At 52.3% G+C, this 83,550-nt stretch carries 81 protein-coding genes and 7 pseudogenes; 36 read left to right on the top strand and 52 right to left on the bottom strand.

Features of this window, described 5'->3' with window-relative positions:
* On the bottom strand, positions 1-233 hold a 233-nt coding region (locus tag OGV38_RS01450), incomplete at its 3' end, for a DinI family protein (RefSeq protein ID WP_286472868.1).
* A gap of 78 nt (positions 234-311) precedes the next feature.
* Between OGV38_RS01450 and OGV38_RS01445 the strand changes: the two genes are divergently transcribed.
* Complete coding sequence (locus tag OGV38_RS01445; protein ID WP_024199385.1) at positions 312-701, top strand: HumD family translesion DNA polymerase; 390 nt, start codon at positions 312-314, stop codon at positions 699-701.
* A gap of 47 nt (positions 702-748) precedes the next feature.
* Here OGV38_RS01445 and OGV38_RS24900 read toward each other — a convergent pair whose 3' ends face one another.
* From OGV38_RS24900 to OGV38_RS01435, 3 genes and pseudogenes are all read right to left on the bottom strand, one after another.
* Positions 749-865, bottom strand: coding sequence for a YnaM/YnfT family protein (locus tag OGV38_RS24900; protein WP_349813808.1), 117 nt, complete (start codon positions 863-865; stop codon positions 749-751).
* Positions 866-1,203: 338 nt separating this feature from the next.
* Positions 1,204-1,299 (bottom strand): annotated as a pseudogene (locus OGV38_RS01440) (DUF72 domain-containing protein); the annotation flags it as partial.
* The gene (locus tag OGV38_RS01435; protein ID WP_286472867.1) at positions 1,296-1,862 is read right to left on the bottom strand and encodes a hydrolase; all 567 of its coding nucleotides are present in this window, start codon (positions 1,860-1,862) and stop codon (positions 1,296-1,298) included. The gene OGV38_RS01435 and the pseudogene OGV38_RS01440, both read right to left, overlap by 4 nt.
* Before the next feature lie 264 nt (positions 1,863-2,126).
* On the opposite strand from OGV38_RS01435, the gene aspS reads away from it, so the two are divergent.
* The 6 genes from aspS (at position 2,127) to ruvB (ending at position 7,383) form a co-directional block, all read left to right on the top strand.
* Entirely contained in the window at positions 2,127-3,899 is a 1,773-nt protein-coding gene (gene aspS / locus OGV38_RS01430; RefSeq protein WP_016153415.1) for an aspartate--tRNA ligase, read from the top strand.
* 1 nt (position 3,900) lies between these two features.
* Complete coding sequence (gene nudB / locus OGV38_RS01425) at positions 3,901-4,344, top strand: dihydroneopterin triphosphate diphosphatase (protein WP_016153414.1); 444 nt, start codon at positions 3,901-3,903, stop codon at positions 4,342-4,344.
* 28 nt (positions 4,345-4,372) lie between these two features.
* Positions 4,373-5,116: a YebC/PmpR family DNA-binding transcriptional regulator gene (locus OGV38_RS01420; protein ID WP_286472866.1), complete on the top strand. Its 744-nt coding sequence runs from the start codon at positions 4,373-4,375 to the stop codon at positions 5,114-5,116.
* Positions 5,117-5,150: 34 nt separating this feature from the next.
* Complete coding sequence (gene ruvC, locus OGV38_RS01415; RefSeq protein ID WP_003034867.1) at positions 5,151-5,672, top strand: crossover junction endodeoxyribonuclease RuvC; 522 nt, start codon at positions 5,151-5,153, stop codon at positions 5,670-5,672.
* 80 nt (positions 5,673-5,752) lie between these two features.
* Positions 5,753-6,364, top strand: a complete 612-nt coding sequence (ruvA, locus tag OGV38_RS01410) for a Holliday junction branch migration protein RuvA (RefSeq protein WP_019076982.1) — start codon at positions 5,753-5,755, stop codon at positions 6,362-6,364.
* Positions 6,365-6,372: 8 nt separating this feature from the next.
* Positions 6,373-7,383: a Holliday junction branch migration DNA helicase RuvB gene (ruvB, locus tag OGV38_RS01405; protein WP_016153411.1), complete on the top strand. Its 1,011-nt coding sequence runs from the start codon at positions 6,373-6,375 to the stop codon at positions 7,381-7,383.
* Between the two features lie 74 nt (positions 7,384-7,457).
* On the opposite strand, the gene purB is transcribed toward ruvB, so the two are convergent.
* From purB to rluE, 5 genes are read right to left on the bottom strand one after another with little or no spacing between them, the layout of a single operon-like run.
* Positions 7,458-8,828, bottom strand: a complete 1,371-nt coding sequence (purB, locus tag OGV38_RS01400; RefSeq protein WP_016153410.1) for an adenylosuccinate lyase — start codon at positions 8,826-8,828, stop codon at positions 7,458-7,460.
* Between the two features lie 3 nt (positions 8,829-8,831).
* Positions 8,832-9,473 (bottom strand): high frequency lysogenization protein HflD, encoded by a 642-nt coding sequence (hflD, locus tag OGV38_RS01395; protein WP_286472865.1) that lies wholly within the window; start codon positions 9,471-9,473, stop codon positions 8,832-8,834.
* Between the two features lie 34 nt (positions 9,474-9,507).
* Positions 9,508-10,614, bottom strand: coding sequence for a tRNA 2-thiouridine(34) synthase MnmA (gene mnmA / locus OGV38_RS01390; protein ID WP_016156802.1), 1,107 nt, complete (start codon positions 10,612-10,614; stop codon positions 9,508-9,510).
* Positions 10,615-10,667: 53 nt separating this feature from the next.
* On the bottom strand, positions 10,668-11,129 hold the full coding sequence (locus OGV38_RS01385; RefSeq protein WP_019076980.1) for an NUDIX hydrolase: 462 nt from the start codon (positions 11,127-11,129) through the stop codon (positions 10,668-10,670).
* 13 nt (positions 11,130-11,142) lie between these two features.
* The gene (gene rluE / locus OGV38_RS01380; RefSeq protein WP_016156800.1) at positions 11,143-11,766 is read right to left on the bottom strand and encodes a 23S rRNA pseudouridine(2457) synthase RluE; all 624 of its coding nucleotides are present in this window, start codon (positions 11,764-11,766) and stop codon (positions 11,143-11,145) included.
* Positions 11,767-11,968: 202 nt separating this feature from the next.
* On the opposite strand from rluE, the gene icd reads away from it, so the two are divergent.
* A complete protein-coding gene (gene icd, locus OGV38_RS01375; RefSeq protein ID WP_003030769.1) occupies positions 11,969-13,219 on the top strand; it encodes an NADP-dependent isocitrate dehydrogenase in 1,251 nt (416 codons plus the stop codon).
* A gap of 50 nt (positions 13,220-13,269) precedes the next feature.
* Here the strand turns inward: icd and OGV38_RS01370 are convergent, their stop codons facing one another.
* Positions 13,270-14,643: an MFS transporter gene (locus OGV38_RS01370; protein ID WP_286472863.1), complete on the bottom strand. Its 1,374-nt coding sequence runs from the start codon at positions 14,641-14,643 to the stop codon at positions 13,270-13,272.
* A gap of 174 nt (positions 14,644-14,817) precedes the next feature.
* Between OGV38_RS01370 and kdgR the strand changes: the two genes are divergently transcribed.
* Complete coding sequence (kdgR, locus tag OGV38_RS01365) at positions 14,818-15,609, top strand: DNA-binding transcriptional regulator KdgR (protein ID WP_016156798.1); 792 nt, start codon at positions 14,818-14,820, stop codon at positions 15,607-15,609.
* Positions 15,610-15,721: 112 nt separating this feature from the next.
* Here the strand turns inward: kdgR and OGV38_RS01360 are convergent, their stop codons facing one another.
* Positions 15,722-15,961 carry a YobH family protein gene (locus OGV38_RS01360; protein WP_016153403.1) on the bottom strand — a complete coding sequence of 80 codons (240 nt, stop codon included), beginning with the start codon at positions 15,959-15,961 and terminating at the stop codon, positions 15,722-15,724.
* 164 nt (positions 15,962-16,125) lie between these two features.
* Here OGV38_RS01360 and mgrB point away from each other — a divergent pair, with 164 nt between their 5' ends.
* The 6 genes and pseudogenes from mgrB (at position 16,126) to rlmA (ending at position 20,468) form a co-directional block, all read left to right on the top strand.
* Positions 16,126-16,269 carry a PhoP/PhoQ regulatory lipoprotein MgrB gene (gene mgrB / locus OGV38_RS01355; protein WP_016153402.1) on the top strand — a complete coding sequence of 48 codons (144 nt, stop codon included), beginning with the start codon at positions 16,126-16,128 and terminating at the stop codon, positions 16,267-16,269.
* A gap of 74 nt (positions 16,270-16,343) precedes the next feature.
* The gene (locus OGV38_RS01350; protein ID WP_047358298.1) at positions 16,344-16,628 is read left to right on the top strand and encodes a YebO family protein; all 285 of its coding nucleotides are present in this window, start codon (positions 16,344-16,346) and stop codon (positions 16,626-16,628) included.
* 635 nt (positions 16,629-17,263) lie between these two features.
* The gene (locus tag OGV38_RS01345) at positions 17,264-17,407 is read left to right on the top strand and encodes a DUF2627 domain-containing protein (protein ID WP_006684179.1); all 144 of its coding nucleotides are present in this window, start codon (positions 17,264-17,266) and stop codon (positions 17,405-17,407) included.
* A gap of 12 nt (positions 17,408-17,419) precedes the next feature.
* The gene (cspE, locus tag OGV38_RS01340) at positions 17,420-17,629 is read left to right on the top strand and encodes a transcription antiterminator/RNA stability regulator CspE (RefSeq protein ID WP_001062678.1); all 210 of its coding nucleotides are present in this window, start codon (positions 17,420-17,422) and stop codon (positions 17,627-17,629) included.
* Positions 17,630-17,848: 219 nt separating this feature from the next.
* Positions 17,849-19,594 (top strand): peptidoglycan DD-transpeptidase FtsI2/PBP3(PARA), encoded by a 1,746-nt coding sequence (ftsI2, locus tag OGV38_RS01335; RefSeq protein WP_137367350.1) that lies wholly within the window; start codon positions 17,849-17,851, stop codon positions 19,592-19,594.
* Positions 19,595-19,657: 63 nt separating this feature from the next.
* Positions 19,658-20,468, top strand: a pseudogene (gene rlmA / locus OGV38_RS01330) (23S rRNA (guanine(745)-N(1))-methyltransferase).
* Here the strand turns inward: rlmA and mntP are convergent.
* The 5 genes from mntP to manX form a co-directional block, all read right to left on the bottom strand.
* Positions 20,465-21,031: a manganese efflux pump MntP gene (gene mntP, locus OGV38_RS01325; protein WP_016153398.1), complete on the bottom strand. Its 567-nt coding sequence runs from the start codon at positions 21,029-21,031 to the stop codon at positions 20,465-20,467. The pseudogene rlmA and the gene mntP sit on opposite strands and share 4 nt — an antisense overlap.
* Positions 21,032-21,464: 433 nt before the next feature.
* Positions 21,465-21,923: a DUF986 family protein gene (locus tag OGV38_RS01320; protein WP_016153397.1), complete on the bottom strand. Its 459-nt coding sequence runs from the start codon at positions 21,921-21,923 to the stop codon at positions 21,465-21,467.
* Positions 21,924-21,983: 60 nt separating this feature from the next.
* The gene (locus tag OGV38_RS01315; protein WP_016153396.1) at positions 21,984-22,835 is read right to left on the bottom strand and encodes a PTS mannose transporter subunit IID; all 852 of its coding nucleotides are present in this window, start codon (positions 22,833-22,835) and stop codon (positions 21,984-21,986) included.
* A 12-nt stretch (positions 22,836-22,847) separates the two neighbouring features.
* On the bottom strand, positions 22,848-23,648 hold the full coding sequence (gene manY, locus OGV38_RS01310) for a PTS mannose transporter subunit IIC (protein ID WP_016153395.1): 801 nt from the start codon (positions 23,646-23,648) through the stop codon (positions 22,848-22,850).
* Between the two features lie 58 nt (positions 23,649-23,706).
* Entirely contained in the window at positions 23,707-24,669 is a 963-nt protein-coding gene (manX, locus tag OGV38_RS01305) for a PTS mannose transporter subunit IIAB (protein WP_019076976.1), read from the bottom strand.
* Between the two features lie 262 nt (positions 24,670-24,931).
* Here manX and OGV38_RS25040 point away from each other — a divergent pair, with 262 nt between their 5' ends.
* Together OGV38_RS25040 and yoaE are read left to right on the top strand one after the other, a co-directional pair.
* A complete protein-coding gene (locus OGV38_RS25040; RefSeq protein ID WP_085055725.1) occupies positions 24,932-25,141 on the top strand; it encodes a protein YoaL in 210 nt (69 codons plus the stop codon).
* Complete coding sequence (gene yoaE, locus OGV38_RS01300) at positions 25,129-26,688, top strand: CNNM family cation transport protein YoaE (RefSeq protein ID WP_016153393.1); 1,560 nt, start codon at positions 25,129-25,131, stop codon at positions 26,686-26,688. Before OGV38_RS25040 ends, yoaE begins: the two co-directional genes overlap by 13 nt.
* Positions 26,689-26,694: 6 nt before the next feature.
* On the opposite strand, the gene pdeD is transcribed toward yoaE, so the two are convergent.
* From pdeD to pabB, 4 genes are all read right to left on the bottom strand, one after another.
* Positions 26,695-28,296: a cyclic di-3',5'-guanosine monophosphate phosphodiesterase PdeD gene (gene pdeD, locus OGV38_RS01295; RefSeq protein WP_286472862.1), complete on the bottom strand. Its 1,602-nt coding sequence runs from the start codon at positions 28,294-28,296 to the stop codon at positions 26,695-26,697.
* 130 nt (positions 28,297-28,426) lie between these two features.
* Complete coding sequence (sdaA, locus tag OGV38_RS01290) at positions 28,427-29,791, bottom strand: L-serine ammonia-lyase (RefSeq protein ID WP_016153391.1); 1,365 nt, start codon at positions 29,789-29,791, stop codon at positions 28,427-28,429.
* Positions 29,792-29,974: 183 nt separating this feature from the next.
* Complete coding sequence (locus OGV38_RS01285) at positions 29,975-30,553, bottom strand: CoA pyrophosphatase (protein WP_016153390.1); 579 nt, start codon at positions 30,551-30,553, stop codon at positions 29,975-29,977.
* Between the two features lie 3 nt (positions 30,554-30,556).
* Entirely contained in the window at positions 30,557-31,918 is a 1,362-nt protein-coding gene (gene pabB, locus OGV38_RS01280) for an aminodeoxychorismate synthase component 1 (RefSeq protein WP_286472861.1), read from the bottom strand.
* Positions 31,919-32,001: 83 nt separating this feature from the next.
* Here pabB and OGV38_RS01275 point away from each other — a divergent pair, with 83 nt between their 5' ends.
* Complete coding sequence (locus OGV38_RS01275; protein WP_016153388.1) at positions 32,002-32,181, top strand: YoaH family protein; 180 nt, start codon at positions 32,002-32,004, stop codon at positions 32,179-32,181.
* 6 nt (positions 32,182-32,187) lie between these two features.
* On the opposite strand, the gene OGV38_RS01270 is transcribed toward OGV38_RS01275, so the two are convergent.
* Positions 32,188-32,532, bottom strand: a complete 345-nt coding sequence (locus OGV38_RS01270; RefSeq protein WP_016153387.1) for a RidA family protein — start codon at positions 32,530-32,532, stop codon at positions 32,188-32,190.
* A gap of 141 nt (positions 32,533-32,673) precedes the next feature.
* Between OGV38_RS01270 and yoaA the strand changes: the two genes are divergently transcribed.
* The 5 genes from yoaA to rnd all read left to right on the top strand — a co-directional run bounded on the left by yoaA (position 32,674) and on the right by rnd (position 39,107).
* Positions 32,674-34,584, top strand: coding sequence for a DNA repair helicase YoaA (gene yoaA / locus OGV38_RS01265; RefSeq protein ID WP_016156792.1), 1,911 nt, complete (start codon positions 32,674-32,676; stop codon positions 34,582-34,584).
* A 58-nt stretch (positions 34,585-34,642) separates the two neighbouring features.
* A complete protein-coding gene (gene tsaB / locus OGV38_RS01260; RefSeq protein ID WP_029139572.1) occupies positions 34,643-35,338 on the top strand; it encodes a tRNA (adenosine(37)-N6)-threonylcarbamoyltransferase complex dimerization subunit type 1 TsaB in 696 nt (231 codons plus the stop codon).
* 94 nt (positions 35,339-35,432) lie between these two features.
* Positions 35,433-36,017 (top strand): Slp family lipoprotein, encoded by a 585-nt coding sequence (locus tag OGV38_RS01255; RefSeq protein ID WP_019076970.1) that lies wholly within the window; start codon positions 35,433-35,435, stop codon positions 36,015-36,017.
* Between the two features lie 204 nt (positions 36,018-36,221).
* Complete coding sequence (gene fadD / locus OGV38_RS01250) at positions 36,222-37,907, top strand: long-chain-fatty-acid--CoA ligase FadD (protein ID WP_131346197.1); 1,686 nt, start codon at positions 36,222-36,224, stop codon at positions 37,905-37,907.
* 84 nt (positions 37,908-37,991) lie between these two features.
* Positions 37,992-39,107, top strand: coding sequence for a ribonuclease D (rnd, locus tag OGV38_RS01245; RefSeq protein WP_047416608.1), 1,116 nt, complete (start codon positions 37,992-37,994; stop codon positions 39,105-39,107).
* A 49-nt stretch (positions 39,108-39,156) separates the two neighbouring features.
* On the opposite strand, the gene OGV38_RS01240 is transcribed toward rnd, so the two are convergent.
* The 4 genes from OGV38_RS01240 to OGV38_RS01225 form a co-directional block, all read right to left on the bottom strand.
* On the bottom strand, positions 39,157-40,122 hold the full coding sequence (locus tag OGV38_RS01240; RefSeq protein WP_016156788.1) for a PDR/VanB family oxidoreductase: 966 nt from the start codon (positions 40,120-40,122) through the stop codon (positions 39,157-39,159).
* Positions 40,123-40,192: 70 nt separating this feature from the next.
* Positions 40,193-41,317, bottom strand: coding sequence for a carnitine monooxygenase, oxygenase subunit YeaW (gene yeaW / locus OGV38_RS01235; RefSeq protein ID WP_181500325.1), 1,125 nt, complete (start codon positions 41,315-41,317; stop codon positions 40,193-40,195).
* A 45-nt stretch (positions 41,318-41,362) separates the two neighbouring features.
* Positions 41,363-42,964: a BCCT family transporter gene (locus OGV38_RS01230; RefSeq protein WP_049269112.1), complete on the bottom strand. Its 1,602-nt coding sequence runs from the start codon at positions 42,962-42,964 to the stop codon at positions 41,363-41,365.
* 255 nt (positions 42,965-43,219) lie between these two features.
* Positions 43,220-44,302, bottom strand: a complete 1,083-nt coding sequence (locus OGV38_RS01225; protein WP_286472859.1) for a tartrate dehydrogenase — start codon at positions 44,300-44,302, stop codon at positions 43,220-43,222.
* A gap of 103 nt (positions 44,303-44,405) precedes the next feature.
* Between OGV38_RS01225 and OGV38_RS01220 the strand changes: the two genes are divergently transcribed.
* A complete protein-coding gene (locus tag OGV38_RS01220) occupies positions 44,406-45,323 on the top strand; it encodes a LysR family transcriptional regulator (RefSeq protein WP_016153377.1) in 918 nt (305 codons plus the stop codon).
* Between the two features lie 85 nt (positions 45,324-45,408).
* On the opposite strand, the gene minE is transcribed toward OGV38_RS01220, so the two are convergent.
* From minE to minC, 3 genes are read right to left on the bottom strand one after another with little or no spacing between them, the layout of a single operon-like run.
* Positions 45,409-45,675, bottom strand: a complete 267-nt coding sequence (gene minE, locus OGV38_RS01215; RefSeq protein WP_001185666.1) for a cell division topological specificity factor MinE — start codon at positions 45,673-45,675, stop codon at positions 45,409-45,411.
* Positions 45,676-45,678: 3 nt separating this feature from the next.
* Positions 45,679-46,491, bottom strand: coding sequence for a septum site-determining protein MinD (minD, locus tag OGV38_RS01210; RefSeq protein ID WP_003020956.1), 813 nt, complete (start codon positions 46,489-46,491; stop codon positions 45,679-45,681).
* Between the two features lie 23 nt (positions 46,492-46,514).
* Positions 46,515-47,222 carry a septum site-determining protein MinC gene (gene minC / locus OGV38_RS01205; protein ID WP_016153376.1) on the bottom strand — a complete coding sequence of 236 codons (708 nt, stop codon included), beginning with the start codon at positions 47,220-47,222 and terminating at the stop codon, positions 46,515-46,517.
* 126 nt (positions 47,223-47,348) lie between these two features.
* Between minC and OGV38_RS01200 the strand changes: the two genes are divergently transcribed.
* The 3 genes from OGV38_RS01200 (at position 47,349) to ycgN (ending at position 48,910) form a co-directional block, all read left to right on the top strand.
* Positions 47,349-47,642, top strand: coding sequence for a YcgL domain-containing protein (locus tag OGV38_RS01200; protein WP_016153375.1), 294 nt, complete (start codon positions 47,349-47,351; stop codon positions 47,640-47,642).
* Positions 47,643-47,711: 69 nt separating this feature from the next.
* Complete coding sequence (locus OGV38_RS01195) at positions 47,712-48,371, top strand: fumarylacetoacetate hydrolase family protein (RefSeq protein ID WP_016156786.1); 660 nt, start codon at positions 47,712-47,714, stop codon at positions 48,369-48,371.
* Positions 48,372-48,463: 92 nt separating this feature from the next.
* Positions 48,464-48,910 (top strand): cysteine cluster protein YcgN, encoded by a 447-nt coding sequence (ycgN, locus tag OGV38_RS01190; RefSeq protein ID WP_016153373.1) that lies wholly within the window; start codon positions 48,464-48,466, stop codon positions 48,908-48,910.
* Here ycgN and OGV38_RS01185 read toward each other — a convergent pair.
* Positions 48,907-49,395: pseudogene (locus tag OGV38_RS01185) on the bottom strand (tyrosine-type recombinase/integrase); the annotation flags it as partial. The gene ycgN and the pseudogene OGV38_RS01185 overlap by 4 nt on opposite strands.
* Positions 49,396-49,468: 73 nt before the next feature.
* Here OGV38_RS01185 and OGV38_RS01180 point away from each other — a divergent pair.
* A pseudogene (locus OGV38_RS01180) lies at positions 49,469-50,536 on the top strand (IS3 family transposase).
* Positions 50,523-50,705 carry a hypothetical protein gene (locus OGV38_RS01175; protein ID WP_109017597.1) on the top strand — a complete coding sequence of 61 codons (183 nt, stop codon included), beginning with the start codon at positions 50,523-50,525 and terminating at the stop codon, positions 50,703-50,705. Before OGV38_RS01180 ends, OGV38_RS01175 begins: the two are co-directional and overlap by 14 nt.
* 120 nt (positions 50,706-50,825) lie before the next feature.
* Here OGV38_RS01175 and OGV38_RS01170 read toward each other — a convergent pair whose 3' ends face one another.
* The 4 genes from OGV38_RS01170 to nhaB all read right to left on the bottom strand — a co-directional run bounded on the left by OGV38_RS01170 (position 50,826) and on the right by nhaB (position 55,277).
* Positions 50,826-51,968 (bottom strand): hypothetical protein, encoded by a 1,143-nt coding sequence (locus OGV38_RS01170; protein ID WP_286472857.1) that lies wholly within the window; start codon positions 51,966-51,968, stop codon positions 50,826-50,828.
* Positions 51,969-52,608: 640 nt separating this feature from the next.
* Complete coding sequence (locus tag OGV38_RS01165; protein WP_016153372.1) at positions 52,609-52,950, bottom strand: TehB family protein; 342 nt, start codon at positions 52,948-52,950, stop codon at positions 52,609-52,611.
* 110 nt (positions 52,951-53,060) lie between these two features.
* Positions 53,061-53,591: a disulfide bond formation protein DsbB gene (gene dsbB, locus OGV38_RS01160; protein WP_003844060.1), complete on the bottom strand. Its 531-nt coding sequence runs from the start codon at positions 53,589-53,591 to the stop codon at positions 53,061-53,063.
* A gap of 141 nt (positions 53,592-53,732) precedes the next feature.
* Positions 53,733-55,277, bottom strand: coding sequence for a Na(+)/H(+) antiporter NhaB (gene nhaB, locus OGV38_RS01155; protein ID WP_029139569.1), 1,545 nt, complete (start codon positions 55,275-55,277; stop codon positions 53,733-53,735).
* Between the two features lie 236 nt (positions 55,278-55,513).
* Between nhaB and fadR the strand changes: the two genes are divergently transcribed.
* Positions 55,514-56,233 carry a fatty acid metabolism transcriptional regulator FadR gene (gene fadR / locus OGV38_RS01150; RefSeq protein ID WP_016153370.1) on the top strand — a complete coding sequence of 240 codons (720 nt, stop codon included), beginning with the start codon at positions 55,514-55,516 and terminating at the stop codon, positions 56,231-56,233.
* Between the two features lie 75 nt (positions 56,234-56,308).
* Here the strand turns inward: fadR and OGV38_RS01145 are convergent, their stop codons facing one another.
* Positions 56,309-57,841 (bottom strand): SpoVR family protein, encoded by a 1,533-nt coding sequence (locus tag OGV38_RS01145; RefSeq protein ID WP_003833557.1) that lies wholly within the window; start codon positions 57,839-57,841, stop codon positions 56,309-56,311.
* A gap of 322 nt (positions 57,842-58,163) precedes the next feature.
* Here OGV38_RS01145 and OGV38_RS01140 point away from each other — a divergent pair, with 322 nt between their 5' ends.
* The 3 genes and pseudogenes from OGV38_RS01140 to OGV38_RS25035 form a co-directional block, all read left to right on the top strand.
* Positions 58,164-59,462 carry a D-amino acid dehydrogenase gene (locus OGV38_RS01140; protein ID WP_181500327.1) on the top strand — a complete coding sequence of 433 codons (1,299 nt, stop codon included), beginning with the start codon at positions 58,164-58,166 and terminating at the stop codon, positions 59,460-59,462.
* Positions 59,463-59,474: 12 nt separating this feature from the next.
* Complete coding sequence (dadX, locus tag OGV38_RS01135) at positions 59,475-60,545, top strand: catabolic alanine racemase DadX (RefSeq protein ID WP_049269119.1); 1,071 nt, start codon at positions 59,475-59,477, stop codon at positions 60,543-60,545.
* Positions 60,546-60,550: 5 nt separating this feature from the next.
* A pseudogene (locus OGV38_RS25035) lies at positions 60,551-60,721 on the top strand (hypothetical protein); the annotation flags it as partial.
* On the opposite strand, the gene OGV38_RS01130 reads toward OGV38_RS25035, so the two are convergent.
* A complete protein-coding gene (locus OGV38_RS01130) occupies positions 60,653-62,392 on the bottom strand; it encodes a potassium/proton antiporter (protein WP_016153367.1) in 1,740 nt (579 codons plus the stop codon). The pseudogene OGV38_RS25035 and the gene OGV38_RS01130 overlap by 69 nt on opposite strands.
* Before the next feature lie 97 nt (positions 62,393-62,489).
* Complete coding sequence (gene ldcA / locus OGV38_RS01125; protein ID WP_019076960.1) at positions 62,490-63,404, bottom strand: muramoyltetrapeptide carboxypeptidase; 915 nt, start codon at positions 63,402-63,404, stop codon at positions 62,490-62,492.
* A 98-nt stretch (positions 63,405-63,502) separates the two neighbouring features.
* On the opposite strand from ldcA, the gene emtA reads away from it, so the two are divergent.
* On the top strand, positions 63,503-64,114 hold the full coding sequence (emtA, locus tag OGV38_RS01120) for a membrane-bound lytic murein transglycosylase EmtA (protein WP_016153365.1): 612 nt from the start codon (positions 63,503-63,505) through the stop codon (positions 64,112-64,114).
* Positions 64,115-64,125: 11 nt separating this feature from the next.
* Here emtA and ycgR read toward each other — a convergent pair whose 3' ends face one another.
* On the bottom strand, positions 64,126-64,860 hold the full coding sequence (gene ycgR / locus OGV38_RS01115) for a flagellar brake protein YcgR (RefSeq protein WP_181500328.1): 735 nt from the start codon (positions 64,858-64,860) through the stop codon (positions 64,126-64,128).
* A 200-nt stretch (positions 64,861-65,060) separates the two neighbouring features.
* On the opposite strand from ycgR, the gene OGV38_RS01110 reads away from it, so the two are divergent.
* Positions 65,061-65,315 carry a GlsB/YeaQ/YmgE family stress response membrane protein gene (locus tag OGV38_RS01110; protein WP_016153363.1) on the top strand — a complete coding sequence of 85 codons (255 nt, stop codon included), beginning with the start codon at positions 65,061-65,063 and terminating at the stop codon, positions 65,313-65,315.
* Between the two features lie 41 nt (positions 65,316-65,356).
* On the opposite strand, the gene OGV38_RS01105 is transcribed toward OGV38_RS01110, so the two are convergent.
* The 15 genes and pseudogenes from OGV38_RS01105 to OGV38_RS01035 form a co-directional block, all read right to left on the bottom strand.
* On the bottom strand, positions 65,357-67,327 hold the full coding sequence (locus OGV38_RS01105) for a TonB-dependent receptor plug domain-containing protein (protein ID WP_016156778.1): 1,971 nt from the start codon (positions 67,325-67,327) through the stop codon (positions 65,357-65,359).
* Between the two features lie 23 nt (positions 67,328-67,350).
* Complete coding sequence (gene modD, locus OGV38_RS01100) at positions 67,351-68,208, bottom strand: ModD protein (RefSeq protein ID WP_286472856.1); 858 nt, start codon at positions 68,206-68,208, stop codon at positions 67,351-67,353.
* Positions 68,205-69,017 carry a class I SAM-dependent methyltransferase gene (locus OGV38_RS01095; protein WP_016156776.1) on the bottom strand — a complete coding sequence of 271 codons (813 nt, stop codon included), beginning with the start codon at positions 69,015-69,017 and terminating at the stop codon, positions 68,205-68,207. The genes modD and OGV38_RS01095 overlap by 4 nt, the downstream gene beginning before the upstream one ends.
* A gap of 9 nt (positions 69,018-69,026) precedes the next feature.
* On the bottom strand, positions 69,027-69,788 hold the full coding sequence (locus OGV38_RS01090) for an ABC transporter ATP-binding protein (RefSeq protein ID WP_131346189.1): 762 nt from the start codon (positions 69,786-69,788) through the stop codon (positions 69,027-69,029).
* On the bottom strand, positions 69,785-70,744 hold the full coding sequence (locus tag OGV38_RS01085; protein WP_369707202.1) for a FecCD family ABC transporter permease: 960 nt from the start codon (positions 70,742-70,744) through the stop codon (positions 69,785-69,787). Before OGV38_RS01085 ends, OGV38_RS01090 begins: the two co-directional genes overlap by 4 nt.
* Before the next feature lie 26 nt (positions 70,745-70,770).
* Positions 70,771-71,793, bottom strand: coding sequence for an ABC transporter substrate-binding protein (locus tag OGV38_RS01080; protein WP_016156773.1), 1,023 nt, complete (start codon positions 71,791-71,793; stop codon positions 70,771-70,773).
* A 208-nt stretch (positions 71,794-72,001) separates the two neighbouring features.
* Positions 72,002-73,714, bottom strand: a complete 1,713-nt coding sequence (locus tag OGV38_RS01075; protein ID WP_016153356.1) for an alpha,alpha-trehalase — start codon at positions 73,712-73,714, stop codon at positions 72,002-72,004.
* 171 nt (positions 73,715-73,885) lie between these two features.
* On the bottom strand, positions 73,886-75,316 hold the full coding sequence (gene dhaM, locus OGV38_RS01070) for a dihydroxyacetone kinase phosphoryl donor subunit DhaM (protein ID WP_016156772.1): 1,431 nt from the start codon (positions 75,314-75,316) through the stop codon (positions 73,886-73,888).
* 10 nt (positions 75,317-75,326) lie between these two features.
* Positions 75,327-75,959 (bottom strand): dihydroxyacetone kinase subunit DhaL, encoded by a 633-nt coding sequence (gene dhaL, locus OGV38_RS01065; protein ID WP_016153354.1) that lies wholly within the window; start codon positions 75,957-75,959, stop codon positions 75,327-75,329.
* Positions 75,960-75,970: 11 nt separating this feature from the next.
* Positions 75,971-77,041: a dihydroxyacetone kinase subunit DhaK gene (gene dhaK / locus OGV38_RS01060; protein ID WP_016153353.1), complete on the bottom strand. Its 1,071-nt coding sequence runs from the start codon at positions 77,039-77,041 to the stop codon at positions 75,971-75,973.
* A gap of 325 nt (positions 77,042-77,366) precedes the next feature.
* Positions 77,367-78,641 (bottom strand): Glu/Leu/Phe/Val family dehydrogenase, encoded by a 1,275-nt coding sequence (locus OGV38_RS01055; RefSeq protein WP_016153352.1) that lies wholly within the window; start codon positions 78,639-78,641, stop codon positions 77,367-77,369.
* Positions 78,642-78,962: 321 nt separating this feature from the next.
* Positions 78,963-79,931: a Csu type fimbrial protein gene (locus tag OGV38_RS01050; RefSeq protein WP_181500330.1), complete on the bottom strand. Its 969-nt coding sequence runs from the start codon at positions 79,929-79,931 to the stop codon at positions 78,963-78,965.
* 13 nt (positions 79,932-79,944) lie between these two features.
* On the bottom strand, positions 79,945-82,230 hold the full coding sequence (locus OGV38_RS01045; protein ID WP_181500331.1) for a fimbria/pilus outer membrane usher protein: 2,286 nt from the start codon (positions 82,228-82,230) through the stop codon (positions 79,945-79,947).
* A 55-nt stretch (positions 82,231-82,285) separates the two neighbouring features.
* Positions 82,286-82,669 (bottom strand): annotated as a pseudogene (locus OGV38_RS01040) (fimbrial biogenesis chaperone); the annotation flags it as partial.
* Positions 82,666-83,145: pseudogene (locus OGV38_RS01035) on the bottom strand (aldo/keto reductase); the annotation flags it as partial. The pseudogenes OGV38_RS01035 and OGV38_RS01040, both read right to left, overlap by 4 nt.
* A 142-nt stretch (positions 83,146-83,287) precedes the next feature.
* Here OGV38_RS01035 and OGV38_RS01030 point away from each other — a divergent pair.
* Positions 83,288-83,550 (top strand): transposase (locus OGV38_RS01030; protein WP_286472854.1); only part of this gene is annotated, 263 nt, incomplete at its 3' end.

The following is an 83,550-nucleotide window of genomic DNA, read 5'->3' as shown; positions in this document are numbered from 1 at the left end:
ACCAGCCACATATCAGCCTCTTCAAACATTTCCTGAACAGTACGGCTTATCTGTTCCTTCTCATGCTTGCTGGCGTCAGTGTTGATCGCCGGCAGTGTCATCATCGGTTTAACCCGAACATCAGCATCCGGGAAAATCCGGTGCACTCTCTTGGTCAATTCGCCCAGAATGATATCTTTTGCACCAGGCAGCCCATCAAAATTCCTTTTGTCATAAACGAGTTCCACGAACATTGCTCATTTCCTCTTTACTGGATGTATATACAGTATTTATACTGTGTTTTTATCCGGTATTCAAGAGAGGGCGTAAACATGGGCTTTCCTTCACCTGCGGCAGATTATGTTGAAACACGAATCTCCCTCGATCAGCAGCTAATCAGCCAACCCGCAGCGACTTATTTCATGCGGGCATCGCGTTCACATTTCAGGGAAGGGATAATACAGGGAGCGTTGCTTGTTGTGGATGCGTCACTTACTGCCTGCGATGGTTCACTGCTGATATGTGCAATCGACGGGGAATTCAGGATCAAGCGATATCGGACTCATCCTCAGCCGCACCTGGTTAATCTGGATAACGGGAGAAGGGAAGCGCTGCCAGCAGATGATGATGGTTACAGTTCTGCACCCGCTATATTTGGAGTGATCACGTACATCATTAATGATGCCAGGAATGCGGAGTTTGATGACTGCCCGGTGATGTGAGCACTTCACTGTTAAGTGAAGTATGAAGTGTGGTTACGTGGTTGAGGTTAATTATCATTTCTGTCTGGATTGTTAGACAAACCAATCCCTACCTTTACTGTAGCGAACACCATGATACATAGAGTGACTATTACAGAAGATATCAATGAGAGGCTAGTGATCATAACGCTTCTTAATGTTAGATGGATTCGACTATTAGACTACTACATTGTGGAAAGGTTCCTGGTAATTCTCGCACACTCAATAAAGTAGGTATTGTCGACACCCCGGATGCAAGAATGTAACTCGGTGTGCTATGGATATAGACGACTTGAAGACGTGACTTGTGGGGCATACTTGGGGCAAAAATGTCTGCTTTGGGGTATTTTGGGGCATGAATGGGACATTATTGCACACATGAAGTTTACCGAATTTCATGCGAAACTATTTTTTAATGCATTGAATAAACTAAAGAAAACACATGCTCTTGGGCGTTCTTTAGTGATTTTTAAAATGCCCGCGTCACGCAGTTAAAGTGGCGGGCATACTCTTCAAGGCTGGTGATCCCCAGACGCACCCATTTGGGATGCGCCCACTGGGGTAAACCGATATAAATCATAGCGCTTGCAGGATCTCGTCCACGCTGCGTACGCGTGCGATACGCGGGAAAATATGCGTCATGCTGCCCTGATGTTGCTCAGCGCTGGCGGCACTACAGGCGTTTTCTGCAACGATCAGATTAAAACCCAGCTCCCACGCATTTCGCGCCGTTGACTCCACGCCAATATTTGTGGAGATGCCGCACAGGACGATGGTCTCGATGCCCCGACGACGCAGTTGTAATTCCAGATCGGTGCCGTAGAAAGCTCCCCACTGGCGTTTGGTCACTTCGAGGTCGCTGGCGCATTTACCCAGAGCGCTCGGGTAATTCCACCAGTTTTCGGGTAACGCTTTGGCCGGAGCGTGAGCATCAACTGGCTGTTTCAGCGCTTCGGCATAATCGGCAGACCAGCCGACGCGCACCATTACCACCGGGGAACCGTGGGCACGGAATTTTTCCGCCAACTGCGCGGCGCGGGCAACCACGTCGTTTGTCGAGTATGGGCCGCCAGCGAAAGGCAGGATACCTTCCTGTAGATCAATAACAACAAGAGCGGTTGTTTTTGCGTTCAGTTCCAGCATGATCACTCCAGTAAAAAAAGAATTCCGTTACACCTTAATCGCGAATCAGTGTGAAAGGGACGACAATTTTTGTTATTTTTTGTGAGATTACGCAATGCCCGTCCAGGAAACAGGCGTACAGTCAGTACCGGACTTATCGTGCGGCAGAATTTCCAGTATAATAGCCGCCTTTTTTCATTCAGTTGTGACATTCAGCTAAAGCTGCGACTTCGTCACCTGCGAGACAGGTGACAATCCGCCTGCGGCAAAGTTAAGGGATATCTCATGCGTACAGAATATTGCGGACAGCTACGTCTGTCCCACGAGGGGCAGCAGGTGACTCTGTGTGGTTGGGTCAACCGTCGTCGTGATCTTGGTAGCCTGATCTTTATCGATATGCGCGACCGCGAAGGTATCGTGCAGGTATTTTTCGATCCGGACCGTGCGGATGCGTTAAAGCTGGCCTCCGAACTGCGTAATGAGTTCTGTATCCAGGTTACGGGCACCGTGCGTGCGCGTGACGCGAAAAACGTCAACGCCGATATGGCGACTGGCGAAATTGAAGTGCTGGCCTCCGATCTGACCATCATCAACCGTTCAGACTCGCTGCCGCTGGACTCTAACCATGTAAACACCGAAGAAGCGCGACTGAAGTATCGCTACCTGGATCTGCGTCGCCCTGAAATGGCGCAGCGCCTGAAAACGCGTGCCAAAATTACCAGCCTGGTGCGTCGTTTTATGGACGATCACGGCTTCCTTGACATCGAAACTCCGATGCTGACCAAAGCTACGCCGGAAGGCGCGCGCGATTACCTGGTTCCTTCTCGTGTTCATAAAGGTAAGTTCTACGCGCTGCCGCAGTCTCCTCAGCTGTTTAAACAGCTGCTGATGATGTCCGGTTTTGACCGCTACTATCAGATCGTAAAATGCTTCCGTGATGAAGACTTACGTGCTGACCGTCAGCCTGAATTTACCCAGATCGACGTTGAGACTTCCTTCATGACCGCGCCGCAGGTGCGTGAAGTGATGGAAGCGCTGGTGCGTAACCTGTGGCTGGAAGTTAAAGGTGTGGATCTGGGTGATTTCCCGATCATGACCTTTGCCGAAGCCGAGCGTCGTTACGGTTCTGATAAACCAGACCTGCGTAACCCGATGGAACTGGTTGACGTTGCCGATCTGGTGAAAGGCGTTGAGTTCGCCGTGTTCTCTGGTCCGGCGAACGATGCGAAAGGCCGCGTAGCTGCCCTGCGTGTACCGGGCGGTGCGAGCTTAAGCCGTAAGCAGATCGACGATTACGGTAACTTTATTAAGATTTACGGCGCGAAAGGACTGGCTTACATCAAAGTCACCGAGCGTGCGAAAGGCCTGGAAGGCATCACCAGCCCGGTTGCTAAGTTCCTGAACGCAGAAATCGTAGATGCGATTCTGGAGCGTACCGGTGCGCAAGACGGCGACATGATTTTCTTCGGTGCCGACAACAAGAAAGTGGTGGCCGACGCGATGGGCGCGCTGCGTCTGAAACTGGGCAAAGACCTGAACATTACCGACGAAGCCAAATGGGCGCCGCTGTGGGTTATCGACTTCCCGATGTTTGAAGACGATGGTGAAGGCGGTCTGACCGCGATGCACCACCCGTTCACCGCGCCAAAAGACATGACGGCCGCAGAGCTGAAAGCTGCGCCGGAAGACGCGGTTGCCAACGCTTACGATATGGTCATCAACGGCTATGAAGTGGGCGGTGGTTCCGTGCGTATTCACAACGGTGATATGCAGCAGACTGTATTCGGCATTCTGGGCATTAACGAGCAAGAACAGCGCGAGAAGTTCGGCTTCCTGCTGGATGCGCTAAAATACGGTACACCGCCGCATGCGGGCCTGGCGTTTGGTCTGGATCGTCTGACTATGCTGCTGACCGGTACTGACAACATTCGTGACGTTATTGCCTTCCCGAAAACCACGGCTGCAGCATGTCTGATGACTGAAGCACCAAGCTTTGCCAATGAAGCCGCGCTGGCGGAACTGAGCATTCAGGTTGTTAAGAAGGCCGAGAATAACTGATATGAGATACAAACAGCCTGTCTCGGTGTTAGTCGTGATTTATGCAAAGGACACCGGGAGAGTGCTGATGTTACAGCGACGCGACGATCCTGATTTCTGGCAGTCGGTCACCGGCAGCCTTGAAGAGGGTGAAACCGCGTCGCAAGCCGCGATGCGCGAAGTAAAGGAAGAGGTCGCCATTGATGTTGCGACTGAGCAACTGACCTTAATTGACTGTCAGCGCACGGTGGAATTTGAGATTTTTAGCCATTTACGTCATCGCTATGCGCCGGGAATTGAGCGTAATACTGAATCCTGGTTTTGCCTAGCACTTCCCTCTGAACGAGAGATCGTGTTCACCGAACATCTGACCTACCGTTGGGTTAATGCGCACGAAGCCGCGCAGTTAACCAAGTCGTGGAGTAACCGGCAGGCGATTGAAGAGTTTGTAATTAACGTCGCCTGAGAAGGCGCGCTTTTTGGAGAGATTATTTATGGCAGGTCATAGTAAATGGGCCAACACCAGACATCGTAAAGCAGCGCAGGATGCTAAACGCGGTAAAATTTTCACCAAAATCATTCGTGAGCTGGTGACGGCAGCCAAACTGGGCGGCGGCGATCCGGATGCTAACCCACGTCTGCGCGCCGCGGTTGATAAAGCGCTGGCAAATAACATGACCCGTGACACCCTGAACCGTGCAATCGCGCGTGGTGTTGGTGGCGACGATGATGCGAACATGGAAACCATCATCTATGAAGGTTACGGCCCTGGCGGAACAGCCGTTATGATTGAGTGTCTGTCTGACAACCGTAACCGTACCGTTGCGGAAGTGCGTCACGCATTCACTAAAACGGGCGGCAACCTAGGTACCGACGGTTCCGTAGCTTACCTGTTCAGCAAAAAAGGCGTGATCTCTTTTGGACAAGGCGACGAAGACGCCATTATGGAAGCGGCACTGGAAGCGGGCGCTGAAGACGTTGTGACCTTCGACGATGGCGCGATTGACGTTTACACCGCGTGGGAAGAGATGGGCAAAGTGCGTGATGCGCTGGAAGCGGCTGGTCTGAAAGCGGACGCGGCTGAAGTGTCTATGATCCCCTCCACCAAAGCGGATATGGATGCAGAAACGGCGCCGAAGCTGATGCGTCTGATCGATATGCTGGAAGACTGCGACGACGTGCAGGAAGTTTACCACAACGGCGAAATCTCCGATGAGGTTGCTGCAACGCTCGAATGATGTGGTTAAGCCATAAACTAACAGGAGATGCGTGATGTCTATCATTCTCGGCATTGACCCGGGGTCGCGCATCACCGGTTATGGCGTAATTCGTCAGGTCGGCAGACAGCTGACCTACCTCGGTAGCGGCTGCATTCGCACCAAAGTCGACGATCTTCCTTCACGTCTGAAGTTGATTTATGCAGGCGTGACGGAAATCATCACCCAGTTCCAGCCCGACTATTTTGCCATTGAGCAGGTCTTTATGGCGAAGAATGCCGACTCGGCGCTAAAGCTGGGGCAGGCGCGCGGCGTGGCAATCGTTGCGGCTACTAATCAGGATCTTCCGGTCTTTGAATACGCGGCCCGCCAGGTAAAACAGACCGTGGTGGGTATCGGCAGCGCGGAAAAAAGCCAGGTTCAGCATATGGTACGCACGCTGCTAAAACTCCCGGCAAATCCGCAGGCGGATGCCGCGGATGCGCTGGCGATTGCTATTACCCATTGCCACGTCAGCCAGAACGCCATGCAAATGAGCGAGTCGCGGCTGAATCTGGCGCGAGGTCGGTTACGTTAGTGACAAATGAGGCTGGATATCTATCCAGCCTTTTTTTATGATAGCGCATTACCTTTTAGCCCTTAACGCAGGAGCGTCACGTGATAGGCAGACTCAGAGGCATCATTCTTGAAAAACAACCCCCGTTGGTCCTTCTGGAAACCGGCGGAGTAGGCTATGAAGTCCATATGCCGATGACCTGTTTCTACGAGTTGCCGGAATCCGGGCAGGAAGCGATTATCTTCACCCATTTTGTGGTGCGTGAAGACGCTCAACTGCTATATGGTTTTAACAACAAACAAGAACGCACGCTGTTTAAAGAGTTAATCAAAACCAATGGCGTCGGGCCGAAGCTGGCGCTGGCGATCCTCTCCGGTATGTCTGCACAGCAGTTCGTTAATGCCGTTGAGCGCGAAGAGCTTGGCGCGCTGGTGAAATTACCGGGCATAGGTAAGAAAACCGCAGAGCGTTTGATTGTGGAAATGAAAGACCGCTTTAAAGGCCTGCATGGCGATCTCTTCACGCCGGCGGCGGATCTGGTCCTGACCTCTCCGGCCAGTCCTGCAACGGATGACGCCGAGCAGGAAGCGGTTGCTGCGCTGGTGGCGTTAGGCTATAAACCACAGGAAGCCAGCCGCATGGTGAGCAAAATTGCTCGCCCTGATGCCAGCAGTGAAACCCTGATTCGTGAAGCGCTTCGCGCGGCATTGTGAGGTAAAGGATGATTGAAGCAGATCGCCTGATTTCGGCTGTCAGCACGACCCCTGAAGATCTGGTGGATCGCGCGATCCGCCCCAAATTGCTGGAAGAGTATATTGGCCAGCCTCAGGTGCGTTCGCAAATGGAGATTTTTATCCAAGCGGCGAAGCTGCGCGGTGAAGCCCTCGATCACCTGCTGATTTTCGGTCCTCCAGGTCTCGGTAAAACCACGCTTGCCAATATTGTTGCCAATGAAATGGGCGTTAATCTGCGCACCACTTCCGGTCCGGTACTGGAAAAAGCGGGCGATCTGGCGGCAATGCTCACCAACCTTGAACCGCACGATGTGCTGTTTATAGATGAAATCCATCGCCTGTCACCGGTGGTGGAAGAGGTGCTGTATCCGGCGATGGAAGATTACCAGCTGGATATCATGATTGGCGAAGGGCCAGCTGCACGTTCGATTAAGATCGATCTGCCGCCGTTTACCCTGATCGGGGCGACGACGCGCGCCGGTTCGTTAACGTCTCCGCTGCGTGACCGCTTCGGTATTGTACAGCGCCTGGAATTCTATCAGGTGGCAGACCTGCAGCACATTGTTGGACGCAGCGCCCGCTTTATGGGACTGGAAATGAGCGATGAAGGCGCATTGGAAGTGGCACGCCGCGCCCGTGGTACGCCGCGTATCGCCAACCGTTTATTACGCCGGGTACGCGATTTCTCCGAAGTGAAGCATGACGGCACAATTTCAGCAGATATCGCCGCTCAGGCACTGGATATGCTCAATGTGGATGCGGAAGGATTCGATTATATGGACCGTAAGCTGCTGCTGGCAGTTATCGATAAGTTCTTCGGTGGACCGGTCGGACTGGATAACCTGGCGGCGGCGATTGGGGAAGAGCGTGAAACCATTGAGGACGTGCTGGAGCCGTATCTGATTCAGCAAGGTTTTCTGCAGCGAACTCCGCGCGGACGTATGGCAACGGTGCGGGCGTGGAACCACTTTGGCATTACACCGCCGGAAATGCCATAAGACTCAATAATCCCTGATGGCGCTACGCCTGGCAGGCCTACGATATGATGCAGGCCTGACAGGCGTAAAACAGATTACTTCAGTTCATCAACCATGGTGACGGCGCGACCAATGTAATTGGCCGGCGTCATTGCTTTCAGGCGAGTTTTCTCGTCTTCAGGCAGCGCAAGACCGTCGATAAACTGCTTCATACCTTCGGCGTCAACGCGTTTGCCGCGGGTCAGTTCCTTCAGCTTCTCGTATGGTTTTTCAATGCCATAGCGACGCATCACGGTCTGGATCGGCTCTGCCAGCACTTCCCAGTTATGATCCAGTTCATCCAGCAGATGATCGCGGTTCACTTCCAGTTTGCTCACACCTTTCAGCGTGGACTGATAAGCGATCAGCGCATAGCCAATCCCCACGCCCAGGTTACGCAGAACGGTAGAGTCCGTCAGATCGCGCTGCCAGCGGGAGACCGGCAGTTTGCTCGCCAGATGCTGCAGAACCGCGTTAGACAGGCCCAGGTTACCCTCGGAGTTTTCGAAATCGATTGGGTTCACCTTGTGCGGCATGGTGGAGGAGCCAATTTCACCCGCGATGGTTTTCTGTTTGAAATGGTTCAGCGCCACGTAACCCCAGACATCGCGGTCGAAGTCGATCAGGATAGTGTTGAAACGGGCGATGCAATCAAACAGCTCGGCAATGTAGTCGTGCGGCTCAATCTGCGTGGTGTACGGGTTCCACTGGATGCCCAGCGAGGTGACAAATTCTTCGCTGAACTGATGCCAGTCCACTTCCGGATAAGCGGCGATGTGGGCGTTATAGTTACCGACTGCACCGTTGATTTTGCCGAGAATTTCGACCTGATTGAGCTGGCGGTACTGACGCTCCATACGGTAAGCCACATTTGCCATTTCTTTGCCCAGCGTAGACGGGGTGGCTGGCTGACCGTGGGTACGGGAGAGCAAAGGAATATCGCGATACTGTACGGAAAGATCTTTCACCGCGTCGATAAGCTTGCGCCAGTACGGCAGAACCACTTCGTCACGGGCGGTTTTCAGCATCAGCGCGTGAGACAGGTTGTTGATGTCTTCTGAGGTACACGCGAAGTGGATGAACTCGGAAACAGCGTGCAGTTCCGGAATATCCGCTACTTTCTCTTTCAGGAAATACTCAACTGCCTTCACGTCATGGTTGGTCGTACGCTCAATGGTTTTGATACGCGCAGCATCTTCTTCATTGAAGTTAGCGACAATCGCATCAAGGAAACCGATTGCGTCGGCAGCAAAAGCAGGAACTTCCTTGATCGCTGCGTGCGCGGCCAGTTTTTGCAGCCAGCGTACTTCAACTTGTACACGGAATTTCAGCAAACCGTATTCGCTGAAAATCCCGCGCAGCGCGCTGACTTTATCGCCGTAGCGTCCATCGACAGGGGAAACGGCGGTCAGTGAGGATAATTCCATAGATCACAACTCCGGGGTTAAATGAGCAAGAATTTGTTTAGCCTGAGTCGTCAGGCGATTACGAGAAAACATGAGTTGCAGACGGCCTCCACCAACCTGATGCCAGAGCACGGCAGCGCGAATGCCAGCCAGCAGGGAAGCGCGTACTTTAGCCTGAACCTGTGGGCTCTGAAGGATGGCCGGGGAGCCCGTAACCTGAATACGTGGGCCGAGTGGGCTGATGACGTCAACATAAATGCCTGCCATCGCACTCATCAACGTTTCTGACTGCAAATCAAAATGGTCCAGTTGGCGCTGCAAGCCGTTGATGCGGTCTCCCAGCGTGTCCATAGCGCCTTTAGCGGCTGACAGCTTACGCTCCAGCACCATCAGGCTTAACGTGTAGCGGGTGAGTTCCGCGTTCAGCCCCTGACGACTGCTGGCGTTGAGCACGCCGAGCATCGTTTCCAGACCTAAACGCAGGTTGGCCTCGCTGCCGCCAAACACGCCCAGCGTAGAGCTGGGATTCATGTCGATGACACTGTTCAGTGAAACGTGCAATGCATCGGTATCACAATGCCCCTGGTGCGCCAGTTCCTGCACCAGGCGTGCCGACTGACAAATGCCTGCCAGAGCGAGGGTGATGTCATAATAATTCTTTGCCACGTTCACTGCTTCCTTGTATTAGATGTGTAAGTAATTATACCGGCAGAGGCAATCGTTGTTCGATAATGCCGCCGCCGAGGCACACTTCGCCATTGTAAAAGACAGCCGACTGACCCGGCGTTACCGCCGCGACTGGCTCGTCGAAAATGACTTCAATACGCTCAGCATCCAGCGCCTTAACGGTGCACGGAATGTCGGTCTGACGATAGCGGGTTTTCACCGTGCAGCGCATTGTGCCGGTGAACGGTTCGCGATCGACCCAGTGCAGCTGTTGCGCCACCAGGCCAACGGACATCAGACGCGGGTGTTCATGACCCTGAGCAACAACCAGAATGTTGTTCTCGACGTCTTTATCCACCACGTACCACGGATCTTCCGTGCCTTCTTTCGTCCCGCCAATGCCCAGACCTTTACGCTGACCCAGCGTGTGGTACATCAGGCCCTGATGCTGGCCAATCTCTTCGCCATCAACGGTGATGATTTTGCCTGGCTGAGCCGGCAGATAACGACCGAGAAACTCGCGGAACTTACGTTCGCCGATGAAGCAGATACCGGTTGAGTCTTTTTTCTTGGCCGTAATCAGACCGAGATCTTCGGCAATTTTACGCACCTGCGGTTTTTCCAGTTCGCCTACCGGGAACAGGCTCTGCGCGATTTGTTCATGACCGAGCGTGTAGAGGAAATAGCTCTGGTCTTTATTGCCATCGAGTCCACGCAGCAGGCGGCTTTTGCTGTCGACGTCGGCGCGGCGCACGTAGTGACCGGTGGCGATATAATCGGCACCTAAATCTTCGGCGGCAAACTCGAGGAAGGCTTTAAACTTGATTTCTTTATTGCACAGAATATCGGGGTTTGGCGTACGGCCCGCTTTGTACTCTTCAAGGAACAGTTCAAAGACGTTGTCCCAGTATTCTGCAGCAAAGTTGACGGTATGCAGTTCAATGCCGAGTTTGTCACAGACAGCCTGCGCATCCGCAAGATCGGCGGCCGCTGTGCAATATTCCTCGCCATCGTCCTCTTCCCAGTTCTTCATAAACAGGCCTTCTACCTGATAACCCTGTTGTTGCAACAGCCAGGCAGAAACGGAGGAATCGACACCGCCGGACATGCCGACGATCACTTTTTTTGGGCTTTCAGACATAGGAATACTCACGACATTGAACTTCAAGGCGGCATATTCTAGCACGCAGCCCCTTACTTGACACCCTCTGTAAACGGCCAGTTAAATTCGCCGATCATCGCCAGAGGGTAGCGCTGTCCGCTCTGATAGCAATGAATACTCTCCGCAACCAACGGCGAACGCAGATTTGGCGCTGAGAGAACCTCTTCTGCGCTGACCCAGCGACAGCAATCTATATCGCTGTCATGAGGTTCAGTAGCGCACATATTGGCAAGCTCGATAGAAAACAGAAAACGTAAAAAGGGCGTTTTGTCCGGCGCAATCCATTGATGCATCCGGATGAAGTGTTGCGGCTGCGCTTTGATGCCCGTCTCTTCCCACAGTTCGCGAGCGGCGGCTTGCACCAGGGTTTCATCCGCTTCCAGATGTCCTGCAGGTTGATTCCACAGGGCTTTGCCATTGATTGTTTCCTCAACGACTAAGAACTTATCTTCTGCATGCACAATGCAGGCGACCGTGACGTGCGGTTTGAACATACCTGTTCCTTATTCAGTTAGTTGCATCCCGCCATTGACCGTTGGCGAGATTTTCCAGCGTGTAATCTCCCATGGCATAGCGGATGAGGCGCAGCGTCGGGAATCCAACATGCGCTGTCATACGACGAACCTGGCGGTTACGGCCTTCATATAAAGTAACTTTCAGCCAACTGGTGGGGATATTTTTCCGTTCCCGAATAGGCGGGTTTCTCGGCCACAGCCAGGTGGGTTCCTCTACTATTTCAATACCTGCGGGCAGCGTGGGACCATCATTGAGCGTCACCCCGGTACGCAGCGCATCCAGCGCTTCTGCTGTCGGCTCGCCTTCGACCTGGACGTAATAGATTTTCCCCGTGCGCTTGCCAGGTTGCGTTAACCGTGCCTGCAGCGCGCCGTCATTGGTCAGCACCAAAAGTCCTTCGCTGTCCCGGTCGAGTCGGCCCGCAGCATAGATTCCCGGCACGGGAATAAAATCTTTTAACGTGCTTCTGCCCGCCTCGTCAGTAAATTGTGGCAAAACATCGTAGGGTTTATTGAACAAAACCACGCGTTTTGGCTGGTTTTCTTTACGCTGCCTGGTGACTTGTCGTGAGCTGAATCGCTCAACCCGGTGATTTCTAAAAGAAGTTTTTTGCATGGTATTTTCAGATTATATCAATTGCCGCATTATAGCCTAAGAACGAGTGTCTTTCATGGCGACGAACATTAGGGTAGTATTGACATGCTCATTACAAAACATTAACAAAAAATTGCTCTAACGCATTCGTGCAGCAGGACGCAAACGCACATGCAGCGCGATGACAGACGAGCAGAACCAGAAGCGCTCGAAGGAGAGGTGAATGGAAAGCAAAGTAGTTGTTCCGGCGGAAGGTAAGAAGATCACCCTGCAAAACGGCAAACTCAACGTTCCTGAAAATCCGATTATCCCGTTCATTGAAGGCGACGGTATCGGCGTTGATGTAACCCCACCGATGATCAAAGTTGTCGATGCTGCTGTCGAGAAAGCCTATAAAGGCGAGCGTAAAATCTCCTGGATGGAAATCTACACCGGCGAGAAATCCACTCAGGTTTATGGCCAGGACGTCTGGCTGCCTGCTGAAACCCTTGATCTGATTCGTGAATATCGTGTTGCCATCAAAGGTCCACTGACCACCCCAGTTGGCGGCGGTATTCGCTCTCTGAACGTTGCCCTGCGTCAGGAACTTGACCTGTATGTCTGCCTGCGCCCGGTGCGTTATTACCAGGGCACGCCTAGCCCGGTTAAGCACCCTGAACTGACCGACATGGTCATCTTCCGTGAAAACTCCGAAGATATCTACGCAGGTATCGAATGGAAAGCGGACTCTGCAGATGCCGAGAAAGTGATTAAATTCCTGCGCGAAGAGATGGGCGTGAAGAAAATCCGCTTCCCGGAGCATTGCGGTATTGGTATCAAGCCGTGTTCTGAAGAAGGGACTAAACGTCTGGTTCGTGCGGCGATCGAATACGCCATCGCTAACGATCGTGATTCTGTTACCCTGGTACACAAAGGTAACATCATGAAATTCACCGAAGGCGCGTTCAAAGACTGGGGTTACCAGTTAGCGCGTGAAGAATTCGGTGGTGAACTGATCGACGGCGGTCCGTGGGTGAAAATCAAGAACCCGAAAACCGGCAAAGAGATCGTGGTTAAGGATGTTATCGCCGATGCGTTCCTGCAACAGATCCTGCTGCGTCCGGCTGAATATGATGTGATTGCCTGTATGAACCTTAACGGCGACTACATCTCCGATGCGCTGGCCGCACAGGTTGGTGGTATTGGTATCGCGCCGGGCGCGAACATCGGTGACGAATGTGCGCTGTTCGAAGCAACCCACGGTACTGCACCGAAGTATGCAGGTCAGGATAAAGTGAACCCAGGTTCCATTATTCTGTCCGCTGAAATGATGCTGCGCCACATGGGTTGGGTTGAAGCGGCTGACCTGATCGTTAAAGGTATGGAAGGCGCGATCAACGCCAAGACCGTAACCTATGACTTCGAACGTCTGATGGATGGCGCTAAGCTGCTGAAGTGTTCTGAGTTTGGTGACGCAATCATCGAAAACATGTAATCCAGATACTGGGTTGTGTGAAAACGGGAACCGAGAGGTTCCCGTTTTTTTTATGCCTGAACTCGCGGTTGCGTAATACGTAAACCACTAACAATTGCTGCCAGCGAGGCCAGAATGCCTGCGGCTATCAGCGAGACGTGCGTTCCACTGTCGCCAAACTGGTTTAGCATCAGCGCGACCAGCGCGGCCCCGGTACTCTGACCCAGCAAGCGCGCCGTCCCCAGCATTCCGCTCGCCCCACCGCTGCGTTCACGCGGCGCGGAGGTGATGATGGTGTGATTATTTGGGGACTGGAACAAGCCAAAGCCCGCGCCGCACAGAATCATCGGCCAGATGATATTAAAATCGGAGGGGGAAACGGGCAGCAGCACCAGCGAAAACAACCCACTGGCCATCAACGCCATGCCCAGTGCGCCCAACAGCCCGGCGTGAATGCGTTCAATCAGATATCCCGCCAGCGGCGCCATCACCATGGTTGCCAGCGGCCATGGCGTCAACAGCAGGCCTGTTTCGACCTCGCTGCGTCCGAGCACCGTTTGCATAAAGAAGGGCAGGGAAACCAATGCCAGCATTTGTGCGCAGAATGAACATATCGAGGTACAAATCGAGAGTGAAAACAGTGGAATGCGTAACAGGTCAACCGGCAGTAACGGCACCTCCAGCGCGAGCTGGCGTCGGATAAAGAAAAAACCCACCACCATAAGCGCCACAAGCTCGGCACCAATCAGTTTTAGCGACTGTCCTTGTGCAAAGCCGCTGAGCGCCGTAATTAACAAGCCAAACGTTAAGGCATTCATTACCGCACTGGGCAGGTCAAAGCGTGGTTTAGTGCCGCGGGACGCATTGGGCGGCAAAAAGCGCATCGCCAGCAACAGGGCGACTATTCCCAGCGGGACGTTAATCAGAAACAGCCATTTCCAGGAGGCAATAGAAAGAATTGCTGCGGCAATGGTCGGACCCGCGGCCGAGGAGACCGCGACGATAAAAGAGTTAATCCCCATCCCTCGCCCGAGTTGACGCTGGGGATAAATAAGTCGGATCAATGCCGTATTCACGCTCATTAGCGCCGCGCCGCCAAAACCCTGGGCGACGCGAGCCAGCGTCAGCATGTGCAACGAATCTGACAAGGCACAGAATAGCGATGCAAGCAGGAACACGACCAGGCCATACTTATAAATGCGGCGGTAACCGAACATATCGCCTAAAAAAGAGAGGGACAGGAGCGAAACGACGATCGCGATTTGATAGGCGTTCACAATCCAGATTGAGCTGGCAGGTGAGGCCTGAAGATCGGCGGCGATAGTTGGCAGGGCCACGTTCGCTATTGCACCGTCGAGTACTGCCATAGAAATGCCAATAACAATGGTTAAAATTGCGCCATATCGCTGGGGCAATGGCAGACCATCGGCCTGAATTTTTTCCATAGAAAGTCGATATTTGTGGAATTTATGATGAGAGTAATAATTTTAGCATTGATATTCAGGTGTTAGGTCGCAGATTTGTAACTAAGTGAGCAAAGAGCGATTGCGAGGGTTGGTACGTGAAATTATAATAAAAACCGGTTCTGATTTTTATAAAACACTCGAAAGGGGTGATAAATGGCAATCGCAGATCTGGATAAGCAACCCGATTCTGTATCTTCCGTGCTGAAAGTTTTTGGCATTCTGCAGGCGCTGGGTGAAGAGCGCGAAATTGGTATTACCGAGTTGTCGCAACGCGTCATGATGTCGAAAAGCACCGTTTATCGCTTTTTGCAGACCATGAAAACGCTGGGTTATGTGGCACAGGAAGGGGAGTCAGAGAAATACTCACTGACCCTGAAATTATTCGAGCTGGGCGCGCGCGCGTTGCAAAACGTCGATCTTATCCGTAGCGCTGACATTCAGATGCGCGAACTTTCGCGCCTGACTAAAGAGACAGTCCACCTCGGTGCGTTGGATGAAGACAGCATTGTCTACATTCACAAAATCGACTCTATGTACAATCTGCGCATGTATTCCCGCGTTGGTCGTCGTAATCCGCTGTACAGTACGGCTATCGGTAAAGTTCTGCTTGCATGGCGTGACCGCGATGAAGTGAAGCAGATTCTGGATGGCATTGAGTACAAACGCAGCACCGATCGTACCATTACGAATACTGATGAATTACTGCTACTGCTGGATAAAGTACGTGAGCAGGGTTACGGCGAAGATAACGAAGAACAGGAAGAAGGCCTGCGCTGCATCGGCGTACCGGTGTTTGACCGTTTCGGCGTGGTTATTGCGGGGTTGAGTATTTCATTCCCAACGCTGCGTTTCTCAGAAGAGCGTTTACACGAGTATGTGGCAATGCTGCATACGGCAGCGCGCAAGATTTCAGAACAAATGGGCTATAACGACTATCCGTTCTAATCTGACGTAATCGCGAATGTAAAAAACCCCAAGTATTTTGTACCTGGGGTTTTTTATGAACAGTCATAACGTTACCTGGCGTAAAAAACGTATCGAATGTAATGTTGCATTATTAGCCGTTATCGATAATGACCGTGCTTTTCCTTAACAGGGGACAATCCGACAGGCCAATGATACCGCTACTGGTGTGGACGTACTGTGCCGTGCTGGTTCCACGGGCAGTCAGATATTGGCATTGCAGACCCAGACCGGCAGCATTCTCCTTACTTCCAATCAAAATTCCATAGCCGCTCAATAATAAACCGATCCAAACCAGAGCTAACAACACAATAGCGCGGATAATCAGACGCATTACAACCTCTTATCTTTTCTCATTGTTATTAGATTAGCCTGTACACGGTATGAAACAAGTCAATCATTCCTAAAAAGATTGAATGCCTATACAGTTAACGCTGGGTTTAGGTAACGCATGATAATTTATAGACATAAGATGTGGAGTTGAAGAGTGGAGCTGGAGTGAAAAAAATTCGCTGGGTAGTGCTGATTGTTGTTGTACTGGTATGCATACTGATGTGGGCGCAGGTGTTCAACATCATGTGCGATCAGGACGTACAATTTTTCAGCGGTATTTGTGCCTTCAATAAATTTATTCCCTGGTAAGCGCATTTTCGCAACAGTTGATTACCTTCTTGTGCGGCAGTGGTAAACTACACTGTCTACATTGAGGTGGTAAAATGAACGAAGTTTTGAATTCTGGCGCGTTGAGTTTTGCGCCTTTAGCGGTATCGGTGGTGGTTCTGATTGTTGGGCTTGTTCTTTGGTTTTTTATCAATCGGGCAAGTTCGCGTACTAACGAGCAGATTGAGCTGCTTGAGGCATTGTTAGATCAGCAAAAAAGACAGAACGCTTTGTTACGTCGCCTTTGCGAAGCTAACGAACCCGAGAAAGCAGCAGAGCCTACTGCACTGCCCATTAAGGATGAAGACGATGACATCATCCGCCTGGTAGCTGAGCGGTAAAAAGGTATGGCAGGATGAGGAACGGTTGTTGTTGTTCTCAGTTGCTTCATCCTGTCGTCAGCGCGTCAGATTATTTTCTTCTGTCCTCGTCGTGTAATTGGCGGCCGGACAGTCATCTATTCTCAGTGTTTTCAGATGCTCCGACTAATTAATATCTTATCCCCAGTCTGATATAAATATAATCTTCCATACGTAAAAAATATGATTATGTCATTTTTGTGATAACGATCGTTTTATTAACAGCGAAACGTTTCTCTTACTTTTTTTGTGCCTTGTCATCATTCTTTCATTATTTTGGTGCAAAACCAGAAGGCGGATCTCATTTTTACGCTTGTGACATTTTATGCATTACTAAGCATAAAAAATGATATCTGGCAGAACCCGTAACAGATAACCTGGAACAACTGAAGCTATTGAGCTATGGTAGAAATATCCCGGCTATGGCGCAAGTCAGGCGGGGATAGGGGAGAGAGGCGAGAATATAATTCTACTCGATCTGGCGCATAACTGTGCAGTTGCTGTTTGATGGACGACGGGATTTGTGCGACCGATCGAGACACGTTTAAAAATGGCTTGCCATTATTAACGTTGTATGTGATAACACGTTTTGGGTTAAACGAGGTACAGTTCTGTTTATGTGTGGCATTTTCAGTAAAGAAGTCCTGAGTAAACACGTTGACGTTGAATACCGCTTCTCTGCCGAACCTTATATTAGTGCCTCAAGCAGTAATGTCTCAGTTTTATCTATGTTATGCCCGCGGGCGAAGAAAATACTCTAAGGAATTTTGCAAATGGCAAAGATTAAAGGTCAAGTTAAGTGGTTCAACGAGTCTAAAGGTTTCGGTTTCATTACTCCGGCTGATGGCAGCAAAGACGTGTTCGTACACTTCTCCGCTATCCAGGGTAACGGCTTCAAAACTCTGGCTGAAGGCCAGAACGTTGAGTTCGAAATTCAGGACGGCCAGAAAGGTCCGGCTGCTGTTAACGTAACAGCTATCTGATCGACACCACTGATTTGAAGCGCTTTTGCGCATCCATCTCAGATATAAAGCCTCGCTTATGCGGGGCTTTTTAATTCAAATTACGTCAAAATATTACTGAATGCCCATCCATTAGCGCTTTGTTGCAAAGGCGTGATGTTCGTAGCATAGTTTTCCCCGCTTTCTTGCGGCATTTCCCGTTAAATCAGACACCTGAAAAACTATCTTGTTGGAGATCGGGTGAAAAAGAAAAACGACGGCGATGCGCGCAATTTTACTCCCGTACGTTTTGCCCTGCTTTGTGTGGCAATATTATTAAGCCTTGGATTGCTGCTGGGGCGGGTTGCGTGGTTGCAAATTGTCACGCCGACGAATCTGGTAAAACAGGAAGACATGCGTTCCTTACGCGAGGTGTCCATCGCTTCGCCACGCGGAATGATAACCGACAGAGAAGGGCGACCGCTGGCGGTAAGCGTTCCGGTTAACGCCGTCTGGGCCGATCCGAAGACGATTATCAGCAAGGGTGGCGTTGGCTATAACGAACGTTGGCAGGCGTTAGCGAAGACGCTGCATATTTCTCTCAGCACGCTGGCTGAACGCGTTAACAGCAATCCAGCCGGGCGGTTTATCTATCTGGCGCGCCAGATCTCTCCTCAGCAGGCAGAATGGGTCGATAAACTGGATCTGCCGGGAATCAACCTGCGTGAAGAGTCCCGCCGCTTTTATCCCGCCGGACATGTTGCGGCCAATCTGATTGGTTTCACCAACATTGACGGTCAGGGGATTGAAGGGCTGGAGAAAAGCTTCAATAGCCAGTTGATGGGCAAACCCGGCTCCCGCCTGGTACGGAAAGACAAATTTGGCCATGTCATCGAAAATATCACGGAAGTGATGCCGGTGCCTGCGCATGAATTACAGCTCAGCATTGATGAGCGCTTGCAGACGGTTACTGAAGACGCGCTGGACAATGCCGTGACATGGAATAAAGCGGAATCAGGGGCCGCAGTGCTGGTCAACATTGCCACCGGCGAAATACTCTCCATGGCAAGCTTTCCCGATTTCAATCCCAATAACCGTGATGGCGCGGTACTGGATGATTTTCGTAATCGTGCAATTAGCGATACCTTTGAACCCGGTTCAACCGTAAAACCACTGGTGATTATGACCGCTCTGCAGCAGGGGATAGTACAGCCTGACAGCGTGATTGATACTCATCCTTTTATTGTTGATGGGCATCGCATCCGCGACGTCGGATTTTACCCGGAGCTATCGCTGACCGGGATCTTGCAGAAATCGAGCGATACCGGCGTGTCACACCTTTCGCTGGCGATGCCGGTACAGAAATTACTGAATACCTATAAAAGCTTTGGCTTTGGCGATCCAACCGGACTGGGTTTAACCGGGGAAAGTCGCGGATTAATGCCTCAACGCCGCTACTGGAGCGATCTGGACCGGGCAACCTTCGCATTTGGTTATGGATTAATGGTGACGCCGCTCCAACTGGCGCATGTATATGCCACCATCGGCAGTTTTGGTATCTATCGACCCCTTTCTATTACGCGTATCGATCCGCCGGTAATAGGTACGCGGGTGATGCCGGAGGCGCTGGTTCACCAGGTTGAACATATGATGGAAAGCGTCGCGCTACCCGGCGGCGGGGGAACCAAGGCCGCGGTCAGAGATTATCGCGTCGCGGTTAAGACCGGAACGGCAAAGAAAATTGGCGATGACGGCAAATATGTCGATAAATATGTGGCCTATACGGCGGGCGTTGCACCAGCAAGCGACCCAAAGTTCGCGCTGGTTGTGGTTATAAATAACCCGCAAAACGGTGCTTATTATGGGGGGGCAGTCTCCGCGCCGGTATTCAGCCAGATAATGGGCGATGTCCTGCGTCTGGAAAACGTTAAGCCTGACGGTATGCCTGCCGACTCCGAGCATCTGCTGGTAATGCACGGCAGCAACGTATCCTCGCCGTCGCTGTAAGTTATTTTCCCAGGGCGCAATTCGCGTTACACTTGCGCCCTTAAGTCACCTGCCGGAGTTGTCATGTCGTTTTCCTGTCCTCTTTGCCACCAGCCTCTTACTCAAGCGAATAACAGTTTTGTCTGCCCTGGGCGGCACCAGTTTGACGTGGCGAAAGAAGGGTATGTCAACTTACTGCCGGTTCAGCACAAACGGTCGCGCGATCCGGGTGATAGCGCGGAGATGATGCAGGCGCGCCGGGCATTTCTCGATGCCGGACACTATCAGCCGCTGCGCGATGCAATTGTGGATGCGCTCACCCAGAGGTTGAGTTCAGAAGATGCCGCGATCCTGGATATTGGCTGTGGGGAAGGGTATTACACCCATGCGTTTGCTGATGCTCTGACGGGCTGTACAACCTTTGGTCTTGACGTCTCAAAAGTGGCGATTAAGTCCGCAGCCCGACGTTATTCGCAGGTGACCTTTTGCGTTGCCTCCAGCCATCGCCTGCCGTTTGCCGACGAGTCAATGGATGCCATCATCCGGATCTACGCGCCCTGTAAAGCGCCGGAGCTGGCTCGCGTGGTCAAACCGGGGGGGCTGGGTTATTACCGCCACGCCGGGTCCGCGTCATTTAATGGAGCTGAAAGGGCTGATTTATGATGAGGTGCGTTTGCATGCGCCACACACTGAGCAACTGGACGGTTTTGTTCTGCAAGAGAGTCTTGCGCTGGGGTATCAGATGCAGCTCAAAGGTAGCGAGGCCGTTGCGTTACTGCAAATGACGCCGTTCGCCTGGCGGGCAAAGCCGGAAGTGTGGGAAACGTTAGCTGGTAAAACGACGTTTGACTGCCAGACAGACTTTAGTATTCATATCTGGCAGCGCCTGAATTAACCGTGGAAGTGTGCCCAGAGGATCTGGGCGCCAATACCTATCAGTACCACCCCGCCCAAAATTTCAGCTCGCTTGCCCAGCATCGGGCCAATGAAACGACCGATCATCATGCCGAGCGTAGACATAATCAACGTGGCGCAGCCGATGGCCAGCGCTGTGGCAATAATGTTGACCTGCAGGAAAGCCAGACCCACCCCGACGGCCATTGCGTCGAGACTGGTTGCAATGGCGGTTGTGACCAGCAGCCAGAAGCCATGGCGGCGCTGTGGCTCTTCATCTTCATCCCCGTCGTCGCGAAAGCCTTCTATTATCATTCGTCCGCCTAAAAAGATCAGCAGAATGAAGGCGATCCAATGGTTCCACTCCAGTACAAATTTGCTGGCGAGCATACCCATGCCCCAGCCAATGAGCGGCGTAAGCGTTTCAACGGCGCCGAAAATAAGGCCGGTGCGCAGTGCTTCAGAAAATTTGGGTTTATGCAGGGTGGCGCCTTTGCCAATTGATGCAGCGAAAGCATCCATCGACATGCCGAAAGCAAGAAGAACAGTAGCGGTGAGATTCATAACAGCGTCCTGACCGGGGTATCCATAAAACACATCACTGCCCCCAGTAACCATGCATACAGGCTGGAATCACTGTAAATACAGCGCCATTCAGGTATGCATTGCAGTTGATGTGCCTATGGTCTCGCCTGACTGAACCTGTAAGATCAGTCCGTACGCGCCACGTTTTTCAACGAGTATGTTGACACGTACATTTCCGGAGTCTGGAAATCGGCTACTCCCCAACGACGGGCGCAACCTTAACATATTTTGAGAATATAAAACAAGAAACGCAGAAATAATATTTGGCCTCTAATTGAAAACGATTTTCATTTAGATTTATTTATAAATAAAACGTTAAAATAAATAACATTATGAGCAGTGGGATATAGCCTTAGCTATGTTTATTTTGGAATGGATATATATAAAACATAGTTCAGGCTATATTTTTAACTCATTGATTTGAAATTAAAAGTTTATATATGTTTTCGAGATCGTCTATATTCCGTACGCGAATCAGTAATCTTCGATGTTCTAATTGCATCACCAGGACACCGTCTTCAGATAAATTCATCTCTTTAATCCGGTTATATTCAATCCAGACATTGGCGAAAAAAAAGCCTTTCTGTTTGAAGATGATTTTTGGCGTACGGATCCAAAACAGATACAGTCCCATCAATACCAGTGCACATAATAACCATGTGGTAAATTGCGCGCCGTGGCTGGTGATGTTGTTGTAGATAAGAATAGCAATCAAGCCAAGGAAGATAACGCTGTCGACTCTGCTACGAGGAAGCAGGGCGACAGACAGCAGAGTAGGGCCATTACGGCGGGGCATGATGAACTGATCGTAAATGGCATACGCCAGCAGCGAAAAGATAAAAAGAACCAGCACCAGGTCCGTGATAGTCATGAATCCTCAACCCTCTAAATAGAAAAACCGGGGGCAAGCCCCCGGTGATGTACAACAGTCTTACAGGCCGAGCAGTCCGACAGCGTAGCCCGCGATACCGATGACGAAGAAGCCAACGATGATCCACAGCGGGTTCACTTTTTTACGCAGCAGCCACATACAGGCGAAAGTCAACAGCAGAGGAACCAGACCCGGCATCAGCTGGTCAAGGATAGTCTGCACAGTGGTGACACGAGTCTGACCATCCTGACCGGTGATGGTGGAAACCACCAGCGGGATGTTTACGTGCGTCCACTTGTTAACCAATGCCCCCATGACAAACAGGCCGAGGATTGACGCCCCCTCAGTCAGTTTCTGCAGGAAGCCACCGCCCATATCTTTAACGATATCGATACCTTTACGGTAGCCGTATGCCACACCGTAGTAACGGGTTGCCAGACGAACCAGGTTAAACAGGATGAAGAACAGCAGTGGTCCAAGCAGACTGCCGCTCATCGCGATACCTGCGCCAAGTGCGGCGAATACCGGACGTACGGTACCCCAGAAGATCGGGTCGCCCACGCCTGCAAGCGGTCCCATCAGACCAACTTTGATACCGTTGATGGCACCATCGTCAATCTCTGCGCCGTTTGCACGCTGCTCTTCCATCGCCAGCGTAACGCCCAATACGGGGGCCGCTACGTACGGATGGGTATTAAAGAATTCCAGGTGACGCTTAATAGCCTGCTTACGTGCGTCGTTGTTTTCCGGGTACAAGCGGCGGATAGCCGGCACCATGGAGAAACAGAAACCCAGCGCCTGCATACGTTCGAAGTTCCAGGAACCCTGAAACAGGTTAGAACGAAGGAACACGCCACGAATGTCACTCGGAGTGAGTTTTTTCTCGGTGGTAGTTTTAGTCATATCAACCATTTCGCTCACCTGCTAGTCCAGTTCGTTATCGAGATCGTTATTGCCAGCCGCAGCAGCAGGTGCACCGGCTACGCGGTTATATTTCGGGCTCAGCTGAATGTAGAGGATAGCCATTACTGCGCCAATCACACCCAGAGCAACCAGGTTGAAGTTAGTAAATGCCGCGGTGACGAAGCCGAGGTAGAAGAATGGCATCAGGTAGCCTGCGCGCATCATGTTGATGACCATCGCATAACCAACCACTACGATCATACCCCCTGCGATGTTCAGACCGCCGGTCACAACTTCCGGAATGGCATTAAGCATGCTCTGAACTTCACTGGTACCAACAGAAATCGCCACGATTACCGCCGGGATAGCGATACGCATAGCCTGCAGGAACAGGGAGGATACGTGCAGCCAGGAGATCGCCGTTAGGTTACCGTTTTCTGCCGCCTTATCCGCTGCGTGCTGGAATGCTACGGTGATAGTACGAACGATGATGGTCAGTACCTGGCCTGCTGCTGCCAGTGGGATAGCCAGCGCGATACCTGCACCAATGCTTTGGTGACCCGCGATAACCAGAACGGTAGAGATAATTGAGGCCAGTGCAGCATCAGGTGCAACCGCAGCACCGATGTTCATCCAGCCAAGGGCGATCATTTCCAGGGTACCACCGATGATGATACCGGTTTTCATATCACCGAGAACGGCACCAATCAGCGTACAGGCCACCAACGGACGGTGGAACTGAAATTCATCGAGTACCGACTCCATACCCGCGATACATGCGACGATGAACACCAGCACAATCTGAAGAGTGGTAATCTCCATTGTACTTCTCCTATTGCTATACAGACTTAAGTGTGAAAACTAAGTAAATGCCAGGGCGTTATTTCACCTTGGCAATCAAATCCATCATTTTCAGTTTCTGATCGGTAGAAACCTTACGAGCCTCGAGCTCAATACCGCGTTCGTTGAGTTTCTTGAAGGCTTCGATGTCTTTTTCATCGACAGAAATTGCGTTGTTTACCTGCGTTTTACCCTGACGGAAAGCCATACCGCCAATGTTTACAGAGGTAATTTTCACACCACCTTCAACGATACGTTCTACGTCGGTCGGGTTGGTAAACAACAGCATCACACGCTCACCTGCATACTTCGGGTTGTTGTAGACGCGGATCATTTTCGCGACATCAACCACATGCGCCGTCACACCCGGAGGTGCAACCTGGGTCAGCAGCGTTTTACGCACGGTATCGGCGGCAACTTCATCACTGACGACGATAATGCGTGTTACGTTGGTTTCTTTGGTCCAGCGAGTTGCCACCTGACCATGGATTAAGCGGTCATCAATACGCGCCAGGCCGATCTGCATATAATCGTTCGGACCCATCGGTTTGGCGGGAACTGCTGCTTTTGGCGCCGCGACTGGGGTTGGAGCGGCTTTCTCCACCGGTTTTGCTTTCAGCGCTTTCACGCCTTCGCTACCGGTTTCAACGGCCAGTGCTACTAATTCATCGAAGCTGGGGTTGTCATCACGCGCCATGAAGGTTTCAACCAGCATGGGAATGTTCACACCGGCGATGACTTCGTAATGCTCTTTATCGACGACAATGCGGCTCGCAGCGTTAAACGGGCTGCCTCCCCATGTGTCAACGAGAAACAGCACGCCTTTACTGGTATCGAGTTTTGCCAACTGAGCGTTGTACTTTTCAATCAGCGTTTCGGCATTTTCGCCTGGAACGAAATCGATCCAGCCGACGTTTTCCTGCTCGCCTAACAGCATTTCTGCTGTCTTAAGTAACTGCTCTGCAGCCCAACCATGTGTGCCTATTACAATAGCAATGGTCACTTGCTACCTCCTTTATTATCGTTAACACATCAACGTGAAGATGTATTTGAATCGTCGTCCGCAATCGAATCGATTCAGATAAGGGTTACAAAGAAAAACCTATGATTTTCGTGAATTATTTTAGATATCGAAAAAAATATTTTATGTGATGAAGATCCGTAATTTAACTTCCGATAAAAAGAAATTTCGAAGGGTAAAATATCTCCGAAACAACTTATTGCAAAGGAAGGTAAATCTTTGCTAAAAAACGGTTGTCTCTGTTATGTTTAGCATCGGTTTAATTACTCAGGAGTATAGGGCAGTAGCTCACCATATGGATCGTCACCGACGTCATTTCACTACCAGGCCGTATCAAGCCTGTCAGATTGGCACTTTTTGCCACAAATTTTCTCTGCATATCGCTTCAACGCCTGAGATCCTCAGCGCGCAGTTTGGTCATTCCTTAAGCAGGAGCTTGTCATGGAATTATTAATGGACCCGCAGATTTGGGTGGGTTTGCTCACGCTTGTCGTTCTCGAAATTGTTCTGGGTATCGATAACCTGGTCTTCATTGCGATCCTGGCTGATAAGCTGCCGCCAAAACAGCGAGATAAAGCGCGTTTAATCGGTTTGTCACTGGCACTGGTTATGCGCCTGGGCTTGTTGTCCGTGATTTCGTGGATGGTGACGCTAACTAAGCCGCTATTTACGGTAATGGACTACTCGTTCTCGGGGCGCGATCTGATCATGCTGCTGGGGGGGATTTTCCTCTTGTTCAAGGCCACGACAGAGCTGCATGAGCGGCTGGAAAACCGTGAACATGATACCGGCCAGGCAAAAGGGTATGCGAGTTTTTGGGTTGTTGTGACGCAGATTGTCATACTCGACGCGGTATTCTCGCTGGATGCCGTTATTACGGCGGTCGGTATGGTCAACCATCTGCCGGTGATGATGGCGGCGGTCGTGATTGCTATGGCCGTGATGCTGCTGGCTTCTAAGCCGCTGACACGATTTGTGAACCAACATCCGACGGTGGTGGTGCTGTGTCTGAGCTTCCTGTTAATGATCGGTCTGAGCCTGGTTGCCGAAGGGTTTGGCTTCCATATTCCGAAAGGCTATCTGTATGCGGCGATTGGCTTCTCAATCATCATTGAGTTGTTTAACCAGATTGCCCGTCGGAACTTTATTCGCCACCAGTCGACGCTGCCGCTGCGTGCGCGCACTGCCGATGCAATCCTGCGTCTGATGGGGGGTAAAAGTCAGGCCAGCGCGCAGATGGAATCCGACAACCCGGTGCCGGTTCCCGTCCCGGAAGGCGCATTTGTGGAAGAAGAACGCTATATGATCAACGGCGTCCTTTCTCTGGCGTCGCGTTCATTACGCGGCATTATGACGCCTCGTGGCGAAATTAGCTGGGTTGATGCAGACCTGAGCGTGGAGGAAATTCGCGAGCAATTGCTCTCGTCACCACACAGCCTGTTCCCGGTGTGTCGTGGCGAACTGGATGAAATCATCGGTATTGTGCGTGCTAAAGAGCTGCTGGTCGCGCTGGAAGACGGTGTGGATGTGGCGGCCATTGCCTCTGCGTCTCCGGCTATTATTGTCCCGGAAACGCTGGATCCTATCAATCTGTTAGGTGTTCTGCGACGCGCCCGCGGCAGCTTTGTTATCGTCACTAACGAGTTTGGTGTAGTCCAGGGTCTGGTCACGCCGTTGGACGTATTAGAAGCTATTGCCGGTGAATTCCCGGATGCCGATGAAACGCCTGAAATTATTGCTGATGCAGGCGGTTGGTTGGTGAAAGGTGGTACCGATCTGCATGCGTTGCAACAGGCGCTGGACGTGGATACGTTAGTGAATGAAGATGAAGACATCGCCACGGTGGCAGGTTTAGTCATTGCCGCTAACGGCCATATTCCACGCGTAGGTGATGTTATCGATGTTGCACCGTTGAGCATTACGATTGTCGAAGCCAATGACTATCGTGTGGATTTAGTTCGCATTGTTAAAGAACAACCCGCTCACGACGAAGACGAGTAAGCGGGGTTAGCGAAACGGCATAACGTGCATACTGTGTCGCCCGTTATGCCGGGCGGGCGGCGGCGTGCTGCCCGCCAGCCATTTGGGAAAATCGCGCAGCGGCATCGGCTTTGCGTACAAAAAGCCTTGCAATAAATGTACGCCGTGTCGGCGCAAATGCTGTGCCTGCGCCTGTGTTTCAACGCCTTCCGCCACCAGTTCGATATTCAGTTTTTTCCCCAAAGCGATAATGATGTCTGTGACGGTTGAGTTCACGGCGTCTGTCCCGATTGCCGAGGTAAATGATTTATCAATCTTCAGCACATCCGGGCGAAGCTTTTCCAGCCAGGAGAGCGAGCTGTTGCCGGTGCCGAAATCGTCAATTGCCAGCTTTACGCCAAGCCGATTTAACTCGCGCACGACCCGATAATCCACATCCAGCAACGCATCGCGCTCGGTGAGTTCGATAACCAACTGCTGAATAGGGTGCTGGCTGAACCAGTACTGGTTGAGATCTTTTAGCAGCGTACCGTTACGAAAATGGCTGGCGGCAACATTTATCCCAATATGAAACTGGCTGCTCATCGGGAATACGTGCCGTTGCTGAATGGTTTCTGCGATGACATGACGGGTAAGCGGCACAATCAGGTTGTGCTCCTCTGCGATGGGAATAAACACTTCGGGAGAGATCCAACCCTGGCGCGGGTTATTCCAGCGTAAAAGGATTTCCACTCCCATACATTGCTGGGTTTGCGCATTAAGTAGCGGCTGGCAAAACAGCTCGAATTCCCGTGCAGCAAGGGCCAGATTTATCTCCCAGGAGAAGCTCATTCTGCTGGCGGTCGCCAGCCATGCCAGGTAGCCCACTAAAAAACTTAGGATCACCGCCAGCGGCAGTTGTGTTGGTAGATGTTTTATAGCCAGTTCGCTGGCCCCCGGACCGGTGACGCTGATAGTAAAGGGGAAATGTTGCGATGAGAGCTGGTAGCGTTTTTCATTATCCAGTTCAGGTAGCGTATCGACAACACCCTGTCCATATAGCAAATGGCGATTACCGACGGTTAAGCTGGCATGGGTAATTTGCGGTGGCTGGGGTTCAAGCAACATGGACGATAATAAATCAATGTTAACGATTTCCAGCACGCCATCTGAGCCATCGGCAGATGCTGGATACCATTGCGTCAGAATCGGACTGCCCTTAATCAACGAATGGTCGGTAGACAGCAGCAATTGCGGCTCCCGACTGGGTAATTCAGGCTCCAGTTGGCGAATAGGCACATTGCGATAGCCAAAAATGCTGGAACAATAAAGGACCCCGCTCTGAATCAGGCTGATAGAACGTACCGTTTGCAGTCTGGCTGCATGCTTACTCAGAGGTAAATGCGCAACTGAGCAGGGAAGCCCAATCAGCGGTAGCAGTACATCGCGTCCGGTCTGTAGGGGCAAAAGCACGTCATCCAACTCTTCAACGGCGTGGTTGGCAAAGGTAACGGTATTGCGATGATTTAAATTACGCTCCGAAATAAATCGGACAGTTAATGTGAGAATGAGCGTCAGTAGTGCACATAATGTGCAGACGATTAAGCGATTCCGGCGATAGTTCTTGATGATCCTTTGCGCTGTTTGCATGCGGGCCGCCCGATAAGCCGTTGGTCACAGTAGCCAACAGCAACAGAGCAAGTGTAGTGGGGAAAATTACGCCAGACGAGGGAGAGGGGGCAAATTCGCCCATCTGTCGCAGATGGGCGAAAAATAAGTATTAGTCACATTGAACTTTGATTGCCAGACCACCGCGTGACGTTTCACGGTATTTGGCGTTCATGTCTTTACCTGTTTCGTACATGGTCTCAATGACTTTATCCAGCGAGACGCGCGGAGCGCTGGTACGGCGCATTGCCATACGCGCAGCGTTGATCGCCTTCACTGACGCAATGGCATTACGTTCGATGCACGGAACCTGTACCTGTCCCGCCACCGGATCGCAGGTTAAGCCGAGGTTATGTTCCATGCCGATTTCAGCAGCAACACATACCTGCTCAGGGCTCGCGCCTAACAGTTCAGCCAGACCCGCGGCAGCCATGGAACAGGCTACGCCCACTTCACCCTGACAACCCACTTCTGCACCGGAGATAGACGCATTCATTTTGTACAACGCGCCAATCGCGCCGGCCGCCAGGAAATAACGAGTATAGATATCCGGGCTGACGGACTCGATGAAATGATCGTAATAGGCCAGTACCGCAGGCACGATACCGCAAGCACCGTTGGTTGGCGCAGTAACTACGCGACCACCCGCGGCGTTTTCTTCGTTAACGGCCAGCGCGAACATGTTCACCCAGTCGATCACGTTCATCGGATCGTTGGACAGCTTGTCGCTGGAAACCAGCATACGACGCAGGGCTGAAGCACGACGAGGAACGCGCAGCGGACCCGGCAGCACGCCTTCGGTGTTCATACCACGATCGATACAAGCCTGCATGGTTTGCCAGACGTTACCAAAGTACTCTTCAATCTCTTTTTTACTGTGCAGAGCAAGTTCGTTCTGCATCGCCATGCCAGAGAGAGACAGGCCGGTGCTGTTGCAGTATTCCAGCATTTCGGTGGCGGATTTGAACGGATAAGGCACACTGACCTCGCCCGCGGCATCCTGACCAAAATGTTCTTCATCAACGATGAATCCACCGCCGATGGAGTAGTAGGTTTTGCTGTAAATGACGGTTTCGCCACTGTACGCGTGGATCTGCATTCCGTTTTCATGCAGCGGCAGGTTGCCGTTGTGAAAACGCATTCCGTCATTCTGCGGGAAATCCACTTCGTGTTGGCCCTGCGCAAGCAGCAGGCGTCCACGCGTTTCTACATCGCGGATAAATCCGGGGATGCTGTCAATATCTACGGTAGCAGGCTCATTGCCCGCCAGACCCATAATAATGGCGATATCGGTATGGTGACCTTTACCCGTGAGCGACAGTGAACCATACACGTCGACGGCGACACGAGTAACGCTGTCCAGTAATCCTTTTTCGACCAGGTCATCGACGAACTGTTTACCCGCCTTCATAGGCCCTACGGTATGGGAAGATGAGGGACCAATCCCCACCTTAAACATGTCGAATAGACTAATCACGATAATACTCCTACAGGGCGACTGGGGTTTCCAGTAACGATGTTATAACTGCGCATAGTGTAAGAGGGAACGCGGCGATCGGCTTAACTATTCACATGAATTAAACTAATAGATAACCGCGGTTTTACTAATGTTGTGACCTGAGTTTCAAGTTGTCTATGGTGTGCGTAAAGATAAGTATAGTCAGGGCTTGACGCCAATTTGCAGCGCCAGCTCACGAATTATTCCGGCGGTCATTCCCCAGACGAAATATTGCTCATACCAGGAAAGCCATACACGATGTGAATCGCCGCGACGGTAGATATCCAGCGGATGATAACGACCTAAATGCAGGGCTTGTGCCAGCGGCATTTCGAACACGGCGGAAACTTCATCAACACTTGCGCGATACGGCAAATTTGGCGGGATAATGCCTACCACCGGCGTGACCTGGAAACCGGTCACACTGTCGACCGGCGGCAGAACGCCAATCACCTCCACGCAGGATGGTGGGATCGCCACTTCTTCCTGCGCTTCGCGAAGGGCGGCGGCAATTAACGAGGCATCGCTGCTATCCACCGCGCCGCCGGGAAAGGCGACTTGTCCGGCGTGCTTGCGCAGATGAACGGATCGCTGAGTTAACAGTAACCCCGGCTGTGCACGACGCACGACGGGGATCAGTACGGCGGCCTGACGCTGGTTTAACGCAGTATGATTAACCTGCGGGCGCAGGAGTTGAAAGCGCGATAAAAAATCATCAAGCGTCAGGCTGCTGTATTCCACGTGTCAGTTCTCCAGTTGGTGCAAAATACGATTCACTTTATCAAACGTTTCCTGATACTCCGCATCTTCCTGGCTGTCCGCCACAATGCCACCGCCAGCGGAACAATAAATGCGTCCGTTGGTGGCTGTGAGCGTGCGAATGGTGATGCTGGTATCCATATTGCCGCAAAAGCTCAGATAGCCAATGCTACCGCACCAGGCGTTGCGTCTTTGCGGTTCCAGTTCGTCAATAATTTCCATTGCCCGCACTTTTGGAGCACCGGTAATAGAGCCGCCGGGGAAGGCGGCGCGCAGCAGGTCAGTGGCGTGCAATGATTCTGGCAGACGCGCGGTAATGGTGCTGACCAAATGATGAACGGCAGGGAACGGTTCGACAACGAACAGTTCCGGAACCTGTACCGAACCGGGTTCGGCAACGCGGCCGATATCATTACGCATTAAATCGACGATCATCAGGTTTTCCGCCTGATCCTTTGGGGAGTTCGCCAGTGATTGAGCCTGCAGACGATCGGCATCGGCATCTTCAAGTCTGGGCAGCGTGCCTTTAATCGGGCGCGTCTGGATGTGCTGGTTTTCCAGCAGAATAAAACGCTCAGGTGAAAGGCTGAGAATCGCCCCCTCCTCAAGACGTATAAACGCACTGAACGGGGCGCGGTTCGCATGGTTGAGACGTACAAACGCCAACCACTCATCGCCTTGATAATGCGCCTGAAAACGCTGGGCAAGATTGACCTGATAGCAATCGCCGCTGTGCAGATAACGCTGCACCTGACGGAACCTTTCACCATACTGCTCGCGGGTCATGTTTGACTGCCACGAGGATGTTAACGAAAACGGTTCGCGCACGGGTATCTGTTGATTTTCCAGCCAACGGTGTCGTGCCTGTACATCGGAGTGGCTAAGTAGCGACACCCTTTGCAACTGATGATCGACAATCAGCGCCCAATCGTAAATGCCAACCGCCATGTCCGGTAGCGTGATATCCTGTTCGGCTTCCGTTGGCAGAGATTCAAAACGACGGCCTAAGTCATAACCGAACAGACCCAATGCGCCTCCCTGGAAGGGAAAATCGGGATTATAATCGGGCTGAATAGTCAGCGATGTCAGCGCCGAACGTAAAACTGTCATCGGATCATCAACCGTTTGCATAGTGCCGTGATGGTCATGCACAACGGTCTCTTCTGCATGTGTGACCAGCGTTGTAATGGGGTCGGCGACCAGAATATCAAAGCGATTATGCGGATGGTCGGCATGGCCTGAATGCAAAAGCATTGCCCAGGGCTGGTGGCTTAATGTGGCAAAATAGTGCTTAGCGGCGTCCAGACGCCAGGGGAGTGTGATTACAGCGGGAGATAACGTCTTCATCAGTCCTGACTCGTTGCTACTTCACTGGCTATGTGCCGGGTAGCATGAAATAATTAGCGCTAATAATTTAGCAGGAGTTCACCATGATTGCAGGTTTACCTTCACTCACGCACGATCAGCAGCAACAGGCGGTTGAACGCATTCATGAACTGATATCCCAGGGGATGAGCAGTGGCGAGGCGATTACGAAAGTGGCTGCTGAATTACGCGCCAGCCATACCGGCGAGCGGATCGTGGCGCGTTTTGAAGATGAAGACGAATAACGCCGCTTATACCGCAGCGATAATCTTAATTTCAACTTTGTATTTCGGGTTCATTAACCCGGCCTGAACGGTACAACGTACCGGCGCGTGACCAGCAACAACCCATGCGTCCCAGGCTTTGTTCATGGCGGCAAAATCATTTTTGTCCGCCAGGAACAGGGTGGCATCAAGAATACGTGACTTGCTGCTGCCCTGTTTTTCCAGCACCGCATCAATTTGCGCCAGCGTATTTGCCGTTTGCTCAAAGGCGTCGGCATCCAGATTTTCCGGTACGCCGGTGTAATACAACGTGTTGTTGTGGATAACCACGTCGGACCAACGCGCTTCGGCATCAATGCGCACAATCGTCATAAATCATTCCTCATTTACGTTTTTTCATAATGGCTTCGGGTTGCGCCAAGACTGCCATAATGTTGTGTCCACGTCACCTCTTCAATTGGCGAAAGAGCCGCTGGCCTGACATAATCCCTGTTCAAATGAACAGGGGGCAGTGTGACGGACGATTTTGCAGCAGACGGTCAGTTGGCTAAAGCGATACCCGGTTTTAAACCGCGTGAACCACAGCGGCAGATGGCCTTCGCCGTCAGTCATGCTATCGAAAAATCACAGCCGCTTGTTGTCGAAGCCGGAACAGGAACGGGTAAAACCTACGCTTATCTTGCCCCTGCGCTGCGTGCCGGAAAGAAAGTAATTGTCTCCACGGGCTCGAAGGCGTTGCAGGATCAGCTATACAGCCGCGATTTACCCACAGTAGCGAAGGCTCTGGAATTCACGGGTAAACTGGCGCTGCTGAAAGGGCGTTCAAACTATCTGTGTCTTGAGCGTCTCGAACAACAGGCGCTGGCGGGTGGTGACCTGCCGGTACAAACTTTAAGTGACGTCATTCTGCTACGCTCCTGGTCAAATCAAACCCTTGATGGTGACATCAGCACCTGCGTCAGCGTGGCGGAAGACTCTCAGGCCTGGCCGCTGGTGACGAGCACAAACGATAATTGCCTTGGGAGCGACTGCCCGCTGTACAAAGAGTGCTTTGTCGTTAAAGCGCGCAAGAAGGCGATGGATGCAGATGTCGTCGTGGTAAACCACCATCTGTTTCTCGCTGATATGGTGGTAAAAGAGAGTGGGTTTGGCGAGCTGATCCCGGAAGCTGAAGTGATGATCTTCGATGAAGCGCATCAGTTACCGGATATCGCCAGCCAATATTTTGGTCAATCGCTCTCCAGTCGCCAACTGCTGGATCTGGCGAAAGACATCACCATTGCCTATCGCACCGAGCTGAAAGACACTCAACAGCTTCAAAAATGCGCCGACCGGCTGGCGCAAAGCGCGCAGGACTTCCGCCTGCAGCTGGGCGAGCCGGGCTATCGAGGAAACTTGCGGGAACTGCTGGCCGACCCGCGCGTGCAGCGCGCGTTTTTGTTGCTCGATGACACGCTGGAGCTGTGTTACGACGTGGCGAAACTGTCTCTCGGACGTTCCGCCTTGCTGGATGCCGCGTTTGAACGTGCCACGCTTTACCGTACTCGTCTGAAGCGCCTGAAAGAGATCAACCAGCCAGGTTTCAGCTACTGGTATGAATGCACCTCGCGCCATTTCACCCTTGCGCTGACGCCGCTCACGGTGGCGGATAAATTCAAAGAAGTGATGGAACAGAAGCCGGGCTGCTGGATTTTTACCTCCGCGACGCTGTCGGTAAACGATGATCTTCATCATTTCACCGCGCGGCTGGGTATTGAAGATGCCGAGTCGATGCTGCTGCCAAGCCCATTTGATTACACCCGCCAGGCGCTGCTGTGCGTGCCGCGTAATCTCCCGCAAACAAACCAACCGGGAGCGGCGCGTCAGTTGGCATCCATGCTGCGTCCCATTATCGAAGCGAACAACGGTCGCTGCTTTATGCTGTGTACCTCGCACGCGATGATGCGCGATCTGGCGGAACAATTCCGCGCCACCATGACCCTTCCCGTGCTGCTGCAGGGCGAAACCAGTAAAGGGCAACTGTTACAGCAGTTTGTCAGCGCAGGTAATGCGTTACTGGTTGCCACCAGCAGCTTCTGGGAAGGGGTGGACGTGCGTGGCGATACGTTGTCGCTGGTGATTATTGATAAACTGCCGTTCACCTCGCCGGACGATCCGCTGTTAAAAGCGAGGATGGAGGACTGCCGTTTGCGCGGCGGCGATCCGTTTGAAGACGTTCAGTTGCCGGATGCGGTAATCACCCTGAAACAGGGCGTGGGGCGTCTGATTCGTGACGCCGACGACCGCGGGGTGCTGGTGATTTGCGACAACCGTTTGGTGATGCGACCTTACGGTGCCACTTTCCTGGCAAGTCTTCCGCCTGCGCCGCGGACGCGTGATATTGCTCGCGCTGTTCGTTTTCTTGCCATACCAACGACTGAGTAATTTGTTACGGAGTGTGGTAAGATGCGCGCCAAATTTATTGACCTGATCACAAACACCCATGCGAATTCTGGCTATCGATACCGCCACAGAGGCGTGCTCTGTTGCCCTGTGGAATGACGGTACTACCAAGGCTCATTTCGAGCTTTGCCCACGAGAACACACCCAACGAATTTTACCAATGGTCGAGGAAATCCTGGCTGCTGGCGATCTCACGTTAACCGATATCGACGCTCTGGCGTTTGGTCGCGGTCCTGGCAGTTTCACCGGTGTACGTATTGGGATTGGCATTGCTCAGGGGCTGGCGTTAGGCGCGAATTTACCGATGATCGGCGTTTCCACCCTGGCAACAATGGCGCAGGGAGCCTGGCGTAAGTCGGGCGCGACCCGCGTACTGGCCGCGATCGACGCGCGAATGGGCGAAGTCTATTGGGCCGAATACCTGCGTGATGAGAACGGCAACTGGCACGGTGAAGAAACCGAAGCGGTGCTAACCCCCGAGCAGGTGCATGCGCGTTTACTGCAACTGTCTGGCGAGTGGGTAACGGTCGGAACAGGCTGGCCTGCCTGGCCTGAGCTCGGTAAAGACAGCGGTCTGACGCTGAGCGATGGCGACGTTTTGCTTCCGGCGGCTGAAGATATGCTGCCTGTTGCCACGCAAATGCTGGCTGCCGGTAAGACCGTGGCGGTTGAACATGCGGAACCGGTTTATTTACGTAACACCGTGGCATGGAAGAAACTTCCCGGTAAAGAATGAATCTTAGTAGTACATCCCTGGTCAATTCGCACAGCCGTCAGTGCGCAGCATGGTGAATTGGTCGGGGCAGAAGCTAAGAAAAGGGAGTCGCAATATGGCGGTGCAAAAGCAGTTATTGAAAGGTGTGTTGGCGGGCGCATTCGCGTTAATGCTTAACGGTTGTGTCACCATCCCGGACGCGATTAAAGGTTCGAGCCCTACGCCGCAGCAGGATCTGGTGCGGGTTATGAATGCCCCGCAGCTGTATGTCGGACAGGAAGCGCGTTTCGGCGGTAAAGTTGTGGATATTCAGAACCAGCAGGGGAAATCCCGTCTGGAAATTGCCACTGTTCCTCTTGATAGTGGGGCGCGACCGGTGCTGGGCGAAGCCTCCCGCGGGCGAATTTATGCTGATGTAAATGGCTTCCTTGACCCGGTGGACTTCCGCGGTCAACTGGTTACCGTCGTCGGTCCGATTAGCGGTACTGTGGATGGAAAAATCGGTAATACGCCGTATAAATTCATGCTGATGCAGGTAACTGGCTATAAACGCTGGCATATTACTCAGCAAATTGTTATGCCGCCTCAGCCGATCGACCCCTGGTTCTACGGTGCGCGTGGCTGGCCTTACGGTGGCTACGGCGGATGGGGATGGTACAATCCCGGCCCGGCACAGGTTCAGACCATAGTAACTGAGTAACTCTTTGTTTTATGAGTAAAAGAAACAGCGGCTCGTCCGCTGTTTCTGCATTAACGTGGATATAAGAAAAATAAATAGTGACGTGCTTCGCAACCTTGTCGTTGTGTAATAAACAAACTGGTACGCTGAGTTAATATTATGTTAACAGTTTGTTTATTGCCTGGGGTTGTGATGACGACGAATACGCATTTTAGAGGTGATGTATTGAAAAAGGTTTGGCTTAACCGTTATCCCGCTGGTGTTCCTGCGGAGATCAATCCTGACCGTTATCAATCCCTGGTGGAACTCTTTGAACACTCAGTAAGACGGTATGCCGATCAGCCCGCGTTTGTAAACATGGGGGAGGTGATGACCTTCCGCAAGCTTGAAGAGCGTAGCCGGGCATTTGCGGCCTATTTGCAACAGGGACTCGGGCTGAAGAAGGGCGATCGCGTCGCGCTGATGATGCCGAACCTGCTGCAATATCCGGTCGCACTGTTTGGGATTTTACGTGCTGGCATGATCGTCGTGAACGTGAACCCGCTGTACACGCCTCGCGAGCTGGAACATCAGCTCAACGACAGCGGCGCGTCGGCGATTGTCATCGTGTCTAACTTTGCCCACACGCTGGAAAAAGTCGTCGACAAAACGTCGGTGCAACACGTGATCCTGACGCGTATGGGCGATCAGCTGTCGACCGCCAAAGGGACGTTGGTTAACTTTGTCGTCAAGTATATCAAGCGTCTGGTGCCGAAATATCACCTGCCGGATGCCATCTCTTTTCGTAGCGCGCTGCAAAACGGTTATCGCATGCAGTATGTGAAACCCGAAGTGGTGTCGGAAGATCTGGCGTTCCTGCAATATACCGGGGGGACTACCGGTGTGGCGAAGGGCGCGATGCTTACGCACCGTAACATGCTGGCTAACCTTGAGCAGGTTAACGCCACTTATGGCCCGTTGCTGCATCCGGGTAAAGAACTGGTGGTGACGGCCCTACCGCTGTATCACATTTTTGCGCTGACGATGAACTGCCTGCTGTTTATTGAGCTGGGCGGTCAAAACCTGCTGATTACCAACCCGCGTGATATTCCGGGACTGGTAAAAGAGCTGGCGAAGTATCCGTTCACCGCCATGACCGGTGTCAATACGCTGTTTAACGCGCTGCTGAATAACAAAGAGTTCCAACAACTGGACTTCTCGTCACTGCACCTTTCGGCAGGTGGCGGGATGCCGGTTCAACAGGCGGTAGCTGAACGTTGGGTGAAGCTGACGGGTCAGTATCTGCTGGAAGGCTATGGCCTGACGGAGTGTGCCCCTCTGGTGAGCGTCAATCCTCATGATATCGACTACCACAGCGGCAGTATCGGGTTACCGGTTCCTTCCACCGAGGTCAAACTGGTGGATGACGACGATAACGAAGTGCCGCCGGGAGAACCGGGCGAACTGTGCGTGAAAGGTCCGCAAGTGATGCTGGGCTACTGGCAGCGACCAGACGCCACCGACGAAATCGTTAAAGACGGCTGGCTGCACACCGGCGATATTGCGGTGATGGATAATGAAGGCTTCCTGCGTATTGTCGATCGTAAGAAAGATATGATCCTTGTGTCCGGCTTTAACGTCTATCCAAACGAAATTGAAGACGTGGTTATGCAACATCCTGGCGTACAGGAAGTGGCTGCGGTCGGCGTTCCGTCGGGCAGCAGCGGTGAAGCGGTGAAAATTTTCGTGGTGAAGAAAGATGCCTCGTTAACTGATGAGGCGCTTATCACTTTCTGCCGTCGTCACCTGACGGGCTATAAAGTACCGAAGCTGGTGGAGTTTCGCGACGAGTTGCCGAAATCTAACGTCGGTAAAATTTTGCGACGAGAATTACGTGACGAAGCGCGCGCCAAAGTGGACAATAAAGGCTGAGCGTTAAGTCAGCCAGCAGAAAACGCCGGGTAAACCGGCGTTTTTTTTGGCGCAAACCTAAGAGAGCACGATTTGAATTATCAAATGATCACCACGGACGACGCGTTAGCCACGCTGTGCGAAGCCGTCCGTGAATTTCCGGCGATAGCCCTGGATACCGAATTTGTTCGCACACGTACCTATTATCCGCAGTTGGGGCTGATCCAGCTGTTTGATGGCAAACACGTTGCTCTGATTGATCCGCTAGGGATCACCGACTGGTCGCCCCTGCGCGATATTCTGCGTGATACCACCATCACCAAATTCCTGCATGCGGGAAGTGAAGACCTGGAAGTGTTTCTCAACGCTTTTGGCGAACTTCCGCAGCCGTTAATTGACACACAAATCCTGGCCGCATTTTGCGGTCGTCCGCTGTCGTGGGGCTTCGCCTCGATGGTGGAAGAGTTTACGGGTGTGGCGCTCGACAAAAGCGAATCGCGTACCGACTGGCTGGCCAGACCGCTGACCGAGCGTCAGTGCGAATACGCGGCGGCTGACGTCTGGTATCTGTTACCGATCACCACAAAACTGATGGCTGAAACCGAAGCCAGCGGCTGGCTGCCAGCCGCGCTGGACGAATGCCGCTTAATGCAGCAGCGTCGCCAGGAGATTCTGGCGCCAGAAGACGCCTGGCGTGACATCACCAACGCATGGCAACTGCGCACCCGTCAGCTAGCCTGCCTGCAATTGCTTGCCGACTGGCGACTGCGTAAAGCACGCGAGCGCGATCTGGCGGTAAACTTCGTGGTGCGTGAAGAGCACCTGTGGGCGGTGGCGCGTTATATGCCGGGCAGTCTGGGTGAACTGGATAGCCTGGGTCTTTCCGGGAGCGAAATTCGTTTCCACGGTAAAACGCTGATCGCCCTGGTGGAAAAGGCCCAGGCTTTACCGGAAGAGTCGCTACCGCAGCCGCTGCTGAATTTGATGGATATGCCAGGGTATCGCAAGGCGTTCAAAGCCATCAAAGCGCTGGTTGCCGAGGTGAGTGCGGAACATAATCTCAGCGTCGAACTTCTTGCTTCGCGTCGCCAGATCAACCAGTTGCTCAACTGGCACTGGAAATTAAAGCCGCAGCAATCCCTGCCAGAGCTGGTTTCCGGCTGGCGTGGCGAATTGATGTCCGATCGCCTCAACGCGCTGCTGCAGGAATACCCGCAGTAAGTCACCAGGCTCGCCGGGTCGCGCGTTTGCTGACCCGGCCTGCGCAACGCTACAGATCGAGCACCAGGCGCTTACCTTTGGCGCGCGAGCAGCAGATGAGCATGCTTTGTTGGCTGGCTTTTTCGTCGTCGCTGAAATACTGATCGCGGTGATCCGCTTCCCCTTCGAGAATCGTCGTTTCGCAGGTGCCGCAAACACCTTCCCGGCACAGGCACTCAACCCGGGCGGCTTTGTTATTTTCGATAACCTGCAAAATGGTCATCTCTTCCGGGACCACAAACTCGCGCCCGGAACGCGCCAGCACCAGGGTGAAGGCGTCGCCGCCTTTCTCTTCCACGGCAAATTGTTCGAAATGTAGCGTATTGCTGTCCAGCCCAAGGCGGGAAGCCGCTTCTCTGACAGCATCGTTGAGCACCGCAGGGCCACAGGTGTAGATATGCGTGCCGGGTTCAACATCTGCCAGCAGACGGGCTAAATCGAGGCGGGTGCCTGCGTTCGACAGGTGCAGATGAATGCGATTGGCGCTGGGGTGTTGCATGAGTTCGTCATGAAACGCGCAGGTCTCCTTGCTGGGAGAGCAATAGTGCAGTTGCCATTGCGTCTGAGATTGTTCCAGCTCCGGGAGTTGCGATAAAAACGGTGTGATGCCGATACCTCCGGCAATCAACAGATGTTTTTGTGCCTGAGGGGCGAGGGCGAAGAGATTGTTTGGTGTGGAGATCGTGAGCGTGTCGCCGGGCTTCACGTTTTGATGCAGGTATCGTGAGCCGCCTTTGGACGCCTCCTCCAGGCGTACGGCGATTTTATAGGCGCGCGTATCGCGTGGTGAACTCATCAGCGAGTACGCATTGCTGTACAGATTCTCGCCATCGCGCATCTGCACGATAATATGGCTGCCACCCTGAAACGCAGGCAACGGCTGGCCTGAGGTCGCCGTTAAGGTGAAGCATTTTACCTGCGCGGTAATCGTCTCAATCCGGCTGACCCGGACTTCTTGCATTTGATAATCAGACATTGCGGCCTCCCTAAAAAATCTGTCCGACGCGCCTCAGCGACGCGCCGGAACCTGTCGTAAAAGCCCCGGGTTATTCCTGAAAAACCTGGGCGACCAGATTATGAAAATGGGCAATGCCATGCTCGGAGATGCCACTGCCGCTGGTGTCTGCCATAATGCGTCCCTGGCCGCGATACCCGCGCGATTTCAGCCCTTTTTGTACGCTTTCAACCAGACGTAAATCTTCAGGACGAAAGACGTTGCGATACCATTCGATCAGTTGTTTCTGCTCTTCGGTCAGCTCTTCGTTGGTGAAGTAGATGTCATAGTTTTGCAGCGTGGTTTCCGCATCTATCGGGAATTCGTAGATAACGGTCATCATGCCTTTGATTGGCGTCACGTTGAGCATGGTGCACGGCCACAGCCAGAAACCGTGGAAGGCGGCATCAACCCCTTCTTCGAACTTAAATGACTGTTCTGAAGGTTTGGCGAAACCGTATTGCAGCGTCCAGTTGCCGTGCATGGTATGCCAGTAACGGTCAACCTGGACCGAGTCGGAAAAACCTGGATGGGCCGGACCGCAGTGGTAGCACTCCAGATAGTTATCGACGATATTCTTCCAGTTGGCTGGGGTACGGGTAGTAAAACGTGCAGCAAGTTTCAGGTCATGCACGTCTGGGCAGGCTTCGATAACTTTGTCCGCAAGTCCAGGGAGTTGTTCTTCCACGCTGCCCGCGTTCGGATCCATGTTAATAAACACGAATCCGGCATATTCTTCCAGGCGTACCGGTGTAAGGTGCGCTTTTTCGCTGTCGAAGTTGGCGACGTTTTCGCAGTTACGCGCATGCGCCAGATTGCCGTCAAGTTTGAACGCCCATGCGTGGTAAGGGCAGGTAATCACATTTTTCGCTTTCCCCTCGCCGCTCAACAACTGATGACCGCGATGCGGGCAGACGTTGTAGAAGGCCCGCAGCACGTTATCGCGCCCACGTACCAGCACGATATTCTCGCCAATCACTTCTCGGGTAACATAATCATTGGGTTTCGCCAGTTCGCTACTGTGGGCGACGCAAATCCAGCTTTTAGCGAACACCTTTTCTTGTTCGTGTTCGAAAGCCTGGTGGTCGGTATAAAACCGGGCCGGAATAGTCCAGGCATCCTGCGGGTTGGCACAGAAATTTTGCGGCAGAATAAACTCAGGGCTCAGATTGCTCATTGGAATACCTTTAATTTGTGAGTAAGAGGATTTTTGTACTGGCGCTTAATTGTCGCCTTTGAGTAGTGTCCCGGCCGGTGGCGCGACCGGGACGTCAACTGGCGCTTCGGGAAGATGACCTTCAATTTGATGCGCAGGAACGTGGGCATAGTCTTGCCGTACCCAGCGCAGAAAACCGCCAACCTTCACCAACAGGATGGCGAGGAATGGAAGAGCGGTCAGAACCACCGTGGTCTTCATGGTTTCCAGGGACGCGCCGGTGAACAAAATCGATAATGGGATCAGGGTGATGACCACGCACCAGAACAGACGAAGACTGCGCTGCGGATCTTCCCCTTCCTGCAGGTTGCGCGTGCTGGTGGCCGCCATGGTGTAGGCCACAGCATCCATGTGTGAGGCGAGGAATATAATCATGATCGCCAGATACGCCACCAGAAACAGTTTCCCGGCAGGCAACGACATCAATACTTGCTGTACGGCTGTCTCACCGCCCAGCGTCGCCATAACCTGCGGTACGTCGATCACACCGTTCACAAACTGGTGAATGGAGTAGCTTTCCATCACGCCAAAGAAGAACCAGCAGCCAACAGTGCTACCGAGGATTAATGCCCAGATAACCTCTTTGATTTTGCGACCACGGGATACGCGAGTGACAAACATTGCCACGCCCGGCGTGTAGGAGATCCACCACAGCCAGTAGAACACTGTCCAGTTACGGGTGAACTCACCGTTGCCAAGCGGGTCGGTGAAGAGGCTCATTTGCAAAAAGTTTTGTGTCGTCAGGCCGATGGCGTTGATGATGTTATTGGTGATGAACTCGGTCGGGCCGACGATCAGCACCAGCAGCGGCAGTAAAAACGCCCCCCAGCCGACCATTTTGCTCAGACGTTGCAAACCGTTATTGATGCCAATCCAGGAGCTCAGGCAGAAAATGCCGCCAGAGAACAGGATCACAAACGCCTGCACCGTGAAGTTATCCGGTAACCCCGTCAGGGCAGACAAACCGCGGGTAAAGGTGGCGGCGGTGACGACCAGAGAGATGGTTAACGCGCCAACTGTCGCGATCAGGAACATCAGGTCAACCAGGCGACCCCAGACGCCCTGCGGATGCACGCCGGTAATAGCGGCGATAATCCCGGACAGGCTCAGTCCTTTGTTTTTACGCACATGGAAGTGGTAGGCCATGGTTAATGAGGCCAACGTGTAGGTCGCCCATGCGCTGATCCCCCAATGGAAAAAGGAATAGGGCAGGCTGTATTCCAGCGCTTTTTGCGAGTGCGGCGCGATATTCAGACCCGGGGTCTGGTAATAATAGGCCCACTCAGCAACGCCCCAGTAGAGCGTGGAGGAGCCTAATCCGGCGCATATAAACATAAACAGCCAGGAGAGCGTGCTGTATTCCGCTTTACCTTCTCCCAGACGGATGTTGCCGTATTTGCTGGTAGCCAGCCAGACGACCAGACCCATAGCCATCAGAACGAGGATCTGCACGGCGGAACCCAGCATCCGGGTAACGCCGTTGAAAAGAGTATTTGCGACTTGTGCAGACTGCTGAGGGAAGAGACTAAGTGTGGCGGCGATGAAAAGAATAGCCACCAGGCTGATGGCTATCAGCGGCATGTCTTTTTTCTTGACGTTGCTCAACATGGGATCTCCTGGGCACAGTTGCCCGCGTATGGCATTAGCCTGTCGTTGTTATCATGCTGTAGGGGTAGAATGAGTTACTTTATATTTAACAATTTTATTATTTGTTCTTTACATGAATTAAACAATTGCCCGATGCGTGAAGCAATAAAACACGGAACGGAAATAATAAAAGGTGAATTAGCGCAGGTTATTGGCTCCACAAAACGCATAAAAAAGCCGCGTCAGTGACGCGGCTCATAATTCGTGGTTTGACCTCTAACGTAGTGCCTGACAGATGGCTTCACCCACCTGTTGCGTGGTGGCGCTGCCTTTCATATCCGGCGTTTTCGGGCCACAGGCAATAACGTGCTCAATTGCCGCCAGAATACCGTCGTGGGCAGCCTTATAGTTGGCATCCCCCTTACCAAGGAAGTCCAGCATCATGGCGCCAGCCCAGATAGTGGCAATCGGGTTGGCGATGTTTTTTCCGTAAATATCGGGGGCCGAACCATGTACTGGCTCGAACAGGGACGGGAAGGTGCGTTCCGGGTTTAAGTTGGCAGAAGGCGCGATGCCAATCGTCCCGGTACAGGCCGGACCCAGATCGGAGAGGATGTCGCCGAACAGGTTGGAAGCAACCACAACGTCAAAACGCTCCGGCTGCATCACAAAGCGGGCGCACAGTATATCGATATGCTGTTTATCCCAACGGATCTCAGGATAGTTAGCCGCCATTGCTTCAACCCGCTCGTCCCAGTAAGGCATGCTGATGGCCAGACCATTGGATTTGGTCGCCGAGGTCAGGGTTTTGCGCGGGCGGTTTTGCGCCAGCTCGAAAGCGTAACGCAATATACGATCCACGCCGCGACGGGTGAAGACCGACTCCTGGATAACCACCTCGTGTTCCGTCCCTTCACTCACGCGTCCGCCGAGAGAAGAGTATTCTCCCTCGGTGTTCTCGCGTACGACGTAGAAATCAATGTCGCCTGGCTGCTTGCCCGCCAGTAGGCAAGGGACTCCCGGGAACAGGCGTACCGGACGCAGGTTGACGTACTGGTCGAATTCGCGGCGAAACTTAAGCAGCGAGCCCCATAAAGAGATGTGGTCCGGTACGGTATCCGGCCAGCCAACGGCGCCAAAATAGATAGCATCAAAGGATTGCAACTGCTCATGCCAGTCATCCGGCATCATTTTACCGTGATGGGCGTAGTACTCGCAGCTCGCCCATTCCATTTGCTCAAAGCTGAGCGACAACCCCCAACGCTCGGCGGCTGCCTGTAACACATGAATGCCTTCAGGCAGCACTTCTTTACCAATGCCATCTCCGGGGATAGCGGCAATACGACAGGTTTTCTTCATAGCAGCTCTCACTTGTACGCCATCAAAATTGACTTTCCCCTTATCCTATAATTGACTGATTAAGAGTTAATCCCCCTAACTGGTGAAACATAAAACACAGATCATGAATAATCTGCCGCTGCTAAATGATTTACGCGTCTTTATGCTGGTTGCCCGTCGGGCAGGATTTGCCGCCGTTGCCGAGGAACTGGGTGTATCACCGGCTTTTATCAGTAAGCGAGTAGCCCTGCTGGAGCAGACGCTGAACGTGGTGCTGCTGCACCGGACAACGCGGCGTGTAACCATCACGGAAGAGGGGGAGCGGATCTACGAATGGGCGCAGCGGATCCTGCAGGATGTCGATCAGATGATGGACGAGTTGTCTGATGCCAGGCAGATCCCGCAGGGGATGCTACGCATTATTAGTAGCTTTGGTTTTGGCCGCCGGGTGGTGGCTCCGGCGCTGTCTGCGCTGGCAAAAGCGTACCCGCAGTTAGAACTGAGGTTCGATGTTGAAGACCGCCTGGTGGATATGGTGAATGAGGGCGTCGATCTTGATATTCGTATCGGGGATGATATCGCGCCGAACCTGATTGCCCGCAAGCTGGCGACTAACTACCGTATTCTGTGCGCCTCGCCGGAATTTGTGGCGCAGCACGGGACGCCGAAGCAACTCAACGATCTCTCCACTTTTCCTTGTCTGGTTATCAAAGAGCGCGACCATCCGTTTGGCATCTGGCAAATGCGTAATAAAGAGGGCGCTCACTCAATTAAAGTTACGGGGCCTCTGTCGTCTAATCATGGCGAAGTGGTACATCAGTGGTGTCTTGATGGGCAGGGAATTGCCCTGCGTTCGTGGTGGGACGTTTGCGACAACATTGCCGGTGGACATTTGGTACACGTATTACCCGAGTATTATCAACCAGCAAATATATGGGCGGTTTATGTTTCTCGGCTGGCGACGTCGGCAAAAATCCGTATTACGGTTGAGTATTTGCGCCGCTATTTTGCCGAAAACTATCCAAAGTTTACTTTGGAATAAATCCGCAACAGCTGGCAAGAAACTGAAAATAAAAAAGGCAGAATAATCTGCCTTTTTTGCAACTATAACTCACTGAGCAAAGCCGTTATTTAGACTCTTCAGCTTCAGGTAATGTCACGTTAAGTTCGAGGATAGAAATATCGCCGTCTTTTTGTTCAAGCTGTACGGTGACCATTTCGGGATCAATTTGTACATACTTGCAGATAACCTCGAGAATATCTTTCCTCAGTTGCGGTAAATAATGTGGCTCGGCGTCACTACGACGACGTTCCGCAACAATAATCTGCAGTCGCTCTTTAGCGATGTTCGCTGTGCTCTTTTTCCGCGAGAGAAAAAAATCCAGTAATGCCATAACTTATCCTCCGAACAGGCGTTTGAGGAAACCTTTCTTCTCTTCTTCAATGAAGCGGAAAGGACGTTCTTCTCCCAACAGACGGTCTACGGTATCAGCATAGGCTTTACCGGCATCAGCATTGATGTCGAGAATAACCGGCTCACCCTGGTTAGACGCGCGCAGGACTGACTGATCTTCAGGAATCACGCCAACCAGCTTGATTCGCAGAATTTCCAGTACGTCTTCCATGCTCAGCATGTCACCTTTATTTACGCGGCCAGGGTTGTAGCGCGTCAGCAACAAATGCTCTTTAATCGGATCTTCACCGTTTTCCGCACGACGAGATTTCGACGCCAGAATACCCAGAATACGGTCAGAGTCACGTACAGAGGAGACTTCCGGGTTAGTGGTGATAATCGCTTCATCGGCAAAATACAGGGCCATCAGCGCGCCGGTTTCAATACCCGCCGGGGAGTCGCAGACGATGAAATCGAATTCCATCGTTTTCAGGTCGTCCAGAACTTTCGCGACGCCTTCACGCGTCAGCGCGTCTTTATCGCGAGTCTGTGAGGCCGGAAGAATAAAGAGATTTTCGGTACGCTTATCTTTGATTAACGCCTGATTTAACGACGCATCGCCCTGAATAACGTTGACGAAGTCGTAAACGACGCGGCGTTCACAACCCATAATCAGATCGAGGTTACGCAGGCCGATATCAAAATCAATAACGACAGTTTTCTTTCCCTTCTGGGCCAAACCTGTAGCGATGGCCGCGCTGGAGGTGGTTTTGCCAACGCCCCCTTTACCCGAAGTAACAACAATAATGCGTGCCATAGAAATTCCTTGTTAAAAAGGGATCAATTCAACGGTTGAACTGTCAAAGCGTTCTCTGCTAATTGCAGACGGGCCGCTTTGCCATAAAATTCTGCTGGGATTTTATCACTCAGCCAATAAACACCTGCGATAGACACCAGTTCTGCCGTCAGATGGGTACAAAAAATTTGCGCTTCACGATCGCCGCTTGCACCTGCCAGCGCACGGCCTCTCATCATTCCATAAACATGAATATTGCCATCAGCGATAAGCTCTGCGCCCGCACTGACGTGGCTTGTAACAATCAGATCACATTGTGGAGCATAAATGCGCTGACCGGAACGAACCGGCACATTTATTAATCGTGTTTTTGTGATGGGAGTAACGTTTTGCGGCGGAGCGACGGGAGCCGGGACCTCAACAGGCGCAGGACGAATAGCTTTTTCTTTACCTTCAGTCAGTAAAGGAAGACCCATTTCGTCGATTTCTGCCTTTAGTCTGGCGTCTTTGCATCCGCTAACGCCAATAATGCGCAATCCGGTAGACGCGACCACTTTCTGCAGCGCTGACCAGTTTACCGGGCTTTCAAGACCACTCACGTTAACCACCACGGGAGCATGTTTTAAAAAAGCCGGTGCCTGCGCGATTTTGTCTTCCAACGCCTGACGAATAACCTCGGGTTCTGCTTCATGTAAATGAACCACTGATAAGGTGAAGCTACTGCCTTTAAGCTCGATTGGCGTGTTTGACATCCTGGCCTTACTCAATTTGCTATTTATCATCCCCAGCGCGGGGTGATATTCCGAAGACTATAAGGCATGTTATAGTCAGTATTATATTGAGGCAAGCCACCATTCCGTGAATTCAGAGTAAAAGATATGTTTTGTGTGATCTACCGAAGCAGCAAACGTGACCAGACCTATTTATATGTCGAAAAAAAAGACGATTTCTCGCGCGTTCCTGAAGAACTGATGAGAGGATTTGGTCAGCCGACGCTGGCAATGATGTTACCGCTTGATGGGCGTAAAAAATTAGTTAATGCCGATCTTGAAAAAGTAAAACAGGCCCTGACTGAGCAGGGCTATTATTTACAAATACCCCCGCCGCCAGAAGATTTACTTAAACAGCATCTGGCAGCGGCAAAACAAAATACACCAGACGCTAAACGTTAAACTGCATCCGGCAGCAGCACGTTCCATCGATGCAGTACCTGAAATCTATGACTACGTTAGGGGAAAGTAATGTATCAACATCACAACTGGCATGGTGCTCTGCTGGATTATCCGGTGAGTAAGGTGGTTTGCGTAGGGAGTAACTATGCCAACCATATTAAAGAGATGGGTGGAACTACCCCGGAAGAACCGGTTCTGTTTATTAAACCGGAAACCGCGCTGTGCGATTTGCGCCAGCCGCTGGTGATCCCATCTGATATGGGGTCTGTCCACCATGAAGTTGAGCTGGCTGTGCTGATTGGCGCGACCCTGCGGCAAGCGACAGAAGATCATGTGCGCAAAGCCATTGCCGGTTATGGTGTCGCGCTGGATCTGACCCTGCGCGATATTCAGGGCAAAATGAAGAAGGCGGGGCAGCCATGGGAAAAAGCGAAGGGTTTTGATAACTCTTGCCCGCTGTCTGGATTTATTCCGGTGGCGGAATTTAATGGCGATCCGCAGGATACGATGCTTGGATTAACGGTCAACGGTGAAACTCGCCAGCACGGCTCCACGGCGGACATGATCCATCACATCGTTCCCTTGATTGCTTATATGAGCCGTTTCTTTACCCTCAAAGCGGGCGATGTGGTGCTAACGGGAACGCCAGCAGGCGTGGGACCTTTAAGCAGCGGCGACGAACTGGCCATCAGTTTTCACGGTCAAACGCTAACAACCCGCGTGCTGTAATCTCTGCTTGCCGCCTTTTCGGGCGGCAAAACTTGCATCAGCGTGCCAGACTGGTTATAAGGTGCAGCTTTATTGCAATAGCGGAAACCCTGATGAGCGACATACCTTTCTGGCAAAGTAAAACCCTTGATGAAATGACCGATGCCGAGTGGGAGTCATTATGTGACGGGTGCGGTCAATGCTGCCTGCATAAGCTGATGGATGAAGACACTGACGAAATCTACTTTACCAACGTCGCCTGTCGTCAGCTCAACATTAAAACCTGCCAGTGTCGTAATTACGAACGTCGATTCGAGTACGAGCCTGACTGCATCAAACTGACGCGTGATAATCTGCCGACTTTTGAATGGTTGCCGATGACCTGCGCCTATCGTCTGCTCGCAGAAGGAAAAGGGCTGCCGGAGTGGCACCCGTTGCTGACAGGATCAAAAGCGGCGATGCACGGTGAACGTATCTCGGTTCGTCATATTGCGGTGAAAGAGTCGGAAGTGCGTGACTGGCAGGATCATATCCTGAACAAACCTTCATGGGCGGACTAACTACATGAGTTTAAATGGTTTTGTTTCTTCTCGTTTTGAGCATGTGGCATCTGTGGGGCATTACCTCCAAAATTAGCGTTCAATATTGCCAGTTGGTTGTCATTGTTGTCTTTCATCCATTTACCGTAAACGCTGTAAACCATCTGTGCTGACGTATGCCCCATTTGAGCCGCAATGAAGTTGGGGTTGGCTCCGGCGCTTAATGCCCAGCAAGCATATGTGTGTCGAGACTCATATGACTTGCGGTGCGGAATGCCGCTCCTTCTTAATATGTTGTTCCACGTTCCTGAGAATGACCCGGGCGAATACCATTCACCTCTTTTACCATTCCTTGCCGTTAACCTAAGAACAAAAACAAATGTGCATTCATCCCGGCAAGTTCTGCCAAACTCTCTGAGGTGAACGTCTATCTGGTGTTGTTTCCCCATCCTGGTGTAAGCCATCTGGCTTTTTAGTGCCTCGGTAGCCGGGGTAGTAAGTGTAAGTATCCCGCATAATCGTGCCATTCACATTTAGAGATCCTCCGGCATAATCAATCTGCCAACAAAGGAGATCGCTATGCGTAAAGCCCGTTTTACTGAGCATCTGATCATCGCCGTGATTAAGTCGGTTGAAACCGGACGAACTGTTAAGGATGTCTGCCGGGAGACCGGTATCTCTGAAGCCACCTACTACAACTGAAAGTCCAGATACGGCGGTATGGAGGCTTCTGATATTAAAAAATCAAGGATCTTGAGGATGAGAACCGGGCGCTGAAAGACGTTATCGAAAAAAGCTTTAAAACCAGCCTTTAAGCGTGAGCTGGTCACTCATCTGATAACGACATTTGGACTCAGTATCCGTCAGGCCTGCCGGAGTCTGAACCTGAGCAGAACGGTTTACCATTACCGTCCGGATACCACGCGTGACGAACCCGTTATTGTCGCGTTGCAGGCAGTGGCCGAGCGATACCCACGATACGGTTTTCCGAAACTTTTTCAGGTTTTGCGGCGGCAGGGATACCCGTGGAATCACAAAAGGATCCACCGTATTTACTGTCTGCTGAAACTGAATTTTCGCCGAAAGGGCAAACAGTGGTTGCCGGTGCGTAATCCCTCGCCACTGGCCACGCAGGAAGCGCTGAATCAGAGCTGGTCTGTCGATTTTATGCATGATGCCCTGGTCTGTGGCCGTCGTTTTCGCACGTTCAATGTCGTTGATGACTTTAACCGTGAGGCGTTGTCGATTGAAATCGATCTGAATCTGCCATCTCAGCGAGTGGTCCGTGTACTCGACAGGATCGCGGCAAATCGCGGGTATCCGGTCATGCTGCGCATGGATAATGGTCCGGAATTTATCTCTCTGGCACTGGCTGAATGGGCAGAGAAACATGCAGTAAAACTGGAATTTATCCAGCCAGGTAAGCCGACGCAGAACGCTTTCATTGAGCGCTTTAACCGGACATACCGTACAGAAATACTCGATTTTTATCTGTTCAGAACGCTGAATGAAGTGCGGGAAATCACGGAGAAATGGTTATCAGAATATAACTGTGAACGCCCGCATGAATCACTGAACAATATGACACCGGAGGAATACCGACAACACTATTATTTGACCGGGATCTCAAAAAATGCATGGAACTAAAACGGGTCTATTTACAGTATCAATCACTGAGCTGCCAGAGAAAACATTAGAAGAGCTCATTCCCCAGACAGAGGCCGAGCAGAAGAGGTTGAAACAAATTGCAGACGAGGAGATTGAATTGAGGAATACGCCTCTGATAGAGGAAAAGAAACAGAGGACGATGATTTAATTAAATGGCAGGTTTACTGGTTAGAATTAATGCGCTTAGACACATCTAAACCAGTATAGCCTGCCATTCCTGAGTAGGTTTATTAACCCTCTATAATGTAATAGCGATAGAAGTTTTTTTTCATTTATCCATCTTGATCATGAAACCAAGCAATATGACAAATTGAATCATAGCGCACAGGATGGAGAAATGAAGATACCTGTAGTCAGATGCAGGTGTGATGAAGAAATGAGGCGCTGCAAATATGAAGCATGATATTCCCAGCAACAGGCCTATACTCTTTATCCCATTTCTAGTAAAAAGAAATGCAATTGTTGACATCAAAGAAAGAAGTAAATAAATCCATGGCAGGTAGATATATGGCATCGATTTTATCGTTTCCATATACAGTGAGCTTGCCTTGTTAGGTGAGAATTTAATTCCCCAAGGGTTTTCTACGCTACCTTCTTGCACAACCCATGCAGGAGTCCCACTGCCAACCCTGAGTAATTCTCTAAATGTATCAAGTCTTACATTAAGATAGGTTAATGGGCTATTCATTATCTCCTGCATCCATTTCTTACTTAACGCACTAACCTCAGAATCATCAACTGATGTAAGGTTTCCAGCCTTAGTACCGTAAAACATTAAGTTATTGCTTCCGGCCCAATAAAACGACTTTGCATTCTCTTTATCAATGCCGACTTTTCTCACAATATAATCAGGAAGAAGAACTTCACCTTCTGCTATGCCCATCCCTAGTAAATCGTAGCTTTGGATATATTGCAATGGTGATGTCTTTGTAACATTAAGAGTGCTAACAATAATAACAGGAAGCAATATAATGATGGCGTTTGACCCAATGTAAAGTGAAAGCTTTCTTACGACATTTTTACAATTATCGTCGTAATAAAACCACCACGCCATGATTACCAATGCTACTGGTATCCCATTAGTTTTACTTCCGCATGCAAGTGACATTATAACAACTAAAACAATCAGCCTTGTGATTGAGAATAATTTATTCTCAATTGAATTAAATGTTAGTCCAATTGCTAAAATCATCAGTGATGAAAAAACGACATCCTTCCATATCTGAGCGGTAACAAGAAGAACTTGCGGGGCAGCGCCGACAATCAACACCGCAACAGATAAATACCCGATTCTTCTGTGCAGAGTCATAGATAACAGGTAAAGACCAAGCCAATAACAGATCTGATTTTGAATAAGGAAAATACCCGGTCCTGAGTCGATTAAATTTAACTTACCCCACCACCATGCCATTATCACTGGTTGCCATGAATTATAATGACCAGTAAGGGATTCATTATATTGAATAGTAGAGTCAACACTCATCCATCCAGGATAGAACATCATCGTGCAAAATATCATAAATGCAAATGATGTTAATGTGTATATATATTTATAGTTTACTTTACCATCTAACTTTAAAGGCATAAATTATACCGATCCAACCTATATAGTAACATTATGAAATGCTGAGTATTATGCACCAACATTTGACCTTCATCCATAGCCGCGGTCGCAAGTTGATGATGCAAATGGTTATCGGAATGGAAAAAGTACATGGAATTTGTTCATGCGCGTTGATACAACAAAAGATTCGGACGTTGAATGGCCTGAGCTTACTGCATAGAGACTTCACTCAGATATGAGACACTCATAACTTTGCTAGGCTTTGCCATTTTTTTCAAAAATGTAAAGAGTGATGGGGCATGGATGGGGCAAAAAATTAGCGCAAAACAACTCAAAACCTCTAAGGTGGTGATTCTTCTTGCGCTAATACTCTGCTTTATGACTGCTTTCGGTTCACTTCGACGCACAATAATTTAATAGTGCCGCCTATTCTGAACAAACCTTCATGGGCGGACTGAGCCGCCCATCGATTAGCAGGCGTTAAGGGTTAAGACTTTTTCGCCTGATACATCTCATCGGAGTGGTTGTCATCTTCCACCCAGAAGTTAATGTTGAATTGCGCATCGTCGCTTAATTCAACGCGATGCCAGTACTGCGGTGGGCTGGTTGCGAACTGACCGGCATTAATCACCACTTTCACTTCAGGTTCTTTTGCGTCTTCATTGGCAAAGCCATAATACGTTACCGTACCTTCCATTACGCAGAGCTGTCCAAACACGCCTGCTGCGGTGTTATGGTGAGAAAGAAGTGCTGCCGGGACGTTGTCTTTGGTAAAGAAGGGAGTAGAGCGTTTTACTTTCCAGTTTGCCGGGATGCGTAAATGGGACATCAGACATCTCCTTGGTGTGGCATCTATAAGATGTATTTAATATACATCTTATAGATGCCAGCAGGCAATGAATTTAAGGCAAAAAAAACGCTCCCGAAGGAGCGTCTCTGTTAGCGACCGAAGAGGTCACGTTTTTTCGGTTTAAACGGCTGTGCTATCACCACCAGCACGGCGACCACCAGGTAAGCGGCGAAGATCCCCAACAGCCACTGTGGCATTTCCAGGGTTAAAAAAGACCACTGGCGTTCAGCACAGTCACCGGATGCTAAAAACACCTGCGGCAGCCATTTGTCCAGCGGCAGCCAGCTCGGGAAGCGTGCGGCAAAATCACAGGTCATAAACGGTGATGGGTGCAACTGAATCATGGTGTGCTCATACGCTAACTGAAGTCCGCGCCAGGCACTGTAAATCCAGATAATCATCGCCACATAGCGCAGCGGCGTTTTTGGTGCGATAGCCCCCACCAGCCCCGCGCCCATCACGCCAAATAATGCGCTACGTTCGTAAATACACAACACGCAAGGTTTTAGCAGCATGACGTGCTGGAACCACAGCGCGACAAGCTCCAGCGCAAAGGCGGTTAACGCCAACAATAACCATGCACCACGACCTCGGGAGCACTGGTTTAAAAATCGCAACATAATAATTTCCCTGCAACATGCGTAGAGAGCGCAGTTTAAACCAATTCAATTTATGCGCCACTAGCAGGAATTGAAAATTTGAGTAATCGGATAATTATCATGCAAAAAGTCAAACCGGGCAGTGATTTGCCCGGTAAATTGTTATGAAAGTGTAGCTAACCAGCCCGCCTGGGTCATCCACTCAGTCACCGGAACAAGCGTGAACTCGACGCAAAGCAGACCAACCAGCGTCAGGACGAGAGTATAAGGCAGAGCCATCCACACCATGCGGCCATAAGAGAGTCGAATCAATGGTGCCAGCGCAGAGGTCAGCAGGAACAGGAATGCCGCCTGGCCGTTTGGTGTAGCAACGGAAGGCAGGTTAGTCCCGGTATTGATCGCCACCGCTAACAGCTCAAATTGGTTAAGGCTGATGGTCCCATGTTCCAACGCGGCTTTGGCTTCGTTAATGTAGATGGTGCCGACAAACACGTTATCAGAGATAGAAGACAGCAGGCCGTTAAAGAGATAGAACAGCGTCAGTTGAGCATGTTCAGAGGACTGCAAAACAAACTGAATAATCGGTGAAAAGAGCTGTTGATCGATAATCACCGCAACGATAGAGAAGAACACGGTTAGCAGGGCAGTGAAAGGCAGCGACTCGGTAAACGCTTTACCAATCGCGTGTTCGTCAGTAACGCCGGTCAACGACGTGGCCAGGATAATGACGGACAGACCGATTAATCCGACTTCCGCCAGATGCAGGGCCAGGGCAACCACCAGCCAGATACCGATAATCGCCTGAACAATCAGTTTGATTTTTTCCTGACGAGTACGCTGCTGACGGCTTTGATCGTCAAACTGTTGCAGGACATCGCGGACGGTCTCCGGCAGCGTTTCGCCATAGCCAAACCAGCGCAATTTCTCAACCAGCATGCAGGTTAACAGGCCGCAAATCAGCACCGGGACGGTGACCGGCGACATGCGCAGGAAAAAGTCACCAAAATGCCAGCCAGCCGCTTTGGCGATAATCAGGTTTTGCGGTTCGCCGACCATAGTCATTACGCCGCCTAACGCCGTACCGACACCCGCATGCATCATCAGGCTGCGCAGAAAACCACGGAACTGCTCCAGTACGACCTTATTGTGCTGATCGATATGGCTATCATCGAGCATATTGTTGTCTTCCGTGCGGGAAGAGGCGAAGCGATGGTAAATACCATAAAAACCAACCGCTACGCTGATTACCACGGCAACGACGGTCAGCGCATCCAGGAATGCAGAAAGGAAGGCGGCGGCAACGCAAAATGCCAGCGACAGCAGCATCTTGGAGCGAATCGTAAGCAGTAGGCGGGTGAAAATAAACAGCAGCAACTGCTTCATAAAGTAGATGCCAGCCACCATAAACATCAGCAGCAATAGCACCTCAAGGTTAGCGGCAACCTCTTCACGCACATGTGTGGCGCTGGTCATGCCGATGATGACCGCCTCGATGGCTAGCAGCCCGCCTGGTAGCAGCGGGTAACATTTTAACGCCATCGCCAGCGTAAAAATGAACTCGGCCACCAACAGCCAGCCCGCAATAAAGGGATTGATGAAAAATATAACCGGGTTAACGACTAAGAATACGAGTAGTGCAAGTTTGTACCAGTCAGGTGATTGACCTAAAAAATTGCGCCACATAGCGCGGCCCCATGATAGCTCCATGGTGATTTCCCTACCTTTAAAAATGAAATCATGTTTTTATGTTTGACCGCAAAGCTTAGCAGGAGGAGGGAGTACAGGCAAGCTATTCACGCGACGGACAAGGCTGGCTGTGCTTCAGCGTAATCTGGAAAATGAAGCCTTGATCCACTTTTTCTTCATTGCGTCAGCTATCAGCCATGTAGCCCGTCTGGTATGATAACTGTAACTATGTTTTGCTGTGTAATGGAATTATCACTATGGTCATTAAGGCGCAAAGCCCGGCTGGGTTCGCGGAAGAGTACATCATTGAAAGTATCTGGAATAACCGCTTCCCACCTGGCACTATTTTGCCTGCTGAACGTGAACTCTCTGAACTGATTGGAGTGACACGTACCACGTTACGCGAGGTATTACAGCGTCTGGCGCGGGACGGCTGGTTGACCATTCAACACGGCAAGCCGACGAAGGTGAATAACTTCTGGGAAACCTCCGGGCTAAATATCCTTGAAACGCTGGCGCGTCTCGATCACGAGAGCGTGCCGCAGCTTATTGATAATCTGCTGTCCGTGCGTACCAACATCTCGACGATCTTTGTTCGTACCGCGTTTCGCCAGCATCCTGATAAAGCGCAGGAGGTTCTGGCAACGGCAAATCAGGTGGCCGACCATGCTGATGCGTTCGCCGATCTGGACTATAACATTTTCCGCGGTCTGGCATTTGCCTCTGGCAATCCGATTTACGGTTTGATCCTCAATGGAATGAAGGGATTATATACCCGCATTGGCCGCCATTATTTCGCCAATCCGGAAGCCCGCGCGCTGGCGCTGAGCTTTTACCGTAAGCTGTCAGAACTTTGTGATCAGGGTGCTCATGAGCAGGTATATGAAACGGTGCGTCGCTATGGTCACGACAGCGGCGAGATTTGGCATCGTATGCAGAAAAACCTGCCGGGCGATTTAGCTATTCAGGGGCGCTAATCGCAGCTTATCCGGCCTACGAAATGCATTGTAGGCCGGATAAGACGTTTTCGCGTCGCCATCCGGCAATAAGATTTACAGACCGTTCATCCTCGGCGGGCAACGCTCCAGCAGTTCCACACTGCCGTCTTCATTCTGCTGCTCCAGCATCACGTCAAAACCCCAGAGCCGGTGCACATGCTTGAGCACCTCTTTGCGTCCTTTATCCAGCGGAGCGCGATTATGCGGAATATAGCGCAAGGTGAGCGAGCGGTCGCCGCGCAGATCGACATTCCAGATTTGAATATTCGGCTCAAGGTTGCTCAGGTTATATTGCGACGACAGCCTGTTGCGGATCTCACGATATCCTTCCTCGTTGTGAATCGCGGAAATCTCCAGATAATTATGACGATCGTCATCCAGCACGGTGAACAGGCGGAAATCACGCATAACCTTCGGTGACAGGAACTGGCTGATGAAGCTCTCATCTTTGAAATCGCGCATCGCGAAATGCAGGGTTTCCAGCCAGTCAGAACCTGCTATATCCGGGAACCAGTATTTGTCCTCTTCGGTAGGCGACTGACAAATTCGTTTAATATCCTGGAACATGGCAAAACCCAGAGCATAGGGATTTATCCCGCTATACCACGGGCTGTTGTACGGCGGCTGGAATACCACGTTGGTATGGCTATGTAAAAACTCCAGCATAAACCGTTCGGTGACTTTACCTTCGTCATAAAGGTGATTAAGGATGGTGTAATGCCAGAAAGTGGCCCACCCTTCGTTCATCACCTGGGTCTGTTTCTGCGGATAAAAATACTGGCTGACCTTGCGCACAATGCGCAGCACTTCGCGTTGCCAGGATTCCAGCAGCGGGGCGTTCTTCTCCATGAAGTACAGAAGGTTCTCCTGCGGTTCAGAAGGATAACGTCGGGCTTCCGCAACGGTTTTCTCTTCCTCTTTCTTCGGCAGCGTACGCCACAACATATTTACCTGGCTTTGCAGATACTCTTCACGGCTTTTCTGTCGGGCTTTCTCTTCCTGTAGGGAGATTTTTTGCGGGCGTTTGTAACGATCCACGCCGTAGTTCATCAGCGCGTGACAGGAGTCGAGGAGCTTTTCGACTTCATCCACGCCGTAACGCTCTTCACACTGGGTAATATAGTTTCGCGCGAAGATCAGGTAATCGACGATGGAGCTGGCATCCGTCCAGCTACGGAACAAATAGTTGTTTTTAAAGAAGGAGTTATGTCCGTAGCAGGCATGCGCCATCACCAACGCCTGCATGGTGATGGTGTTCTCCTCCATCAAATACGCGATACACGGATTGGAGTTGATAACAATCTCATAGGCCAGCCCCTGCTGACCATGCTTATACAAACGCTCGGTTTCAATAAATTTTTTACCAAACGACCAGTGAGGATAGTTGATTGGCATCCCGACGCTGGAGTAAGCGTCCATCATTTGTTCGGAGGTGATCACCTCGATTTGGTGCGGGTAGGTATCCAGTCTGTAGAGTTTCGCCACGCGGTCTATTTCCGCCAGATAGACATCCAGCAGATCAAACGTCCAGTCGGGTCCATCGCTTAACCGTGTGCTGTCCTTGTTCATGGAATCAATCGTAGCCATTCGCGCACCCTCATTGTTGGCGGCACTCTCTGTCTGGAGTACCTCATTTCAAGCATAGATCATGGTGTTAAAAAACGTGCTGCGGCTGAATTTTTTTCTTTGCGATTTCTTGTTAGCGAGGCGTCGAAAAACGGTATGGCCGCAAAATTTTATGCTGGATAAAAATAACGCACAGCAGGAGATACCAAAGCAGGGAGTTCCCCGCCATCACCGCCATATGTGAGATAAGTCACCATAAAAAAGCCATATGTTGAATAATATTTTCAACTGAGTTATCAAGATGTAATTAGATGATTGTTCTTTTACTGTTAACGGAGTGGCTATGCGAGTTGTCATACTGGGAAGTGGTGTCGTTGGCGTGACCAGCGCCTGGTACTTAAGTCAGGCTGGACACGATGTCACCGTCATTGATCGTGAGCCCGGTCCGGCACTGGAAACCAGTGCGGCGAACGCGGGGCAAATCTCTCCAGGTTATGCAGCACCCTGGGCGGCGCCAGGTGTACCGCTTAAAGCAATTAAATGGATGTTTCAGCGCCATGCGCCGCTGGCCGTTCGCCTCGACGGGACGCAGTTCCAGTTGAAATGGATGTGGCAGATGCTACGTAACTGCGACACCAGCCATTACATGGAAAACAAGGTCCGGATGGTGCGACTGGCGGAATACAGCCGTGATTGCCTGAAAGCGCTACGCGCCTCTACCGGTATCGAGTACGAAGGACGCCAGGGCGGAACGTTGCAACTGTTCCGTACCGCTCAACAGTATGAGAACGCGACCCGCGACATCGCCGTCCTCGAAGACGCCGGCGTGCCGTATCAGCTCCTGGAAGCAAGCCGTCTGGCGGAAGTTGAACCGGCGCTGGCGGAAGTGGCACACAAGCTGACCGGCGGTCTGCGTTTACCGAATGACGAAACCGGTGACTGCCAGCTGTTTACCCAGCGTCTGGCGCTGATGGCGGAGCAGGCGGGTGTGAAATTTCGCTTTAATACTCCGGTCGATAAGCTGTTGAGCGATGGTGAGCAGATTTATGGCGTTCAGTGTGGCGAGGAGATAGTCAAAGCCGATGCCTATGTAATGGCGTTCGGCTCGTACTCTACGGCGATGCTGAAGGGGATCGTTGATATTCCGGTCTATCCGCTCAAAGGCTATTCATTGACCATTCCGGTGGCGCAAGATGACGGCGCGCCGGTTTCAACGATCCTTGATGAAACCTACAAAATCGCCATTACCCGCTTTGATAAACGTATTCGCGTTGGCGGCATGGCGGAGATTGTCGGCTTCAATACGGAATTGCTGCAACCCCGTCGTGAGACGCTGGAGATGGTCGTCCGCGATCTCTTCCCACGCGGTGGGCATGTGGAGCAGGCAACCTTCTGGACCGGGCTGCGTCCGATGACGCCGGACGGTACGCCAGTGATCGGGCGAACGCGCTTTAAGAATCTACTGCTTAATACCGGCCACGGCACGCTGGGCTGGACCATGGCCTGCGGTTCGGGTCAGTTGCTGAGCGACATTCTGTCAGGCCGCACACCAGCCATTCCTTACGACGATCTGAGCGTGGCGCGTTACAGCCCGGGGTTTACCCCATCTCGTCCACGGCATTTACATGGCGCACATAACTGATAAGGACGTGAGATGACTCGCCCGATACTGGCCAGCATTGACCTGCAGGCGTTGAAACAAAACCTGACCATTACCCGCCAGGCCGCGCCGGACGCCCGCGTCTGGTCGGTGGTGAAAGCCAATGCATACGGACACGGCATTGAACGTGTCTGGAATGCGCTGGGCACAACCGACGGTTTTGCCATGCTCAATCTTGAAGAAGCGATAACCCTGCGTGAGCGCGGGTGGAAAGGCCCGATACTCATGCTGGAGGGATTTTTCCACGCCGAAGACCTGATGGTGTATGACAAATATCGTCTGACCACCTGTGTACACAGTAACTGGCAATTAAAAGCGCTGCAGAATGCGCGCCTCAACGCGCCGCTGGATGTTTACCTGAAGGTGAACAGCGGCATGAACCGACTGGGTTTCTTACCGGAAAGAATATCAACGGTCTGGCAACAGCTGCGGGCAATGCCCAACGTCGGTGAAATGACGCTGATGTCCCACTTTGCAGATGCGGAGCACCCGGAAGGTATTCAGGACGCCATGGCGCGGATTGCACAGGCGACAGAAGGGCTGGAGTGCAGACGGTCGCTGTCCAATTCGGCCGCCACGCTGTGGCACCCTGAAGCACATTATGACTGGGTGCGCCCGGGCATTATTTTGTATGGCGCGTCACCTTCGGGACAGTGGCGGGACATCGCCAATACTGGCCTGAAACCGGTCATGACCCTGAGCAGTGAGATAATCGGCATACAGACGCTGAAAGCAGGAGACCGGGTGGGCTACGGGGGACGCTATACCGCCAGTGGCGAGCAGCGTATTGGCATTGTGGCGACCGGGTATGCAGACGGTTATCCGCGCCATGCGCCAAGCGGAACGCCGGTGCTGGTGGACGGCGTACGCACTACAACGGTGGGGACGGTCTCAATGGATATGCTGGCGGTAGATCTGACACCGTGTCCGCAGGCGGGGATCGGGACGCCGGTAGAGCTGTGGGGCAAAGAGATTAAAATTGACGATGTGGCCAGCGCAGCGGGTACGGTGGGCTACGAGTTGATGTGTTCTCTGGCGCTGCGCGTGCCGGTTGTGACGGTGTAACGTATATGAAGCCGGATGTCGACGCTGATGCGTTTCATCCGGCTACACCGTTTATGCGACGCAGAGCGCAAACCGGGCAAAGCGCTGCCGCCGCCCGGCAAAAAGCATCAACGCGCCTCATCCTCATCTTCAGCAACGCGAACACCGACCTTCAGCACCGCATTATCTTCTTTCTCAGCAACCGTCCAGATCATGCCAGCAAATTCAACCTGGTCACCGACGACCGGCGCGGCGCCAAGCAGATGCTGGACAATTTCACCCAGCGTTTGCTGTTTATCACGATACTCTGTGCCATCTTCCAGGCCATAAATCAGTGCCACATCGGCATATTTTGCGCTGGCCTCGAGAATAAAATCACCGAAGAAGCGCTGGTCTAACGATACCGGCGGCGACTGGCTAAACAGCTTGCCGAGAGCAGGGAGATCGCGCTCACGACCAATGACGCACAGAACATCGCCTTCACGCAGCCGCGTACTGCCGGATGGGTGAAACAGCACGTTGTCACGAAACAGGGCGGCAATTCGCGTCTCTTCCGGCATATGCAGGTCACGCAGTGCGGCTCCTACACACCACTTATCCGCGCTGAGCTGATAAACGAACTGCTCCCAGGGGTTTTCCGGATGAATATCCAGACCAATGCGCGAAACGGGCCAGCCGACGGGAGGAACCACCACTTTGGCTTTTTTGGCGGCCCAGGAAAGCGACGTTCCCTGAAACAGCAGCGAGATCAGAACCACGAAGAACGCGACGTTAAAGAACAGGCGCGCATTCTCCAGACCCGCCATCATTGGGAACACGGCGAGGATGATGGGGACTGCACCGCGCAGGCCCACCCAACTGATGAAAATGCGCTCGCGCAGATTGAAGCCACGAAACGGCAGCAGTCCGGCGAAGACCGACAGCGGACGGGCAATGAATATCATCCATGCAGACAAAATCAGCGCAGGTATCGCGATAGGCAGCAGGTCGGACGGCGTAACCAGCAGTCCCAGCACCAGGAACATGGCGATTTGCGCCAGCCATGCCAGACCGTCGAAGTTTTGCAGAATGCCAAATCGGTTGCGGATGGGGCGATTACCCAGCAGGAAACCACATAGATAGACCGCCAGAATACCGCTGCCTTCCAGTGCAGTGGTCAGGGCAAAAATCAGGATCCCACCGCTTAAGGCCAATAGCGGATAAAGCCCGGCAGGCAGTGAAATGCGGTTAATCATTTGCTGAAGCAGGTAGCCCCCACCGAGACCCAGTATGATCCCTAAGCCGAACTGCTGGATAATATGCACTGCAAACATCCAGCTTAAACCGGTCTCGTGATTTTGAATCATGGCGATAAGCGTGATGGTCAAAAACACCGCCATCGGGTCATTACTCCCGGATTCAATTTCCAGCGTAGAGCCAACACGCTCGTTAAGCCCCTTGCCGCCGAGCAGGGAAAAAACCGCCGCGGCATCGGTTGAACCGACAATCGCGCCAATCAGGAGTCCTTCGATAAGATCCAGATGAAACAGCCACGCGGCCATCATGCCGGTGAGTCCGGAGGTTATCAGCACCCCGACGGTCGCCAGCGACAGCGCCGGGCCTAACGCGACACGAAATGAGCTGGCCTGGGTGCGCATCCCGCCGTCGAGCAGGATAACCGCCAGCGCCAGGTTACTCACCATATAGGCGAAAGGGTAGTTATCGAAAGGAATACCGCCCACGCCGTCGACTCCCGCTAACATACCGATAGCGAGAAATATCACCAGAATAGGGATACCAAGACGTGATGAGAATGAACTGAGTAAGATACTGCAGGTGACGAGTACGGAACCCAAAATAAAAAGGCTAATTATTGCTGCGGCATCCAACGTTCGGTTACTCCTGAATTACGCTGTTTCGTATTTATAAACCCTAACATAATAACGACAGAAACAGCGTTTTACTTAGCCCTGTTAACCGCTTTTTTTACGATTTAAGTACCGGATGCCCACTTAAGGTGAGCTGAGCGCCGTTTTTATCATTTTTCAGTACCGCTCTGGCTCCCAACGGCAAGGTGACGGTGCGTTGTTCATGACCAAAATCGAGGCCGTCGATCACCGGAACCGATAACCTGGCGCGTAGAAAATCACAAACTGAGTCAAGACTGTAACCCGCGTCGTAATCATTAGGTGCGCTGCCGCTAAAACTGCCGAGGATAATGGCGTTTTGTCGGGCCAGTATTCCTGCGTGATACAGTTGCAGCAGCATGCGTTCAATGCGAAAAGGATGCTCGTTAATGTCTTCCAGCACCAAAATGCCGTTTTCGATAGCGGGCATCCACGGCGTGCCCATCAGAGAAATGAGCATCGCCAGATTTCCGCCCCATAGCGTACCTTCGGTCGCACATGCCGGACCGTTACCTTGCCACTCGAGGGTAAATTGGGCATTGCGAACAGCCTGCCAGAAATGGTGCTCGGTAAATGCGTTCATCTCCTCGGCGCCAAAGTTAGCCGCCAGCATCGGGCCGCTGAAGCTAATCACATTCCCCTGCGCCAGCAGACCACACTGGATTGCGGTAAAATCGCTGTGTCCGCACAGCAGCAGTGGGTTGTGTTGCTGACGGTTCGCCAGCGCCTGCCAGTCAATATCTGCCAGTAAACGGCTCGCGCCATAGCCGCCGCGTACTGCCATCACAATGGTATCGGGCGTGTTCAGATTTACGAGCGCGTTCACATCAGCAAGCCGTTCTGCTTCTGTACCCGCAAAACGCTGGCAGCGGCGCGCAATGACCGCTGAATTGTCGACCTGATGACCGGCCTCAGTAAGACGCGCCAGCCCGCGTAAGGCAGCCTGCTGGTTGATACAGTAGCCCGACGGGGCAATTAAGTGAAACCGGGACATGGCATTTCCTTGCTACAACTAAAACCAAATGTATATCATGCCGCGTAGGTATGTCGTTGTCACCTCAGCGACAGGTTCCGGCTATAAGGACAGATGACGTGAAATTGAGATGGTTTGCTTTTTTGGTTGTATTACTTGCGGGCTGTAGTTCAAAACAGGATTACAAAAATCCGCCGTGGAATGCTGAAGTTCCGGTTAAACGCGCAATGCAATGGATGCCGATCAGCGAAAAAGCCGGTGCGGCCTGGGGTGTCAGTCCACAATTGATTACCGCGATCATCGCCATTGAATCAGGTGGAAATCCGAATGCGGTCAGTAAGTCTAATGCGATTGGCCTGATGCAGTTAAAAGCCTCTACGTCAGGGCGTGATGTTTATCGTCGCATGGGGTGGAGTGGCGAGCCGTCAACCAGCGAGCTGAAAAATCCTGAGCGCAATATCTCGATGGGGGCCGCATACCTGAGCATTCTTGAGACCGGGCCGCTGGCCGGGATCGAAGATCCGCAGGTGATGCAATATGCGCTGGTGGTATCGTACGCCAACGGTGCGGGCGCGCTGCTGCGAACGTTCTCCTCCGACAGGAAAAAAGCCATTAATAAGATAAACGATCTCAGCCCGGATGAATTTATTGAACATGTTGCGGATAATCATCCGGCGCCGCAGGCTCCGCGCTATATCTGGAAGCTTCAACAAGCGCTGGATGTGATGTAATTCAGGTGATGCTAATCGCGCACCTTATTCGACTTTTCCCGGGCCTCGCGCTCGAGGGAAAAAATAATCCGCTGTAGGTTACGCTCCACCGCCGGGCTGACGTTGAGAAAACGAAAGCTCAGGCGGGGAGTGGTAATTGTTTCGTTTTTCCCGTCGATAACTTTGCGTTCGCTAATGGAAATTAGCTGGGCGTCCACCTGATACACTCCCCATTGCTCCATGTTCAGTTCAACCTGTGAAAAGCGCATGCCTTCTACCAGTCCCTCTGGTTTTGCTGTTTCTAACAGCCCGCCCATACCGCCAAGAGACAAATCGAATAAGCGAAAACACAGCGTGCTGTTATCCGGCATTTTTACCGTGCAGCGATAGGGGGGATGCAGTGGAGCACCGATACGGAAATATTCCCGACGCTGGACGAACCACAGAGATGGCGGCAATGATGAGATAAATGCGGGTAGCCGCTGGTATTCGCCTTTTTTCAGCTGTGGCAGGGTGAACTCCACTTTGGCTCCCTGCGTTTCGGCGATAATCGTAATTTGATTGGCTCGCTGCACGGCCTGGTTTTCATATTCCTGACTACCAAAATCCATGATCAGTTCGTCCGGGCTGACCGCCAGTATTTTGCTGATGAACTGGCCACCTGACCAGGAGATACGCAGCGGAACCTGCTGCGAATTTAAGTCCCGGAGTACGCCTAACACCGCTAACGGATTTTGCTTCAGGAACTGCTCATTGTAGTTACTCACACCTAATGACTCCTGGATGCCTGGTTTATCGTTGGATTATCGGCATCAATCAACGGAACTTAATACAAATGGATGAAATTTTTTACCAAACCCAATGAATTAAGTCTGAGGGAAAAAGCACGTAGCGATGGCTTGCCTATACTTAACGTGCTGGCGCAAGAATGTCTTGCGCGTGCGTTCACTGGAAAGAGGGCCTGGAAATGGGAATTATTACCTGGATTATTTTTGGTCTGATTGCGGGGGTTATCGCCAAACTGATTATGCCGGGGCGCGATGGCGGTGGATTTATCCTGACCTGCATTCTCGGTATTATCGGTGCTGTGGTCGGTGGATGGCTGGCTACGATGTTCGGTATCGGCGGCGATATCAGCGGGTTTAATCTCCACAGCTTCCTGGTGGCCGTGGTCGGCGCGATTGTTGTGTTGGGTGTCTTTCGGCTTGTACGACGAGATTAATCGAACGGCCCCTGACGGGGCCGTTTTTCTGCATTGTTAAGTCAGAACTGATACTCAATACCCGCCCAGTAATTACGCCCCTCTTCAATAAATCCTTCACTGTAAACGTACTGCGTATCGAACAGGTTATTGACCGAAGCGTTAACGCTAAACCCGTGGCCAATGGCGTAATCAGCGCGCAAATGGGTAATGGCGAAACCAGCGGCTTTCTGCGAGCCGTCGGTATTGCTATAGCTTGACGAACGGGCCTCTTCGGACAGCGTAATGCTGAGTGGCTCCCACGGTTTCAGCGTCATCCAGGCGGTCAGGGTTTGCGTCGGCAGATCGGTAATCTTACCGATATCGCTGCGTTTGGCGTCCGCATGAATAAGGCCGTAGCTCAGCCCGACGTCCAGCATATTAAAAACTTTACCTTTAACGCCTGCATCCAGGCCGGTGTAATCCACCCGACCACTGTTCTGATTCTGGATGGTATCGGCATCAATATTGTGCGAAAGAATCGCGTCGCTGATGCGGTTGTAATACACGCTGGCTTCGAATCCCCAGTTCTGGCTAAGTGAACCATTCCATGTCAGGTCCACGCTGCGGGCGCGCTCCGGTTTAAGCTGTGGATTGACCAGGGCTACCTGGTTATAGGCCGGTTTCGAGGTCGTGTAGCGTTCTTTTAACGTTGGGAAACGCGTTCTGTCAGAGTAAGACAGCGCTAATGTGTCTGAATTTTCAAAGTGGTATTTGGTCATCACCTGCCAGTTAAAGGCCGACTGATTGTTGTCATCGTAGTGCGTGACGCTGCCGTTTTTCTCGTGCTTCATACCTTCCAGACTGTCTCGCCAGTCATAGCTTATTCCCGCCACCACATCGACATTATCCGCCGCAGCCCACTGGTATTCACTGGCCACGGACCAGGTGCGGTCTTCGTAGCGGTCGTAAGCCGCATTCGGTGCGCCTTTCTCGCGGTGAACATCGTCCTTCCAGTTCACGGCGAAAGAGAGCAGATCGTTTTCTCGCATATCCGCAGCGAGCTGCAGGCCAGCCCCATCGCTATAGTCCGAATAATGGCTGTAGCTGCCTTTCTTATTTTTCAGATCGGCCAGCGAGTTGTACATCATCAACGTATTTTCAAAGGTGTCGCGATACAGACGGCTTTTCAGAGTAAAACGGTCGCCCAGATGCGTGGTTCCCTGATAGTAATAGCTCTCTTTATCGTATTGTGGCCATTGCCAGTAGCGTGATTTCTGGCTGCTGGTTCCGGCGTACGGTGGATTATCTTTTTCACCGTCCTGATTTATATAGGTCAGCACATATTCATCATCTCCACGAGGGGTAAAGCCCAGCTTCACGATGCCACGCTTGTCATCAGCGGAAGAGTTGATCATCTTGCCGTGACTGCCCGCAACCGGGTTGTCCACGCCATGCGGTAATCCAAGAAAATCCTGCTTCAACTGACTGCCGCTGAGCTGGATATAGCCGAGATCGTTACTGGCGCCAAATGAAGCGTGCATATCGTGGGCGTTGTCTTTGCTGCGACTCCAGCCCTGGCGATAGCCAATGCTGCCTTCAAGCGGTTTGGTCGGTTTTTTTGTAGTGATATTGATGGCACCGCCCATCTGGTTTGGCCCCTGCAACAGAGACGAGTAGCCTTTGGAGACTTCAACCGAAGCGATATCGGATGTCAGAAAACGGCCTAAATCGAGGTTGCCGTCATAGGGGATGTACACCGGCACGCCGTCAAAAAAGACGGGAACCTGACGGCTGTCAAATCCGCGCACTTTTACCTGTTGCTCGTTGCGGTTGCCTGACTTTTGCAGCACGACGCCGGGGACGACGCTCAGCGCCTGCGCCACGTTCTGTTTATCCAGCTGTTGTATCGTTTCCTGGCCGAGAACCGTGGTGGTTGCCGCGGAGACCGGACTAGACCAGACGGTCATGTTTTCGCTTTCCTGCCCAGCAAAAGCACTGTGCGCGAAAGCAAACGACAGGGCTGTGTAAAGACAACTTTTGTTGAAATTCATTATTTTTAGTCCATTTTTTGATGTTATAGGCCACGTGCGTCCGGGCTCAGGCTCACTTTGATATCCGCAGGTGGAGCGTAGTAAGGCGCGGAAGTGATAAAGAGTCTGATACCGCAGTCGAGATAACCCGCCAGCGAGGCGAGGGTAATGCCGCCGGTCAGTGCCAGCGTGCAATGGGGGGCCAGAGCAGGGGCCTGACGGGCAATTTCTGCCGCCTGCTCGGGGGTAAATTTGTCGAGTTGTAGGACATCAGGGGCGGCGCGTAGGGCGGCCAATGCCTCATCTGGCGTATCCGCTTCGACCACGATCTTTTTTTCTGGCGCATGGCTGCGTAAGCGCGCAATCGCGCCTGTCCAGTCGTTTGGGTTGGTAAGAAAACGGCGGTGATTAGCAAACAGCAGTACCGTTTCGGCGCATCCTCCCCGATGGATAATGCCCCCGGCGGCAAGTATTGCCTGAGTCGCCAGTAAACGCGTACCGGGAATGGCTTTGCGGGTGCAGGCAATCTGCCCATCGGGATAGCGTTGATGCAGCATGCTCAGCATCTCGACGAGATAGCCCGACACGCCGCAGCTCCACTCCAGTACATTTTGTACCGCTTTCCAGCCCTGGTGCAGCGCCGCCGCCGGTCCGTGTGCGCGAATCAGTCGCTGTCCGGCGTTCGCCCGTTCGCCATCAGACAAAATATCGGTGACGGTTAATCCCAATGACGTCAGCATTTGTCTGGCAACAGCGGTACCGCTAACGCATCCGCCCTGGCGATGGTTAAACTCGATGACGCCTGGTTGGGCGCTGATACCCAGCGCGCGGGTGGTCAGATCGCCGCCCTGAATATCTTCCAGCAGCAGCGCGTCAGTTTGCGCCTGCGAAAAGTAGATCATCGCAGCGCCTCCCGCGGGATGCTGTCCCACCAGATAAGCGCCCAGTCACGGCTGGCGGGGGCAATAGCGCGTGGATCCTGCTGTTGATACCAGTTTTCCAGACGTTCGACCTCGTCGGCGCTCAGTTCACCCATACTCCAGCGCACGTTTTCCAGAAAACGCGTCCAGGTGCTGTTGTCCTGCTGACAGTTGGGACCGCGGATAAAATCAACATGCGCGTGGATCCCCATCTGATACAGAACATTAAGCGCATAGATATAGTTGGGCAGTTCAATCACTTCGCGGCCAAGTGCGCGCTGAATGGTGGGAGAAACGAAAGATGAACTGACAAGGTGGGTGGTATAAACCCGCAGCCGGGCCTGATTATTCAGCTTGCTCATTGCCTGGCGCATATCGGCAACCAGCGTGGAGCGCGAGGCGACGGCGATATCGCACTGGGGTAAATCATCCCAGTGCTCTTCCCAGGCTCGTTGCACCCATTGTACGTGACGGGCGTTCATTTGTGCGGCGCGGCGGGCAGCTACGCTCAGCATTCCCTGGCTGTAATCTACGCCGTAAATTATTGGCATTTTTTTAGCCAGCGCCAGCGAGACTGTACCGGGGCCGCAACCCATATCAAACAGCGACTCTGCACCTTGCAGGTCGATTTTCCCCAGCAGTTGCAACAGATAGCTGTCGGTTAATGAGGCGCAATTCTCCGCCATTTTTTCCGCACGTTTGTCCCAGTGCTCCGGCTTTTTCTCGGTTCTGTTCGCCAGCTGTAATTGCTTACGGTAAAGATCGGCAAAATCAATGTCGTCAATGAGCATGAATATTCCTTAATTGAGTGAACCATAAAGATGGTGGGTAATTTGTGACGGTGTAACGCGATACAGCGCGGCCAGGCGGTCGGCGGCGAGCTGATGTTCAGGCAGACCCTGCGACACCTCGCCGTTTGGTTCAACCCGTACCACGCTGTCGGCGATTGCCCGGGCGTGCAACGGGTGATGGGTCGACATCAGCAGGGCCATACCGGAATTTTTCAGCGTCACCAGCGTGTCGAGCAGACGGATTTGATGCCCAAAATCAAGGCTGGATGCGGGTTCATCCAGCAATAAAAGACGCGGACGTTGCGCCAGCGCGCGAGCGATCAACACCAGTTGCCGTTCGCCGCCGCTCAGGGTGTTCCAGCGTCGAAGTGCCAGGTGAGAAATCTCCAGCATCGCCAGTTGCTGATGCGCAATTTCACGCTCTTTAGCGCCGGGAACCGCAAATGCCGCCAGTTGCGGGGCCAGTCCCATCATCACCATGTCCAGCGCGGTGAAGGCAAACGCGCCGTCGTGCGCCTGAGGAACCCAGGCGATGGCTGCGGCGCGTTCCCGATCGCTGAGATGATTCACCGCGACGCCATCAAGCAGAATGTCACCGTGAAGTGGCGGAAGAACGCCGAGAATGGTGCGCATCAGGGTGGTTTTACCGCTGCCGTTAGCACCAATCAGACAACAGACAGAACCGGGCGAAACCTGAAAGGAGATATCGCGTAACACGGGTTGTTTACTGTGGTATCCCAGCGACGCGTGGCGCACGAGTAATAGCGTCATGGGCGGTTTCCCCGCAGCAAAAGCAGCAAAAAGAACGGTGCGCCAATAAATGCAGTCAGGATCCCCAGCGGGATTTCCGTGCGGCTCAGCGTGCGGGCGAGGGTGTCGGTGAGCAGGAGTAAAATGGCGCCGATCCCCATGGACACCGGCAGTAACTGCTGGTGGTTATTCCCGCTGAGGAGTCTGCCGATGTGCGGCACCACCAGTCCAATCCAGCCGATAATGCCGGCAATGGCGACGGTACAGGCGGTGACTAACGTTGCGCAGACGATCAGTCCCAGCCGCAGTCGGGAGACGTTGATCCCAAGCGATCGGGCTTCATCATCCGACAGGGTGAGCAGGTTCATGCGCCAGCGCAACAGCAATAACGGGACCAGTCCAGCAAGGATCAGCGGTGCTGAGAACCACAGATCGTGCAGAGTAATTGTCGATAAACCGCCGAGCAGCCAGAAGGTGATCGACGGAAGTTGGGTATACGGGTCGGCCAGCGTTTTGATGAGCGAAATTCCCGCACCGCAGACCGTACCCAGCGCAATCCCGACCAGCACCAGTGTTAACACCGGATCGTGACGCTTGACTCGCCGGGTAATCAGCCAGACACCGGCGACCACTAACAAACCGCCAGTGAACGCATACAGCTGAATAAACAGGATTGGTAGCCCCAGCAGGATTGCCGTACAGGCGCCCAAACCGGCACCGGCCGCCACGCCGAGGATATCCGGCGAAACCAGTGGGTTACGGAACATTCCCTGATAAGTGGTTCCTGCGCCAGCCAGCGCTGCGCCGAGTAACAATGCAGCCAGAATGCGCGGCAGTCGGATTTGCCAGAAGACGATTTTGTCCTGCATCGGGACGCCATCCCTGCCCGCAATAAGATCCACGACCTGTTGTGCATCGAGGCGATAAGCACCCGACACCGCGGCGATGCTCGCGCAAAGCACCACCGTCGTAATCATCAGAAAACCGAGGGTAGATGTTTTCATCAGACGCTCACCAGTTGTTGATACTGTGCGTCGCTTAACGTGGTGTGCCAGAACAGTTCACTGTAGCGCTGCATATCGGTTTTAAAGCCCGCTTCAACCTGTGGATCAAGCCAGGCATGCAGACGGCGTAACCCCAGCAAACGATTGATGCCGGGAGGCGCGTCCAGCCAGCCAAACGGCAGGCCGCTGAGAAACAGAATGCGCCGATCGGCAACCGCTTTGACTCCTTGCCAGACGGGATCTTCTCGCAGGTACTGTGCCGTAATCGCATCCTGTACCAGAATAATATCGGGCTGCCAGCTCAACAGGTTTTCCATTGAAACCTGCGCCAGCCCGTGCAGCCCAGGAATTTGCGCCACATTGTGTAATCCCAGTAGTTCTGCCGCTTCGGTATGCAATGAACCTTGTAATCCTGTTTCAAGTCCGCGGGCGCCGCGCGCGGCATAAAAACGCAGCTTTGCTGCGGGAGAGTGTGAAAACGCGAGGGCTTCATCAATAAAACGCTGGGCCAGTTTGGCCTGAGTCCTGGCCCGTGTTGCGACTCCCAGCGCTTCACCTGCCGCGAGTAGCTGTTGCGGGCTGAGCCGCAGTTCGCCATTAATCAGCAGCCAGGGAATTTGCGTTTGCGCATTCACTTGTCTGGCCTGAGAAAGCCAGGTTTCATCGGCATTGCCGCAGTCAATCACCAGGTCGGGTTTAAGCGCCAGTAGCGCTTCAAGCGAGAGTGTGCTGGCGCGCCCCGCCAGCTTGCCCAGTTTCGGTAAAGCCCGAATGTCTTCGTGAAACGGGATGGCGGTCTGACGAGAAAAATCAAAGGATGAAAAACCAACCAGTTTTTCCGGCGCGACGGCCAGCAGCAGCATGTCGGCGGGTGCGCCTGCGCTGACCACGCGTTGGGTCGCCTCTGGCGCTGGGTGGCCTCCAACGGCAACGGTTAGCGGCGTTTGAGCCAAGGCGGGAAGATGGCGTAGCAGCAGTGCAGATGCCACAAGCTGGGCAAACATCCGTCTTGTCAGTGGCATAATTGTTATCCTGAAGGTGATAAAATCGCTATATATTTACATATACAGCGAATAAAAACATGTTCAGAATCAATTTCTCACGGATGAAAACCCGGAATACCCCATAAGGGCTAGATGGCGTAGAGACAACAGGAATGGCGAAATATAAGCCTGAAAAAATCCGCGACGCAGCGCGGATTCGGGGAGTAAAACGCTTCAGGTAACGGCATTAAGACGTCGGCTGAGCCTGTTTTTTAGGCTCGACTGGCGTGGTACTTGCCGGGGCCGGGCGCGATGCGGGCACGCTGTCACAGGGCTTTTCTTTGGCGCAGATCAGGTCGAGCATTTTTAGCGTTACGCCGTTGGTCCAGCCAAAACCATCCTGCAACGGATATTCGCCGCCGCCTCCGCCAGTGCCTGTGCTACTCACGTCATACTTTTCAACCAGCTTTTTCTCACGATCGTAGGTGTGCTGCACGTTGGTGAGGAATCGCCAGGTCACGTCCATGGCGACGTTATCCTGACCGTAATTCTGTAATCCCGATGCGGCGACCCACTGGAGCGGGGCCCAGCCGTTGGGAGCATCCCACTGCTGGCCGCTTTTCACTGACGTGGTGGCCAGGCCGCCGGGTTGCAGCAAATGCGCCTGGGTTGCCGCGGCCACTTTACTGGCGCGATCTTTTGCTGCTGCATTGACATACAACGGGAACAAGGCGGCGGCCGTGAGTTGGTTACGTACTTTGTGGCTCTTCAGATCGTAATCGGCATACCAGCCTTCTTTGTCGTTCCACAGGTGCTTTTCGATCCCTTTTTGTCGGGCATTAGCGAAGCCTTCATATTGTGCAGCTTTGGCATTATCCCCGGCGGCCTTGCTGGCGAGGGCGATCATCTTTTCCATTTTGTACATCAACGCATTGAGATCGACTGGAACAATGCTGGTGGTGCGTAGGGTGCCTAGTTGATTGGGGTTATCCATCCAGCGGGAACTAAAGTCCCAACCCGACGCGGCGGCAGAACGCAGGTCGCGGTAGATTTCTGTGGCCGGTCGGTTCGGATTGCTTTTCGCTGTGGCGATATCCTCCACCCAAGACTCTGGCCGCGGCGTATCGCGGTCATCCCAGTAGCGATTCAAAATGGTGCCGTCATCCAGTTTAACCACGCGCTTATTCTGCTGACCGGGCTGGAGCGTTTCGACGCCTTCCATCCAGTAGGTGTATTCTTTGAGCATCTGCGGGAGGTATTTTTTCAGCGCGTCATCCCCGTCATGCTGCGCCAGCAGTTCCACCATAAAGGCAAAGAATGGCGGTTGAGAACGGCTCAGATAGTAGGTGCGGTTGCCGTTAGGAATGTGCCCCCAGGAATCAATCTCGTAAGCGAAGTTTGCCACCATGTCGGAGACCTTATCCCAGTGATTGCTCTCGGCAAGCCCCAGCATGGTGAAATAGCTGTCCCAATAATATATTTCGCGAAAACGCCCGCCAGGCACGACATACGGTTCCGGGAGCGGCAGCAGAGAGTCCCATTTTTCAGCGTCGGTTGTCGAACGAGTGAGTACCGGCCACAGTCCGTCAATATGCTCGCGCAGCGATTGCCCGGCTGGAGGGACGTATTTCTCGCCAGCTTTCGGCAAGGTGAAATTCACTTCCACAAAATGACGTAAGTCGAATCCGGACTGATTTTTCTGCATCCGGTAATCGGCAAGGATCATTAATGGATCGCTGTTAGGGACGGCGTCAGCAAAGGTTTTCTGGTCAGGAAACAGTTTGGCCGTTTGTACATCGTTAAACAGTGGGCCAAGCAAAATATCAGGCGGCTGAGGCGTTGCGGTTGGCGCGTCCTCGGCGTTGACGGCAAAAGAGGAAAGGGCAAAAAAGGTGCTTGCGAGCGTCAGTTTTATTGCAACAGAGAGCAGGCCTGGATGGCGAGTTGCAGGCGTTATCATCGGTTAATCTCCTTAGGGTGTGCCGAAGCAGCGGCATTTACCATGAGAAAACCTTAGTTCAGGATCGACCGTTGCGCGTGATCGACGCCCCATTTTGCGAATAAACAGACATTTCCCGACGCGAATCGAAAAGATGCACACCCTTTGTCGGCAAAGGGCGTGCAACCGACATCAGTCCGCGCGGGTTATCCGCTGGGCCACGCTGTCAAGGGTCAGGGTATCACCCATCGTGATACTCTCGATGGCCTCGCCTTGCTGACATAACCAACATAACCCCATTGCACGGGCGATAATCGCCGGGTGGGACGCTTCGCTCCCGTCCCGCAGGCAGATGCCTTTGATGGTCTTCGGATCGAGTTGCAGCACCGTAGATGGATAGATGACCTCCGCGACCAAAATAGTGGGGCGGATGAACGCGGGAATTTGTGCAGTCTCTCCCGTTAAATACTGCAGTGAACGAGACAACAAATCTTCAATATCGATGTATCGCGCCTGCAGGTAAGGATCGTCGAGCTGTAAATACTGCTGGCTGAGATCGCTCAGCACCTGATGCCAGGCCCAGGCCGCGCTGCACTGCGTTTCACGCATTAGATCACAAGCCATATCGAACAGATCCGGATCGTCCAACAGCGTGTGGTGACCGGAGAAAATAGCGGCGATATCTGCGGAATATCTCTCTTCTGCAAGCGCGGTTAGCTCGCTTAAGTCGTTCAGCGTGCTTTGGATAGCGACCCGTAACCGTTGCTGCTCAATCTGGAGTGAGGCTACAGGCTGCTGGCTTACCTGTGGTGAGAACGGTGTGTAACAGAATGCCGTCCCCGTGACCTGTGAGGGAACCTTCGTCACCACGGTATCAGCATGCGCGGGCTCGAGCGATTCACCAAAATTCTCAGCCGCCAGCTGTTTGAATGCGGCCAGTGCATCCTCTGCCTGTTCGCCCTTGGCAATCAGGCGCAGCGTGTCGTTACAGCGTACCTGCAGCAGGGCAATCTGATTCAGGCTATCAGGGACGACGCACTTGCCATTTTTCTCCAGCCACATATCGGCGTTAAAGCCAGACAGCGCGGAAACCAGCCGTGAAGCCGGACGCACATGAATGCCGTTTGGGTTTTTCACCACAATGGCCACTGAATGAGCATCTGCATCGGGCGCGAATTCGGCAGATGTCGGCTTTGCTGCAGATGGCGAAGGTAAACCCAGTTGCTCACATTTGGCGTCGAGGGCATTCATGGCATCACAGATGACCCGCTCGATGTCAGCACCTGCGGCAGCGCTAACCGTTGCGGCGAGCGTGCCTTCGACCAGCGGCGCGGCGCACAAACGTACTTTGGCGGCAATGGCCGGATCGAGCAGTTCCAGCGCGGTTTCCGCACTCAGTAGCGCACTACCGATATCCATCATCACCAGCACGTGATCCGTATCGGCCACGGACTCAATGGCTTCCATCACCTTGATAGGATCGGTACCAATCGGATTCTCAGGATCGTCAATGCCTGCGGCAATAGCGATTTTGCATCCATCACCCATTAACATCTGCCGGGCTAGCGCGCCGACGCCTTCGCCCAACTGGGCGCTGTGAGAAACAATAACCAGGTTTACCATCGCTTTATCCTTACTCTCTGGACGCCTGAGCCAGCATTTGCATCATAAACATTACGGACGTTGCGCCGGGATCCTGATGCCCAATGCTGCGCTCACCGAGATAGCTGGCGCGGCCTTTGCGGGCCTGCATGGTGATGGTGCTTTGCGCTGCTGCTTCCGCTTGTTGGCTTGCCGCTTCCAGCGCCGCCTGTACGCTCAGCTTTTGCTCGCAGGATTGGCGTAAAGATTCCACTACCGGCAGCCAGACATCGCACATGGTTTTGTCGCCAGGTTCAGCTTTACCGCGGCTAATCACACCTTCTGCGCCATCACGAATCATTTGATACAACTCCTCAAGCGTCAGGCTTTGATGAGCCTGGGTCACCTGGGCGGCGCGGATAAAAAAGGTACCAAACAGTGGACCGCTGGCCCCCCCGACGCTTGAGAGCAGCACCATGCCGGTGTTTTTCAAAATAAAACCAATGTCTTTATCGGCGATGGACGGCAGCTTTTCGACGACTTTGCTAAAGCCGCGGTGCATGTTCAGACCGTGGTCGGCATCACCAATTTCCCGATCAAGACCGGTGAGAAAATCACTTTCGGTGGTGAAGATCTCACCGCAGCGATAGAGCCAGTTAACAATTTGTGTTCTGTTGAGGGACATCATGTATCTCCTTATTTACCCCAGTTGAGAGCAGGGGTGTGAACCGGTGCATCCCATAAGCTCAGCGTGTCGTCATCCACCTGTAACAGGGTGATTGAGAAGCCGGTCATATCCAGAGAGGTACAGTAAGAACCGATCAGATTGCGCTCAATGACGATGCCGGCGTCCTGGCAACGGCTTTCGAGGCGGTTATACACGCCGAAGAGTTCTGACAGCGGCGTCGCACCGAGATTATTGACCAGCGCAATGACGCGATCGCCGCTTTGCAACGCGCGTTTGCTTTCTTTGCCTTCCTGCCACGCGCCCTGAACGTTGTCCCAGTGGCGGAGCGTACGGCTGTAGTTGCCGTTTTCCAGCAGGGTATCGAACATTTCATCAACGGTCTGATCGAGGGAAGTGAAGGTGCGGCGGTCAATGCCCGGTTCCCCGTGGATACCCACGCCAAACTCCATTTCGTTATCCTGCAACGTGAACGACGGTTGTCCGGCGGCCGGAACGGTACAGGCGCCAATGGCTATCCCAATGGAGTGGCCCTGGTTATTCAGTTTACGACCCAGCGCCGCACAGACTTCCAGTGAGTCACCGCGTTCGGCGGCAGCGCCGACCAGTTTTTCGATCAATACGGTATTCGCCACACCACGACGACCGGCGGTATACAGACTGTCTTTCACCGCCACGTCGTCATCCACTACCATGGTGGTGACTTTGACGCCGCTTTCATGCAACAGCTCGGTGGCGGTTTCGAAATTAAGAATATCGCCGGTGTAATTTTTGATGATCAGCAGTACGCCTTCGCCGCCATCAATTTGCATGGCGCATTCGAACATTTTATCCGGCGTGGGTGAGGTAAAAATTTCACCCGGGCAGGCACCAGAGAGCATGCCCTGACCAATATAGCCGCAGTGCATAGGCTCGTGTCCGCTGCCGCCGCCGGAAAGCAGCGCCACTTTGCCCATTACCGGCGCATCTGCGCGGGTGACATATACCGGATCCTGATGCAGTGCCAGGGAAGGATACGCTTTCGCCAGTCCGGCGAGTTGTTCAGTCAGTACGTCTTCAACACGGTTAATCAATTTTTTCATTATTTATGCTCCGCAGACAGTCCTGGATGGCTGCCAGATTCGGGCAGGCATCTGATGTAGGGTATCGGGTTATACAACGCCACGGCGACTGCTCGCTGCCGATAAGGTAATTTTGCACACGGGTTGGCAAAAGAAAATTGCTGTAATGGGCGTTTCAATACGAAACGTAGCAACATAATAATGTTCCGTATTGGAACGTCATGGTGCATAAAACAGCGAAAATGAGAGGTTGGGCCGTATTTGGCCGGGAAGCTGATTCACGGGTGTTTAGGGAAAACAAACCACCTGCAGAGCAGGTGGTTTGTAGGCAAGGTCGATTTCGGCGTTAGCCCGGATAAATTCCGCGATCTTTACGTGCCAACAGAATGCGTTCGCAGGCAACAATGTAGGCTGCCGTACGCAGTGAGCAGGATTTCTCTGCCGCTTTTTCCCACACGTGTACCATCGCATCGGTCATTATTTTGTCCATGCGATTGTTAATCTCTTCTTCGCTCCAGAAGAAGCTAGCCATGTCCTGAACCCATTCGAAGTAGCTGACGGTTACGCCGCCGGCGTTACAAACAACGTCTGGGACAACCACGATACCGCGGCTTGCCAGAACGTCGTCGGCATCCGGATAGGTTGGGCCGTTAGCGCCTTCGAGTACCAGTTTACAGGTAAGCGTTTCCGCGCGGTGACGGGTGATCTGGCCTTCGAGCGCGGCCGGGATCAGAATATCCATCTCCAGGCTCCAGAAGGCTTCGCTGGCAATGGTTTCAGCGCCCGGAAAACCGGCAATCTGTTTGTGCTCCAGTTGCCAGGCAGACAACGCGGCCATGTCGATACCCGTTGAGTTAAACAGCGTTGCGGTGTGATCCTGAATCGCGACCACGCGTGCTCCTGCTGCCGCGAACAGGCGGGCGGCTTCGCTGCCGACGTTACCAAAACCTTGCACCGCTACGCGAGCGCCTTCAACGTCGATGTTGGCACGACGCGCCACTTCCAGACCGCTGACGAAAACACCACGACCGGTGGCTTTATCACGGCCTAACGAGCCGCCGAGGTGAATAGGTTTACCGGTGACCACGCTGGTCACGGTGGTGCCGTGGTTCATGGAGTAGGTATCCATCATCCAGGCCATTACTTTTCCGTTAGTCCCCACATCCGGCGCAGGAATGTCTTTCTGCGGCCCGATGATAATGCCGATTTCGCTGGTATAACGGCGGGTTAAACGCTCCAGTTCACCTTCGGAAAGCGAGAACGGATCGACGCGCACGCCACCTTTCGCACCGCCGTACGGCAGGTTCAACGCTGCGCATTTGATGGTCATCCATGCGGACAGGGCCATCACTTCATTAAGATCAACATCAGGATGATAACGCACACCGCCTTTGCCTGGCCCGCGGGAGAGGTTATGTTGCACGCGATACCCTTCAAAATGACGGATAGTACCGTCATCCATCTGCACCGGGATATCGACAATCAGCGCGCGTTTTGGGTGGCGCAGGGTATCCACCCAATGGGAAAGTTCGCCCAGGTAAGGGGCCACACGCTCGATTTGTTGCAGGTAGGTATTCCAGGCAGATGTGCTGCTATCTGAAGCGTAAGATAACTTATCCATGATAAACCTTAGTTATAAAAGTAATATGTTCTTAATTTGGCCGTGGTATACAGTGAATCACACCATATGAACCTAAATTTAACATTTATTTCATGGAATGGCCTGTCCGGCTAACACGGTTTATCGGCATGAAGCGTGTGGGCTTTAGCTGAGAAGTGAATAGTTATTCTTTGATTGTGCGGATATTTCGGTTATTTTGCTGACTGGATAATTTAATATGCATGATTTATAAAAATCGCAATTTGTCAGATTTATGACGCACCTCTAAAAGTAAATAATATGATAATAAAATGTATTTGCTTTATTGCGATTAAGCTGGGGTCAGTAGGTCACGGCGATGGTAACGGTATCAGCATAATTGTCAGGCGTGTAGTTCGCGCTGGGAACGGTGGCGTAAACCGGGTAGGTGGTGGTGGTTCCCGTACCGTTGCCCGCGACGGTATTGAGCGATGAATTGCCCCAAACCGTACCGGACGGCCCCGGCGTCGAGCTAAGCTGGTAGGGGACCTTGTCCGTATTTGACCCCGTGCCGGCCATCACGCTGCTGCCTGCCGTATTGCCGTTAGAGGGCTGAAGTCCGATGGTGTAAGGCGTGTTATTGGAACATGCTACGCCCACGGTATTTGAAGCCGTTAGGTTACGCCCGGTCGCCCCGGCGGGCGCAAAGCTAATATTGGTTGCAGAGGTGATATTGCACTGTTTGCTGACCGTCGCCGATACGGTGAAGGGAAGTCTGGCGGCAACGGTATCGCCACAGGTGGTCGGCGGGAAAAGCAATCCAGGATTGAGGGTGACAAGGGCTGTCGCCGCCGTATAGCTATCCTGATAGCTTCCGGGGACCGCTGAGGTTTGTGGCGTGACAATCTGCGCTGATACCGTGAGTGAGCCCGTCACTGGCGTCAGATTCAGCAGGTTAAGCTGTACCATTGGAAAAGTTGTTCCCGACTGATACTGACTCCCCCAGACTTTGGTGTGTCCGGCATCCTGGTAAAGCTGGTATGCCAGCGTTCTGGCAGGTGTTCCGTTTAATGACATATTTCGAGGTGTCACCTGGCCACTGACGGCTGAGGCGCCAATATTAAAACAGAGGTTGATCCCTGCCAGCGCGTCGCCAAGCTCTTTGGTGCAGGTGTAGTTGAACGTCATTGATGACGTTGCGCCTGTTGCAGACAGCGGATTGACTGAGCCCAAATTTATGGGTTGCACATTACTCACCGAACAGGTTACGGCATGGCTAATCGCCGGACAAAAGAGTACGGCTGCGATGAGTAACAGATGCCTTAACCTCATGAGCGCACTCCTGTTAGTGTGGCCGGCAAACCAGTGGACCTATTTGCACAATCCCTTTTGCGGAAGCGGGATAGTCAAATTGCACGCGACAACTGCCGGTGTCTGTCTCAACGCGTAGCGCGTTGTGCTGTTCCAGCGTGTCGAACCAGGTCATCCCATCAAAACCAACGACAGACGATTGTCCTGTTTCGTTGATAGCGTATGCCATGCTGCCTTCGGGAATGGGTTTACCCTGATTGTCGACGAGGATGACCTGCGCAGCGCGTACCGGGGTAATGCCAAAGCTAACCAATGTACCGGAACGATCGGCAGGCGTTGCATTCGCCTCAACGCGCGCGATCCGCATATTGGCGGGGAGATCCATTGGGTCAATACTGATCAGGTTTTTTTGATAACTGTTCAGCGGCGTGACCAGCAATAGCCCCTGGTCGTCGCTGCGACCAATCAGGTTATTTTGTAATTTAATCGGGACGTCAGGAACGCCGTCAGTTGATACGACGGCAAAGCCATTGTTGATTTCACGTGCTGCAAACAGGCCGCCTCCCATGGTAACAAGCGATCCGGTGGCGCCTGCGTAGCCGTAATGGTTATCCGGTAAACGGCTGAATCCCGCGTACGCTTTACCATAACGCCCCAGATATCCCACTTCTCCCTGACCGCTTTGCCGGGAAGCCTGCTGACTGGCGGCCAGATTCCAGCCCCAGCCGCCGTCGGCAGGAGGCGTCAGGCTGGCGTTGAGCTGGTAGCCGGTCTCATCATTGGTGTGTTGTAGGGTGCTGCTGGCACTTAGATTATTATCAGTGGTCATTGTCACCATCAAATAGAGACTGCGATCGCGGTTATCGTCGATGTTTTGGTTGAATCCGGCATTCAGTGAAATGTTGTCGGTAATCGATTTGAACCAGCTGGCGTTGGCGTAGCGCACCGCATTTTCGTGCGGATAACGAAACTGCAGGTAACTCAGGCTGACATTACCGGCAGCTTCCAGCGAATAGCCAATGACCGTATTGCTGTTAAGCGTCGGTGGCGGCTCGCCATAATGGGTGGCGACATCACGATAATCGCCGGAAGTGGCCGTCGTACTGGTACTGAAATTAAACCGTTCGCCGGACCAACGATAACCAAAACTGTACAGAAAACCGTTCTTTCCTGAGTCGGTACTTGCGGCAACTGAGGTCGAAAACGTGCCGCTGCGGGTGCCTGGGATCCAGTCGTTACTGAAGCCCGCGTTAATCAGTCCATCGCTGGTTTCAGCGTGAGTCCCGGCGGTGAACGTATTGCTAAACCCCCGACGCCATGTACTGCTCAGTACCGGTGCGCTGGCATAATCAAAAGAGGAGTAACCATAGTTTTCGCGCACTGTACCCAGTTCTGCAGACCAGGCAGTTAATCCTTCCCGCAGGAGTTGCTGATCGTTGTAGAACGAAAAATTTTGTACGCTCGTTCTGCCCAGCGCATCCGTCATCATTACCTGACCCGTTCCCGCGCCGCTGATGTTCGGCATTGTGTTGATCTGAAAGCTACCCGCGGGGACTTCTCCGTTGTAGTACCTGACGCCGTCGACGTACAGCTCAACGTTTGACGGCAACGTCGCGGAGCCAAGATATGCAGGGAGCGGGGTGGTTGGCATATAGGGCCGCAAACCAAAATCGGTTCCTATCTGAATGCCGCCGATACGCGTCGGCCGGGACCAGATAAGTGAACTGGTCAGGGTATCGCCAACGGTTACCGCCAGCATCGTTTCGGGAAATGACGTACGCCAGCTGGTATCGAGTCGCTCAACGCTGTTATCCGCATTTTCCTCGGTGGAATACTGCGTCAACTGGGTGGTGCTGAGCACGCCTGCAGCATTGAAAGCGCGTAGTTCGCTGAAGGTATTTATTGCGCTTTCATCCCCCTGTTGGGTATAGATATCGTAATTGAGCAGCCCTCCGCGTGATGTTGTCGCCGTCGGCGCGGTCTCTACGGGGGAGTTAAGCTGCGTGGTCGCAAGATCGAGTGAACTGAGTGGCGCAGTAAGCGAAAGCGTTTGCAACTGAACGTTATAGTCAATCGTTAGCTCGGGGATATCGTTCAGGCAGACGGCGTGAGTGGCGTCAGGCGCAAAGCGAAAGCCCATTTTTCGCAGGGTATCTGCCCCAGCATAGAGCTTTCCATTATCGTAACCCAAATGCACCAGCCCAAGGGGATTCCCATTTAAGGTGACGTCGAGATACAAATTGACCCCCACGAGCTGCGCTGCGCCATTAATAACACCATCTTCGTTCTGGTTATTATTCAGCGTTTGTGCGCAAACCATTCCCGATATTAATACTCCATTGAGAAAGCAATATTTCACCAGAAGCCAGGATCTGTTACAGATCTTGTACTGTTTTTTGGCCATTGATTGTGACTTCAACTTTCCCGCCATCATGAGTATTACTGGCCGACGGGGAGACTATCCAGCGCATTGTTGAGCCGGGTAAAACGTAGCCTAACAGTCCGGGCGTAATAACTTTTTTAGCACCGTCAGGGCTTATAAATGTTGCAGCAGATAATTGTGCATGCCCATTTCCCTGGTTACTCACTTCAATAAATTTTTTGCCATCAAGCTGTTGTAATTTCCATTGCAATTTTGCCTGCGTTTGCGCCGCTGATGTTGGTTGAATGAAAACGGGGACGGAATAATGCAGCACAAACTGAAGCTTATTTTTTTCTACTTTTGCAGGCGGTAACTCATCTATCGATAACCGATAACTTCAATCTGGTTTACCGCAGGGGCAACGTTGTTGAAGGCGATAAGGTCGGCCAGTCTGTCAGGATGGAAGTTGCTGACGCCAATGGCGCGAATTTTTCCTGCCTGTTGTAATTCTTCCATGGCACGCCATGCCCCATGGACATCACCGTAAGGCTGGTGAATCAGATACAGGTCAACATAATCAAGTTGCAGACGATTCAGGGAGCGTTCGAACTGGGCTTTAGCGCCTTCGTAATGAGTATCCTGCAGCCACAGCTTGGTCGTTACAAAGAGTTCGTTACGGGCGATACCGCTTTGTTTCAGAGCGTTCCCAACCTGGGTTTCATTCTGGTAAGACGCGGCGGTATCGATCAGGCGGTATCCCGTGTCGATGGCATCAATCACGGCTCTTTCGCATTCAGCGGCATCAGACATTTGAAACACACCAAAGCCCAGCAGGGGCATTTCAATACCGTTGTTCAGTTTTACAGTTTGCATGACGTTATCCTTTGGCTGTTGTCGAGGAAAAGCATAACGCAAAGTTATTTATTCGATTAGATGGGGTAATTAGCTAGGGTGAATCGACACGGGTTTAACAGACACCTCAGAGTCATTTAAGATGGCTTAAAGAGAGGTGCCCATGAGCGGTAAGCGTTATCCCGAAGAGTTTAAAATTGAAGCAGTCAAACAGGTTGTTGATCGTGGTTATTCTGTTTCCAGCGTTGCAACACGTCTCGATATCACCACCCACAGCCTTTACGCCTGGATAAAGAAGTACGGGCCGGATTCCTCCACTCATAAAGAACAGTCAGATGCTCAGACCGAGATCCGCCGTCTCCAGAAAGAGCTGAAGCGGGTTACTGACGAACGGGACATATTAAAAAAAGCCGCTGTAGATTCAAT

The sequence above is a fragment of the Citrobacter sp. Cb080 genome, assembly GCF_030334745.1.
GTDB lineage: Bacteria > Pseudomonadota > Gammaproteobacteria > Enterobacterales > Enterobacteriaceae > Citrobacter > Citrobacter braakii.
Note: the sequence above shows the minus strand (reverse complement) of the source record. Positions and strands in the feature narration are given on the sequence as shown.

Coding starts and splice junctions, on each gene's coding strand:
- ruvB (WP_016153411.1), top strand. CDS start 6,373: ATGATTGAAGCAGATCGCCTGATTTCGGCTGTCAGCACGACCCCTGAA.
- minE (WP_001185666.1), bottom strand. CDS start 45,675: ATGGCATTACTGGATTTTTTTCTCTCGCGGAAAAAGAGCACAGCGAAC.
- OGV38_RS01240 (WP_016156788.1), bottom strand. CDS start 40,122: ATGTCTGATTATCAAATGCAAGAAGTCCGGGTCAGCCGGATTGAGACG.
- yoaE (WP_016153393.1), top strand. CDS start 25,129: ATGGAATTATTAATGGACCCGCAGATTTGGGTGGGTTTGCTCACGCTT.
- OGV38_RS01140 (WP_181500327.1), top strand. CDS start 58,164: ATGCGAGTTGTCATACTGGGAAGTGGTGTCGTTGGCGTGACCAGCGCC.
- modD (WP_286472856.1), bottom strand. CDS start 68,208: ATGATCTACTTTTCGCAGGCGCAAACTGACGCGCTGCTGCTGGAAGAT.
- OGV38_RS01345 (WP_006684179.1), top strand. CDS start 17,264: ATGTGTGGCATTTTCAGTAAAGAAGTCCTGAGTAAACACGTTGACGTT.
- pdeD (WP_286472862.1), bottom strand. CDS start 28,296: ATGCAAACAGCGCAAAGGATCATCAAGAACTATCGCCGGAATCGCTTA.
- OGV38_RS01170 (WP_286472857.1), bottom strand. CDS start 51,968: ATGGCATGGTGGTGGGGTAAGTTAAATTTAATCGACTCAGGACCGGGT.
- manY (WP_016153395.1), bottom strand. CDS start 23,648: ATGGAGATTACCACTCTTCAGATTGTGCTGGTGTTCATCGTCGCATGT.
- OGV38_RS01090 (WP_131346189.1), bottom strand. CDS start 69,788: ATGACGCTATTACTCGTGCGCCACGCGTCGCTGGGATACCACAGTAAA.
- OGV38_RS01200 (WP_016153375.1), top strand. CDS start 47,349: ATGTTTTGTGTGATCTACCGAAGCAGCAAACGTGACCAGACCTATTTA.
- cspE (WP_001062678.1), top strand. CDS start 17,420: ATGGCAAAGATTAAAGGTCAAGTTAAGTGGTTCAACGAGTCTAAAGGT.
- OGV38_RS01175 (WP_109017597.1), top strand. CDS start 50,523: ATGCATGGAACTAAAACGGGTCTATTTACAGTATCAATCACTGAGCTG.
- rnd (WP_047416608.1), top strand. CDS start 37,992: ATGATCACCACGGACGACGCGTTAGCCACGCTGTGCGAAGCCGTCCGT.
- OGV38_RS24900 (WP_349813808.1), bottom strand. CDS start 865: ATGATCACTAGCCTCTCATTGATATCTTCTGTAATAGTCACTCTATGT.
- nudB (WP_016153414.1), top strand. CDS start 3,901: ATGAGATACAAACAGCCTGTCTCGGTGTTAGTCGTGATTTATGCAAAG.
- OGV38_RS01360 (WP_016153403.1), bottom strand. CDS start 15,961: ATGCGTCTGATTATCCGCGCTATTGTGTTGTTAGCTCTGGTTTGGATC.
- mntP (WP_016153398.1), bottom strand. CDS start 21,031: ATGAATCTCACCGCTACTGTTCTTCTTGCTTTCGGCATGTCGATGGAT.
- dhaL (WP_016153354.1), bottom strand. CDS start 75,959: ATGTCCCTCAACAGAACACAAATTGTTAACTGGCTCTATCGCTGCGGT.
- OGV38_RS01145 (WP_003833557.1), bottom strand. CDS start 57,841: ATGGCTACGATTGATTCCATGAACAAGGACAGCACACGGTTAAGCGAT.
- OGV38_RS01385 (WP_019076980.1), bottom strand. CDS start 11,129: ATGTTCAAACCGCACGTCACGGTCGCCTGCATTGTGCATGCAGAAGAT.
- dadX (WP_049269119.1), top strand. CDS start 59,475: ATGACTCGCCCGATACTGGCCAGCATTGACCTGCAGGCGTTGAAACAA.
- minC (WP_016153376.1), bottom strand. CDS start 47,222: ATGTCAAACACGCCAATCGAGCTTAAAGGCAGTAGCTTCACCTTATCA.
- OGV38_RS25040 (WP_085055725.1), top strand. CDS start 24,932: ATGTTTAGCATCGGTTTAATTACTCAGGAGTATAGGGCAGTAGCTCAC.
- ldcA (WP_019076960.1), bottom strand. CDS start 63,404: ATGTCCCGGTTTCACTTAATTGCCCCGTCGGGCTACTGTATCAACCAG.
- OGV38_RS01085 (WP_369707202.1), bottom strand. CDS start 70,744: ATGATTACGACGGTGGTGCTTTGCGCGAGCATCGCCGCGGTGTCGGGT.
- OGV38_RS01110 (WP_016153363.1), top strand. CDS start 65,061: ATGGGAATTATTACCTGGATTATTTTTGGTCTGATTGCGGGGGTTATC.
- rluE (WP_016156800.1), bottom strand. CDS start 11,766: ATGCAAAAAACTTCTTTTAGAAATCACCGGGTTGAGCGATTCAGCTCA.
- minD (WP_003020956.1), bottom strand. CDS start 46,491: ATGGCACGCATTATTGTTGTTACTTCGGGTAAAGGGGGCGTTGGCAAA.
- OGV38_RS01315 (WP_016153396.1), bottom strand. CDS start 22,835: ATGGTTGATATGACTAAAACTACCACCGAGAAAAAACTCACTCCGAGT.
- pabB (WP_286472861.1), bottom strand. CDS start 31,918: ATGAAGACGTTATCTCCCGCTGTAATCACACTCCCCTGGCGTCTGGAC.
- ycgN (WP_016153373.1), top strand. CDS start 48,464: ATGAGCGACATACCTTTCTGGCAAAGTAAAACCCTTGATGAAATGACC.
- fadR (WP_016153370.1), top strand. CDS start 55,514: ATGGTCATTAAGGCGCAAAGCCCGGCTGGGTTCGCGGAAGAGTACATC.
- OGV38_RS01225 (WP_286472859.1), bottom strand. CDS start 44,302: ATGAAGAAAACCTGTCGTATTGCCGCTATCCCCGGAGATGGCATTGGT.
- OGV38_RS01045 (WP_181500331.1), bottom strand. CDS start 82,230: ATGGTTTGCGCACAAACGCTGAATAATAACCAGAACGAAGATGGTGTT.
- dhaM (WP_016156772.1), bottom strand. CDS start 75,316: ATGGTAAACCTGGTTATTGTTTCTCACAGCGCCCAGTTGGGCGAAGGC.
- OGV38_RS01195 (WP_016156786.1), top strand. CDS start 47,712: ATGTATCAACATCACAACTGGCATGGTGCTCTGCTGGATTATCCGGTG.
- purB (WP_016153410.1), bottom strand. CDS start 8,828: ATGGAATTATCCTCACTGACCGCCGTTTCCCCTGTCGATGGACGCTAC.
- OGV38_RS01095 (WP_016156776.1), bottom strand. CDS start 69,017: ATGCTCATTGACGACATTGATTTTGCCGATCTTTACCGTAAGCAATTA.
- OGV38_RS01270 (WP_016153387.1), bottom strand. CDS start 32,532: ATGACGATTGTGCGCATTGATGCCGAAGCGCGTTGGTCCGACGTGGTT.
- yeaW (WP_181500325.1), bottom strand. CDS start 41,317: ATGAGCAATCTGAGCCCTGAGTTTATTCTGCCGCAAAATTTCTGTGCC.
- aspS (WP_016153415.1), top strand. CDS start 2,127: ATGCGTACAGAATATTGCGGACAGCTACGTCTGTCCCACGAGGGGCAG.
- OGV38_RS01075 (WP_016153356.1), bottom strand. CDS start 73,714: ATGATAACGCCTGCAACTCGCCATCCAGGCCTGCTCTCTGTTGCAATA.
- OGV38_RS01445 (WP_024199385.1), top strand. CDS start 312: ATGGGCTTTCCTTCACCTGCGGCAGATTATGTTGAAACACGAATCTCC.
- dsbB (WP_003844060.1), bottom strand. CDS start 53,591: ATGTTGCGATTTTTAAACCAGTGCTCCCGAGGTCGTGGTGCATGGTTA.
- OGV38_RS01320 (WP_016153397.1), bottom strand. CDS start 21,923: ATGACTATCACGGACCTGGTGCTGGTTCTTTTTATCTTTTCGCTGCTG.
- nhaB (WP_029139569.1), bottom strand. CDS start 55,277: ATGGAGCTATCATGGGGCCGCGCTATGTGGCGCAATTTTTTAGGTCAA.
- OGV38_RS01080 (WP_016156773.1), bottom strand. CDS start 71,793: ATGCCACTGACAAGACGGATGTTTGCCCAGCTTGTGGCATCTGCACTG.
- dhaK (WP_016153353.1), bottom strand. CDS start 77,041: ATGAAAAAATTGATTAACCGTGTTGAAGACGTACTGACTGAACAACTC.
- OGV38_RS01370 (WP_286472863.1), bottom strand. CDS start 14,643: ATGGAAAAAATTCAGGCCGATGGTCTGCCATTGCCCCAGCGATATGGC.
- OGV38_RS01105 (WP_016156778.1), bottom strand. CDS start 67,327: ATGAATTTCAACAAAAGTTGTCTTTACACAGCCCTGTCGTTTGCTTTC.
- OGV38_RS01435 (WP_286472867.1), bottom strand. CDS start 1,862: ATGCTGGAACTGAACGCAAAAACAACCGCTCTTGTTGTTATTGATCTA.
- OGV38_RS01275 (WP_016153388.1), top strand. CDS start 32,002: ATGATTGCAGGTTTACCTTCACTCACGCACGATCAGCAGCAACAGGCG.
- OGV38_RS01220 (WP_016153377.1), top strand. CDS start 44,406: ATGAATAATCTGCCGCTGCTAAATGATTTACGCGTCTTTATGCTGGTT.
- OGV38_RS01055 (WP_016153352.1), bottom strand. CDS start 78,641: ATGGATAAGTTATCTTACGCTTCAGATAGCAGCACATCTGCCTGGAAT.
- tsaB (WP_029139572.1), top strand. CDS start 34,643: ATGCGAATTCTGGCTATCGATACCGCCACAGAGGCGTGCTCTGTTGCC.
- OGV38_RS01050 (WP_181500330.1), bottom strand. CDS start 79,931: ATGAGGTTAAGGCATCTGTTACTCATCGCAGCCGTACTCTTTTGTCCG.
- OGV38_RS01255 (WP_019076970.1), top strand. CDS start 35,433: ATGGCGGTGCAAAAGCAGTTATTGAAAGGTGTGTTGGCGGGCGCATTC.
- OGV38_RS01350 (WP_047358298.1), top strand. CDS start 16,344: ATGAACGAAGTTTTGAATTCTGGCGCGTTGAGTTTTGCGCCTTTAGCG.
- OGV38_RS01230 (WP_049269112.1), bottom strand. CDS start 42,964: ATGTTGAGCAACGTCAAGAAAAAAGACATGCCGCTGATAGCCATCAGC.
- OGV38_RS01165 (WP_016153372.1), bottom strand. CDS start 52,950: ATGTCCCATTTACGCATCCCGGCAAACTGGAAAGTAAAACGCTCTACT.
- kdgR (WP_016156798.1), top strand. CDS start 14,818: ATGGCAATCGCAGATCTGGATAAGCAACCCGATTCTGTATCTTCCGTG.
- icd (WP_003030769.1), top strand. CDS start 11,969: ATGGAAAGCAAAGTAGTTGTTCCGGCGGAAGGTAAGAAGATCACCCTG.
- mnmA (WP_016156802.1), bottom strand. CDS start 10,614: ATGTCTGAAAGCCCAAAAAAAGTGATCGTCGGCATGTCCGGCGGTGTC.
- ruvC (WP_003034867.1), top strand. CDS start 5,151: ATGTCTATCATTCTCGGCATTGACCCGGGGTCGCGCATCACCGGTTAT.
- OGV38_RS01420 (WP_286472866.1), top strand. CDS start 4,373: ATGGCAGGTCATAGTAAATGGGCCAACACCAGACATCGTAAAGCAGCG.